Here is a 115,343-nt window from a genome sequence, read left to right as displayed (position 1 = left end):
TGCTGCGCCGACGCGGCTCCGGTCCTACGGTGATCGTTTCCCCGCTGCTGGCGTTGATGCGCAACCAGGTCGAGTCCGCCGCGCGAGCCGGAATCCGGGCGCGCACCATCAACTCGGCGAATCCGGAGGAGTGGGACTCGATCCACGAAGAGGTGGAGCGTGGTGAGACCGACGTCCTGCTGGTGAGTCCGGAGCGCCTCAATTCCGTGGACTTCCGCGATCAACTGTTGCCCAAGCTCGCGTCGACGACCGGTCTGCTGGTGGTTGACGAGGCACACTGCATCTCCGACTGGGGGCACGACTTCCGCCCTGACTACCGCAGGCTGCGGGCGATGCTCGCCGAGCTGGCTCCAGGCGTGCCGGTGCTGGCCACCACGGCGACCGCCAATGCCCGCGTGACCGCGGATGTCGCCGAGCAGCTGGGCACGGGCGCCGGCGAGGCCCTGGTGCTGCGTGGCCCGCTGGAGAGGGAGAGCCTGCGCCTCGGGGTCGTAAGGCTGCCGGACGCCGCACACCGCCTGGCCTGGCTCGCCCAGCACCTGGACAAGCTGCCTGGCTCGGGGATCATCTACACCCTCACCGTGGCCGCGGCCGAGGAGGCCACCGCCTTCCTGCGCCAACGAGGGTTGCGGGTGGCCTCCTACACGGGGCGCACGGAGAACGCCGACCGGCAGCAGGCGGAGTCCGATCTGCTGGGGAACCGGGTCAAGGCGCTGGTCGCGACCTCGGCGCTGGGCATGGGCTTCGACAAACCGGACCTGGGGTTCGTGGCGCACCTCGGCTCGCCCTCCTCGCCGATCGCCTACTACCAGCAGGTGGGGCGGGCCGGTCGCGGCGTGGAGCACGCGGAGGTGCTTCTCCTGCCCGGCAAGGAGGACGAGGCAATCTGGCGCTACTTCGCCGACACCGCCTTCCCGGCCGAGGAGCAGGTGCGCCAGACGCTCTCGGCGCTGGCCGGTGCGGGACGGCCGCTGTCCGCACCGGCCCTGGAAGCCGTGGTGGACCTACGGCGCACCCGTCTGGAAACCATGCTGAAGGTGCTCGACGTGGACGGGGCCGTCGAGCGGGTCAAGGGAGGCTGGGTCTCCACCGGTCAGCCGTGGGTCTACGACGCCGAGCGGTACGCTTGGGTCGCCCGGCAGCGTGCAGCCGAGCAACAGGCCATGCGTGACTATGTGGAAACGTCGCGGTGCCGGATGGAGTTCCTGCGTCGGCAACTGGACGACGAGGGAGCCGCCCCGTGCGGCCGTTGCGACAACTGCGCCGGTGCTTGGATCGACTCCGCGGTTTCCGCGGAGGCGTTGAGCGGAGCGGTGCGCGAACTCGACCGCCCCGGAGTGGAGGTCGAGCCGCGTCGGATGTGGCCGACGGGCATGCCCGCCCTGGGGGTCGACCTCAAGGGGCGCATCCCGGTCAAGGAGCAGTGTTCCACCGGCCGGGCCCTGGGACGGCTCTCGGACATCGGCTGGGGCAACCGCTTGCGTCCGCTGCTGGCGGAGAGCGCGGCCGACGGGCCGGTGCCCGACGACGTCCTGCGGGCCGCGGTGACGGTTCTCGCCGACTGGGCGCGATCCCGGGGCGGTTGGGCGCCGGACGCCCCGGACGCCTCCGCCCGGCCCGTGGGAGTGGTCGCCCTGCCGTCCATGACCCGCCCGCAACTCGTCGGTTCCCTTGCCGAGGGAATCGCGGCCGTCGGCCGCCTGCCGTTCCTGGGCAGCCTGACCTACACCGGGCCGGGCGGCGCGCACGCGGCACGCCGCAGCAACTCGGCCCAGCGCCTCAAGGCCCTCTCCGGTGCCCTCACCGTTCCCGAGCAACTCGCCGACGCTCTGCGGCAGTCCCCGGGTCCCGTCCTGCTCGTGGACGACTGCACCGACTCCGGCTGGACCCTCGCGGTCGCCGCCCGGCTGCTGCGCCGAGCGGGCAGCGAAGGGGTCCTTCCACTGGTCCTCGCCGCGGCCGGCTGACCGGGGCGCCCAGCCGGTTGGCGCCGAGCCGCTTGTCGTGCTCCTGCCTGGAGTTGTCCACAGGCTCAAGCGGAATTTCGGGATCCGCGAGATCGTCGGCTCATGACGAATCACAGCGAAACGACCGGATCCTTCGAAAACGGCGACATCGCCGGACAGGGCACGCACAAACTGCCCCCCGGAGACCCGGGGCGAGAGGCCGTGACCGAGCTCGGGACGGGTTTCGGGCTCGCGGCGCCCGAGAGCCAGGTCACCCTGCGCACCCCGGCCGAACTGGCCGACGCGCTGCCCTATCTGCTGGGCTACCGCCCCGAGGACAGCATCGTGTTGGTTGCCCTCCACGACCGTGGCGGACGTGGTCGCTTCGGCGGCCGGGCCAGGCTCGGCATCCCCGCGAGCACGGACGACTGGGAAGCGGCCGCCCGGCAACTGACACGCGGCCTGGTGGCCGGCAGCGAGCGCAGGGGCACCCGGCCGGAACAGATGGTCGCCTACGTCTGCCAGGAACCGGCGCGGGGCGAGTCGGGCCGCGACGTCATGCGGCGCCTGCGTCCGCTCGCGCAACTGCTGCGCACCGAGTGCGGACTCCTCGACGTACCGGTCATCGAGGCGCTGTGCATCTCGGGCGGCCGGTTCTGGTCCTACTGCTGCCCGACCGAGGGCTGTTGTCCGGACGACGGGGCTCCGATGGGACTTCCCGGCACCTCCGTACTCGCGGCCGCCGCCACCTTCGCCGGCATCCAAGTGCGCGGCACGCTGCGCGAATTGCGGGCGAGGCTGCTCCCCTGGGAGACCTCCGCGGCACTGGAACAGGAGATCGCCCTGGACGCTGCCGGAATGCCCTTGGTCTCCAGGATCCTCGACGACGCGACCCGCGAGGGCGTCGCGACGGAGACGCTCGACCTCGCCCAGCGTGTCATCGACCGGTTCGGCGCCGCGCCTCCGGTGTCCGGCACGCTCCCCGCGGACCTTCGCGACGACGAACTGCTCACTCACGAAGAGGCGGCGACCCTGATCCTCGGCCTCCAGGACCGCACGACTCGGGACAGGGCCGCCGCGTGGATGGAGGGCGACGAGGCCGGTCCGGCCCTGCGCCTGTGGCGCGCCCTGTCCCGCCGCTGTGTCGGCCCATACGGCGAACACGCGGCGGCCACGCTCACCCTCGCGGGCTGGGTTGCCTGGTCGATCGGAGACGACCTGGAGGCCAGGGAAGCCCTCGCGATGGCACTGGGCGCCGATCCGGACTACCTGTTCGCCCGCCTCCTTCATCAGGCCTGCAACGAGGGCCTGGACCCGGAGGCGATCCGCCGCTGTCTTCGCACGGAACGCGCGGACACGCCGGAACGTACGCAGGGGGCGAAGCCGGAAGTCGCTGCGGAGACGAGGGTGGAGTGCGAGGAGGGTGCCGAGGAGCCCGACACGAAGTCCGAGGAGCTCGACACGAAGGCGGAGGCGGCCCTGGCGGAGAACGAGGAAGGGGCGGCCGGGAGGCTCGGCACCGCGCCACGATGTGACGGCCCGGGAGCAGGCTCGCCTCGACGCCGTCGGGTGGGTACCGTCGGCGGAACCGACAGCACACGCCCGGCGCGGGTGCGGATCCGCCGTTCCCGGTCCGATGGCACGCGTGCGCGTACGGCAGTCCCGGTCCCGGACCGCACCCGCCCCGGCGCCGCCCGGCCGGCGGTCACGCGCAAGCGTGCGTCTTCGGAGGGCGACAGGCGGCTCGGGGACACCGCGCCAGGAGGCGTCCGGTCAGCAGCTGATGACACGGAAACGGACGCGTGAGCGGCGCCTCGCGGCCTTTTGCGAGCATCGGGCCGACGGCCCGGCGGCACGGGCGTCGACGGTCGGCGCGGGACCGGCCGGACGCCGCCATTCGGTCGGCTTCCCTGGTCGGAGGCGTGACCTGGGGGAGTCCCGTGCCGTTCACCTGGGTGGCGGTACCTCCAGTCGGGCCGTGCCGCCGTACGTTCGCTGTTCCTCCGGAGCCTTCCACCCGGCGCCGAGTACGTCCGAGTCGCACAGAGCGCAGAAGAAGCCGCCCCATGCATCAGCCGCCCCCGCCCACCGCCGCCGACGACCACCACCCCGCCCCGGGCCTGCCCGTGCCGTCTCCGCCGGGCGGCGCCGGCCTCCCGCCACCGGACAGCGCGGGCGCCCCAGCCCGGTCACAGGTCCTGGGGATCACGTCCGCGCCGCCCCCGGCATCCCTGGCATCCCCGGCGTCCAAGGACCGGTCCGTGCCTCCTTCCCTCCCTGCTTCTCCGGCCGCCGCACCGCTAGGGAACCGGCCGCCACCTTTGTCCAGCTCCGCGTCTCGGGAGTCCGCCACCCGGCCCGCGCTCACGGCCCCCCGTCGCTCCGCCGACTTCCCGCCCACCCACACGGCCCTGATCTGCGTCGCCCTGCCAGGGCTGGCCATCTCGACGGAGCAGGGGCAACTGACCGGACACGGGCTGGAGGGTTTCTACCGCGCGGGCCGCAGGCTGCTCTCCCGGTGCCAGCTCCGGGTATCCGGACGGGAACCACTGGCGATGCAGGCCAGGATGACCGCGGCTGACCAGGCTCGGTTCGTCGGCACCCTGCGTACCACCCCGGGTGTCGGCCCCGACCCGGACGTGGTGATCGAGCGCATCCGCCAGGCGGACGGCATCGAGCGCATCATCTTCCGCAGCGCCGCCGTGCGCCCCCTGCGGCTGCCGGTCGAGGTCGCTCTCGGTACGGACCTCGCCGACCTGAGCGCCATCGCCTCCGGCAGCGTGGGTCCCGAACTGTCCGCCACCGTCCACGACTCCGGCCTGCGCTGGACCTGCCCCACCGGGAACGCCACGGTCACCGCGAACCCGCCTCCGATGGACGCCCTGGCCTCTGCGGGGCTGCTGCGCTGGGAGCTCGAACTTCCACCGGGCGGAACGGCGACCGTGGAACTACGGGTAAGACCGGAGGGGGCGGGACCGCTCAGAACCGCGAGCCGTACCGGCGCGAACCCCCTGGCGCAGGCCAGAGCGGCAGGTGACGACCCCAGGGTCGCCGCTCTGATGCGGACCAGCGTCGAGGACCTCCAGTCCCTGCTGCTGCGCGACCCTTCGCACCCCACCGACACCTACCTGGCGGCAGGAGCGCCCTGGCGCTGCGGCATGGCACCGGCCGAGGCGCTGGCCGCCGCGCGCATGACGTTGCCGCTGGGCACCCGGCTGGCCGGGGGCACACTGCGCACCCTCGCCCGTACCCAAGTCACGGCCCCGGGACCGGCACAGGGCATGATCCCCGGACCACGCCGGGACGCGGGCCCCCATGTGCCGCCGGGGTGCACGGGTGTGGAGGCCACGCTCCTGTTTCCCACCTTGCTCGCGGAAGCACGTCGCTGGGGGCTCCCGGAGCAGGAGACAGCGGAACTCCTGCCCACGGCCGAGCGATGTCTTGCCTGGCTGCGGACCACCGTCGGCGACAGCACCTACCTGTGCGACCCCCAGCCCGTCGGCCCCGTCCGCTGCGAGACCCAGGCCCACGCCCATCGAGCGGCACTGCTGGGCGCCGACCTCCTGGACGCCCACGGCAGACCCGGTGCCGCCGAGCTACGACAGTGGGCGGCCGAACTGCGGGCCGCGTTCCGGGCGGACTTCTGGATCGAGGACCACGCCGGTGGCCGTCCGGCCGCCGCCCGCACCCCGGACGGCCGCCTCCTGCCGCACCTCGGCGCCGCCGCTGTCCATCTCCTGGACACCGGCCTGCTCGGCGAGGGGGAACCCGCACCCGGTCTGCTCGACAGAGCGCGGACCGAACAGCTCGCCCGGCTGTTCGAGAGCCATGCCATGGACTCGGGATGGGGACTGCGTGGGCTGAGTACGAAGGACGCGGGACACAACGCGTTCGGGCACCGGGCCGGGGCCGTCCGTGTCCACGAGACCGCGATCGCCTTCGCCGGCCTTGCCGCCGCCGGCCATGAGAAGGAGGCGGGCGGGCTGTTGCGCGGTCTCCTGGCGGCCGCCGAGCACTTCGGCCACCGGCTGCCCGAGATGTACGCGGGGGAGCAGCGCTTCGACGGCAGTGCCCCGCTTCCCCACCCGGCGGCCTGCCGGCCCGCGGCCACGGCTGCGGCCTCCGGCGTGCTGCTGCTGACCGCCCTCGCCGGCATCCGCCCGGATGTCCCCGGCCGCACGGTCACCCTGCGCCCCGTACGCGGTGCCCCCCTCGGCGAGATCGGCTTCACGGGACTGCGGATCGCCGGCGCACCCTTCTCCGTGCGCGTCGGCAGGCTCGGGATCGCCATGGTCGAGGAAGCGGCCGACGGCCTGCAGTTGGGGGCGTGACCTCGGACGACCCGACCCGGCGGACAGGTGGGACCGGTCAGGGAGCCGCACGGGGCGGAAGCGGATCAGCCATTGCCGCGATCACCGGAGGGAGGTGTTTATCGTCAGGAAGACGACTATGATCGCCGCATGCCCTACGACCCGTCAGCCTTTCCGCCCTTCGCCGTCACCGTGGACCTGGTCGTGCTGACCGTGCGCCGCCATGCGCTGTGCGCGCTGACGGTGCGCAGGGGTGAGTCTCCGTTCCAGGGGTGCTGGGCGCTGCCCGGCGGCTTCGTGCGGGCCGACGAGGACCTGGCGCAGGCCGCGGCCCGCGAACTCGCCGAGGAGACGGGTCTGCATGCCCACGACCCCTCCGCACCCGTCCAGGACGGTGGCGCGCACCTCGAACAGCTCGCGACCTACGGCGACCCCGAACGGGACCCGCGGATGCGTGTGGTCAGCGTTGCCCACCTGGCCCTCGCCCCCGACCTGCCTGCGCCCAGGGCGGGTGGCGACGCCAGCAACGCACGCTGGGCCCCGGTGGAGGAACTGTTGCGGCAGGACGTGCACGGCCGTGACGGCGAGCCCGGGGCGCCGCTCGCCTTCGACCACGCCCAGATCCTGGCGGACGGGGTGGAGCGGGCCCGTTCCAAGATCGAGTACTCGTCGCTGGCGACGGCGTTCTGCCCGCCCGAGTTCACCGTGGGCGAGCTGCGCCGTGTCTACGAGGCGGTGTGGGGAGTCGTCCTCGACCCCCGCAACTTCCACCGCAAGGTGACCGGTACCCCGGGGTTCCTCGTCCCCGCCGGTGGCACCACCACACGCCAGGGCGGCCGCCCGGCCCAGCTCTTCCGCGCCGGCGGCGCCACCCTGCTCAACCCGCCGATGCTGCGCCCCGAAGTGTGACCGTCGATCCATACGGGCAATAGTTTAAGGACAGTTCAGGCGATACCGAGAAAAACGGGCATAGCGCGCTATCTTGCTGTAGGTGATCGAAGCCTTCGGACTGACCAGCATCCCCCGCAAGGCGAACCCGCCCGCCGTCGACGACATCTCCTTCGGGGCGCACGCCGGCCGTGTCACCGCGCTCCTCGGCGCGCCGGGCGCGGGCAAGACGACGGTGCTCCGGTTGATGCTCGAACTCCAGCCAGGCAGAGGCATCACCCACTTCAAGGGCAGACCCCTGCATCACATCGCCCATCCCGCGCGCGAAGTCGGCGTGCTCCTCGGCGACGTGCCCGGACATCCGGCCCGCTCCGTCCGTGGACACCTGCGCATGCTGTGCGCCGCGACGGGAGTTCCCGCCCGGCGCGCCGACGAGGTTCTCGAAGTGGTCGGTCTGGTGAGCCTGCGTGAGGAACGCGTGGGCACGTTGTCACGCGGCATGGACCGTCGGCTCGGTCTGGCCTGCGCTCTGCTGCCCGATCCGCACACGCTCGTCCTGGACGCCCCCACGGGCGGCCTGTCGGCCCGCGAGGCCCGCTGGCTGCACGGGATGCTCCGGGCGCACGCGGCCCAGGGCGGCACGGTCCTGTACACCACGGGTGATCCCAAGGAAGCGGCCCGCTCCTCCGACCGGGTCGTCACCTTGGACAGTGGCAGACTCGTCGCCGACCAGGAGGCGGTGGAGTTCGGCCGCACCCGGCTGCGTCCCCGTGTGGCCGTCCGCAGTCCGCACGCCGCCCGGCTCGCGGCCGTGCTCACCAAGGAGGCCCGTACCGAACGGCGTTCCGTGGAGGTCGTCCGGGAGGGTGGCAACTGCCTTTTCGTGTATGGCAGTACGACAGCCGATGTCGGCGAGGCCGCCTTCCGGAACAACATCCTCGTCCATCAACTCGCGGACGAGACGGGCGACATGGGGCCCGGTGCGGGAGGGTGCCCCACTGATCGGCGCCGTCCGGGCGACGAGCCGGTCTGTACGGGCCGAGAGAAACCTTTCGACGAGCCGCCCCAGGGGGACGCAGCGGCACTCTCCGGCGAACCGGTTCCGGCGGACCGGGCGGAACCCTCTGGCGAGCCGCAGTCGTCGGACCACCCGAGGATTCCCGGCGGGCGGCTGGCCGCGGACCGTCCTGGGGCGGCCGACCGCACCGTGTCCGCCGTTCGTCCCGGGGCGGCCGACCGGCCGGTGGTCCTCGCCCGGATGGAGGCGTTCGGCGGGTCTGTGACCGGCGTGCAGTCGGCGAAGCCCGACGGCGCAGTGCCGGTGAGTCAGGAGGAGCCGTCGGGGGACGCGTCGAACGTGGACCGGCCGCATGGCCTCGACGACCTGTCCGGTCATGACAGGACGCAGCCCCTCGGCGGACTGTCCGCACCTGATCCCGCACGGTCGGCCGAACTGCCGTCCGCTCCGGATGGCAAGCGGAGTACCGTCTCACCGGAGTCGCCGGTCGACCGGCTTCCCGCCGCGAGTGACCGATCGCAGCCGGACTCCGACCACGCCTCGACGGCCGGTGCGGAACCCGCCGACACTCAGGCTGCCGGTGCACGGGCTCTCGCCATGCCGATGGCCCAGGACGGTCGACATCCGGACAACGCCGCCCCGCCGCCCATCTCCGTCCGCCCGGCCCCCGGCCCACTGCGTCCCCTCAGCTATGAACTCCGTCGTGCCACCGGCGTCGTCACGGGCTTCGCCATCTGCGGTGCCGTGCTCGTGGTGTCCGCGATCACAGCCGTACTGCTCGCTCGGCTCGCCCACACCGAACAGGGGCACCTGTTCGCGGCCTGGCCGCGGGGGCTGCCCCTGCCCCCCGCCGCGCTCGGAGCCGGGCTGCTCGGCGCACTCGCCTTCGGCGACGAGTTCCGCCACCCCGCGCTGGCAGCGAACCGCGGCACCGTGCCCCGTCGGCTGGGGCTGCTCGCCGCGAAGCTCGTCGTCTCCGGGGCCATGGCGCTCGTGCTGGCCTTTCTCACCGCGGGCTGCGACGCGGAAGTGCTCTATCTCGTATACGGCCGGGAGCTCACGCAAGTTCCCGCCGACTGGTTTTCGATGGCCGCGAGCTGGTTCGGGCTGGTGGCGGGGTGTGCCTGGGCGGGCGTGCTGGCCGCCGGTGTCTTCCGGTCCACCGCGGCCGGACTCGCCGGGGTGCTGGCCGTACCCGTCGTGGGAGTCCCGCTGGTGCAGAAGGCGCTGGAGGGATCGACGGTACGGATGGCCGCCGGGCTTTCGGTGCGCATGCGCGAGACCCTGCTGCTGAGGTGGCCCTTCGGGGGAGAGCGGTACCTGACCGGAGCGGCTCGGGTGCTGACTCAACCCGTGGGCGTGGCGCTCGCGTTGTCACTGGCTGGTCTGCTCTGTGCATATCTGCTCACGACCCTGAGAACGAGGGCCCGATGACGACTGTCCGTACGCATCCGATCCCGCCGTGCGCACAACTCCCCGGAGAACGCCCATTTCTTTCCGATAAGGCGTCAATTGCGACGGGGTGAGCGATCACCCTTTCGTGTGCTTTTCACCAAAGACCTCAAGGGAGTTGGAGACGGCGCCGACAAAGGATCCGTGAGTACCCTTGCGCACACCATGATGACCGCCGCCCGCTCCGTAGACTCAGGTCTCGTCGGACCGGGCGAACTCGACCGTTACCCCTACACCGAGGCCTCCGCCGTCGACCGTGTCGGAGCGCCTGTCTGGGACGGTGCGGAACCGGAGCTGGGCCGTGTCGGCCGACGCGCCGCGGGCAGCCGCGGACGCGGGCTGCACGGCCAACTCGTTCAGCAGCTGGGACAGATGATCGTCTCGGGCGACCTGGGCGCGGATCGCCCGCTGGTGCCCGAGGAGATCGGCCAGCGTTTCGAGGTCTCCCGCACCGTCGTCCGCGAGTCCCTCCGTGTCCTGGAGGCCAAGGGCCTGGTCAGCGCCCGCCCGAACGTCGGCACGCGCGTCCGTCCCGTCAGCGACTGGAACCTCCTGGACCCGGACATCATCGAGTGGCGGGCCTTCGGCCCGCAGCGCGACGATCAGCGGCGTGAGCTGAGCGAGCTGCGCTGGACGATCGAGCCGCTCGCCGCTCGCCTCGCCGCCGGGCACGGCCGCGAGGAGGTCCAGCAGCGCCTGTCCGACATGGTCGAGATCATGGGCCACTCCATGGGGCAGGGCGACGCGCTCACCTTCTCCCGCGCCGATTCCGAGTTCCACGGGCTGCTCATCCAGATCGCGGGCAACCGCATGCTGGAGCACCTCTCCGGCATCGTGTCCGCCGCGCTCCAGGTCTCCGGCGGCCCGGTGACCGGTTGCGACCGGCCGACCGAGTCGTCCCTGACGCACCACGCCCGGATCGTCGACGCGCTGGGTGCCGGCGACGGCGCTGCGGCCGAGGCGGCCATGCGGCAGCTGCTGACCGTTCAACCCGAGGTGGAGCGCGTAGTACCCGCCCCGCGCGAGCACTGACCCCGGCGCGGGGGCGGTGCGGTCGGTGAGTGCCGCGGTGCGGTGGCGATGCCGGGGTCTGGGACCCGTCTGTCGCCGGACCCCGCCGGACCTTCTGGAGTCCGGCGGGGTCCGGTAGGTCCAGCGGGGTCCCGGTAGGTCCAGCAGGGTCCGGTGGTGGCGGGGCCGGCGGCACAACCCACGGGAACGGCGCGGTCGAGATCGTCGGCGATATAATTTCTCCATATCTGACCGCTTTTATTCAGTTACGGGGTGTGACTCGGGCCACGTAGATTGGGCGTAACGCTCGTGGGAGCAGCGCGATGACCTAAGAGGTGACAGCCGCGGAGGGAATACGGACGCCATCTATGGCGCTGTGAGTCTTCCCGGCCCCCGCCCGCGCCGTCGGCCCATCCCCAAGCCGGCGGTCGGCCCCTGTTCGTCGTGGACGGGGCCGGAAGCCGTTTTCCAACGTTCCGAGAGGTTGTTCGTGTCGGCCAGCACATCCCGTACGCTCCCGCCGGAGATCGCCGAGTCCGTCTCTGTCATGGCGCTCATTGAGCGGGGAAAGGCTGAGGGGCAGATCGCCGGCGATGACGTGCGTCGGGCCTTCGAAGCTGACCAGATTCCGGCCACTCAGTGGAAGAACGTACTGCGCAGCCTCAACCAGATCCTTGAGGAAGAGGGTGTGACGCTGATGGTCAGTGCCGCGGAGCCCAAGCGCACCCGAAAGAGCGTCGCAGCGAAGAGTCCGGCCAAGCGCACCGCCACCAAGACGGTCGCGGCCAAGACGGTGACCACCAGGAAGGCCACCGCCACCACGGCGGCCCCGGTCGCGTCCGCCGCCGACGAGGACATCGAAGCCGCCGAGGAAGCCGCACCCGCCAAGAAGGCCGCGGCCAAGAAGGCGACCGCGAAGAAGGCGGTCGCGAAGAAGACCGTCGCCAAGAAGACGGCGGCGAAGAAGACCACTGCCAAGAAGGACGACGCCGAGCTCCTTGAGGAAGAGGTCCTTGAGGAAGCCAAGGGCGCCGAGGAGCCCGAGGGCGCCGAGAGCGCCGGCTTCGTGCTGTCCGACGAGGACGAGGACGACGCGCCCGCGCAGCAGGTCGCCGCGGCCGGCGCCACCGCCGACCCGGTCAAGGACTACCTCAAGCAGATCGGCAAGGTCCCCCTGCTCAACGCAGAGCAGGAGGTCGAACTCGCCAAGCGCATCGAGGCCGGTCTGTTCGCCGAGGACAAGCTCGCGAACGCCGACAAGCTCGCACCCAAGCTCAAGCGTGAGCTGGAGATCATCGCCGAGGACGGCCGCCGGGCCAAGAACCACCTTCTGGAGGCCAACCTCCGACTGGTGGTGTCCCTGGCCAAGCGCTACACCGGCCGCGGCATGCTCTTCCTGGACCTCATCCAGGAGGGCAACCTCGGTCTGATCCGCGCGGTCGAGAAGTTCGACTACACCAAGGGTTACAAGTTCTCCACCTACGCCACGTGGTGGATCCGCCAGGCGATCACCCGTGCCATGGCCGACCAGGCCCGCACCATCCGTATCCCGGTGCACATGGTCGAGGTCATCAACAAGCTCGCGCGCGTGCAGCGCCAGATGCTCCAGGACCTGGGCCGTGAGCCCACCCCGGAGGAGCTGGCCAAGGAACTCGACATGACCCCGGAGAAGGTCATCGAGGTCCAGAAGTACGGCCGTGAGCCCATCTCCCTGCACACCCCGCTGGGTGAGGACGGTGACAGCGAGTTCGGTGACCTCATCGAGGACTCCGAGGCCGTCGTGCCGGCCGACGCGGTCAGCTTCACACTGCTCCAGGAGCAGCTGCACTCCGTCCTGGACACCCTGTCCGAGCGGGAGGCGGGCGTCGTCTCCATGCGCTTCGGTCTCACCGACGGTCAGCCGAAGACCCTCGACGAGATCGGCAAGGTCTACGGCGTGACACGTGAGCGCATCCGCCAGATCGAGTCCAAGACCATGTCGAAGCTGCGACACCCGTCGCGCTCCCAGGTGCTGCGCGACTACCTCGACTAGGTCACGGTCGTAACCGTACGAAGGCCCGGTCCCGACGAGGGGACCGGGCCTTCGTGCTGCGCCGTGCGGCACTCTGGATCACTCTGGGTTTCCCAAGACCACCCCGGAGTGAGGAGCGTGCATGCCTCGTACTTTCGCGCGGGCCCTGGCGCGGCCGCTGGTCATGGCGGCCGCCATGACCGCCATACCTCTGTTCAACGCCGTCCCCGTCGCGGCGGACAGCGTCGTTGTCGGGGGCTTCCCCGTCGATGTGTCCGAGACTCCCTGGACGGTCGCGCTGTCCAGCCGTGACCGGTTCGGGGGTACGCGGGCGGGACAGTTCTGCGGCGGCGTGGCGATCGGCCGCACCACCGTGCTGACCGCGGCGCACTGTGTGGGCGACGAAGCCCTGGGAAGCCCGCCGAGCAGGGCGCGTGACCTCAAGGTGATCGCGGGACGCACGGATCTGCTGTCGGGCGAGGGCAAGGAGATCCCCGTCAAGGAGGCCCGGATCAATCCGCGGTACAACCCGGTCGACAACAGCGGGGACTTTGCCGTACTCACCCTCGCGGAGCCGCTGCCGCAGAGTTCGGTGATCGCTCTCGCGGCCGAGGGGGACGCCGCATATGTGCCGGGGGCGAGTGCGCTGGTCTCCGGCTGGGGCGATGTGACGGGATCCGGCGCCTACACGGTGCGGCTGCACGCCGCACAGGTGAACGTGCTGGCCGACGCGCTCTGCGAGCAGGCCTATCCGGATGGCGTCGACGGCGCCTACCGCCCCGACTCCATGCTGTGTGCCGGGGAGGCCCAGGGCGGCCCTGACGCCTGCCAGGGGGACAGCGGAGGGCCGCTGGTCGCCGACGGGCGGCTCATCGGGCTCGTGTCCTGGGGTGACGGCTGCGGACGGCCGGGGAGTCCGGGGGTCTACACCCGGGTGTCCGCGATCGCACAGGCGCTGGGCTCGATCGGCGGCGACTCCTCGTCGGAGTCGGCGCCGGAGCCGCACAAGGGCACCTGAGAGGCCGCCTGACCGCAAAAGACGGGTGGCCGCTCCTCCAGGAGGAGCGGCCACCCTGATCCGGCCTGTGCCGGAGCTGGCTCGTCGTGGATGCGAGTGTCAGCGATCTTCTTCGGAGGCGGAGGCGGATGCGGGGGCGGCCGTCAGCCGCTCCGTCTCGTCCTGTATCTCAGCGGCGATCTTCTTGAGTTCCGGCTCGAACTTGCGGCCGTGGTGGGCGCAGAAGAGCAGTTCGCCGCCGCTGAGCAGGACGACCCGCAGGTACGCCTGGGCGCCGCAGCGGTCGCAGCGATCAGCGGCCGTCAGCGGGCTCGCGGGGGTCAGAACAGTAGTCACGTCGCCTCTTCTCTAGCTCGACGAGCTGTCGTACCAGGGTCAACATCCAACCAGCCCGAAAACGTTCCCGCTCGTGGCTTTTCCTCGAAAAAAATCTTTCGGGGCGGCTGTCTGCTGCCGGTTGGCGGCGAATGTGCCGTATTGCGTGTCTTCGATGCTTACGGGTTCGCGCTGATTTATTCGGTTCGGGTCCCCCCGGCTGGGTTGCCGGTTGTGCATGAGGACGTGCCCGGAGCCTAAATGGTTCATGCCTCGAAGGGAACGTGATGTGTACTTCACCCTATCGAGGGATCGAACATGCTTGCGACCCTGGACTAGTCTGAGTTCAGAGTGAGGGTGGCGTTACAACGGCTCTACCAGGCCTCGGTACCCTCGGAGCGGCGAACGAAGCCGGGCCCTTACCCAGAAGGGGCCCATCTGAAATTCAGCGAGGAGCGAACCCGCGTGACTGCCGATACGTCCGTGCCGTCCACAGCACTGCTGGCAGGAGCAGACCGGGACGGCTCCAATTACACCGCGCGGCACCTCCTCGTCCTCGAGGGGCTCGAGGCCGTACGCAAGCGTCCCGGCATGTACATCGGTTCGACCGACAGTCGCGGCCTCATGCACTGTCTGTGGGAGATCATCGACAACTCCGTCGACGAGGCCCTCGGCGGCTACTGCGACCACATCGACGTGATCCTCCACGACGACGGCTCGGTCGAGGTGCGGGACAACGGCCGGGGCATTCCCGTGGACGTCGAGCCCAAGACCGGACTGTCCGGTGTCGAGGTCGTCATGACCAAGCTGCACGCGGGCGGTAAATTCGGCGGCGGCTCCTACGCGGCCTCCGGCGGTCTGCACGGCGTGGGCGCCTCCGTGGTCAACGCGCTGTCCGCTCGCCTCGACGTCGAGGTGGACCGCAGCGGACACACCCACGCCATCAGCTTCCGCCGCGGTACGCCGGGAGCGTTCGCGGGGTACGGCCCGGACGCGAAGTTCGAGGCCAAGAGTGGCCTGACCAAGGCCAAGAAGATCCCCCGCACCCGCAACGGCACGCGCGTGCGGTACTGGGCCGACCGCCAGATCTTCCTCAAGGACGCCAAGCTCTCCCTGGAGACGCTGCACCAGCGCGCCCGCCAGACCGCGTTTCTGGTGCCCGGCCTCACCATCGTCGTCCGCGACGAGTACGGCCTCGGCGAGGGCGGCAGCAAGGGCGAGGAGTCCTTCCGCTTCGACGGCGGCATCAGTGAGTTCTGTGAGTACCTGGCCACCGACAAGGCGGTCTGCGACATCCTGCGCTTCACCGGTCAGGGCACCTTCAAGGAGACGGTGCCGGTCCTGGACGAGCACGGCCAGATGACGCCGACGGAGGTCACGCGCGAGCTCGGCGTCGATGTGGCCCTGCGCTGGGGAACCGGTTACGACACGACTCTCAGGTCGTTCGTCAACATCATCGCCACCCCCAAGGGCGGTACCCATGTCGCCGGCTTCGAGCTGGCGATCCGCGAGACGATGAACGACGTGCTGCGTGCCAAGAAGCTGCTGCGCGTGGCCGAGGACGACATCATCAAGGACGACGCCCTCGAAGGGCTCACCGCGGTCGTCACCGTCCGGCTCGCCGAACCGCAGTTCGAGGGCCAGACCAAGGAGGTTCTTGGCACCTCCGCCGCCCGCCGCATCGTGAACAACGTGATCTCCAAGGAACTGAAGGCGTTCCTCACCTCCACGAAGCGCGACGCCGCCGCCCAGGCCCGAGTCGTCATGGAGAAGGTCGTCGCGGCCGCGCGTACCCGCATCGCCGCCCGTCAGCACAAGGACGCGCAGCGCCGGAAGACGGCCCTGGAGTCCTCGTCCCTGCCCGCCAAGCTCGCCGACTGCCGCAGCGACGACGTCGACCGCAGCGAGCTGTTCATCGTCGAGGGGGACTCCGCGCTGGGTACGGCCAAGCTCGCCCGGAACTCCGAGTTCCAGGCGCTGCTGCCGATCCGCGGAAAGATCCTCAACGTCCAGAAGTCATCCGTCACGGACATGCTGAAGAACGCCGAGTGCGGAGCGATCATCCAGGTCATAGGTGCGGGGTCGGGCCGGACCTTCGACCTCGACGCGGCTCGTTACGGCAAGATCATCATGATGACGGACGCCGACGTGGACGGCTCCCACATCCGGTGCCTGCTGCTGACGCTGTTCCAGCGCTACATGCGGCCCATGGTCGAGGCCGGCCGGGTGTTCGCCGCGGTGCCGCCGCTGCACCGCATCGAGCTCGTCCAGCCGAAGAAGGGCCAGGACAAGTACGTCTACACGTACTCGGACCGCGAGCTGCGCGACAAGCTCATGGAGTTCCAGAACAAGGGCGTCCGCTACAAGGACTCCATCCAGCGCTACAAGGGTCTGGGCGAGATGGACGCGGACCAGCTGGCCGAGACCACCATGGACCCCCGTCACCGCACCCTGCGCCGGATCAACCTCTCCGACCTGGAGGCCGCCGAGCAGGTCTTCGATCTGCTGATGGGCAACGACGTGGCCCCCCGCAAGGAGTTCATCTCCAGCTCGGCGGCCACACTGGACCGGTCACGCATCGACGCGTAACCGCTGTACGGGGCCCGGGCCTGGCCCTGACGCGAGCCGCGCCAGGCCCGGGCGGGCCTCGTGGGCATGGGCAGCAGGAGCAGCGGGTCCGGGGTTCAGGTCGGATCCGGAGTGTGGCGGACGAGTCATGGGCTTCGGTGGGTGGTGCGGACCGCGGGGTTGGTAGGCAGGTCGCTCTCCACCCGCGGGTGGAGAAATCCGCAGGGGAAGGATCCACCCGGTCTCCATCCTGGCTCCGATCCGCTGACCTGCGCGTTTCCGTAGTGTCGGAGGCGTCGGCAGGACTGGCCTCCGACGCTCCCTTCCTCTCACGGAGGCTTTGATGTCCGGGCTCGTCAACATGGTGGTGACCGTGGCCGTTGTCGCGCTGGTGGTCGTGCGGCAGTTCCGCGCCCGTCCGATCGACACCGACCGGCGCTGGTGGGTGCTGCCCGTCGTCCTCGCAGCCCTGGCACTGCGTGAGCCCGGCATACTCGACGCCCACCACCGTGTGGAGTCGGCTCTCCTGCTGTCCGCCGAGTTGCTGACAGGACTGGCCACCGGTGCGGGCTGGGGCTGGACCACCCGCGTGTGGGCGGAACCGGACGGCGTCGTCTGGACCAAGAGCACCAAGGCGAGCCTGGCTGTCTGGGGCGTCGGTATAGGTCTGCGCGTCGCCCTCTTCGCACTCGGCACCATGATTGGCGTGCACCAGGACAGCTCCGCCCTCATGCTGGGGCTCGCGGCCACCCTGCTGGTCCGCTCCGGGGTCCTGGCCTGGCGGGCACAGTCGCTGAAGACGCCCGTCGCGCAGGCCACGTCCTACGGTGACAGCCTGGCCGGGACGGCGTGGAGGGAGCGCGTATGACGGACAACGCCTGGACGCGCTGGCCCTCGCGCGAGGCACTCGGCCAAGCGGGGATCTCGCAGCCTCGGCGGATGCTGACGCTGGCCTTGCGGCTGGTGGTGGTCGCCGTCCTTCTGTGGGGCGCCTTCAACACGCGTCATGTCCACGGCTGGGGCGTGCTCGCCGCCGTCGCGGGAGTCATCGCGGTAGCGGCCCTCGCCTGGACCTTCTTCCGCACCACGTACGCGCACCGGCTGGTCCCCTCCCTCGCCCTCATCGGCGTGCTGCTCGGCATCGCGGTAGCGGCACAGTCCACCGGCCTCCGAGGACCGGCTCTCGTGATCTGGTGCGGCTGCGGTATCTCTGCCCTGGAGCGCCTCCCCCTGGGAGCGGCTCTGCCCGTGGCCTCGGTGGCACTCGCCTCCTACTCGGCGTTCAACAACGACATGTGGCTCACCACAGCCGCCACCGTCGTGGGCATGGCCCTCGCCGGGTATGTCCTGCGGCTGGATGCCGAGGCCCGGGCCGGCGCCCAGCGTCTGCTGGCCCAGGAGCGGGCTGCCCGGGCGGCAGAGGCTGAATCGGCGGCACTGACGGAGCGTGCCAGGATCGCGCGGGAGATCCACGACGTACTCGCGCACAGCCTCTCGGCCCAGCTCGTGCACCTGGAGGCGGCACGGCTGCTCGTCGAGCGCGACGCGGACCGCGAGCAGATCCTGGAACGGGTGGTGGCGGCGCGCCGTATGGCCCGCGACGGCCTCGCGGAGACCCGGCAGGCGCTCTCCGCGCTGCGTGGCGAACTGACCCCGCTGGAGGACTTCCTGAAGGAACTCGTCAGCACCGCCGCCGGTGCCGAGGTCACCGTCACGGGTGAGCGCAGAGCGCTGCCGGCGGAAGCCTCGCAGACCGTGCGCAGGGTGGCCCAGGAGGCCCTGACGAACGTCCGTAAGCACGCACACGGGGCCAGGGTTCAGGTCCGACTGGACTACAGCGATCACGAAGTGGCCCTGGAGGTGCGGGACTCGGGTGGCAGACCGGGCGAGCTGACCGGGTCCGGAGCCGGGTACGGTCTGCTGGGGATGCGGGAGCGAGCCGAACTGCTCGGCGGTTCGCTGGAGGCCGGGCCCGGCGAGGAGGGATTCGTGGTGACGCTGAAGGTGCCCGCATGACGGAGGAGGCGGGGGAGAAGCCGGCCAGGGTCGTCGTGGCGGACGACCAGACGGTGGTCCGGGAGGGGATCGTGATGCTGCTCGGTCTGCTGACGGGGATCGAGGTGGTGGGTGCCGCGGGCGACGGGGACGAGGCGGTCCGACTGGTCGCCGAACTCGCCCCGGACGTAGTCCTGATGGACCTGCGGATGCCCCGGTGCGACGGTGTGGAGGCGACCCGGCGGATCCGGTCGGAGCACCCCGCGACCCAGGTGGTGGTGCTCACCACCTACGCGGACGACGACTCCCTGTTCTCCGCGCTCAAGGCGGGTGCCCGCGGCTACCTCACCAAGGACGCCGGCGGTGACGAGATCGTGCGGGCCGTACGAAGTGTGCTGTCCGGGGAGGCGGGGCTGGCGCCGAGCGTTCAACGGCGGCTGCTGGAGCGGCTGTCGGAGCCGGATGTACCGCGGGTGCCCGAGCAGGCGCCGGACGGACTGACGGTGCGGGAGACAGAGGTCCTGGTGCTGATCGCCGAGGGCCTGACCAATCAGGAGATCGCCCGCAGGCTGCATGTCTCCACGGCGACCGTGAAGACCCACATCAACAACCTGTTCGCCAAGACGGGGGTCAAGGACCGTGCACAGGCGGTGCGTTACGCGTACGCCAAGGGGCTGGCGCACCCACCAGCAGGTTGAGTCACCTGATGGGGTGAAGAGCCCGGAGAAGAAGGTCGGGGATCTTCCCGGTCTGTCCATCCTTGGGCATGCAGTCAAGCAACGGCCGTCCCCATGAAGGCGGAGGCGGCCCTGAGAGTTCGGCCGGGAACCACGCGCGGCGCGACCCGGCATCCCCCGACGTGGGCTACGAGGACCCCTGGTACGACGCGCTGGCGTCCGGCTGGGGCGAGTTGGACGGTACGGGGGCGCCGGCCCCTGTCATGACGTCCGCGGGTGAGGAGCCGGAGGCGGTGGTTCGCGCGCGCGACGTATATCTGGAGGTGCAACGCAGCGCGGCGTTCCAGGAAGTGCGGGGCCGCTACCGCAGGTTCGTGGTCCCGGGAGCCGTGGGGTTCCTCGCCTGGTACGTGGGCTATGTCGTCACCGCGACGACGGCCCCGGGAGTCATGGCCAAGCCCGTGGCGGGCGCGGTGAACGTGGCGATGCTGGCCGGGATGGGTCAGTTCCTCAGTACTTTCCTGCTCACCTGGGCCTACGCCCGGCATGCCCGGCTGCACCGGGACCGGGCCGCGCTCGACCTGCGCTGGGACACCCAGGAGCTGACACGCGGGGCCAGGGGTGAAGCGTCATGACGGGGCATCACCAGGCATTGACATTAGCCCTGTTCAGTGGATTCGTGATCGTCACCCTGGCCATCACGACGTGGGTGAGCCGCAACCGCCATGGCTCCGCCGAGGAGTTCTACGCGGGCGGTCGGCTGTTCTCGCCGATGGAAAATGGTTTTGCCATCGCGGGCGACTACATGTCGGCCGCGTCCTTCCTGGGCGTCACGGGGCTCATCGCCCTGGTCGGCTACGACGGGCTGCTGTACGCGGTGGGCTTCCAGGTGGCCTGGCTTGTGGTCCTGTTCCTGGTCGCCGAACTGGTCAGGAACTGCGGGCGTTTCACGCTCGCCGACGTGGTGGCGGCGCGGATGAGCGAGCGGCCGGTGCGGATCGCCACGGGGATGTCCTCGGTCACCGTGTCCGTGCTCTACCTGGTGGCGCAAATGGTGGGAGCGGGCAGTCTGGTCGCGCTGCTGCTCGGGCGGACGGGCGAGGCGGCGCAGGCGTGGACCGTGATCGGTGTCGGTGCGCTCATGGTGATCTATGTGTCGTTGGGAGGGATGCGGGCCACCACGTGGATCCAGATCGTGAAGGCCGTGCTCCTGCTCGGCGGCACGATCGCGCTGACCGTGCTCGTCCTGCTGCGTTTCCACGGCGATGTCGACCGGCTGCTGCTCACGGCCGCGAACCGCAGCGGTCACGGAGACGCGTTTCTGGCACCGGGACTCAAGTACGGTGGAAGCTGGACCGCGCGGTTCGACTTCATGAGCCTCGGACTCGCGCTGGTGTTGGGCACCGCCGGGCTGCCGCACATCCTTTCGCGCTTCTACACCGTGCCGACGGCCCGGGCCGCGCGTCGTTCGGTGGTCTGGGCGATCGGGCTGATCGGCGCCTTCTACCTGATGACGTTCGTGCTCGGGTTCGGGGCGGCCGCGATTGTCGGGCCGGACGCGGTGCGCCGATCGAACGCGGCGGGGAACACGGCGGTTCCATTGCTCGCCCTCGACCTGGGCGGCGGCGCCGACTCGACCGGCGGAGCGGTCCTGTTCGCGATCGTGGCCGCTGTCGCCTTCGCCACGATCCTCGCCGTGGTCGCCGGGATCACCCTCGCGTCCTCCGCCTCGGTCGCGCACGACCTGTACGCGTCGCTGCGGCGGCGCGGACACGGCAGGCGGGGGAGTGAGCCTCGCAGCGAGGTGGCGGTGGCGCGGGTGGCCGCGGTGGGCATCGGTGTCCTGGCGATCGCGCTGGGGCTGCTGGCCCGTGATCTCAACGTGGCGTTCCTGGTGGGCCTGGCCTTCGCCGTGGCCGCGTCCGCGAACCTGCCGGTGCTGCTCTACTCGCTGTTCTGGCGCGGGTTCACGACACGCGGTGCGGTGTGGGCCGTCTACGGGGGACTGGTCCCGGCCCTGGGGCTCGTGCTGCTGTCGCCGGTGGTGTCCGGCAGCCCGGGTTCACTCTTCCCGGACGTCGACTTCCAGTACTTTCCGCTGGAGAACCCGGGCCTCGTCTCCATCCCGCTGGGCTTCCTCGCGGGCTGGCTGGGGACGGTCACCTCGGCGGAGACACCGGACGATGCCAAGCACGCGGAGACCGAGGTGCGGTCGCTGACCGGTGCCGGGGCGGTGTGAGTGCCGGAGCGGACCGGCCTGTTCCGGAGGGCGCGGTAGCACCGAGGCGTGCGGCGAGCCCGTCGTCACCCGGCCAATGCGCTCGTGGTGAGTTCGTGCAGTGCGACGACGTCCATGCGGGCGGGGGTGCCCAGCACGGACACGCCGCAGCTCTCCGGCCGGGGCGGCAGTGAGGCGCTCTGGGCCACGGTGACGTGCCACGCGCGGCCGTCGGTGTGGGTGACGGTCAGCTCCCAGCGCGGGGCCCCGCCTTCCGTCCGTACGACGCGCAGGGTGTCGGCGCGGTACTCGCCGGCGGCCGCCCGCACGGCCAGCTCGGCCGCCTGCCCGGGCCGTTCCCAGGCAGAGCGCCCGCGGCAGCCATCGAGGACGACACGGCCCTCCCTGACGCCGTGCAGGACTTCCTTGACGGCGTGGGCCTCGGCTCTGCCGTACGCGTAGCCGTACGGGAGGACGAGCACGGTGGGCGAGAAGCGGTGACCGCCCAGATGAGTGACCTCCCAGGTGCCCCGCACGCCGGACGAGGCGAGCTCGGCGGCCAGGGGGCGGCCCAGCAGGGCGCAGCAGCGGTCGCGCTTGCCGTTGGTGCACACCAGGGCGAGCGGCCCGCCCGAGTGGCGCCGGCCGCGGAGCGTGGTGTCGAACGTACGGTGGTCGCCCGCACCCAGGGCGGCGAAGTCGAGGGCGCGCAGCTGCTCCGGGTCGCGGGTCGCGGCGCTGTGCAGCCAGGTGTTCCCGGGGACGGTGTGGGCGGCGTACACGCGGCGCAGGGGCTTACCGGGGTCGGCGTGCCGCCCGGGGCGCCGGATGAGCGCGATCCGCACACCGGTGCCCTCGGCGGCGGCCTCCAGGGCGCGCCCCAGGTCGGGGTCCAGATGGCTCGAAGTGAGCGCCTTGGCACCCCAGGGGCCGGGCTGTTCCAGCAGCAGCCACGTCGTCGCGATGGCCGCGGTCCCGGAGACGGGCTCGTCGAGGCTGCGGGAGACGGTTGCACACCTACTCACAGAGGTGAGCCTAACCTGACTTTGCTCGGAGCGACTTCCAGCCGGGCCTGTGTCCTACTCCGGCCGGGGTTGAGGCGGCCTCGGGCCCACGTAGTGGCCGCTGGGGCGCATCCGCAGGGGGCGCTCGCCGTACTCCTCCAGGGCGTGGGCGATCCAGCCCGCCGTGCGGGCGACGGCGAAGATCGTCTCGCTCGCGGTGGGGAGCATGCCGTTGGAGACGGTGAGCACGGCGAGCGCCAGATCGACATTGGCGTGCAGCGGCGTGTGACGGGCGGTGGTGGCGGCGATGTCACGGGCCGCGAGGAGTGCGGGCTCCGCGTGCGGGATCTGTTCCAGGAGGGCGAACAGGGCGGTCGCGCGGGGGTCCTCGCCGGTGTACAGGCGATGGCCGAGTCCGGGGATGCGGCGTCCGGCGCGGAGTTCGTCCGCGATCACCGGGACTGCGGTGCCCTGTTCGAGCACGTTCAGCAGCAGCTTGTGGGCGTGGCCGCCGGCCGCGCCGTGCAGCGGGCCCTCGATCACGCCGAGTCCGGCCGAGACGGCCGCGTAGGCGTGGGCCCGGGCCGAGGCGGCGACCCGTACGGCGAGTGTCGAGGCGGCCAGGTCGTGGTCGGCGAGCAGGGCGAGCACCATGTCCAGGGCGCGCAGTGACGACTCGTCGGCCTCGTGCCCGGTCAGCCGGCCCCACAGGCGCTGAGCCAGCGGCCCTTGGTCGTGCTGGCGGGCGAATGGCTGGGGCGGCAGGGCCGCGACGAGCGTGGGGATGAGGACGCGTGCGGTGCCGAGCACGGACTCCTCGGACAGGTCGAAGCGCAGCGGGTCCTCGGTCGCGGCGGCGATCGTCGCGACCCGCAACCGGTCGGTGGGCGCGGTGTGTTCGGGCAGGGCGGCCACGGCACCGCGGGCCACGGCGACGACGGCCTCGGGAGCGGTGAAGGTGACGCCGGAGCGCAGCTGCCCCGTCCACAGCCACTCGGCGACCTCTTCGTAGGAGTGACGCTCCGCGAGTTCCACGGCGTCCACTCCGCGGAAGTAGTACCTGTCCTGGTCGATCAACGTGAGCCGGGTGCGTACGGACAGTTCGCCGCCGTGTCCCGAAATTCCTTTGCTCTCGCGCTTGTTGCGCCGGGCGAGCGTCTCCACTTCCCCGGCGTCGAAGGTGCTGCCGCGGCCACCGGGTTCGCGCCTGCTGCTGAGCTGGCCGCGACTCACGTAGGCGTACACGGTCTCCGGCTTCACGCCGAGAGTCTCGGCGGTCTCCTTGGTGCTCAGTCGTCGCCCGATGCCGCTGTGAACAGGGTGTTGATCGCGCATGGGGGTCACCGTAGCCGTCGGCAATGTCGACTGTATCGACCTCATGTTCGACCGCATGTTGAGCCGGTCAATGTGACACCTGCACAGTCATGGGCGGGCATCAGGTCCGCGGCGTGCGATGAGCTGAGCGGAGCATGAGGTCGGGGTGCGCGGGGGTCAAGCGGGGCCGCGAAAATTAACCCGCTTGCCGAGGGATAACGGCCCCACTGGCCACACGGGGATCGATAATCTTGCCCTCGGCCCCTCTCCGGGCGCTCCGGCGAACACCCTTGCGTTCGGAGAGCGCGCTCCGACAGACCCCATCGGAAAGTCCAGCTCGGAGGATCTCTCATCCCTCTGAGCCATAAGGCGGTAGCTTTCCGTGAAGATCGTGCGACGTGTAGGGGCTTCTCCTCGGGAGCGCGGCAGTGCCACGGGGCAGACATGCCCCGACATCTTCGAGCTCGACAACGGCGACTTCGCCGTCATCGGGCGCGAGGCGACCGCGCAACTGGACCCCGAGCTGCCGTCGGACGCCGCACGAGCCGAGTACGAGCGGATCGTGATCATCACCCGCGAGACCCTCCTGCGGGCGAAGCGCGACATCCCCGACTCCTGACGATCCCTCCAGGCGTCCGGCGATCCAGTGATCTGATCCAGTGATCTGTCCGGCGACTCGGCGTCCGGGAGGCGGGAGGCGACGCGGCCCCGGGGTCAGGGGGATTCCTCGGGGGGCTCGCCCACCACCCACCATTCGTCGGTGTCGGCCTCGGTGATTTCGCGGACCAGGTCGTCCATCATCTGCCCGAGGGCGAACTCCTCCGAGGACTCGGGGAGGCTCTTGCGGTGATGCCTGGTCGCCTCCCAGTACTCGCGGAACACCTCGTTCTGGCACATCACACGCAGATGGCCGTAGAGCTCCGCGCGGGTCAGCGCTCCGATCCGGTGGAAGTGGAGCGCGTTGATGTACAGCGCGTTCGCGAACAGGAACTGGCGCTGCTTGTCCAGGGGGATGTCCGCCTCGTACGTGTCGAGGACGGCGGCCAGGGCGGGATCGTCCATGGCCTTGCAGATCAGGTCGAAGTGGAGCCGGTGCTGCTGGGTGAGGACAGTCCTCCTGCGGCGGTGCGTGCTCCGTGTGCCGAGGGTCTCGGTGACGGCCGCGAGCTTGGCTTTGGCAGCCGAAACGATCCTTCCCATCCCTTCCCTGCCCGTCCCTGAACTCTGTGTGGCCATGTCAACCCCCGAATCAGGCGGCCGTCCGCCGGTCGTCGGTGTTGCGGGTCGACGGGAGGGGACCGGCGAGCGGTGGGCGGCGCTTGCCGTCTCCCAGAGTGTGCCGAGCGGCTCTGATCGGCGGGGAGGCGGAGAGGCGGCGCACGGAGGGAAGCGAGGGTCGCACACTCCGGCGCTCTGCCCATCGTCTGCCCCGCCGACGCCGCCAACAACCGTTCACTTCGAGGTGTTTCTTCCCCTCGTATCCTGAGTCGGCAGTCAGTCATCGTCCGTGCGCCGGGCCGCGAGCCCGGGGCACGCTTGCGCGTGAGAGAGGTCGCAGAGTGGGGCACAACCGCGGTCCGCAGCAGATCCCGGTCGTCGTACTGGCCGGCTTCCTGGGCTCCGGGAAGACCACCCTCCTCAACCATCTCCTGCACCGCGCCGGAGGCAGCCGCATCGGCGCCGTCGTCAACGACTTCGGCGCCATCGAGATCGACGCGATGGCCGTGGCCGGCGCACTCGGCGACTCCACGGTCTCGCTGGGCAACGGCTGCCTGTGCTGTGCCGTCGACGCGAGCGAACTCGATCTGTACCTGGAGCGGCTCGCGCGCCCCTCCACGGGCATCGACGTCATCGTCATCGAGGCCAGCGGACTCGCCGAGCCCCAGGAACTCGTGCGGATGCTGCTTGCCAGCGAGCACCCCGGCATCGTGTACGGCGGTCTCGTCGAGGTCGTCGACGCGGCCGAGTTCGACGCCACCCGGGCCCGGCACCCCGAGATCGACCGGCACCTCGCCCTGGCCGACCTGGTCGTCGTCAACAAGCTCGACCGTACCGACGACGCCGAGCGCGTCCTCGGCGTCGTCGGCTCGCTCACCGACCGCGCCGCAGTCGTCCCCGCCACCTACGGCCGGGTCGACCCCGAGTTCCTCTTCGACTGCCGGCCGAGCGAGGAGCGTGTCGGGCAGCTGTCCTTCGACGACCTGCACGACCGCGACCGCGACACGGACCGCGGTCACGGCCACGACGGCGAAGACGGCGATGGCCACGCCGGCCATCTGCACACCGGCTACGACAGCCTGTCCTTCGTCTCCGAAACCCCTCTCGACCCCCGACGTCTGATGGCGTTCCTCGACAGCCGTCCCGAGGGGCTCTACCGCATCAAGGGTCATGTCGACCTCGGCCCCCACGACACCCGCAACCGCTACGGCGTGCACGCCGTCGGCCGCTTCCTGCGCTTCTACCCGCAGCCCTGGACGCCCGCCGACGCCCGCCGCACCCAGCTCGTCCTGATCGGCTCCGGCATCGACACCGCGGCCCTCGCCAAGGAACTGGAGACATGTAAGAGCGACGCCCCGCACGCCGACGAGCACGGCATGTGGGGCGTCCTGCGCTACGTACAGGACGCCCCACATGCCGCGGAATCAAGGTCCGAACACGACCTGGTCGACTAGAGCGCCGGCCCGGCCACCACCGCCACCGTCTTCGCCAGGGACGTGCCCGAGCCGTCCCGGCGTGGGTCGATCTCCGGGAGTTCGACCGGGGTGCCGTTCTTCTGCGCGGCCAGCGCCGGGGTCGGGCCCGCCCAGGCCAGGGACAGGCAGTCCTCGCCCTTCAGGAAACGCTGGCAGCGCACACCGCCGGTCGCGCGGCCCTTGCGCGGGTACTGGTCGAACGGGGTCAGCTTGGCGGTCGTCTGGACCGAGTCGTCGAGCGTGCCGCGCGAGCCCGCCACCGTGAACACCACCGCGTCCGAGGCCGGGTCGACGGCCGTGAACGAGATCACCTTCGCACCCTCGGTGAGTTTGACGCCCGCCATGCCACCGGCCGGCCGGCCCTGCGGGCGCACCTGGGACGCCTGGTAGCGCAGCAGTTGCGCGTCGTCCGTGATGAAGACCAGGTCCTCCTCGCCGGTGCGCAGCTCCACCGCGCCGACGATCCGGTCGCCCTCCTTGAGCGTGATGACCTCCAGCTCGTCCTTGTTGGACGGGTAGTCGGGCACCACACGCTTGACGACACCCTGTTGCGTGCCCAGCGCGAGGCCCGGCGACGACTCGTCCAGCGTGGTCAGGCAGACCACCGTCTCGCCGTCGTCCAAGGAGACGAACTCGGCGACCGGCGCTCCCCCGGAGAGGTTCGGTGCGGCCGCCGTCTCCGGCAGCTGCGGCAGGTCGACCACGTTCACCCGCAGCAGCCGGCCCGCCGACGTCACCACGCCCAGCTCACCACGTGCCGTCGCCGGAGCCGCCGAGACGACCACGTCGTGCTTGGCGCGCCTGACGTCCGCGTCCTGGGGGAAGGGCGCGCCGTCCGCCGTACGGGCCAGCAGACCCGTCGACGACAGGAGCACCCGGCACGGGTCGTCGGCCACCTGGAGCGGCACGGCCGACGTCGGGGTGCCCGACGCCTCCAGCAGGACCGTGCGCCGTTCGGTGCCGAACTTCTTGGCCACCTCGGCCAGTTCGGCGGAGACCAGCTTGCGCAGCTCGGCGTCCGACTCCAGGATCCGGGTCAGCTCGGCGATCTCCTCGTTGAGCCGGTCCTTCTCCGCCTCCAGCTCGATGCGGTCGAACTTGGTGAGGCGGCGCAGCGGCGTGTCGAGGATGTACTGCGTCTGGACGTCCGACAGCGAGAAGCGCCGCATCAGACGCTCCTTGGCCTGCGCGGAGTTCTCGCTCGAGCGGATCAGGCGAATGACCTCGTCGATGTCGACGAGGGCGGTCAGCAGGCCCTCCACCAGGTGCAGCCGGTCGTGGCGCTTGCTGCGGCGGAACTCCGAGCGCCGGCGGACGACGGTGAAGCGGTGGTCGAGGTAGACCTCCAGGAGTTCCTTCAGGCCGAGCGTGAGCGGCTGGCCGTCGACCAGGGCCACGTTGTTGATGCCGAAGGACTCCTCCATCGGCGTCAGCTTGTAGAGCTGCTCCAGGACCGCCTCCGGCACGAAGCCGTTCTTGATCTCGATGACCAGGCGCAGCCCGTGTGCCCGGTCCGTGAGGTCCTTGACGTCGGCGATGCCCTGGAGCTTCTTTGCGTTGACCAGGTCCTTGATCTTGGCGATGACCTTCTCGGGCCCCACCGTGAAGGGCAGTTCGGTGACGACGAGGCCCATGCGGCGCGGCGTCACGCTCTCCACGGAGACCGTGGCACGGATCCTGAAGGTGCCGCGGCCCGTCTCGTAGGCGTCCCTGATCCCGGCGAGGCCGACGATCCGGCCGCCGGTGGGCAGGTCGGGGCCCGGGACGTACTTCATCAGCGTGTCCAGATCCGCGTTCGGATGGCGGATCAGATGGCGGGCGGCCGCGACGACCTCGGCCAGGTTGTGCGGCGGCATGTTCGTGGCCATGCCGACCGCGATGCCCGACGTGCCGTTCACCAGCAGATTCGGGAAGGCGGCGGGCAGCGCGATCGGCTCCCGCTCCTGGCCGTCGTAGTTGGGCGCGAAGTCGACCGTGTCCTCGTCGATCGAGTCGGTCATCAGGCTCGTGGCCTCGGCCATCCGGCACTCGGTGTACCGCATGGCGGCCGGCGGGTCGTCGTTGCCCAGGGAGCCGAAGTTGCCGTGGCCGTCGACCAGCGGGACGCGCATCGAGAACGGCTGCGCCATGCGGACCAGCGCGTCGTAGATCGACGCGTCTCCGTGCGGGTGCAGCTTGCCCATCACGTCGCCCACGACACGCGCGCACTTCACATAGCCGCGGTCGGGACGCAGGCCCATCTCGTTCATCTGGTAGACGATGCGCCGGTGTACCGGCTTGAGCCCGTCGCGGGCGTCGGGGAGGGCGCGGGAGTAGATGACCGAATACGCGTATTCGAGGTAGGAGCCCTGCATCTCGTCCACGACGTCGATGTCGAGGATCTTCTCCTCGTACGAGTCGTCGGGCGGCGGGGTCTTCGTGCTGCGGCGGGCCATCGCTGCCGGCTCCTCTTTCCTGGTCGCTCGCCTACGGGCCGCTCACGCGGCGCGCCCCTTCGGCTCACTCTTGCTGAAGCGTGAACGGGATCTGACGGGGACCATTGTGGACCGCGGTACTGACAGGCCGGGCCAGGGCCCGGTGCCGACGGTCCCTCCCGGTACCGCGAGGTGCCGGCGGGGGCCGCCCCGCGGCACGACTCCCGCAGGCTACGCGATCCGCTGTGGGCGTACGCCCGGCGGGAACTTCACCGAGCCCCCGGACGCTTGCATAAGGTGGCAGGACCGGCAGGAAAACCGCGGTCTCAGGACCGCCTCCGCGATCGAAGGGACGTACATGTCCATGGGTCACACGACCGAAGCCGAGGCAGGCTCCGGGGGCCTGACAGCGACCGAGCACCGCCTGGCCAACGGTCTGCGCGTGGTGCTCTCCGAAGACCACCTGACCCCGGTCGCGGCGGTGTGCCTCTGGTACGACGTCGGCTCCCGTCACGAAGTCAAGGGGCGTACCGGCCTGGCTCACCTTTTCGAGCACCTGATGTTCCAGGGCTCCTCCCAGGTGAAGGGCAACGGCCACTTCGAACTGGTGCAGGGCGCCGGCGGCTCGCTCAACGGCACCACCAGCTTCGAGCGCACCAACTACTTCGAGACCATGCCCACCCACCAGCTGGAGCTCGCCCTCTGGCTGGAGGCCGACCGGATGGGCTCGCTGCTGGCCGCCCTCGACGAGGAGTCGATGGAGAACCAGCGAGACGTCGTCAAGAACGAGCGCCGCCAGCGCTACGACAACGTCCCGTACGGCACCGCGTTCGAGAAGCTGACCGCCCTCGCCTACCCGGAGGGCCACCCGTACCACCACACGCCGATCGGCTCCATGGCCGACCTGGACGCGGCCACCCTCGAGGACGCGCGCCGGTTCTTCCGTACCTACTACGCGCCGAACAACGCGGTGCTCTCGGTGGTCGGGGACATCGACCCCGAGCAGACCCTCGCCTGGATCGAGAAGTACTTCGGCTCGATCCCCATGCACGACGGCAAGCCCGAGCCGCGCGACGGCTCGCTGCCCGACACCATCGGCGAGCAGCTGCGCGAGGTCCTGGTGGAGGAGGTCCCGGCCCGCGCGCTGATGGCCGCCTACCGGCTCCCCGAGGACGGCACGCGCGCGGCCGACGCGGCCGACCTGGCGCTCACCGTCCTCGGCGGCGGCGAGTCCTCCCGCCTGTACAACCGGCTCGTACGACGCGACCGTACGGCGGTGGCGGCCGGGTTCGGCCTGCTGCGGCTGGCCGGGGCGCCCTCCCTCGGCTGGCTGGACGTGAAGACCTCCGGCGACGTCCAGGTGCCGGTCATCGAGGCCGCCATCGACGAGGAGCTGGCCCGCTTCGCCGAGGAGGGCCCCACGCCCGAGGAGATGGAGCGCGCCCAGGCCCAGTTGGAGCGCGAGTGGCTGGACCGGCTCGGTACGGTCTCGGGCCGCGCCGACGAGCTGTGCCGCTACGCCGTCCTGTTCGGCGACCCGCAGCTCGCCCTGACCGCCGTGCAGCGCGTCCTCGAGGTGACGCCGGAGGAGGTCCGCACGGTGGCCGCGGCCCGCCTGCGCCCGGACAACCGGGCGGTGCTCGTCTACGAGCCGCTCTCCGTCGAGTCCGCGGAGCACACCCAGGACGAGGACTTCCCCGAGGACCCCGAGTCCGAGGCCACGGTGAAGGCCGGCGCCGACCAGAACGACGAAGAGGAGACGGCCAAGTGACCGAGCTCGCCGCGATGGAGTTCCACCCCCAGCCCCGAGCGGGCGAGCCGAAGCCGTGGGCGTTCCCGGCCCCCGAGCGCGGCACCCTGGACAACGGCCTGACGGTGCTGCGCTGTCACCGCCCCGGCCAGCAGGTGATCGCCGTCGAGGTGCTCCTGGACGCGCCGCTCGACGCCGAGCCGGCCGGTTTCGACGGCGTCGCCACCATCATGGCGCGAGCCTTCTCGGAGGGCACCGACAAGCACTCCGCCGAGGAGTACGCCGCCGAACTGGAGCGCTGCGGCGCGACCCTGGACGCCCACGCCGACCACCCCGGAGTGCGTCTGGGCCTGGAGGTACCCGCCTCCCGTCTCGGCAAGGCGCTCGGCCTGCTCGCGGACGCCCTCAGGGCGCCCGCGTTCGCCGACAGCGAGGTCGAGCGGCTGGTCCGCAACCGCCTCGACGAGATCCCGCACGAGATGGCGAACCCGTCCCGCCGCGCGGCCAAGGAGCTCTCCAGGGAGCTGTTCCCGGCGACTTCGCGCATGTCGCGACCGCGCCAGGGCACCGAGGACACGGTCGAGAAGATCGACGCGGCGGCCGTGCGCGCCTTCTACGACCGCCATGTGCGGCCCGCCACGGCCACCGCCGTGGTGGTCGGCGACCTCACCGGCATCGACCTGGACGAGCTGCTCGGCGCGACCCTGGGCGGCTGGACCGGCTCACCGGCGCAGCCCCGCCCGGTGCCGCCGGTCACCGCCGACGACACCGGCCGGGTCGTCATCGTGAACCGTCCGGGCGCCGTTCAGACGCAGCTGCTCATCGGCCGCGTCGGCGCTGACCGGCACGACCGTGTGTGGCCCGCCCAGGTGCTCGGCACCTACTGCCTCGGCGGCACCCTGACCTCCCGCCTGGACCGTGTCCTGCGCGAGGAGAAGGGCTACACCTACGGCGTGCGCGCGTTCGGGCAGGTCCTCAGGTCCGCCCCGGACGGCACGGGTGCCTCGATGCTCGCGATCAGCGGTTCCGTCGACACCCCGAACACCGGCCCGGCGCTGGCGGACCTGTGGGCGGTGCTGCGCAAGCTCGCCGAAGGGGGCCTCACCGACGCCGAGCGCGATGTCGCCGTACAGAACCTGGTCGGGGTCGCGCCGCTGAAGTACGAGACGGCGGCGGCCGTGGCGGGCACCCTGGCGGACCAGGTCGAGCAGCATCTGCCCGACGACTACCAGGCGGCGCTGTACCGGCAGCTCGCCGCCACCGGCACCGTGGAGGCCACCGCCGCGGCGGTGAACGCCTTCCCGGTGAACCGTCTGGTCACGGTCCTGGTGGGTGACGCCGCCCAGATCAGGGAGCCCGTCGAGGCCCTCGGCATCGGCGAAGTCACCGTCGTCTCCGCCGAATAACCTCAAAACACCGGCACACGCGCGTGCCCTGACGGCCGACGGTTCGTCAGGGCACGCGCGGCATTTCCAGGATGTCCGGATTGAGGCGGAGGTGACCTGTCTGGCCTGTGGGATGCGCTACAAAATCCGGGATCGGTTTGGGGATTGAAGCGCGCCCGCATAGCGTCATCCCGGCTGTTCGTCATGCAGTGCGCCGCACCCGCGGCACCGGACAGTCATCGCCGAGTCCCCGTACGGCGCGAGCCAGGGGAGCCGGGGACCCATGTCCCTGGGGTGAATCGGACGCCCGCGCGGCTGCGAGGGGGTCCGTAGGAGACCTTCCTGCTCCGAACCCGTCAGCTAACCCGGTAGGCGAGAAGGAAGGAAAGGACCAGCCACTTCATGGCGTTCACCCGCGCCACCGGGAAGCACCGTCGTCCCAGTCGGATGCAGCGCACCACCGTCCACGCAGCCGGCGTCGCGGCCCTTGCCACCACCGGCGCGATAGGCGCCCTGACCGCCCCGGCCCTCGCCGCGGAGCCGGCCCCCGCGGACACCGGTCTCACCCCTGTGATCACCCTTGGCGACTCGGTCGCCGAGCAGATCGACGCGCAGGCCGCCGCCCAGCAGCAGGCCGCCCAGCGCCAGGCGGCCGAGGAGGCCGCTCGCAAGCAGGCCGCCGCGCTCGCCGAGAGGCAGCACGAGGTCAAGCTGCGCGCCGCCCGCGAGGCCGAGCGCAAGCGACTCAACGCCTTCGTGGCGCCGATCGCGCACTCCTATGTCTCCACCGGTTACCAGACCGGCGGTTCCCTGTGGTCCTCCGGCTCGCACACCGGCATCGACTTCCACGCCGCCAGCGGCACCACCGTGCACGCGGTCGGCTCCGGCACGGTCGTGTCCACCGGGTGGGGCGGGGCGTACGGCAACCAGATCGTGATCCGGATGGCTGACGGCACGTACACCCAGTACGGCCACCTCTCCTCCATCGGTGTCTCCGAGGGCCAGAAGGTCACCCCCGGCCAGCAGATCGGTCTCTCCGGCGCGACCGGCAACGTGACCGGGCCGCACCTCCACTTCGAGGCCCGGACGACCCCGGAGTACGGCTCGGACATCGACCCCGTCGCGTACCTGCGCAAGCACGGCGTGAACGTCTGACGGACGCGCCTTCGAAAGCCCCGGCTCGTGAGCCGGGGCTTTCGGCGTTTCCGGCGCGCGGTTTCCTGCCGTTTCCGGTACCCCGCTGTCCAAAAAATATCCATGATTCCGGCCCGCCGTCGGAATTTCCCGTGCATTGCAATAGAGTCACGGGGAATATTGAGGCACGGTCCTAGGCGGAGGTCGGTCATGCGTATTCCGGCGCACTCGGTGTGCACGGCGATCCGGGACGACATCGTGACCGGTGTCTACGAGCCCGGCGGGCGGCTCACCGAAGAACTTCTGGCCCGGCGCTACGGCGTCTCGCGCGTCCCCGTCCGTGAGGCGCTGCGCACGCTGGAGGCCGAGGGTTTCGTGGTGACCCGGCGGCACGCGGGCGCGTGCGTGGCCGAACCGAGCGAGCAGGAGGCCGCCGACCTGCTGGAGATGCGCCTGCTGCTGGAACCGCTCGGCGCCTCCCGGGCCGCCCGGCGGCGCAGTGAGGCCCACCTCAAGGTGCTGCGCGGCCTGGTCAGGCTGGGGCAGGAGCGGGCCAGGAGGGGCGGCAGCGAGGACCTGCGCTCCCTGGGCGGCTGGTTCCACGAGACGCTCGCCCAGTCCTGCGGCAGCCCCGCCCTGACCGCCATGCTGACCCAGCTGCGGCACAAGATCGCCTGGATGTACGCGGTGGAGGCGCCCGTGAACCCGGTGGAGTCCTGGGCGGAGCACGGCGCCATCGTGGACGCGGTGGCACGCGGCGACGCGGACCGCGCGCGGGCGATCACGGCGCTGCACACCGAGCGCGCGACCCTCGCGCACCGGCTGCGCCTGTCCGGCGCCGGTGGCCGGCCGGAGCGTTCGCGGACTTCGCAACATGCTGTAAACATTTCGAGCCCGCGGAATTAACACGCGGGACGTATACAAAGAGATGTTATTCGGGGGCGACGCTTTTTCCTGCCCCGATTTTCAGTGGTGCCCCAATTCCGGAACCATGCGAAGTGGTGGCGGTGGCGCAAAAAGACGGCGGAGCCGCACGGCCCGTACGGGCGACGCGGCTCCGCCGATTTCATGTCCCTATGTTCGGACCGTGTCCTCAGACCGTCTCGGGCAGCTCCTCGAGACCCTCGGCGACCAGCTTCGCCAGACGGTCCAGGGCGGCGTCCGCGCCCTCGGCGTCGGAGGCGAGGACGATCTCCTCGCCGCCCTGGGCGCCCAGGCTCAGGACGGCCAGCATGGAGGCGGCGTTGACGGGGGCGCCGCCGGGCTTGGCGATCGTCACGGGGACGCCGGAAGCCGTGGCGGCCCGGACGAAGATGGAGGCGGGGCGGGCGTGGAGGCCCTCGGTCCAGCCGACGTTGACGTGGCGCTCAGCCATGTGATGCTGCCCTTCACTGTCACTTCACTGTCTCAGTGTTGTCTAGACCAGTCTTCCATATCGTCAGGCACGCTCCCGGTCGTCAGGCGTGCTCCCGCCCTCCACAGCCTGCCCCGCGCTGTTGTCGGACGCGAGCCGTACTCTGGGGCCCATGCAGACCTCGGCGGACCGGCGGGACCGGCACGAGTACCCCGCCCACTGGGAGGCGGACGTGGTCCTGCGCGACGGGGGTACCGCGCGCATCAGGCCCATCACCGTCGACGACGCCGACCGCCTGGTCAGTTTTTACGAGCAGGTCTCCGACGAGTCGAAGTACTACCGCTTCTTCGCGCCGTACCCACGGCTGTCCGCCAAGGACGTCCGACGCTTCACCCACCACGACTTCGTGGACCGGGTGGGGCTCGCCGCCACGATCGGCGGCGAGTTCATCGCGACCGTCCGCTACGACCGCATCGACGCCCGCGGCCTGCCCGCCTCCGCGCCCGCCGACGAGGCGGAGGTGGCCTTCCTGGTGCAGGACGCCCACCAGGGCCGCGGAGTGGCCTCCACCCTCCTCGAACACATCGCGGCCGTCGCGCGCGAGCGCGGCATCCGCCGGTTCGCCGCCGAGGTGCTGCCCGCCAACACCAAGATGATCAAGGTGTTCACGGACGCCGGGTACACCCAGAAGCGCAGCTTCGAAGACGGTGTCGTACGCCTGGAGTTCGACCTCGAACCAACCGACCGCTCGCTCGCCGTGCAGCGCGCCCGCGAACAGCGCGCGGAGGCGCGCTCGGTGCGCCGGCTCCTCGCGCCGCGCTCCGTCGCGGTCGTCGGCGTGGGCCGCACACCCGGCGGAGTGGGCCGCGGCGTTCTGGGCAACATCCGGGAGGCCGGGTTCACCGGCCGGCTGTACGCGGTGAACGCGGCCTTCCCCGAGGGCCGGACGGAGATCGACGGGGTCCCCGCCCACCGCTCGGTGCGGGACATCGACGAGTCCGTGGATCTCGTCGTCGTCGCCGTCCCCGCCGAGCGCGTGCCCGAGGTGGTCACCGAGTGCGGTGAACACGGCGCCCAGGGACTCGTCGTGCTCTCCGCCGGATACGCGGAGAGCGGGCCCGAGGGCCGTGAGCGGCAGCGCGAACTCGTCCGACATGCGCGCGTGTACGGCATGCGGATCATCGGACCCAACACCTTCGGAATCATCAACAACGCCCAGGACGTGCGGCTCAACGCCTCGCTGGCGCCGGAGCCGCCCCGCCCCGGCCGGATCGGGCTCTTCGCCCAGTCCGGGGCCATCGGCATCGCGCTGCTGTCCCGGCTGCACCGGCGCGGGGGAGGGGTGACCGGGGTGTCGGGCGTGTCCACGTTCGTCTCCTCCGGCAACCGGGCGGACGTCTCCGGCAACGACATGGTCCAGTACTGGTACGACGACCCCGACACCGACGTCGTCCTCATGTACCTGGAGTCCATCGGCAACCCGCGCAAGTTCACCCGCCTCGCCCGCCGGACCGCCGCGGCGAAGCCGCTGGTCGTCGTGCAGGGGGCGGGATCCGCTCCGCAGGGACACGCGGTGCGGGCCACGCGCCTGCCGCACGCGACCGTGTCCGCGCTGCTCCGGCAGGCGGGCGTGATCCGGGTCCACACCATCACCGAGCTGGTGGACACGGGCCTGCTGCTGGCTCGGCAGCCGCTGCCCGCCGGACCCCGGGTGGCGATCCTCGGGAACTCCGAGTCCCTCGGCCTGCTGACGTATGACGCCTGCCTGTCCGAAGAGCTGCGGCCGTCACGCCCCTCCGACCTGACCACGGAGGCCACCGCGGAGGACTTCCGGCGAGCGCTGGCACGGGCCCTGGCCGACGACTCGTGCGACGCCGTGATCGTGACGGCGATCCCGGCCATCGGAGAGGGCTCACCGGGGGAGGCGGAACTGGCCGAGGCACTGCGGTCCGCGGCCTCCGCCGCGCCCGCCAAGCCCGTCCTGGTCGTCCACGTGGAACTGGGCGGACTCGCCGAGGCGCTCTCCGCCGCCGCCAGCACCGCGCCGCACGCCACCGGCTCCGCGTCGTACGCCGCCGGCGGCGCGGCGCAGCGTCCCGCCGAACGGCCCCCGGCCGCGGGAGCGGCCCAGCCGTCGCCCGGCGCGGTGCCGGTTCCGGTATCGGTTCCGGACGAACCGTCCCTGAACTGCTCCCGGCTCATTCCCGCCTACCCCGCCGCCGAGCGCGCCGTGCGGGCCCTCGCCGAAGCCGTGAAGTACGGGCAGTGGCGCCGTGACGCCGCCAACCCGGGCAGGGTGCCCGAATACGACGACATCGACGAGAAGGGCGCCGCCGGACTGATCCACGGGCTGCTCGCGCGCGGCCAGGGACTCACCCTCGGCACGGAGGAGACCTGCGAACTGCTCGGGAGGTACGGCGTCGCCGTCCGCCGCGCCCTGCCCGCCGCCACCCCCGACGCCGCCGCCGAGGCCGCTCGCGCACTCGGCTACCCGGTCGCCCTCAAGGCCACCGCACCCCACCTCAGGCACCGCGCCGACCTGGGCGGAGTACGCCTCGACCTGGCGGACGAGCGGCAACTGCGTCACGCCTACGCCGAGTTGGCCGAACTGTTCGGCAAGCCGGACGAGGTGCGGCCGGTGGTGCAGGGCATGGCACCCCGGGGCGTCGACACCGTCGTACGGGCCGTGATCGACCCTGCGGCCGGGGCCGTACTGTCCTTCGGGCTCGCCGGAGCCGCCTCGCAGCTGCTCGGCGACATGGCGCACCGGCTGGTCCCGGTCACCGACCGGGAGGCGACCTCACTGGTGCGCTCGATCAGGACGGCACCCCTGCTGTTCGGCTGGCGGGGCTCGACCCCGGTCGACACCCCTGCCCTGGAGGAGCTGCTGCTGAGGGTCTCCCGGCTGGTCGACGACCACCCCGAGGTCGTCGCAGTCACCCTGGAGCCGGTCGTGGTCTCCACGCGCGGTCTCAGCGTCCTCGGCGCCACCGTGCGGCTCGCGCCCCCGCCCGCCCGCGACGACCTCGGCCCGCGGACGCTCCCGGTGTACTGAGCCGGGCGGAAGGGGTATCGGAAAGGGGGACGACCGTCCCTGTACACGGCCCCGGCGACAGGCCGCCCGGTGCTCCCGACTGGCCCGGACCCCCCTTGCCCACGGACTAGGATGGACGTCATGGCCAAGACCAGTACGACGACCCAGGGGCTGCGCTCGGCGATCGAGCGCAGCGGCTACTACCCGGCCCTCGTGGCCGAGGCGGTGGAGGCCGCTGTGGGCGGCGAGCCCATCCGGTCGTACCTGGTCCACCAGGAGACGACGTTCGACCAGAACGAGGTGCGGCGGCATGTGACCGTGCTCGTCCTCACCGGCAACCGCTTCATCGTCAGCCACACCGATGAGCAGGCCGCCGACGACACGTCCCCGACCCCGTACGCCACGACCTCCACGGAGTCCGTGAAGATCGGCCGGATCTCGTCCGTCGTGGTCAGCCGCATGGTCGCCAACCCGGAGCAGTACACGCCCGGCACCCTGCCCCGCGAGGTCGTCCTCACCATCGGCTGGGGCGCCGTCTCCCGCATCGATCTGGAGCCCGCCGCCTGCGGCGACCCCAACTGCGAGGCCGACCACGGCTACACGGGCAGCTCGACGGCGGACGACCTGAGCCTGCGGGTCAGCGAGGCCGGGGACGGCCCGGAGACGGTGCGCCAGGCGCTCGCCTTCGCCCAGGCCATCTCCGAGGCGACCGCGGACGTCACGCGCTGATGGCGTACCCCTCCGCCTGGGACCACCCGGAGCCCCTCGCCCTCGCCTCCGCGCCGCTCCCCGAGTACGGCAGCGGCTCTCTCGCCGACCTGCTGCCCACCCTGGCGGCGGGCATGGCCGTACCGGACATGACCGCCTCGATCCAGGAGCTGGCTCCCGCCGACCGGAACTGCGTCTTCCTGGTCGACGGCCTGGGCTGGGAACAGCTGCGGGCCCACCCCGACGAGGCGCCGTTCATGACCTCGCTGCTCGCGAGTTCGCGCGGGGGCACGGGACGTCCGATCACCGCCGGCTACCCGGCGACCACCGCGACCTCCCTCGCCTCCGTCGGCACCGGCCTCCCGCCGGGCGCGCACGGCCTGCCCGGCTACTCGGCCCGGAACCCGGAGACCGGTGAGCTGATGAACCAGCTCCGCTGGCAGCCGTGGACCTCCCCGAGCCGGTGGCAGCCGTACCCCACCGTCTTCGAGCTGGCGCACCTGGCGGGTGTGCACACCGCCCAGGTGTCGTCACCCACCTTCGCGAGCACCCCGCTGACCAAGGTGGCGCTCAGCGGCGGAACGTTCCACGGCAGGCTGACCGGCGAGGAGCGCATGGACCTCGCTGCCGAGCAACTGGCCGGCGGCGACCGCTCCCTGGTCTACACGTACTACTCCGAGCTGGACGGCGCGGGCCACCGCTACGGCGTCGCCTCAGACACCTGGCGCGGTCAGCTCATGTGCGTGGACCGGCTCGTCCAGCGCCTGGCCGAGCAGCTCCCGCCGCGCACCACGCTCTACGTCACCGCCGACCACGGCATGGTCGACGTGCCCTTCGACGAGGAGCACCGGTTCGACTTCGACCACGACTGGGAGCTGAGCGCCGGCGTCGCGCTGCTCGGCGGCGAGGGCCGCGCCCGGCACGTCTACGCGGTGCCGGGCGCCGAGCAGGACGTTCTGACCTGCTGGCGCGAGGTGCTCGGCGAGCAGTTCTGGGTGGCCTCGCGGGACGAGGCGATCGCGGCGGGGTGGTTCGGACCCCGGATCGACGACCGGGTGTACGCCCGTATCGGCGATGTGGTCGCGGCCGCGCACGACGACGTCCTGATCATCGCCTCCGAGCGAGAGCCGAAGGAGTCGGCGCTGGTCGGCAACCACGGTTCGCTGACTCCAGCCGAGCAGCTGGTCCCGCTGCTCGAAGTACGCTCCTGAAGAACCGTTCATCTGTCCCCGCTCCTGTCCCCGTCTCGCCGAAAGGTGCTCAACCCCCCATGCCCGAACTGGCGTTCTTCTCGGGAACGATGGACTGCGGGAAGTCGACTCTGGCGCTTCAGATCGCGCACAACCGCTCGGCTCGTGGTCTGCAAAGTGTGATCTTCACGCGGGAGGACCGCGCGGGAGCCGGCAAACTGTCGTCGCGCCTGGGGCTGGTGACCGATGCGGTGGAGGCCGCGCCCGAGCTGGACCTCTACGCGTTCGTGGTGGACCGTATGTCGCGCGGCGGCAAGGTGGACTACGTCCTCGTGGACGAGGCCCAGTTCCTGCTGCCGGGGCAGATCGACCAGCTGGCCCGGATCGTGGACGAGCTGTCCCTCGACGTGTTCGCGTTCGGTATCACCACGGACTTTCGGACCAAGCTGTTCCCCGGTTCGCAGCGGCTGATCGAGCTGGCGGACCGGATCGAGACACTGCAGGTCGAGGCCATGTGCTGGTGCGGGGCACGGGCCACGCACAACGCTCGCACGGTGGGCGGCGAGATGGTCGTCGAGGGCGAGCAGGTCGTGGTGGGGGACGTGGGCGCGGCCGAGGCCGTCGGGTACGAGGTGCTGTGCCGCCGTCACCACCGTAAACGCATGACGAGCGCTGCCGCGCGGGCGGCGGCGCTCTCGCCCGACGTGCTGCCGGTCACCTCGGGCTGATCGCGCGATCGCGGCCGGTCGACCGGGCGAAGGCCGACCGGGCCGGTGCGCGGGTCTCCCGGGCTCAGCGTGGGCTCTGGATCACCGAGAAGACCGCGCCCTCCGGGTCGGCCACCGTCGCCACCCGGCCGTGCTCGCCGTCATGGGCGGCCTTCAGCACCCGGCCGCCCAAGTCCAGCAGCCGGCCCAGGGTCTCGTCGGTGTCGGCGACCTCGAAATACGTCAGCCAGTGCGGGCCCCGGTCGCGCGGCAGCGCGTGCCCCACGCCGTGGATGCCGGCGACCCGCCGGCCGGCCACCCGCAGGGTCAGGTAGTCGAAGTCGGCGGACACCGCCGGCTCCTCCTCGAACTTGAACACCGTCTTGTAGAACTTGGCGACACCGGCCGTCTCGAAGGTGAGCAGTTCGTTCCAGGCGGGAGTGCCGGGCAGGCCGGAGACGGCCATGCCGTGGTGCTCCGCCGCCTGCCAGATGCCGAACACCGCTCCCGAGGGATCCGAGGCGATCACGAGCCGTCCGGCCTCGGCCATGTCCAGGGGGCCCACACCCACGGTGCCGCCGCAGTGCCGCACCGTCTCGGCCATGTGGTCCACGTCGTCCGAGGACAGATACGGCGTCCACGCGACGGGCAGATCCTGATCGGGCGGCAACTGACCGATGCCCGCCACTTCCTGTCCGTCGAGCAGGGCCCGCACATAAGGGCCGAGTTGCTGGGGGCCGGGCTCGAACTCCCAGCCGAACAGCGCTCCGTAGAACTCCTCGGTCGTGGCCAGTCCGTGCGCCATCAGGGTCACCCAGCAGGGTGTGCCGGGCTCGCGCCGAGTGCGTGTGCCGTTCGGGCCCGCCGATCCCCGTGCCTCGGTCATCGTCACTCTCTCCCAGGCCCCCTTGCGGTGGCCGTGTCGCTTCCGCTCTCCGGATCGGTGTGTCGCAGCCGCAGACACGCCCCGTACCGATGCTCGCACCCTCTGTGACGCCGTGCGTCGCGGCGGCGCCGCGGGCGCGCGGTACTGCCGCGCGGGCGCCTGCTGCCGAACTCCGCCTCTTCCGCCTGCTTCCGGACGACTGTCGCCGGGTGTCCCTCAGCCGCACAGCATGTGCCTGATCCCGTACGCCTGGTGATCGGGACTGTCCGGCGGAGCAGAGTAGTCGGAGCTGGACGCCGCGGCCACCCCTGGCGTAAGGATGGGGCTCATGAAAGCCATCATCACCGCAACCCGGCTCGCGCATGACTTGACCGAGGGCGACCCGCCGACGCTCCTCGACGTTCGCTGGCAGCTCAGCCTGGCCAAGGCGGCCGGCGCACCGGCCTTCGACGGACGCGCCGAGTACGCGGCGGGGCACATCCCGGGCGCGGTCTTCGTCGACATGGACGAGGAACTCGCCGCTGTTCCAGGGAAGAACGGCCGGCATCCGCTGCCGGACTTGGCCGAATTCGGCGCGGCCATGCGCCGGGCGGGGGTCTCGCCGGGGCGTCCGGTCGTCGTGTACGACGGCGGTCAGGGCTGGGCGGCCGCGCGAGCCTGGTGGATGCTGCGCTGGACGGGTCACCCGGACGTGCGGGTCCTGGACGGCGGGTTGCCCGCCTGGGAGGGCGAGTTGTCGACGGACGTGACCACGCCCGCCGAGGGCGACTTCGTGCCCGAGCCGGGCGCGGGCGGCCTCCTGGACGCGGACGCCGCCGCCGCGCTGGCCCGCTCCGGGGTACTGCTGGACGCCCGGGCGGGGGAGCGGTACCGGGGCGAGGTGGAGCCGGTCGACCGGGTCGGCGGCCACATCCCGGGCGCCGTGTCCGCGCCGACCACCGAGAACGTGGGCGCGGACGGCCGTTTCCTGCCCGCCGGGGAACTGCGGGCGCGCTTCAAGTCCCTTGGCGCCGTTGAGGACGCCGAGGTCGGCGTGTACTGCGGCTCCGGCGTCTCGGGGGCCCACGAGGTACTCGCGCTCGCGGTGGCGGGCATCCCGGCGGCGCTGTACGTCGGTTCATGGTCGGAGTGGTCCGCCGACCCGTCCCGCCCGGTGGCGGTGGGCCCGGAGCCGCAGTAGCGACTGAGGGCTCCGTCCGGAGACGGACGGAGCCCTCATGTCGCCGGCTTCTCGCGAGGTCCGTGACCCTTCGGCGGCGGCTACTCCTGCTTCTTGCGGCGTGTTCCGAAGACGATCTCGTCCCAGCTCGGTACCGCCGCGCGGCGGCCGGGGCGGACGCCGTCGGCCTCGGCCTGGCGGTCGGTGGCGCCGATGAGGCGGTCGCGGTGGCTGCCGACGGAACGCGGCATCAGGACGTCCGCGTAGGCGGAACCGGCCGATGCCGCAGGGGCGGCCGGCTCCTCGGCCTCGACCTCGGCGACGGGCTCCTCCGGGTCCTCCACCGGACGTTCCGGGACCACCAGGTCGCCACGGAAGCTCGGTACCGCCTCCAACAGACTGGTCAGGGAGTCACGTTCGCCCGTGCTCTCCTCGACGGGCTCGGACGCCGGTGCCGGCAGACCGGGCCGCTCGCGGTCCAGAGCGCGGTCCAGGGACCGGTCCAGCGGGCGGTCGCGGGGCAGCCGGGCGATGCGCGGTACGAACGGAAAGCTCGGCTCCGGCGCGGCGAGGTCGTCGGACTCGCCGATCAGCGAACGCGCCTCGGAGTCGACGGCCTGGACGAGCCGCCGGGGCGGGTCGTAGGTCCAGCTCGCCGAGTGCGGTTCGCCCGCCACCCGGTAGACCAGCAGGACTTCCCAGGTGCCGTCGTCGCGGCGCCAGGAGTCCCACAGCACGGTGTCCTTCTCGGCGCCGCGCAGCAGCAGTCGCTCCTGGACGGCCTCGCCGAGCAGTGGGCCGGAGTTCTCGCCGGGCCTGCGCACCGGGGTCTTGCGGGCCCGCTCCGCCATGAAGGCGCGCTCGGCGAGCACCGGGCCCTCGAAGCGCCGTACGCGCTCGACGGGAATGCCCGCGAGCTGGGCGACTTCCTCCGCGGTGGCACCGGCACGTATACGCGCCTGGATGTCACGGGGGCGGAGATGGCTCTCCACCTCGATCTCGATCTGGCCGAGCCGGGGCCGGTCGCCGCGCACCGCGGCGCGCAGCCGCTCGTCGATCGGAAGCGTGTACTCCGTTGCGTCGGCAGCCTTCAGCACCAGCCGTGTGCCGTCATTCGAGACGGCCACGACACGCAGTTCGGGCATGGGGACCTCCCGGGTGGTGCCTGCCGACGTCACGTGCGTCGCTGCTTCCGCTAGTCGAGTGTGGCCTGCCCGGGTGCAGCCTGCCACAACCTTGCCGAGTTGCCCGGCGTGTCGGGCACGGGCCCAGAGCCGCCGTTATGGCACGGTTACCTATTCGCAACGCTAAGTGACCAACTCCGTCACCCTGTGCAACTAGCCCCCCTCCCGGCGGTCCTGCAGGCCGCGGGCACCCTGACGGGGCCGGGCCCAAGGCTCGCAAGAGTACTCCATTCGGGCCACGGGCGTGGATCGGCACGCCGCCCAACTTCTGGCGCGGAGTGCGACTTGGCAGTCCGTGAGCGGCTTGCCGCGTTCACCCGCATGAGGTGCTTCACCCGAACGCCCCGAAGGGAGGCGAGGGTTCCGGATCTTCGGTCAGGCTCCCAGCACTCTGCGCAGATAGTCGTTCTGGAACCGCCGGTCCGGGTCGAGGCGGTCACGGACCGCGGTGAACTCGCCGAAGCGCGGATAGGCCTTGGCGAGGTACTCCGCGTCCCGGGTGTGCACCTTGCCCCAGTGCGGCCGCCCCTCGTGCGCGGTGAGGATCCGCTCGGCCGCGGTGAAGTACGACTGGTACGGCGTCCCCCGGTACATGTGGACCGCGATGTACGCGCTGTCCCGGGCGGAGGCGGTGGACAGCGGGATGTCGTCGGCCGGGGCGGTGCGGACCTCCACCGGAAAACTGATCTTGAGGGGTGAACGGTCCAGCATCGCCTTGAGTTCCCGCAGGGTGTCCGCCATCGCCTCGCGCGGTACGGCGTACTCCATCTCCACGAACCGCACCCGCCGCGGCGATGTGAAGACCTTGTACGGGATGTCCGTGTAGGTCCGCGCGGACAGCGCCCTGCTGGAGGCCCGGGCAATCACCGGGACCGCGGTGGGCGCCGCCCTGCCCGCCCACTGGGCCACCTGGAACACGCCGTTGGAGAGGAACTCGTCCTCGAACCAGCCGGCCAGCCGTCCCACCGGCCGCTCGGGGCCGGCGCTGCGGTTGTTGCGCTTGGTGTTGGTGTTTCCGGTGTGCGGGAACCAGTAGAACTCGAAGTGCTCGTTCTCGGCCCACAGTTCGTCGAACTCGGCGAGCACCCGGTCCAGCGGCATCGGTTCCTCGCGTGCCGTGAGCAGGAAGAGCGGCTCCACGGCGAAGGTGATCGCGGTGACGATGCCCAGCGCGCCGATGCCCAGGCGGGCGGCCGCGAAGACCTCCGGGTTCTCCTGTGCGGAGCAGGTGAGCACCGAGCCGTCGGCCGTGACCAGTTCCAGGCCGGTGATCTGGGCGGCTATGGAGGCGGACTCCCGTCCGGTGCCATGGGTGCCGGTGCTGGTGGCACCGGAAACCGTCTGTTCCATGATGTCGCCCATGTTGGTGAGCGACAGACCCTCGCGGGCCAGTGCCAGGTTGAGCCTCTTGAGCGGCGTCCCGGCCTCCACCGTGACCGTCATGGCCGTGCGGTCGATACCGCGGATACCCGTCAACAGTTGAGGGCGGATCAGCACCCCGTCGGTGGCCGCGATCGAGGTGAAGGAGTGCCCGGTGCCCACGGCCTTCACGGTCAGCCCGTCCTCGGCGGCCCGGCGGACGGCGTCGGCCAGCTCCTCCACCGAGGCGGGTGTCACCTCCCGGGCCGGCCGGGCGGAGACATTGCCTCCCCAGTTACGCCACGTGCCGTTCTTCCCGCTCGCTTTGCTGCTCAACGGTTCCTCCCCGACCCGCGACCGGCTTGCTGAGCCGGCGGTACCCGAGGAAACCGACCGCGACCGCGACGGCCCCGGACGCCACCGGAACCCCATACCCGGCTCGTGCGCCGGCTGCGTCGATCACCCAGCCGGCCGCGGAGGAGCCGAGCGCGACACCGACCGCGAGACCGGTACTCACCCAGGTCATGCCCTCGGTGAGCTTCGCGCGAGGTACGTGCTCTTCGATGAGGGACATCGTCGTGATCATCGTCGGTGCGACGGTCATGCCCGAAACGAACAGCGCCACGGCCAGAAGCGGCAGGCTTCCGACCAGTAGGAGGGGGATCATACTCACGGCCATCGCACATATGCCCAGCAGCCATCGGCGTTCCGCCGCTCCGGCGAAGTGCAGCAGCCCGAACACCACACCGGCGCCGGCGGAACCCACCGCGTACAGCGCCAGAACCACGCTGGAGGCGCCCTTGTGGCCAATCTCGTCGGCGAAGGCCACGGTGACCACGTCCACCGCCCCGAAGATCGCTCCCGTGGCGACGAAGGTGACCATCAGGACCTGGAGCCCGGAGGAGCGCAGCACCGAACCCCCGCTGCCCTCCTCCCGCGGGTGCGGTGCGGGCTCGGTGGCCCGCTGGGCCGTCAGCCAGAAGACTCCTGCGGCCAGGAAGCAGCCGGCCAGCAGCGGGCCGGCCTCCGGGAACCAGGTGGTGGACAGGCCGATGGAGATGATCGGCCCGAAGACGAAGCAGACCTCGTCCATCACCGACTCGAACGAGTAGGCGGTGTGCAGCTTCGGGGTGCCCCGGTACAGCGCCGCCCACCGGGCCCGGACCATCGAGCCCGTGCTCGGCACACAGCCGATCCCGACGGCGCAGACGAACAACACCCAGTCCGGCCAGCCGTAGTGCGCGGCGAGCAGCAGCCCGGCCGCCGCCACGAGTGCCACCAGCGCCGCGGGACGCAGCACCCTGCGCTGCCCGTGCAGATCCACGAGCCGGGAGACCTGTGGCCCGATCGCCGCGGCGGCCAGGGCGATGGTCGCCGACAGCCCGCCCGCGAGTCCGTATCGCCCGGTGAGCTGGGAGATCATCGTGACCACGCCGATGCCCATCATCGACAGCGGCATCCGGCCGATGAAGCCCGCGGCGGCGAAGGCCCGGGTGCCTGGGGTGTCGAACAGAGCGCGATAAGGGCTGGGCACGGGGGTCTCCGTAAGGCGTGAAGAGCGTCGATACAGCTTACGGGTCGGGCGAACCCGTCGCACCGCCCTAGGTGTATCGATCACCGTGTGAACAACGCTGCGGCTCAATACACCTAGGTGGTGGCCCTCCGACCCGGTGATCCCACCCCGCCGTTTCTCCGCAGTCCGTGCCGGGTGGCAGGATCGGATCCATGCCAGATGCGCTCGATGCCACCCCCTACGACGCCCTGCTCCTGCTCTCCTTCGGGGGCCCGGAAGGACCGGACGACGTGGTTCCGTTCCTGGAGAACGTGACGCGCGGGCGCGGCATCCCGAAGGAACGCCTCAAGGAGGTCGGGCAGCACTACTTCCTGTTCGGCGGGGTCAGTCCCATCAACGACCAGAACCGCGCCCTGCTGGACGTCCTGCGGGGGGACTTCGCCGAGCACGGACTGGAGCTCCCCGTCTACTGGGGCAACCGCAACTGGGCCCCCTACCTGACGGACACCCTGCGGGAGATGGTCGCCGACGGCCGCCGCCGCATCCTGGTCCTGGCGACCAGCGCCTACGCCTCCTACTCGGGCTGCCGCCAGTACCGCGAGAACCTCGCCGACGCGCTGGCCGCCCTGGAGTCGGAGGGCCTGGAACTGCCGAAGATCGACAAGCTGCGGCACTACTTCAACCACCCCGGCTTCCTCCAGCCCATGATCGACGGTGTACTCGACTCCCTCGCCGACCTGCCCGAGGACGTCCGCGACGGCGCGCACATCGCCTTCACCACCCACTCCATCCCGACCGCCGCCGCCGACGCCTCCGGCCCGGCCGAGGACCACGGTGACGGCGGGGCGTACGTCGCGCAGCACCTGGACGTTGCCCGGCTGATCGCCGACGCGGTCCGTGAGCGCACCGGCGTCGACCACCCATGGCGGCTCGTCTACCAGTCCCGTTCCGGCGCCCCGCACATCCCCTGGCTGGAACCCGACATCTGCGACCACCTGGAGGAGCTGCACAAGACCGGTGTCCCGGCCGTCGTGATGGCCCCCATCGGCTTCGTCTCCGACCACATGGAGGTCCTCTACGACCTCGACACCGAGGCGCGGGCCAAGGCGGCGGAACTGGGTCTGCCGGTGCGCCGCTCCGCCACCGTGGGCGCCGATCCGCGGTTCGCCGCCGCGATCCGCGAGCTGGTCCTGGAGCGCGCGGCCGCGGAGAGCGGCCGGGACGTCGCACCGTGCGCCCTCGGCGCGCTCGGCGTGAGCCACAACCTGTGCCCGGTCGGCTGCTGCCCGGCCCGCGCCCCCCGCCCGGCCGCCGCGGGCGCCGACAGCCCCTACGCGTGAGGATCCCCATGACCGACCCCCTGCACCAGCGGCTCCTGGAACTGGCCCGGGAGGCGGCCGCCCGCGCGGGCGAGCTGCTGCGCGACGGCCGACCGGCCGACCTCGCGGTCGCGGCGACCAAGTCCAGCCCGATCGACGTCGTCACCGAGATGGACATCGCCGCCGAGAAACTGATCACCGACCTGATCGCCGGGGCTCGCCCCGACGACGGCTTCCTCGGCGAGGAGGGTGCCTCCAGCGAGGGCACGAGCGGCATCCGCTGGGTGATCGACCCGCTCGACGGCACGGTGAACTACCTGTACGGCCTGCCCACCTGGTCGGTGTCCGTGGCGGCCGAGCACGACGGGGAGACCGTCGTCGGGGTCGTGGCGGCCCCGATGCGCGGCGAGACCTACCACGCGGTACGCGGCGGTGGCGCCTGGGCCACCGGCGCCTGGCCGGGTGAGCGCAGGCTGGCCTGCCGGCCCGCGCCGCCGCTGGACCAGGCGCTGGTCTCCACCGGCTTCAACTACGTCTCGGAGGTCCGCGCCCACCAGGCCGAGGTGGCCGCGAAGCTGATTCCGCTCGTGCGCGACATCCGACGCAGCGGCTCGGCCGCGGTCGACCTGTGCGACGTGGCCGCGGGCCGCCTGGACGGCTACTACGAGCGCGGGCTGAACGCCTGGGACTTCGCGGCGGGCGACCTGATCGCCCGTGAGGCGGGCGCCCTGACCGGTGGACGCCCCGGAGAGCGCCCCGCACGCCATCTGACGGTCGCGGGTGCCCCGGGCGTCTACGAACCCCTCCAGCGACTCCTGGAGGACTTCGGAGCCTGGCACGACTAGGACACAGCGGAACGGGACCCCGGCGCTGGATTCGCCGGGGCCCCGTTCGTGTACCGCGGGCTGTCAGACGCGTGACGCGGTGACTTCCACACCGTGTTCGGCGGCGAGACGGCGCAGGTCGTCGAGCTCTCCCTGCTCCACCTCGACGAGGAAGTCGTCGCCCTCGTCACGAGCCCTCGACAGGTCGGACTCGGTCGCCTTTATGCGCTGCAGAAGTCCTGCGGTGAATGCGTCCATGCTGCGCCCCCTCGTCCTGGGTCGTGGGTCGTGGGTCCTTGGCACGGGGGTGTGCCGGTGAAAGGGGCGACCACATCTCCTGCGGATGCCCGGCGCTGTCCGCGCCGGGCGGCGACGGTGCCGGACACCCGCGCCCGCTCCGCGGAAAGCGGATCGCGATGTACCGCTGGTGTTGCGGCACATGCAGAGCGTGATCGCGGGGTGTAAAGCCGTCCTCCCCCAGCTCCTCTCCGTGGAAACCTCAAGCGGAGGGAAAATTCTGGTGTTCATGTCCCGTCGCGGCCGGTCCGGCCGGTCGGTATCCCGCTGTCACGGGCCGGTGGCCGTACTGCGGTGCCTTACCCCCGACTTATGGCCGAAAAGGGCAGGATGGGGGGCACATCCCACGGACACCCCTGCCCGCGCGTGCTCACCGAGCGCCGTGCGGGTGGTCACTGAAAGGACATGCCACGTGCGCGTACTCGTCGTCGAGGACGAGCAGCTGCTCGCCGATGCGGTGGCCACCGGACTGCGCCGGGAGGCCATGGCCGTCGACGTCGTGTACGACGGTGCGGCCGCCCTCGAGCGCATCGGCGTCAACGACTACGACGTGGTCGTCCTCGACCGCGACCTCCCGCTGGTGCACGGCGACGACGTCTGCCGCAGGATCGTCGAGCTGGGCATGCCCACGCGCGTTCTGATGCTCACCGCCTCCGGTGATGTCAGCGACCGCGTCGAGGGTCTGGAGATCGGCGCGGACGACTACCTTCCCAAGCCGTTCGCCTTCAGCGAGCTCATCGCGCGCGTACGGGCCCTCGGCCGGCGCACCAGCGTTCCGCTGCCGCCCGTCCTGGAGCGCGCCGGAATCAAGCTCGACCCCAACCGCCGCGAGGTCCACCGGGACGGCAAGGAGGTCCAGCTGGCGCCCAAGGAGTTCGCCGTCCTCGAGGTGCTGATGCGCAGCGAGGGCGCGGTCGTCTCCGCGGAGCAGCTCCTGGAGAAGGCCTGGGACGAGAACACCGACCCGTTCACCAACGTCGTGCGCGTGACGGTGATGACCCTGCGTCGCAAGCTCGGCGAGCCGCCCGTCATCGTCACCGTTCCCGGCTCGGGCTACCGGATCTGACCGCCGTGGCCACGACACCCGCGCCTCCCCAGGCGCCTCCGAAGCCCACCTGGGACCCCCGCAGGCCGCAGCCGCCGCTGCCCTGGCTGCGACCGACCATCCGCATACGGCTCACCCTGCTCTACGGCGGCATGTTCCTGATCGCCGGCATCCTGCTGCTGTCGATCATCTACCTGCTGGCCGCGCAGGCGATCAACGAGGGCAACCAGCCGCCCTTCAAGATCGTTAGCTACGATCAGCTCAAGGTGTCCTTCCCGGCCTGCCCGGAGATCAACGGGAACAGTCTGACGCTGGGCGAGTTCAACGACGCGATCGGCCACTGCATCGACCAGCAGCGCCAGGGCGCCCTGGACGACCTGCTCAGCCGCTCCCTGCTGGCCCTGCTGGGCCTGGCGATCATCGCCTTCGCCTTCGGCTACGCGATGGCGGGCCGTGTGCTGTCCCCGCTCGGCCGGATCACCCGCACCGCGCGTGCGGTGGCCGGGTCCGATCTGTCACGCCGTATCGAGCTGGACGGCCCGGACGACGAGCTGAAGGAGCTGGCGGACACCTTCGACGACATGCTGGACCGGCTGCAGCGCGCCTTCACCGCCCAGCAGCGCTTCGTCGGCAACGCCTCGCACGAGCTGCGGACCCCGCTCGCGATCAACCGCACCCTGCTCGAGGTCCATCTGTCCGATCCCGGCGCGCCCGTGGAGCTCCAGCAGCTGGGCAAGACGCTGCTCGCGACCAACGAGCGCAGCGAGCAGCTGGTGGAGGGTCTGCTGCTGCTCGCCCGCAGCGACAACCAGATCGTCGAGCGCAAGCCCGTCGACCTCGCCGAGGTCGCCTCGCAGGCCGTCGACCAGGTGCATGCCGAGGCGGAGGCCAAGGGCGTGCGGATCGGCGGCGAGCGCAGGCCCGCGGTCGTGCAGGGCAACGGCGTCCTGTTGGAGCGGATTGCCCTTAACCTGGTGCAGAACGCCGTGCGCTACAACATCCCCGAGGACGGCTGGGTGGAGGTCACCACCGAGGTCCAGCACGGCCAGGCGGTACTGACCGTCTCGAACGCGGGGCCGGTCGTACCGGCGTACGAGATCGACAACCTCTTCGAGCCCTTCAGGCGCCTCCGTACGGAACGAACGGGCAGCGACAAGGGTGTGGGGCTCGGTCTGTCGATCGTGCGGTCCGTGGCCCGCGCGCACGGCGGTCACATCGTCGCGCAGCCTCGTGAGGGCGGTGGTCTGGTGATGCGGGTCACACTGCCACTGTGACGACACCCGCGGGAATGTTCGCTCTACGCGGAATTCCCTCGGGGCTCTACGAGGTTTCCCGTGTGTGATCGATCACATGTGGGTAATTCCGGCCATCTACGTTCAGTGATCATGACTGTGTGGTGAAAGCCGGAAAAATCCGGGTTTTCAGGGGTCGTGATCACGGGAAGTACACGGTGGGACGCCTTTGAGGTGCGGCGTTCGGACCGTGTACGGTCCCCATCGCCATCCAAGCCGATCACTCTTGAGGGGTCCGGTTGGGTGTCGATTGAGTAACAGACCTTGATGTGAGGCAAAATCTCCGCCTCAGGTCGGGCACAAGTCCGGCCTCTCACGCGTTACGTGCGCTGGAGACACCGCAGACACCCAGAGGGGGAGAGCGACAATGGCAACCGATTACGACACTCCACGCAAGACCGACGACGACGTCGACTCGGACAGTCTCGAAGAGCTGAAGGCCAGGCGGAACGACAAGTCGACCTCCGCTGTGGACGTCGATGAGTTCGAGGCCGCCGAAGGCCTCGAGCTGCCCGGCGCCGACCTGTCGAACGAGGAACTGGCCGTCCGGGTGCTGCCCAAGCAGCAGGACGAGTTCACCTGCATGAGCTGCTTCCTGGTGCACCACCGCAGCCAGCTGGCCCGCGAGAAGAACGGCCAGCCGATCTGCCGCGACTGCGACTGAGGACAGTCCGGCCGTGACTGGTTCGAACCCTCCCCGCAGGCGCCGCTTCCCTCTCCGGGGAGCGGGCCGGGGGCCGTCCGACGTCCCGCACGGCGCACTTGACGACGAGCGGGGCTCATCGGGCGCGGGAGCCTCGCTCGAACCGTCGGCCGGCCGGGGTGACCTCCCGGCGTCGGCCGAGCCTCCCGCCTCCGCCGCCAGGCGGCGGGCGGCGGTCATCCGGGACAAGGCCCGAGACATGGCCCGGGAAGGCGCCCGCAAGGGCGGCAGCCGCGCCAGGGCGGGCCTCGGATACCTGGCGGACCGCATCATCGACATCGCCCCACGGGTCCCCGTACGGGACCTCGCGACGCTGCGCGGGCAGTTCCCGGGCCTCGGGCCGGAGGAGCTCGCGGACAAGCTCGTCGCGGGCGCGGCCAGCGGGACCGCCACGGTCGGGGCCGGTATCGGCGCCGCGGCCATGCTGCCGGTGCCGCCCGCCATGCCGACCGAGCTGGCCGCGGAGATCACCGGCGTCGCGGCGATCGAGCTGAAGCTCATCGCCGAACTGCACGAGGTCTACGGCGTGCGGCCGCCCGGCGGCCGCAAGGACCGCAGCACCGCCTATCTGGCCTCCTGGTCGGGGGAGCGCGGCATCCAGGTCATGCGGCCCTCGACCTACGACCACGCCCTCGGCACGCGCATGAAGCGCGAACTGCGCCAGCAGATCATGAAGCGCATGGTGCGCGACCTGCCCAACCTGATGCCGTTCATGGTCGGCGCCGCGGTCGGGGCCGTCATGAACCGTCGCGACACCAGGAAGCTCGCGGCACGCATCCGCGCGGACCTCCGCAAGATCCAGATCCCCTGGGGCGAGCTGCCCGCCCTGCCCCCGCTGGAGCCCCCCGCCGACCCCTTCGCCATCGAGGACGTCACCGGCAGGCCCGAGGACTGATCAGGACGTTGCGGCCTCGCGGGCCGACTTGATCGCCTCGGCCAGCCGCTCCGGCTCCCGGGTCGACAGATACAGGTACGGCGTCGGGTCGGCCGGGTCGGTGACCTCGACGCGCAGCGCGCGCGGGATGTAGGCGCGCAGCAGGAGGAAGGCCCGGGTGTCGGCCTTGTAGGTGCGCCAGGCGCGAGCCTCCTCCGGGTCGAGGACCTCCGCCTCACCCAGCGCGGACACCGGGATCTTGGCGTCGCCCGCGACGAGGAAACCGCCCACCACGCGGATCCTGAGCGAGCCGTACGCACTGGCGACCACCGCGGCGGCCGCCGTACCGCCCACCAGGCCGCCCAGGGCCGGCAACGGGCCGAACGGGAGCACGATCAGGGCGAACGAGACCCCCACAAGGAAGCTGATCAGCCACCAGGAGCGGGGGGCGGTGAGGCGTTCTTCGTAGGGGGCGGCGGAAAGCTGCATGACGCCAAGCTTGGCACGGTGTCCGGACTTCGCCGACGCGCGGGTAAGGTCTGCGCCTGTGAGTGGTAGTTCCGCAGGTCTCAAGCCTCCCGCCGACGCCGTGAAACCGACGCGTCACCCCGATGCCCCCGCGCCCGGCGAACTGCTCGGCGCGCACTACGGACAGTGTTTCGGCTGCGGTCACGAGCAGCCGCACGGGCTGCACCTGGAGGCACGCGCCGGTGAGGGCGTCTCCCTCACGGCCGAGTTCACCGTGCAACCCGCCCACCAGGGAGCCCCGGGGCTCGCGCACGGCGGCGTGCTGACCACAGCCCTCGACGAGACCCTCGGTTCGCTCAACTGGCTGCTGCGGACCATCGCCGTCACCGGCCGACTGGAGACGGACTTCGTGCGGCCGGTGCCCGTGGGGACGACACTGTTCCTGGAGGCCGAGGTGACCGCCGTCGCCGGGCGGAAGATCTACTCGACCGGCACCGGCCGGCTCGGCGGCCCCGAGGGGCCCGTCGCCGTCCGTGCCGAAGCCCTCTTCATCGAGGTCGGCGTGAAGCACTTCGTCGAGAACGGCCGCGAGGAGGAGATCCAGGCGGCCATGAGCGATCCGGACCAGGTCCGGCGCACCCGCGCTTTCGAGGTGAACCCGTGAGTCCCCTGAACGTACTGATCCGCCGTGTCGACGCCGACGTACCGCTTCCGGCGTACGAGCACCCCGGCGACGCGGGTGCCGACCTGCGGACCACGGTGGCTCACGAGCTGAAGCCGGGGGAGCGCGCCGTGCTGTCCACGGGAGTGTCGATCGCCCTCCCGGACGGGTACGCGGCCTTCGTGCACCCACGGTCCGGTCTCGCCGCCCGCTGCGGTGTCGCGCTGGTGAATGCCCCAGGGACGGTTGATGCCGGGTACCGTGGGGAGATCAAGGTGATCGTGGTGAATCTCGACCCGTACGAGACCGTGCGGTTCGAGCGCTTCGACCGGATTGCCCAACTGGTCGTCCAGCAGGTCGAGAGGGTCCGCTTCGAGGAGGTGGCGGAACTTCCCGGCTCGGCGCGGGCCGAGGGGGGCTTCGGGTCCACCGGCGGTCACGCCGCGGTGGGTGACGCGAGCGACGCAAACGGTCAGGCCGCCAAGAGCGGTCATACGGGTGGGAATCGATACGCTTCGGTCGTATCCGACCGGGAAGGACAGTGACGTGTTCGGACGTCGCAAGAAGAAGGGTGCCGCCGAGGACGCGGCCGGCGAGGCCGAGCAGGTCGTCGACAGCGTCGACACCGAGGCGGACGAGGAAGAGGGCGAGCGCGCGCGGGTACGCCTCGACCCCGAGCCGCGGCCCGACGGGCCCTGGGACGACTCCGAGGTGAGCGAGCCCGCCGAGGGCCGCGTGGACCTCGGCGGTCTGTTCGTGCCGGGCGTGGAGGGCATGGAGCTGCGTGTCGAGGTCGCGGGCGACGCGATCGTCGCGGCGACCGTGGTGCTCCGCGACAGCGCCGTCCAGCTTCAGGCCTTCGCAGCGCCCAAGCGTGAGGGCATCTGGGGCGAGGTGCGCGAGGAGATCGGCGCCGGCATCACCCAGCAGGGCGGCATCGTCGACGAGGTCGAGGGCCCGCTGGGCTGGGAGCTGCGGGCCCAGGTGCCGGTGCAGCTGCCGGACGGCACGGGCGGCTTCCAGGTCGTCCGGTTCGTCGGTGTGGACGGACCGCGCTGGTTCCTGCGCGGCGTGATCTCCGGCCAGGGCGCGGTGCAGCCGCAGGCGGCCGGTTTGCTGGAGCAGGTCTTCCGGGACACGGTCGTGGTCCGCGGCGAGGGCCCCATGGCGCCCCGCGACCCGATCGTCCTCAAGCTCCCGAACGACGCCCAGATGGTCCCCGAGGGCTTCCAGCAGGACGAGTCCGAGTCCTCCCGCTTCTCCGGCGGCATGGGCCAGCTCCAGCGCGGACCGGAGATCACCGAGGTCCGGTAGCCGTTGGGGGGCCGCGATTCGCTTCGCGGATTCGAGCAGGGAGAGGGGCCGTACCCGGTTTCGGGGTGCGGCCCCTTCTTGTGTCCCATGTGTCTTGTGTCCCGCGTGCTCGAGTCCCGCACGTCAGGGTTGCGTCAAAGATGCCCGCTCACCGGTTCTCCGTCCCATTCGTCGGGATTGTTGGCCGTAAGGTCGACGCTGCGTAGGCAGCAGTAACCGGAAGACAATGGGGCCATGGCACGCGGCAAGCTTCGGATCTACCTCGGCGCGGCACCGGGCGTGGGCAAGACCTACGCCATGCTCTCCGAGGCGCACCGCAGGACCGAGCGGGGCACCGACTGCGTGGTGGCCTTCGTGGAGCACCACGGCCGGCCGCGCACCGAGGTGATGCTGCACGGCCTGGAGCAGATCCCGCGCAGGGAACTGGAGTACCGGGGCGCCGTCTTCACCGAGATGGACATCGACGCCGTCCTGCGCCGCGCGCCCGCCGTCGCCCTGGTGGACGAACTCGCCCACACGAATGTCCCGGGCTCCCGCAACGCCAAGCGCTGGCAGGACGTGGAGGAACTCCTCGCGGCCGGGATCGACGTGGTCTCGACCGTCAACATCCAGCACCTGGAGTCGCTCGGTGACGTCGTGGAGTCGATCACCGGCGTCCGCCAGCAGGAGACAGTGCCCGACGAGGTCGTACGCCGGGCCGACCAGATCGAACTGGTCGACATGTCGCCGCAGGCGCTGCGCCGCCGCATGGCGCACGGCAACGTCTACAAGCCGGACAAGGTCGACGCGGCCCTGTCCAACTACTTCCGTCCCGGCAACCTGACCGCCCTGCGTGAACTGGCGCTGCTGTGGGTCGCCGACCGTGTCGACGAGTACCTCAAGCAGTACCGCAGCGAGCACCGGGTCTCGGCCATCTGGGGCTCACGGGAACGGATCGTCGTGGGCCTGACCGGCGGCCCCGAGGGCCGGACGCTGATACGACGGGCCGTACGTCTCGCGGAGAAGGGCGCGGGCGGCGAGGTGCTCGCGGTCTACATCGCCCGCAGCGACGGGCTGACCTCCGCCTCCCCCAAGGAACTGGCCGTCCAGCGGACCCTCGTGGAGGACCTCGGCGGCACCTTCCACCACGTCGTCGGCGACGACGTCCCCACCGCCCTGCTGGACTTCGCGCGTGGAGTGAACGCCACGCAGATCGTCCTCGGCTCCTCCCGCCGCAAGACCTGGCAGTACGTCTTCGGACCCGGCGTCGGCGCCACCGTCGCCCGGGAGTCGGGCCCCGACATCGACGTGCACATCGTCACCCACGGTGAGGTGGCCAAGGGCCGCGGACTGCCCGTCGCCCGCGGCGCGCGGCTCGGCCGCGCCCGGATCATCTGGGGCTGGACGGTCGGACTGGCCGGCCCCGCCGCGATGGCGGTCCTGCTGAGCACCGTGAACCTCGGCCTCGCCAACGACATGCTGCTGTTCCTGACCTTCACGGTCGCGGCGGCCCTGCTCGGGGGACTGCTTCCGGCACTGGCCTCGGCGGCCTTCGGGTCCCTGCTGCTGAACTACTACTACACACCGCCCCTGCACCGGCTGACCATCTCCGACCCGAAGAACATCGTCGCCATCGTGATCTTCTTCGGGGTCGCGCTGTCCGTGGCCTCGGTGGTGGACCTCGCCGCCCGCCGCACCCACCAGGCAGCCCGGCTGCGCGCCGAGTCGGAGATACTCTCCTACCTCGCCGGCAACGTGCTGCGCGGCGAGACCGGCCTGGACGACCTGCTGGAACGGGTCCGCGAGACCTTCGGCATGGAGTCCGCGGCCCTGCTGGAGCGGTCCGGCGAGCTCGAGCCCTGGACCTGCGTCTCCCGTGCCGGATTCGGCCGGACGCTGGACCGGCCGGAGGACGCCGACGTCGACGTGCCGGTCGGTGACCATCTGGCCCTCGCGCTGACCGGGCGGGTGCTGCCCGCCGAGGACCGCCGGGTGCTGGCGGCGTTCGCCGCGCAGGCCGCCGTCGCCCTGGACCGCAGGCGCCTCCAGGAGGAGGCCGACAGCGCCCGCAGACTGGCCGAGGGCAACCGCATCCGTACGGCGCTGCTGGCCGCCGTCAGCCACGATCTGCGCACCCCCCTGGCCGGGATCAAGGCGGCGGTCACCTCGCTGCGGTCCGACGACGTGGACTGGCCGGAGGAGGACCGGGCGGAGCTCCTGGCGGGCATCGAGGAGGGCGCCGACCGGCTCGACCACCTGGTGGGCAACCTGCTCGACATGTCCCGCCTCCAGACCGGCACGGTCACCCCGATCGTCCGGGACATCGACGTCGACGAGGTGGTCCCGATGGCGCTGGGCGGGGTGCCCGAGCACAGCGTCGTACTGGACGTGCCCGAGTCGCTGCCGATGGTCGCCGTCGATCCCGGGCTCCTCGAACGCTCGGTGGCCAACCTGGTGGAGAACGCCGTCAAGTACAGCCCGCCGGACCAGTCCGTGCTCGTTTCGGCCAGTGCCATCGCCGACCGGGTCGAGGTGCGCATAGTGGACCGGGGACCGGGCGTGCCGGACGACGCCAAGGGCCGCATCTTCGAACCGTTCCAGCGCTACGGCGACGCGCCGCGCGGCGCCGGTGTCGGCCTCGGCCTGGCCGTCGCGCGCGGCTTCGCCGAGGCGATGGGCGGCACCCTCGACGCCGAGGACACGCCTGGCGGCGGACTCACCATGGTCCTGAGCCTGCGCGCGGCAGGATCGGCGGCGGGGCCGGTGACAGGCCCGGAACCGGCGACAGGACCGGTTCCCACCCGGCTCACTTCCGCACAACCGGAAAGGCAGGCTCCATGATGAGCCCGACCGGGGGTTCGCCCCAGGCCCCCACGAAGGTGCTCGTGGTCGACGACGAGCCGCAGATCGTGCGCGCCCTCGTGATCAACCTGAAGGCCCGCAAGTACGAGGTCGACGCCGCCCCCGACGGCCGTACCGCCCTCGAACTGGCCGCCTCCCGCCACCCCGACGTGGTCGTCCTGGACCTGGGCCTGCCCGACATGGACGGCGTCGAGGTGATCAGGGGCCTGCGCGGCTGGACCCGTGTGCCGATCCTGGTCCTGTCCGCCCGGCAGACCTCGGACGAGAAGGTCGAGGCACTCGACGCGGGCGCCGACGACTACGTCACCAAGCCCTTCGGCATGGACGAACTGCTGGCCCGGCTGCGCGCCGCCGTGCGCCGGGCCGAGCCCGTGACGGGCGACGGCGAGGACGACGTCCTGGTGGAGACCGACGAGTTCACCGTCGACCTGGCTGCCAAGAAGGTCAACCGGGCCGGGCGGGACGTACGCCTCACCCCCACCGAGTGGCACCTCCTGGAGGTCCTGGTCCGCAACACGGGCCGCCTGGTCAGCCAGAAACAGCTGCTCCAGGAGGTGTGGGGACCGTCCTACGGCACGGAGACGAACTACCTGCGCGTCTACATGGCCCAGCTCCGCCGCAAGCTGGAGGCGGACCCGTCGCACCCGAAGCACTTCATCACGGAACCGGGGATGGGCTACCGGTTCGAGCGGTGAGCCCGCGGCCGGGTTGCCGTGGGTGCGTTGCTGTGGGTGCACCCCGGTACGCTTCAGATATGAGCGCTGTTCCTCGTTCCGAAAAGCCGGCCGGACGGTTCCGGCGCATGCTCGACCGGCTCTCCACGTCCCAGCAGGACCTGGAGTCCGAGGAACTGCGGGAAGACGCCGAGACGGCGGGCTGCATACGGATCGGTGACTGCCACGACAGGCAGATCGTGACGGTTACTGGTACCTTGCGCACGGTCACCCTGCGTCCGCGCGCCGGAGTTCCGGCCCTGGAGGCCGAGCTGTTCGACGGCTCCGCCGCCCTGGACGTGGTGTGGCTCGGCAGGCGTTCCATCGTGGGCATAGAGCCCGGGCGCAGGCTGATCGCGTCGGGCCGGATCTCCATGAGCCGGGGCCGCCGTGTGCTGTTCAACCCCAAGTACGAACTGAGACCCCTCGGACGGGAGTAACGCGTGACGTCACTCGACAAGCCTTCCGGAGCCACCACTGAGCAGGACGACGCCAGGGCGGTGACCGAGGCGGCCCTGTTCGAGGCGTTCGGCGGTGTCCGGGGCATGGTCGAGACGGTCCTGCCCGGCCTGCTGTTCGTCACCATCTTCACGATCAACAAGGACCTGCACTGGTCCGCGATCGCCGCGCTCGCCGTGTCGGTCGTGCTGGTCGTGGTCCGGCTGGTGACCAAGGACACCGTCAAGCACGCGTTCAGCGGTGTGTTCGGCGTCGCCTTCGGTGTGATCTTCGCGATGTTCACCGGCAACGCCAAGGACTTCTACCTCCCCGGCATGCTCTACACGCTGGGTCTGGCACTGGCGTACATCATCACCACCCTCGCCGGGGTCCCCCTCATCGGCCTCATCCTCGGCCCGGTGTTCAAGGAGAACCTCTCCTGGCGCACCCGCAACCCGGGCCGCAAGAAGGCATACGCCAAGGCCAGCTGGGCCTGGGGGCTGATCCTGCTCGCCAAGTGCGCGATCCTCTTCCCGCTCTACTGGTGGGCGAACACGGCTCAGCTCGGCTGGGTCCTGGTCGCCCTGAAGATCCCGCCCTTCCTGCTCGCGGTATGGCTGACCTGGGTGTTCCTGGCCAAGGCGCCCGCCCCGATCGACGTGTTCGCCGAGATGGAGGCGGAGGAGAAGGCCGAGGAGGAGCGCAAGGCCGCACTGGCGGCGGGCCACGGCGAGGCGGAGCACGGCGAGGCGAGCGACGCGACGGGCGGCCGACACCGGCGCGAGCAGTAGCCCTACGCCCACGCCCGCCTTCCCGTACGGCCGTACGGGCTACCCGTACGAACCTGTCCCGTACGGAGGTGGAACCACGACGGTGGGGGCGCCCCAGGAATGCCTGGGGCGCCCCCACCGTCGTGTCCCCGAAGGGATCAGCTCTCTTCGCGCCGCACCGACAGCAGGTCCTCCAGCTGCTCCTCCCGGGCCTGCGCGGCCACGAACAGCAGCTCGTCGCCCGCCTCCAGGGAGTCCTCCTTGGACGGGGTCAGCACACGGGTGCCGCGGATGATCGTGACCAGCGAGGTGTCCTCGGGCCATTCGACATCGCCGACCTGGGTGCCGGCCAGGGCCGACTCCTCGGGCAGCGTCAGCTCGACCAGGTTGGCGTCACCGTGGCTGAAGCGGAGCAGCCGGACCAGATCGCCGACACTCACCGCCTCCTCGACCAGGGCGGACATCAGGCGCGGGGTGGAGACGGCGACGTCCACGCCCCAGGCCTCGTTGAACAGCCACTCGTTCTTGGGGTTGTTCACCCGGGCAACGACCCGCGGAACGCCGTACTCCGTCTTGGCGAGCAGGGAGACCACCAGGTTGACCTTGTCGTCACCCGTGGCGGCGATCACCACGTTGCAGCGCTGCAGCGCCGCCTCGTCCAGGGACGTGATCTCGCAGGCGTCGGCGAGCAGCCACTCGGCCTGCGGCACACGCTCGACCGAGATGGCGGTCGGCGCCTTGTCGATCAGCAGGACCTCGTGGCCGTTCTCCAGAAGTTCGCCGGCGATCGAACGGCCGACCGCACCGGCACCGGCAATGGCGACCCTCATCAGTGACCGCCCTCCTCTTCAGGGCCCCCGGCGAACGCCGCCTCGACCTTCTCGACGTCGTCCGACCGCATCATCACGTGCACGAGGTCGCCCTCCTGCAGCACCGTCTGCGAGGTCGGCAGGATCGCCTCCCCGAGGCGGGTCAGGAAGGCCACACGGACGCCTGTCTCCTCCTGCAGCCTGCTGATCTTGTTGCCCACCCACTGGGGAGAGGCGTGCACCTCGGCGAGCTGGACGCCGCCGGTGGGGTCGCGCCACAGCGGCTCCGCCCCGGAGGGCAGCAGACGGCGCAGCATCTGGTCGGCGGTCCAGCGGACGGTCGCCACGGTGGGGATGCCCAGGCGCTGGTAGACCTCCGCGCGGCGCGGGTCGTAGATGCGGGCGGCGACGTTCTCCACGCCGAACATCTCGCGGGCAACGCGCGCGGAGATGATGTTCGAGTTGTCACCGCTGGAGACCGCGGCGAAGGCGCCGGCCTCCTCGATGCCCGCCTCGCGCAGGGTGTCCTGGTCGAAGCCGATGCCGGTCACCCGGCGGCCGCCGAACCCCGGGCCCAGCCGGCGGAAGGCGGTGGGGTCCTGGTCGATCACGGCGACCGTGTGGCCCTGTTGTTCCAGGGTCTGGGCAAGAGCGGAGCCCACTCTTCCGCAGCCCATGATGACGATGTGCACGGTCTTACCCCGCACTCCTCGCTAGGCCGCTGACTTGCGTGAACGCAGTGCTCATATCCTTCTCTCGGCTCGCCGGGGCAACGGGACGGCGGACCGGGTTCCGGTCCGCCGGGCAACATCATGCCGGGGAATCCCCCGTGTGATCCCCCGCGGGTACGTATCGCCGCCCGTGTGTGCCCAAGTCAACCGTAACCTCAGCCGCCGACAGCCCTGCCGGAGCCTCCCAGGAGGGTGGTCCGCGCGAGTGACGGGCCGTAGTCGCAGTCGAACGCGGGGTCGCGACTGCGGCGGATAGTGAGACGCGGGTGGGCGACTGCCTGTTCGAAGCTCTAGCATGCTCTGTCGTGTCCAAACTGACCGACGTGCCCAAACGGATCCTGATCGGGCGCGCTCTGCGCAGCGACCGGCTGGGGGAGACCCTCCTGCCCAAGCGCATCGCACTCCCCGTCTTCGCCTCCGACCCGCTGTCCTCCGTGGCCTACGCCCCGGGAGAGGTGCTGCTGGTCCTGTCCATCGCGGGCGTGTCGGCGTACCACTTCAGCCCCTGGATCGCTGTCGCGGTCGTCGTGCTGATGTTCACCGTGGTCGCCTCCTACCGCCAGAACGTCCACGCCTACCCCAGCGGCGGCGGCGACTACGAGGTCGCCACGACCAACCTCGGCCCCAAGGCAGGCCTGACGGTCGCCAGCGCACTGCTGGTCGACTACGTCCTCACCGTCGCCGTGTCCATCGCCTCCGGCATCGAGAACCTCGGCTCCGCGATTCCCTTCGTGGTCGAGCACAAGGTGTTCTGCGCGACCGCGGTGATCCTGCTGCTGACCCTGATGAACCTGCGCGGCATGAAGGAGTCGGGCAAGCTCTTCGCGATCCCGACGTACGTCTTCGTCGGCGGCGTCTTCATCATGATCGCGTGGGGCGCCACCCGTGGCCTGATCCTCGGCGACACCATGCGCGCCCCGACCGCCGACTACCACATCAAGGCCGAGCACCAGGGCCTCGCGGGCTTCGCCCTGGTCTTCCTGCTGCTGCGCGCCTTCTCGTCCGGCTGTGCCGCCCTGACCGGCGTGGAAGCCATCTCCAACGGCGTCCCCGCCTTCCGCAAGCCCAAGTCCAAGAACGCGGCGACCACGCTCGCGATGATGGGCCTGCTCGCCGTGACCATGTTCTGCGGCATCATCGCCCTCGCCATGGCGACCAAGGTCCGCATGGCCGAGCACCCGGCCACCGACCTGATCCACAACGGCAGCCCGGTCGGCTCCGGCTACGTCCAGAACCCGGTGATCTCCCAGGTCGCCGAGGCCGTCTTCGGCAAGGGCAGCTTCCTGTTCATCCTGCTGGCCGCCGCCACCGCCCTGGTCCTGTTCCTCGCCGCGAACACCGCGTACAACGGCTTCCCGCTGCTCGGCTCGATCCTCGCCCAGGACCGCTACCTCCCGCGCCAGCTGCACACCCGCGGCGACCGCCTCGCGTTCTCCAACGGCATCGTGCTGCTCGCCGGCGCGGCGGCCCTGCTGGTCGTGATCTACGGCGCCGACTCGACCCGGCTGATCCAGCTCTACATCGTCGGCGTGTTCGTGTCCTTCACGCTCAGCCAGACCGGCATGGTCCGGCACTGGAACCGCCACCTCGCCGTCGAGAAGGACCCGCTCAAGCGGCGCCACATGGTCCGCTCCCGCGCGATCAACGCGTTCGGCGCGTTCTTCACCGGCCTGGTGCTGGTCGTCGTCCTCGTCACCAAGTTCACGCACGGTGCCTGGGTCGCTCTGCTCGGCATGTGCATCTTCTACGTGACGATGACAGCGATCCGGCGCCACTACGACCGGGTGTCCGAGGAGATCGCCGCTCCCGAGGGCCCGAGCGACGACAGCGTACGGCCGTCCCGCGTCCACTCCGTCGTCCTCATCTCCAAGATCCACCGCCCCACCCTGCGGGCGCTGGCCTACGCCAAGCTGATGCGCTCGAACACGCTGGAGGCGCTCACCGTCAACGTCGACCCGGCGGAGACGAAGGCGCTGCGCGAGGAGTGGGAACGGCGCGGCATCGACGTACCGCTGAAGGTGCTGGACTCGCCGTACCGCGAGATCACGCGCCCGATCATCGAGTACGTCAAGAGCCTGCGCGCCGAGTCCCCGCGCGACGCGGTCTCGGTGATCATCCCCGAGTACGTGGTCGGCCACTGGTACGAGCATCTGCTGCACAACCAGAGCGCCCTGCGCCTCAAGGGGCGGCTGCTGTTCACGCCGGGCGTGATGGTCACGTCGGTGCCGTACCAGCTGGAGTCCTCCGAGGCGGCCCGGAACCGGGCCCGTAAGCGCCAGGAGTGGAACGCGCCCGGAGCGGTGCGCCGGGGACCGGCCGAGCAGCAGCGGGCGAAGGAGACCAGCGGCAGCAACTAGACTGGTGGGCTGTTGTCGTTCCTCCGTCCAGTTGTCGCCTTGTCTTGTCGCCTCGTCGACGTTTCCCCGTTGAGTTGTGGAGTCACCCCGCCATGCAGGCAGAACCGAAGAAGTCGCAGGCGGGGGCCCACGTGAGCCTCGTGGGTGAGGAGTACGAGGTCGAGGTCGGCCCCGTCGCCCACGGCGGGCACTGCATCGCGCGCACGTCCGGCGGACAGGTGCTGTTCGTCCGGCACGCGCTGCCGGGCGAGCGCGTGGTGGCCCGGGTCACCGAGGGCGAGGAGGGTGCGCGGTATCTGCGCGCCGACGCGGTACGGGTGCTGGAGGCATCCAAGGACCGGGTCGAGGCACCCTGCCCGTACGCCGGCCCCGGCCGCTGCGGCGGCTGCGACTGGCAGCACGCCAAGCCCGGCGCCCAGCGCCGCCTCAAGGGCGAGGTCATCGCCGAGCAGCTGCGGCGGCTCGCGGGCCTCACGCCCGAGGAGGCGGGCTGGGACGGCACGGTGATGCCCGCCGAGGGCGACAAGCTGGCCCCCGGCGAGGTACCGCAGTGGCGGACGCGTGTGCAGTACGCGGTCAACGTGTCCGGCCGGGCCGGGCTGCGCCGCCACCGCTCGCACGAGGTGGAGCCGATCGACCACTGCATGATCGCCGCCCCCGGGGTGACCGAGCTGGGCATCGAGAAGCGCGACTGGTCGGGCATGGACTCGGTCGAGGCGATCGCCGCGACCGGCTCGCAGGACCGCCAGGTGATCCTGACGCCCGAGCCGGGCGCCCGGCTTCCGCTCGTCGAGCTGGACAAACCCGTCTCGGTACTGCGTGTCGAAGAGAAGGACGGCGGTGTGCACCGCGTCCACGGTCGCCCCTTCGTCCGCGAACGCGCCGACGGCCGTACGCACCGCGTCGGCAACGGCGGCTTCTGGCAGGTCCACCCGAAGGCCGCGGACACCCTCGTCACCGCCGTCATGCAGGGCCTCCTGCCGCGCAAGGGCGAGATGGCCCTCGACCTCTACTGCGGAGTCGGCCTCTTCGCCGGCGCCCTCGCGGACCGCCTCGGCGACAACGGCGCGGTCCTCGGCATCGAGTCCGGCAAGCGCGCCGTCGAGGACGCCCGCCACAACCTCGCGGACTTCCCGCGCGTCCGCGTCGAACAGGGCAAGGTCGAGTCCGTCCTCCCGCGCACCGGCATCACCGAGGTCGACCTCATCGTCCTCGACCCACCCCGAGCGGGCGCCGGCCGCCGCACGGTCGACCACCTCGCCACCCTGGGCGCCCGCCGCATCGCCTACGTCGCCTGCGATCCGGCTGCGCTGGCGCGGGACCTGGGGTACTTCCGGGATGCGGGTTACCGGGTTCGGACGCTTCGGGCGTTCGATCTGTTTCCGATGACGCATCATGTGGAGTGCGTGGCGATTCTGGAGCCTGCCGCGAAGGGCGCCTGACCTGCGGATTGCGGTCTGGATGGTTCGGTCGACCTGTTTTGCTGCCTGCGCCGGGTCGAGCGAACGGTGTCTTCGTGTGGGGCGCCACCTCCCGGCCCCCGTGACTCACACGTTCCTGCCCGGGATTCCTGAGGGGGTGTCAGGCGGAGCGAGAGTGACTCCCGTCGCCGGTCTCCCCCCATCACCGGGCAGACCGGCATGCGCTGCTTCTGTGCGCCCCCTCAGAAGCACGGCCAAACTGCTTGGGTAGTCCGTCTGGTTCAGCTCTGGAGTGTGGCGAGCCAGTTGGTCAGCAGGTGGTTGACCTCGTCGGGGCGTTCCTGCTGGATCCAGTGGCCGCAGCCTTCCAGGAGGTGGGAGGCCGACAGGTGGGGGAGGGTGATGGGGTAGGCGTCGATGGCGTCGGACATCCAGGTGGTGGAGGCGTCCAGGGCGCCGCCGATGAACAGGGACGGCTGTTTGATCGGGGCTCCGCGGTGCGGGGCGAGGTCTTCCCAGTCGCGGTCCATGTTGCGGTAGCGGTTGAGGGCGCCGGTCAGACCGGTGCGCTCGAACTCCCCGGCGTAGACGTCGAGGTCCCCCTCGCTCAACCATGCCGGGAGTCGGCCGGTGGGGAAGCGGTCGCGCAGCTGACGGCCCGGGGCCACGAAGTGCGGGTCGGGCTCGTTCTCGGCGGGCATGGTGTCGGCGGAAAGGGCGGCGTAGAAGCCGGCGAGCCAGCTCCGGACGTGGGGCTCGATCTCCGCCTCGGCGCGGCCGGGCTCCTGGAAGTAGGAGACGTAGAACTCCTGCTCGGGGCCGCCTATCCGGTCGAAGACGTCGGTGGGGCGGGGGCCGCCGGGCGGCGCGTACGGGACGCTCAGCAAGCCGACCGCGCGGAAGACCGCGGGGTGGATCAGGGCGGAGGCGGCGGCGATGTTGGAGCCCCAGTCGTGGCCGACGATCACCGCGCTCTCCTCGCCGAGGGCGCGCACGACGGCGACGTTGTCCTCCACCAGGTCGAGCATTCGGTAGGCGTCGGTTGCGGCGGGCCTGGAGGAGCGGCCGTAGCCGCGCACGTCGATCGCCACTGCCCGGTATCCGGCCGCGGCGAGGGCCGGGAGCTGGTGGCGCCAGGAGTACCAGGACTCCGGGAAGCCGTGCACGAGCAGGATCAACGGGCCGGTGCCCTGTTCCTCCAGGTGCAGGCGCCCGGCTGGGGCTTGGACGGTGTGATGGCGCGGTGCGGCGGTCTGCTCGGATCGCATGGGGGACTACTCCTCGGGCGTGGGCGGCCGGCGGGAACCCATCGATCATGCGGCGCTGCGGCCACTCGGCGCGATCAGCGTTGCCAATCTGGCAAGGTTGCAGGACAAGGCGGTGAAGCGGCACGGCGGGAAGGAACCGGGACGATGGCAGGTGACGACGTGACCCAGACGCTGGCGGCGATGGGGCCGCGGCTGCGGGTCGTGCGCGAGCGCCGTGGCGTCACCCTCGCCGCTGTCAGCTGCGCGACCGGTATATCGCCCAGCACGCTGTCGCGGATCGAGACCGGCCGGCGCAAGCCCACCCTGGAGGTGGTGCTGCAGTTGGCGATGGAATACGGAGTCGCCCTGGACGAGCTGGTCGGCACCGCACCCGCTCCTGCGGCCGAGCCCCGCAAGACGGCGCCGCACAACTTCGGTGACGACAAGGCGGTGTTGCCGCTGACCCAGTACGTCGGTGGCCTTCACGCCCACAAGCACGTGCTGCTTGCCGTCGCGGAGCGGCCCGGACGGCCCCGCCAGATGTCCCACGATGGCTACGAGTGGCTGTGCGTGCTGTACGGGCGGTTGTGGATTGCACTCGGCGACCAGGACCTCGTCCTGACTGCCGGGGACGTCGTCGAGTTCGACACCCGCACCCCCCACGGCGTCGCGAACGCCGGATCCACCGGACCGGTCGAGTATCTGATCATGTTCGGCCCTCAGGGAGAACGTCTACGGCTGCGCACTCCTCCAGCCCTTGGCCGCGGGTTGGGTGACGGAAAGACTGCTGAATGAGCACTTGTGACAAGTCGCGTGCCTCGTCGGTGACAACCACACTGCTCCGGTACTCGTGCCCCGTGGCCGTGCCCCCGAGGCTTCGCTCGATCGGATCAGAAACCGACGGCGGTTGGTTGGCTTCGAGACGCGAAGCAGGGCGGCAGGGTCGGCCAGGCGCAACCGCTGACCGGACACGAGGGACGGCCGCGGTGTGCGCACGAGTACCTGTCAGGAATCCTTGGGGCCCTGATGGTTTCCCAAGAGGGCCTCGACGATCCTCACGAGGCGCTCGCCCGCGTCGCTGATGCTTCCGTTCTGGACACTCACCTGCGCTCCTTCAAGGACGAAGGTGATCTCGGCGGCCGCTTGGGCTGGATCGGGCATCCCGGCCCGGGTGCAGAGGTCCGTAAGTCGTCGCAACTGACCGGCTTTGTGGGCTTCGATCAGCCGACGTGCCGGATGTGCGCGGTCGGGCAGCTCGGCCACGGAGTTGATGAACGGACACCCTCGGTGGGAAATCTCGGGAAGTCCGTCGGCGATGAACCGGGCAATCCCCAGGATCTGCGCTCGGGGATTGTCGCGATGTGCCTCTTCCACCCGGTCGAACGCGGCGGTGTAGTCGGCCGCGACGATGCGGAGCCATTCCTCGACGAGTACGTCCTTGGTCTCGAAGTGGCGGTACAAGGCCATCTTGGTGGTCTCGGCCCGGATGGCGATCGCCTGGACACCCACCGCTTTGATTCCGTCACGCGCGAAGAGTTCCTCTGCCGCGTCAAGGATCCGTTCCCGGGGCGGCAACTTCGCCACCCTGTGCTGCCTGCTGGATCTGTCCATGCTCGTCACACAACCCATCACGGTCCGCCGAGGCGTTGCGTCGCCTGACGGCAATGGTACGGTACCGGCCAGTCCCACGCGATACCGATCGGTCTCATGAGATACCGAGAGGTAGCGCTGCCTCGTGCCGCCCTCCATGAATGGACGAACGTGAAACTCTCCGAGTACGTGAACTACGACGGCGTCGGTCTGGCCGACCTGGTGACTCGTGGCGAAGTCAGCGCCGCGGAACTCGCAGCTACCGCCCAGTTGGCGTCCGACCTGGTGAATCCGCAGATCAACGCCGTCGTTGAGACCTGGCTCGCACAGGACGCGCCGGCTGCGGGCAGCACACCGCTGGCGGGGGTGCCCTTCCTGATCAAGGATCTCGCCGTTGCGATGGCCGGCAAACGGATGGAGTTGGGCAGCCGTCTCGCCGCCGGAAACGTCGCCGGAGCCGACTCGTCATTGATGACACGCTTCCGTCGCGCCGGTCTGGTGACGCTCGGACGCACGGCGACCCCGGAATTCGCCTACAGCACCACCACGGAAGGCCTCCTGTACGGCGCCACCCGGAACCCCTGGGACCCGGCCCGGAGCCCTGGCGGCTCCAGCGGCGGCTCGGGAGCCGCCGTCGCCGCAGGCATCGTCCCGATCGCGCATGCCACTGACGCGGCGGGCTCCATCCGCGTCCCCGCCGCCAGCAACGGCCTGTTCGGGCTGAAGCCGACGCGCGGCCGGATCTCCATGGGCCCGGACGCGGACGAGGTGTTCAACGGGCTCGCCGTCCATGGAGTCCTCAGCCGCTCGGTACGCGACAGCGCCACCCTGTTGGACCTGGTCCACGGCCCCGAGGTCGGTGATCCCTACTCCGCCCAGCACCCGGCACGATCCTACGCACGGGAGATCACTCGCTCCCCGGGGAATCTGAGGATCGGCTTGCTCACCCGGCCATGGGGCGGCCGGGCTGTCGACGCCGCCGTCACCGAAGCCGCACTTCGCTCCGCACGGCTCGCCGAGTCCCTGGGACACAGGGTGGAAGAGGTCCAGGTCTCGCTCGGTGTCAGCTGGGAGGAATTCCTCCTGGCCAACGCTCGCCTCTGGAGCACCAATCTGGTGACGTGGATCGATGGCCTCGCCGGAGCCTTCGAGCGCCCCGTCGACTCCACCACCGTCGAACCCGAGATGCTGGCCAGCTACGCCTACGGACAACAGGTCAGCGGCGCCGAGTTCGTCTACGCGCTCGCGATGCGCAACCGCGTCGCACGCGCGATCGGCCAGTACTTCACTGACTACGACATCCTCCTCACGCCCACCCTGCCCGAACTGCCGGTCCCCTTGGGTGCGTACGCCGCGGGCGCCGAAGGTGCCGACGGTCTCGGCTGGGTCACGCAAGTCTTCCATCGCTCGCCCTTTACCGCGGCGTTCAATGTCGCGGGCACCCCGGCCATGTCCGTTCCCCTGGAGACCGACCCCGCCACCGGACTTCCCATAGGCATCCAGTTCGCCGCGGGACACGGTTGCGAGGACCTTCTGTTCCGTCTCGCCGGCCAGTTGGAGCAGGCGGCTCCTTGGACACAGCGGAATCCCAGCGTGTGGGCGGGCAACCACCACAACACCTGACTGTGTCGGGTCAGCCGATCGAGACGACGTGGCTGAGTGCCGTCAGTCCTCCGCCAGTGAAAAGCAACCCCACGATTGGTGGTTGGCACGGTCGGGTCCTGGATCTCCGGCGGAGTCGAGCTCAGATCATCGTCGGCGCCTGCGGCCATCGCCGTACCCGGTACGGTGCCCACCAGATGTGGTCGCCGAACCGTATTGCCAGCTCCTCGGTGACGAAGTCGTCCACCACGTCCTGCGGGAGCGCGGTGGCGGGGACACCGTCGCCGAGTGCGGCGATCGCCGCCTGATACTCGGGCTCGTCGATGATGAACCGGCGCAGTTCACCGAAGCGCCGGTCCCTCACCTGTACGAAGCCCGGCCCCTGCCGGTATACGCACTTGCAGATGTAGTAGCCGTTGCGCCAGCTCCGCAGCGTCTCTTCCGCCTCCGGCACGTCCAACAGCGCGGTCGGGGGGTGCAGATGGTTCAGCCTGGTCCAGGCGTCGGGGCCGGGACCCGGGCGGACCTGCCAGTCGACGGCGATCGCGAGACTCGTCAGATCGCCGACGAAGCCGAGGGCCCGCACGGTCCAGCCGGTGTCCGCGGGATCCGTCAGGTCCACGGGCCGGTCCAGTGCCACCCTGCGAGCCCCCGCCTCGAACAGCTTGTGGGCGGCTTCGCCTCCCGAGCCGTCGATCTCGATGTCGCCGAGGCACATCCCGGGCAATTCGCTTGCCGTGGTGTCGTGGTCGCGCCACGCCCTGACGGCGAAGGGACCGGCGGGCAGGGACGTGGCAGCGGGCATCATGTTCTCCCTCGATGCGGCGGGCTCATGGGGGACCGGGCCGGTCACGCGGTCACCGACGCGAGTTCGTCGGCGGAGGGTCGGCGCAGGGCGTGCATCCGCAGCAGTTCCTCGTTGACCGCAGGCACCGCGACCTGGACCACCTGACCGCCGTTCTCGAACACGAGCCCTCGTTCGCGCCAGTCACGCAGGAGTTCTCGGAGCTGCAACTGATCCACTCCGTCGCCGTGCGCCTCCCGCAGTTTGCGTACCGCGGCGGCCGGGGTGTGCGGCTGGTCGAGCAGCCGGAACAGAGTCACCTCGACCGGCTCGGTCAGCTCCAGCACATGCCAGTCGAACGCGCGCCTCTTGCTGACCAGAAGGATTCGGTCCTGAAGGTCGCAGTAGGTGAGCCGACTCTGCGCGTAGGACCGCTTCCACTGCCGGATGGCCGAGTTGAGCCGTTCGACGACTTCGTCGCCGACGCCGCGCGGTGGCACGTCGAAGACATAGGCGAGGTCGAACATCTCTGCTTCGGGCAGATCGTAGGTGAGCCGGTAGGGCTCGGCGGGGCGCAGCTCGGAGAAGCCGAGGCCCGGGTTGTTGAAGTACGGGCTGAACCGCTCGATGGCGATCCGGGCCGACTCCTCCACCGGAGGGTTGAGGTGCTCCAGCGCGGGCAGCTGGCAGGTGACCTCGTCGTAGTCCTCGGGGGCCTCCCCGGGGAAGCCGTGCAGATAGTTCCAGACCACCGACAAGCCCGCCGTGGCGCCGTCCCGCATCATCCGCACGTTCTGGCAGCCGGTGACGCCCTTGTCCATCAGGCCCAGAACCCTGCTGCTCAGGCTTTCGATGCCGGGCTGCACGTAGATCAGCCCCGCGTCGGCGAGGGTCTGCAACTGGCCGCGCCGCATGTTCGACTTGATCTCGTAGTGCATGCGCAGATCGAATCCGCTCTCGACGATGCGCGGCAGCAGGGAGGTCACGTATCCCATGTCGAGGATGTTGTCGACGACATACATGTCGAGGACGCGGTAGGTGCGGGCGAGCCCGACGATCTCCTCGAAGAACGCGGTGGGATCCTTGCTGCGGAACTGCATGAACGAACCGTTCAGTCCGCAGAACGTGCAGTGGTGCTTCTCGCCCCACCAGCAGCCGCGGGCGCCCTCGACGACGAGTTTCGGCTCGACCGAGCCGCGCGCGGCGGAGGCAGTCAGCCGTTCGAAGTAGCCGCTGTAGTCCGGGGAGAGGATCGCCGCGGGCGGCAACGGCCTGGTGCTCATGGGATTGGCCACCGACGTGCCGCTCCGGTCGCGCCAGCACAGCCCGGGAACCTCGGCGAAGTCACGCTCCCCGTCCAGGGATCTGAGGAGCCCGGGGAAGGACTCCTCTCCCTCGCCTCGTACGACGTAGTCGACGAACGGGAAGTTCCGGTGCACCGACTCACCCTGCTTGCCGTCACAGTTGGCGCCGCCCATGACGGTCACGATGTCGGGCGCGAGTCGCTTGACGTACTTCGCGGCGGCGAGCGCGGCGGTGTTCTGCTGGAAGGTGGAGGTGAATCCCACGACATCGGGGCCGTACGCCACGATGCGTTCAGCGATGTGCTCGATGAAATCCGGTGCCATTTCGTGCAGTTGGGTGGTCATCCGCATACGCGCCGAAGGCAGCCGGTCGTTCATGCTGGTGGTGAACTCCGTCACGCGCCATTGCCGGTCGTCGTACAGGGCCGAGGAGAACACCCAGTCGCCGCAACCGAGGAAATAGGAGGCGAGGGAGTAGTAGCCGTAGTCGGTGAGGGAGAACTCGGTTCGCTGGGTTATCCAGTCCAGGAAGTCTATGTCGGCGTGCAGGACCTCCGCCGCACCGCCGGGTACGTGCTCGTCGACACTGCGCTTCAGAATGCCCAGGGCCAGAGAGGGCAGATCGATCGGAGCCCAGGGCATGTTCACCAGAAGTACGCGCACGTCGCTGGCCTCTTCTCACGAGAAGGGTGCTGTCATTGCGGGCGGGGGGCTGAACGCGGTGCGGGACAGGGCCAACCCGGCCCTGTGGCACGGGTCGGCCCCTCACGCCCCTACTGCTGCTCTTCCGGCTCTTCGGCGTTTCGGAACCGGATGACTACGCCGACACCGACGGCCCGATTGTCCTCGGCGCCCTCCAACGGGTCGTCGTGGAAGATCTCCTTCTGCATCACCAGCACCTCCTTCCTTCCTCGATGGGATATCGCGGTCCGCTCGGCTCAACGTGCGGCCGAGACGTCTGGGGGCGGTGCGGGAGCGGGCCCGAGCGCCCGGCCGAGAAAGCGCAGGGAGCGTTCCAGGACGGCCACGTGCTCGGCGCCGTCGTACCCGTCATGGCCTGAATCCAGCCACAGCAGTTCATGGGGGATGCCGCCCTCGCGCAGCACGGTGAGGTATGCCTCGACCTGCTCGGGCGGGCACTTGGCGTCGTGCCGGGCGGCCACCAGCAGCAGCGGTGAGCGGATCGCCCGCGCGTAGGTCGACGGTGAGGAATGCCGGTACCGCTCGGGCGTCTGCTCCGGCGTGCCGCCGAACAGCGCGGTGTCCAGGAAGCGCAGCGCCGGGGTGGAGTGGTGGAACGCCGTCGCGTAGTCGGCGATGGGTTTGACCGCGACGCCCGCGTCCCACAGTTCAGGGTATGTGCCCAGCGCGAGCAGGACGAGATAGCCGCCCCAGGAGGTTCCGCTGAGGCCGACCGCCCCTGCCCGGCCGATCCCCTCGCGCAGCAGGTGCGCGCGGACCCGTACCAGGTCGGCGACCTGGGTGTGGCCGACACCCTCGGAGTAGGCCGAGCGCCACCGGGGGCCGTAGCCGGTGGAGCCGCGATAGTTCACCCTGGCCACCCCGAACCCCGAGCCGACCAGCGACTGGACCATCGGGTCGTAGGCGTCACGGGCGTGGTCGGCGGGACCGCCGTGGACCAGCAGAACCAGCGGATACGGCGGTCGCTGGTCGGCGGGCGTGGTGAGCAGCGTGTGGACGGGCCCGTCCGGGCCCTCGGTCCACAGATCCCGTCGGCGCCCGAAGGAGGGCAACCGCCAGTCGTGCTGGCCGGGTAACGCTCTGCCGGACAGGGAGAGGGCACGCGGCGGGGTCACCGCGTCCGTCCAGATGAGGTGGATGTCGCCGTCGGCACCCGGCTCGGCGTCGAGCACGGTTCCCTCGGCGGTGGGCACCAGAGTGACGGTGCGGCGGAGCAGGTCCGCGGTGAACAGTCGGCTGCGGCCGTGCCGGTCCTGGCGGAGCAGAACCCGCTCACCGTCCGGATACCAGCGCGCCGTGGTCTCCGTGTCCCAGGCGCACCAGGGGAACAGCTCCAGGCCGGTCGCCGGTCGCCAGGTGCCGAGGCGGTATCGTGCGCGGTCCTCGCACATCACCAACAGCACCGGCTCCAGGTGTCCGGGGGCGAAGCCGAGTCCCCAGACGCGCCGTTCGGCGCCGGACAGCGTGGCGACGGTGGTGCCGCCGGGAGCCACGAGACGCACCGCGTGGCCCGAGTGCGAAGGTCCGCAGATCGCGAGCACATCGCCCGCGGGCGCGAGGCCACCGAGGACGGCGGGCAGTTCGGTGCGGTACACCACTTCGCCGGGTCCGCCACGGCTGCCCATCCGCACGGTCAGACTGCTCTCGTCCGCCATGGCGACGGCGGCCTGCCCTCGGTCCGTGAAGGCCAGGCCGCAGGGTCTTCCCGGCGGCGTGCCCACGAAGGCCCGGATGTGCGGTCCTCCGGCGAACTCCTGTACCCGCCAGACTCCTTGGCCGTGCCGGTCCGAGTCGAACCACCACACGGCGGCGTCCGCGTCGATGCCGCACAGCAGGGTTCCCCGCTCACGGTCCGTCACCTGACGGCTGTTGCCGGTGGACCGGTCCCAGGCGAAGATCTCGCAGCGGCCGTCGGCGTCCCCGGTGTACGCCATTCGGTCAGGGTCGCGCGGGCACACCGCAGGAAGCACGGGCCGGTAGACGCCGTAGTTCCGGGCCGGCCCCGCGGTCGGACGGGATACTGAGGTCACGGCGTCCTCCCTTGTTCGCCCCTCTGTCGCGGCTCGGCTTCCCCGCCGTCCTGGGCGAGCCCCAGCAGACCGGCACGGGCGGTGGCGTAAGAGGCGAGCAACGCCATTGCGACGGCGCAGCCCAGGGCCACCTGGCGCCCGCCGACGGCGGAGACGAGGAGGCCCGCGGTCGCGGGAGCGAGGGTGGCGACGGCCTGCCCCGTCGTCCCGAGGGCGGTTCCGGTACGGCCCTGCAAGTGGTCGGGGGTGATGAGGACGGCCTTCGTCTGCAGGGTGATCACCACGGCGGGCGCGGTGAACGACACCAGGCTCAGCAGCAGTCCGTACGTCCAGGTCCGGGTGGCGAAGGCCAGCGCCACGGCGATCGGCACCATGGCCCAGGACGCGCCGGCCACGATGCGGCCGGGAGGCATCCGCCGGACCGCCAGGGGAGCGGCGAGCGCACCCAGCAGACCGCCGACCCCGGCCAGAGTGAGGATCACTCCGATCGACGACGGATCGGCCCCGCGTGCGTGCGAGGTGAACACCGCGTGGAAGTACAGGGTGCTCAGTACCGCGTTGATCCCCGCTGTCCACATCATGACGAAGCGCAGGAAGGGTTCCCGGCGGATGAAGCGGACGCCCTCGGCCAACTCGGCCAGGAAGGAAGCCGGTTGGTGCTCCGCGCGCTCGGGACTCAGTTCCGTGCGGATGGCCTTGCTGGCCATCGCGACCAGCAGGAAGGAGAGTGCGTCCGCGAGCAGCGGCAGCCAGCGGGCGAGCTGGCACAGCAGTCCGGCGACGGTGGGACCGATGATCTGGACGGCCTCGTCCCGTGCCTGGAGTCGGCTCATCGCCAGGGGGTAGCGCTCGGGCGCGACGATCCGGCGTACGGTGCCGTGAGCTGCCGCGGTATAGGTCGCGCTTGCCACCTGCTCCACCACAGCCACGGCGAGCAGGTGCACCAGCACGACATGGCCGAGTGCCACGACCGCGAAGGCCGACCCCATGGCACCGGACGCCATGAGCGCGGACCAGTACATCATCCGCTTGCGCGGCCAGCGGTCGGCCAGGACTCCGGCGAACGGTGCGACGGACAGGCCGGTGACCATGCCCACCGTGGCCACCAGGCCGACCAGGGTGGCAGGGTATCCGGCCCCGAGAAGAATGAGTGGAACAAAGAGCGAGGAAGCGCACGTTCCCAGACCGTCAATGGCACCGGCGACCCAGAACAGTCGGAAATCCCTGTTCGCAGTGGACTCATCGAGTTCGAGCACAGCAGTCGCGGGTAATTCTCGCTCCCCGCGCCGCGACCGAACTCCCCCGGAGGGTAATTCTCCGGATCCCGCGGAGCGCTGAACCTCCGCGCCTTCCGCCTCCGGCATCAGGGGTGCCCGAAACCGATGACCGAATGAGCCAAAGCGTTCATGAAGTGCCTCGCCCCCAGCCAATGCAAGTCGTTCCAGGAGTTGGACGTCAACGACCATTGGGCCAGGGGAGCGTATACGAGCACTCGTGCGGATCGCAATAGCCTGCGGGGGCGCTCGGCGCTGAAGTTCTGGGCCCTTGCGTTTATCGATCTTTAGGCTTGATCTTTCCTGGCGACCGTCGAGCGAATCTCGTGGATGGCCGTCCGGCCAGGAGGCCTTCGCATGTCGGAGCGGCCAAGACATGATCCGGAATTCCGGATCAACGGCAAGCCGCGAGCCGTAGACCGAGCGCGGCTGTACAAGCCGGTCGTGCTCGTCGCGGACGTGCAGACGTCCGTAGATCCTCGAACCGGCCACGAAGGGCTCACGAGCTGATGTTTCGTGCCTGCGGATTATGTACGGCTGGGCGTTGCGGGCGATGTCTTTACGCATACCTGACGCACGTTTGACGGACGCCGCCCGGAATTCCTGAGAGGGTGCCAGCTGGGCAAAGGGGTCTTCCGCTTTCGGCCCACCGCTCGCCTGCGCCCCCACTCCGAGGCAACGGCTGTGTTGCTCAGCGCATCAGTCAGGGCATGAGACAACATTTCCGGATGACGCTCCGTCTGGTGGCCTCACTCCTGCTCCTCGCCGGTGTCACTGCTGCGGGTGCACAAGCGCCCGCCGCGGCACAGGACGGTGGCAGCTCGGTCGCGGTTGCCGAATACGACCTCGGTGACGAGGCGTTCACCGATCCCCAGAGCGGCACGGTCAGCGAACTGCGCGCGGTCGTGCACTATCCCCGCCACCTGAAGGGCCGGCTCCCGCTGATCGTCATGGCGCACGGCTCGTGGTGGAGCTGCGACAGCCAGGAGGCCGGCACCTGGCCCTGTCCGGCCGGCTCGCATCCGTTCCCGAGCTACCGCGGCTACGACTACCTGGGGACAGCGCTGGCGGCCCGCGGCTTCGTGGTGGTGTCCATCAGCGCGGACGGCATCAACCAGACTTCCTTCGACTACGGCGACCGTGCGCGGTTGATCAACGAGCACCTGCGGCTCTGGCAGCAGCTGGCCGCCCACGGGCGCGGGCCCCTGGCCGGGCACTTCGTCGATCCGTCCGGACGGAGGGTCGCACCGGGCTTCACAGGTCACGTCGACATGACCCGCGTCGGCACCCTGGGGCACTCCCGCGGAGGAAAAGGCGTGATGTGGCAGGCATCCGACAAGCACCGCGCCGAATGGCCCACCGGTGTGCGCGTCCGGGCGGTCCTGGGGCTGGCCCCGGTCAAGTTCGACGATCCCGAGGGCGACCACAGTGACACGCTCATCACCCGGCTGCCGTTCAGCGTGGTCACCAGCACATGTGACGGCGCGGTCGGGGAGGCGGGCCAGCAGTACCTCGACGACGTCACCGGTCTGAACACCTCGACGGACTTCTCGGTGTCGCTGAAGGGGGCGAACCACAACTTCTACAACACGGCATGGACGCCGCCGTCACTGTTCGGCGAGGACGACAGCACCTGCCCCGCCCAGGAACTCGCCCCCGGCCGACAGCAGGACGCCCTCACCGCCTATGCGACCGCGTTCTACCGCTATGAGCTCTACGGTGACCGCATTGCCCTGCGTACTCTGACCGGCAATCGGCCTCTGCCCGGCGTGACCGCGACGACACGGGTGGTTCCGGCTCGCCGCTGACACCCCCGCGGCACCCTGGCCGGATTCCGGGAAGCGCGGCTCCCGGGTCCGGCCCCACAGTCGACCTGCGCCGGGCTGCGTGCGGCCCTGGACATGATTGCTGCGGCTCGGGCGGGTGCTCCTATCCCGCAATCCCCGGTGGATCAGCCCGCGGCGTCAGATGCGGTGCAAAGCGTGCATCGAACCGGTTGGTCAGCCGGGCCGACCAGCATGGCGTCGACCGTGCGGAGTGCCAGGCTTCGGGCGTTTCGGCTGGGACCATCACCGCGAGGCGGATGTAGGAGCCGCTCGGGAACGACGCGCCAGGACGAGGGTCTCGCGCGCGTCACCCACCCGCGCAGAGGATATTCTCCCCTGGTTCGATCACGAAGAGGTCCAAGGGGAGGGCCCATGGAGGGCCGTGCGGAGAGCACAGTGGGGGAGCGCGTCGAGCTGGAGTACCAGCTGACGCGCGAGGACATGAGACAGGCGCTCAAGGCGCGGGCCAAGGCGTCGGGCCGTGCCCGGCGGATGCGGGGGTTCGCTCTGCTCGGCGTGGCCGCGTTCGTAGGAGCGTCGGCGGCGTCGCTGGCGCAGGGTGAGGCTCCTGATACGCAATCGCTGATCATCGCGGGCATGCTCGTCGTGTCGCTCTGGGTGTTGCAGCCCTGGCTCATGGCCCGCCAGTTCCACAAAATCGCGTCCCGGAACGGGTCCTACCGCGCCACAGTCGACGACGCAGGTGTCACCGTCAGCAACACGGGCGGCTCCAGCCGGCTGAACTGGACCGCCGCCCCGCATTACGCCGAGACCCTCAATGCTTTCGTCCTGCTCAGCGGGGACAAGAACGTCTCGTGCCTCACCGTGCTGCCCAAGCGGGGTGTGCAGGAGCCGGGAGGCGTGGACGCTTTCCGGACCCTGCTGGACCGGCACATCCGCAGGCTCTGACATCCGAAGATGTCGCCGCGGCCTGACATCTGCACCGGCTTGTCCTGAGGGTGAGGGTGGTCTGACCTGCGCCGGCATGGTGAAACGCCAGTCAGGCCGACCGCGAGGCGCCACGCCGCTCGGAAATCCCGACGTACGAACGGCGTACGCGCGGATAAATCCGCTGCACGATCCCGGAACCTGTCGACCAGGCCGCCCGCCGCATGCGGCGAGGGAAGTCCGGCAACTTGGCGGCGGCCGCTGACACAGGCATACCGTGAATCGTCATTGAACGTCACGAAAGGACGTCAACCCGGAATCGTGTGGTTCAGGTCGATACGCTCGTCCTCGATCCGTACGGATGGGGGGAGTCGGCATGGCGCTTTTGCGTCGTGGCCTGCTGGTCGGGGCGGTCGTCGTAGTGGTGGGTCTGCTCGTGGCGGTGGTGCTGACCCGGCACGGGGGCGGTGCCGCCGACGGTGAGTCGAAGGGGAGCGGGCGGACTCCGAGGGCTGATTCGCACGAGCAGGCGCAGCAGGTCGCCGGTGCGCTGGAGAGGCTCTCCACCGATCCCTCCTCACTGGTCGCGGCCGGTGCCCGGACCGAGGTCGGTGGGCGCGCCGCCCGAGGCGTCCCCAAGGGGGCGAAGGTCACGCCCGAACCCGCGACGTGGGCGCCGGACGGCGTGGGGGGTGGGGTGATGACGGTGACCGTCGCGTCTCCGGGTCGGCCGGCGGTGAGTTACGCGGCGGTGATGGTGAACGAGAACGGCGCCTGGAAGGTCCTGGCCACCATGAAGCTGCCGGACGCGAGGGCCTCGGTGGCCACCCCGGCGGCGTCATGAGGTGCCGGTGGACCGGGCGGGCCGTGGTCGCCGCTGTCGCTCTCACGCTCCTTGCCAGTGGTCAACTCACCTTCAGGACGACCGCGTCCGCCGCGCCGGCCCGGAGCGCACCCGCCGAGTGGGGCGATCGGTGTGGGTCGGGGCGGCTCGGGCTGGACAAGGACACCGTCCAGCTCGCTCCGACCCTGCGCAAGGAGAAGAAGCCCGACGGATCCCCGGTCGCGTATTCCCCCGACACCCGAGGCACCTACACCCCGATCGTCATGGTGCACGGCTGGACCGGCAGCGACACCCACGACGACGCGGGGCAGGGCGCGTTCTCGCACCGCATCGACCTCACCGCCAACCGGCTGGGCAAGGTGAGCACCACCCGGTCGCTGATCGGGCAGTTCCAGTCGCTGCCCGGCGCGGCTGTCTTCACCTTCGACTACCACCCCTACTCGGCACGGTGGGTCGACGACCCCCATCTCGGGCCCGCGCTGGGCAAGGTCATCGACTGCCTCTACCGGGCCAGCGGCCAGAAAGTGATCGTCGTCGGGCACTCGATGGGCGGTCTCATCACGCGGTACGCGGCGACCCATCCAGGCGTGTCCGGCTCCGACCGGGCTGCCGAGATCAGCACCGTGGTGACCTTCGGGACCCCGCAGACCGGCTCGGTCGCGGCCCTGCTCAGCGAGGTCGGCCTGGACGCGGGAGCGGTGACGAACGAAGAGCTGGCCGTCGTACGGACGATCCTTGCCGCCTGTGGTCGGCTCACCGACGGCGACATCGCGACCGGAACGCTCTGCGACGGACTCCCCGCGCCGGTCAGGGCGTTCGAGTCGCACGCCGGACGGGCACTGCGCGCCGGGTCCGCGGAGCTGCGGGCGCTCAAGCCGTGGCCGAAGTCGATCGTCGTGGACGCGTTGGGCGGGCAGACCCGCTTCCAGGTCCCCGACATGGGGTGGTTCGCGCTGCCGTGGAGCACGAAGTCCGTGGATTCCGGAGATCTGATCGTGACGGCCGGCTCCGCGCTCCAGGGCGCCGACTCGACCAGGTTGCTCTCCTGCTCGTACCAGCTCAACGCGGTCCGCGGAGCGACGGACTCGGTGGCCCTCGCGTTCGGGCAGGCCAGCAAGGCCGATGTCGCCGACGTGCCGTTGAAGGCACTGTCCGGTCCGTGCTTCCACCCCGACCTCATGCGGAGCATCGAACTCACCAACGAGGCGCTGGGGGTGGTGTCGGACGACATCGAGTCCCGCCGGCCGGTGACGGCGGCGGGTCTGCTGTCCGCCCCCGTACCGGCGGCCTGTGGCCATCGGGCGGGGAAGCTCGTCGACGGCAGACTGCCGGGCATCCCCGAAGCGCACGGAGTGATGGGGCTCAGCTGGGTGGAGACCGATCGGCCCAGGTCGGACCTGCTCACGTTCGGGGACCTGGACGGGGACGGCACCGGCGACGCCGCCGCCACCCTCTTCTGCAACGCGGGAGGAGTGTCCTGGCCGGAGATCATCGCCTTCTACTCGCACGGTCCCGAGCTGATCGGGTCCGTGAGCCTGAGCGCCATCAATCTGCCCGGCCGCGGGCCCGGTGAGAACGCGTCGGTGCATCACCTGCGGTACGTCGACGGTGGTGTCGTCACCCAGTGGTCGACCCAGCAGGACGGCGACCCGGGTGCGAGCGCCACCCTCGACTACACCGCGACGCTGCGCTGGGACGGGCATGCCGTTGTCGCCTCCGGTCTCACCGCCACCACCGAGCGCGGCACCGTCGACCGCTTCCTCGGCGCTCTGCGCAAGCACGACACCGCCGCCGCGTCCGCACTGGCCGCGCCCGGCGTCGGCGCGGAGGCCGCGAACCAGTTCCGCTTCCATCCCGACGCGCTCGCCGGCACACCGACGTGCTACGGCCCGAACAGCGACTTCCCGCCGAACGCCGGGGGCCTCGGCACTGTCGGAGGACCGGAGTTCGTGGACGCCGAACGCTACTGTCTGCTGCCCACATCTGCCGCGGGTGGCGAGTACGTGGTGCTCGGCATGTCGAAGACCGGATTCCAGCGCTGGCGGGTCTCCTCGTTCAACGTGGTCTGATCCCCGGCCCGTATGACGTCGGCTCGATGGACGGGGATATGGAGAACCCTGGCCGAGCCTTTGCCGACAGGCGGGTCCCCGTGACCGCGTTGTTGGTTAGGGTGACCCACAACTGAGGCCTGCTGATGGGGAGTTGAGGCAGCCTGGTGGCAGCCGCGAGGTCACGTCGGCAGGAGGAGGTGCGTCGTATCCGTCGGATGGTCAGCGAGCACCGCAGGCCGACCGAACGCGGTGGGCGTGCGACCGGGCGGCCGGTGGCCGCGGTGTTGCCTCCGTCGCTGCGCGGGTGGCTCGGGTCGATCGCGGTCCTCGCCGTGCTGGTGGTCGTCGTGCTGGGGGTCCGGTTCGCCGACGAAGGCGAGCCCGGCCCGCTGGACGCGCACATCTCGGACGCGGTGTACGGCGTCGGACCGCCGTGGCGGCAGGTCGCTCTGGCCATGGACTTCCTGGGGGAGCCCGGGGGAGCGGCGATGCTGATCGTGGCCGTGGTGACGGGCTGCCTGCTGCATCGGCGTCCCCGCTCCGCGGTGCTCGCCGTCGCCGGGGCCGGTGCGGCCGTGGGCACGGCGACGCTGCTCAAGTCCGTGGTGGGACGCACCATCCACGACGGGAGCCTGTCCTATCCGAGCGGGCACACCGCCTTCGCCACCTCGCTCGCCCTCGTGGTGGCGCTGCTCACGACCGACCGACTCGGCCTCGGCGCCGCGGCGGGCACGTTGCTCGTGCTCGCCGCGGCGCTGGCTGCTGGCGCCGCCATGGGCTGGGCGCAGGTCGCCCTGGGCGCGCACTACCCGACCGACGCCCTCGGCGGCTGGTGCACCGCGCTGGCGGTGATACCGGCGATGGCGTGGCTGGTCGACCGGACGGCCGACCGGTTGCCCGACCGGAAGACCGACGCCGGTCGGCGGGAGCGCCGCTGATGTCACCCCATCTCAGGTCACGACAAGCGGCGGAACACCGGCTTCACCGGGCGTCCGCCGAGCCAGGGGGTGGGGTCGGCGGCGTCGAGTGCCTTCCGGTACACCGCACATGCCTGGGCCACCACGTCGACGGTGTGATCGATGTCGGCCTCGTCGAGCGCGCTGCTCACCACGAACGACGGGGCCAGTACCCCGCCCGCGAGCAGCCCGCGCAGGAACAGGGTGCGGTACTCCTGCGACGGCTGCCGGTTCTCGTCGAGGGTGGCGAAGACCAGGTTGCTGGCCCGGCCCCGGACGACGACGTGGTCGCCGACGCCCATGGCGGCCGCGACCTCCCGGACACCGGCGGCCAACCGCTCGCCGAGGGCGTGCAGCCGCGCCGTGACGCCCTCTTCGCCGTAGGTGGTGAGCACGGCCATCGCGGCGGCCAGGGAGTGCGTCTCCGCACCGTGCGTGGTGGACAGCAGGAACACCCGGTCGCCGGAGTGACGCAGCCCGCCCCGCTCCATCAGGTCGCGGCGCCCGGCCAGCGCGGCGACGGCGAATCCGTTGCCCAGCGCCTTGCCGAACGTGGAGAGGTCGGGGACGACGCCGTACAGGCCCTGCGCGCCCGCCTCGGACCAGCGGAGGCCGGTGATCATCTCATCGAAGACCAGTACGCAGCCGTGCCGGTCGGCCAGCTCACGCAGGCCGGCGAGGTACCCCGGCGGCGGCTCGGTGTGGGTGGCGGGTTCGAGGATCAGGCAGGCGATCTCGCCCTGGTACCGGGTGAGCAGTTCCTCGGTGGCGGCCAGGTCCCCGTAGGGGAACGCCACGGTGAGCTCGTTGGTCTCCGCCGGAATGCCGGCGGACATCGGCGTGGTGCCGATGAACCAGTCGTCGACGGAGAAGAACGGATGGTCGGCGCAGATGGCCACCCGGGGGCGCCCGGTGGCGGCGCGGGCGAGGCGCACCGCGGCGGTGGTGGCGTCGGAGCCGTTCTTCGCGAACTTCACCATCTCGGCGGTCGGCACCGTGGCCAGGAAGCGTTCCGCGGCTTCGACCTCCACGATGGACGGCCGTACGAAGTTGCTGCCGCGGTCGAGTTCCCGCCGCACCGCCTCGATCACGCGTGGATGGGCGTGGCCGAGGCTGACCGACCGCAGGCCGGAGCCGTACTCGATGTAGCGGTTGCCGTCGACGTCCCACACATGGGCACCGCGGCCGTGGCTGATGACCGGGGCCAGGTTCTCGGGGTACTGGTCGTCGCCCTTGGCATAGGTGTGCGCGCCCCCGGGGATCATGGCGTGCAGCCGCTCGTTCGCCGTCCGTGAGCGGGGCAGGGAGAGTTCTTGGATTTCTTCGGTGGGCACGCCGACCTCAACTTTCCTTGTGCTGCAGGACCTTGGCGAGGCTCGGCGCCTCCCGGTCCCGTTGGGACATCGATGTGACTGGCAGCGGCCAGGGAATGGCGAGCTCCGGGTCGTCGAAGGCGATCGTCACGTCCTCGGCCGGATCGTGCGGGCGGTCGATCCGGTACGAGGTGTCGGCGGTCTCGGTCAGCGCCTGGAAGCCGTGCGCGCACCCCGCCGGGATGTACAGGGTCACCTGTGTCTCGCCGGACAGCTCGAAGAAGGCCCGGTTGCGGTAGGTCGGCGAGTCCGGCCGCAGATCCACGACGACGTCGAAGATCCTCCCGTACGAGCACCGCACCAGCTTGGCCTCGCCGGCGCCGGAGCGCAGGTGCAGGCCGCGCAGCACGCCCCGGACCGAGCGGGACAGGCTGTCCTGGACGAAGGCGTCCGGGTCGAGGCCCACCGAGCGGACCACGTCGGTGTCGAAGGTGCGGCAGAAGAAGCCGCGTTCGTCGGCGTACGGCGTCGGCTCGAAGAGGTACGCGCCGTTGATCTCCGGGACTTCGATCGCCTTCATGGAGCCTTCCGCAGGGTGTGGGTGGGGTCGGACGCCGGGAACAGGACCGCGGTCAAGGAGCTGAACTGGTGCTCCAGCCGCCGGGCGGCCGCCTGGTTCCGCTCGGTGAGGGTCTGCCGCAGCTCGGCCGAATGCTTCTCCAGCTCACGGAACTGCTCCAGCAGCCGGTCGGCGTCGACCTCGCGCGCCGGATGGCGGTAGGCACCGAGGCCCATCTCCGTCATGAGCTCGTCGCTCTTCGCCGCGTAGCAGAGAGCGAGCACCGGCGTACCGGTCTTCAGCGCGCAGATCAGGTTGTGATACCGGACCGCCACCACGGTCTCGGCAGCGGCCATCTCGTTCATCAGGTCGTCCAGTGACGCCGGTTCGGCAGCGGTGACCAGCGGCGAGTCCACCGCGTCGAGGATCGCCGCGACCACCGACGCGTCGCACGTGTCGCCGGTGAGCAGCCGGACGGCCCTGCCCTCCTCGACCAGCGCGCGGACGAACCGGATCGTCCCGTCGAGGTAGCGCCGGTATATCTCGTCGGCGCGGGCGCGATCGTCGTTGCCGCCGTGGAAGTCCATGACACCGAGGCAGACCGGGCCCGGCGCGGCCGACGGGACCGGGGAGCCGCTCGACCGTGGCGTCGGCAGGGAGAACGCGAGGTCCGGGTAGACCTCGTCCCGCGCGGTGTCCACGCCCATCGCCCGCATCGCGTCGCGGGACTGCGCGTCCCGGTACGACCGGTAGGCGGCCAGCCGGGCCGACCAGCGCACCAGCGCCCGGGTCGGCCGGTTGCCGATCGTCGCGGCGCCGACGCTGACCAGCGCAATCCGGGTGCCCAGGAGCCGGCCACTCGCGCAGAGCAGGAACAGCGAGTACGGGAAGCCCCACGGCCGCAGCGGCAGCGTGGCCTCCAGGACGCCCATGCCCGGCACGATCACCACGTCGTGCCGGCGCACCCAGGCGGCGGTGCGGAAGACGTCGACGAGCTTGCCCAGCCCCTTCCCCGCGACCGCGCCCGCACGCGACGCGGTCCGGTACTCCCCGCGGTACCAGTGCAGCCGCGTCGCGGGGATCCCGAACCGGGCCGTCACGGCCCCGGGTCCGCCGCACAGGGCGTCCACGACCGCCTCCGGGTGATCGGCGCGGAGATACCCGAGGACGGCTTCGAGCGAACCGTCGTTGCCGAGGTTCCCTGAGCCGAGCAGGCCGAACACCCCGACGCGCACCGGGGCCCTGTCCGCGGCCGTCATGCCTGCCTCCCCTCGCGGCCGGCGACGAGGGCGTCGACGGAGACCGTGAGCAGGCCCGGATCCACCGGGGCGCGGTCCTCGACCCGCTCACCGGCGCCCGGCCGTACCCGGCTGGTCATCCACGCGGCCAGGTGGCGGTAGCACGCGCGCCGGTCGGCCGCGGACAACGGAGCCCGCCGGATCGCCGCGACGAAGCCCCACATGTACTCGGCGAGCAGCCGGGGCGTCGGGTGCAGCGGACCTGCCCGGCGCGGGTCCAGGTTGACGCACCGGGAGCGCTTGGAAGGGTTCGCCCGCTCGGCTCGGGTGGGGTGGTCGCGGCGGAAGTACAGCAGCTCCGGAACCTGGTGGAAGGGCCCGTGCAGGGTGATCTCGGCGACGTACGTGCGGTCCGCGTGGTGGTAGCTGTCCATCGGCTTCACCCGGCGCAGCACGTCGGTCCGCATCACCCCGTAGAAGTCGTCGCCGCCCGGCTCGAACAGCAGACTGCGGAAGCGCTCCGGGGCGTTCGGGGAGTCGGTGGCGAGCGTGTACTCGTAGGGGACCTTCACCTGGCCGTCGCTGTCGATGACCGCCTGGCCGGTGTGCGCGAGGATCATGTCCGGCCGCTCGTCCAGCGCCTCCACGCAGCGCCGCAGGAGGTCCCGGCCGTACAGGTCGTCGTGCGAGGCCCACTTGAAGAGTTCGCCGCGGGACTCGGCCAACACGTGGTTGTGGTTCGGCGTGGCTCCGATGTTCCGGGACAGCCGGAGGCAGCGGATGCGGGAGTCCTTCGCGGCGTACTTGCGGCAGATCTCCTGGGTCCCGTCGGTCGAGGCGTTGTCGGAGATGACCAGCTCGAAGTCCTCGTAGGTCTGGCCGAGCAGGGCGTCGAGCGACTCGGCCAGGTACTCCTCGCCGTTGTACACGGGCAGGCCGATGCTCAGCCTGGGTCGGTCGGTCATGCGGTCCTCACTTCGGGAATGGAATTGCGGCGGCGCTCGCGCAGGGCGGACCGCAGTTGCAGCCACCACACGGCCGAGCCGCTGATGGTCGCGGCGGCGACGCCCCAGGCCGAGCCGACCGTGCCGGCGACTGCCGCACCGCCGAGTCCGCCGCCGACGTAGCAGGCGGAGGCGAACAGCTGGCAGCGCAGGCTGCGCCGGGCCGCGCCGAGCGCGCGCAGCCCGGCCGCCGCGCCGGTACCGAGACCCGCGCCCGCGACGCCGAGGGTGATCTGCACGATGAGTTGCGAGGAGGAGTGCCAGACGTCGCCGAGCACCAGCTCGCCCAGTCGGCCGGGCATCAGCAGCAGCGCCGCGCCCCAGAGCAGCGCGCCGACGGCCTGCGCCCCGCCGAGGAGGAGGCAGAACCTGCCCAGTTGGTGCGGGGCCCGCCGCAACACCCGTGCCGCCTCCGGGACGGTGACCAGCGACAGCCCCATGAGCACCGCCAGGAACGGGCCGAGCAGGAGCTCGGCGCCCCGCACCGCACCCACCGCGCCGACCCCGACGATCGCGCCGAGCCCGTACGCCCTCAGCTGGCTCGCGCCACTGAGGCTGACGTTCTCGACCAGGTACCGGTAGCCGAGATCGCGCTGCTCGCGAAGCCAGCCGCGCGCCTCGGCCGTCCGGGGCCGGATGCCGGACTGGACGTAGCCGTACCCCGCCGCCACCGTGGCGGACGCGCCCCAGGCCAGCACGAAGGCGGCCACGCTGCCCACTCGGGCCGCAACCACCATGGCAGGGACGAGCGCGACACCCCACACGACGTCGTTGACGAACGCCTTCCGCCCGGCGCCCGCGGCGAAGAACGAGAACCGCCAGGCGTCCTGGAGCAGCAGCCCCGGCATCATCACACCGAGGGCGGCGAAGGCGGGCCCCACGCGGCCACCGAGGCCGAGACCGGCCACCAGGCACACCGTGCCGATGGCCGTGCCCACGCCGAGTGCGGTGCCCGTCGACCGAGCCACCGCCCCGCGCCAGGCCGCGTTCGGCGCGCCGCTGAAGCGCACCGTGAGCGGATCGGTGGCCAGCCCGCGGGAGACGTTGAGCACCACGCCGTACGTCACCCAGGCGAGGCTGAACACGCCGAACGCGGTCACCCCCAGCGAGCGGGCCACGTAGATGCCCACCACGAAGTTGCTCACGCTGGAGGCCGCCTGGTCGGCCAGGCCCCAGGACAGCCGGCCGACCATGGCCCGCTTGGCGGTCCGCCGGGTGGCACCGGCCGGTGCCACCGGTGCCGTCGTCTTCTCCCCCTCGGTGGTCATCGCGTCATGCCTTGATCAGTTCGGCGCCGCACAGGGCGTCGGCCGCTGCGGCGACGGTGTCGAACGGCAGCCGGGACCGCTCGGCGACGTCCAGCAGACTGTGCTCGCCGTCGGAGAGGCTGAGCACCCAGAGCATGGCCATCTGGGCCTGCTTCGCGTCGCTGCGGCCGCCGAGCGAGTCGTACAACCCGCGTCGCCCCAGCTGCGGTTCGCCATACGGGCTGAGATTGACGTACCGCCGGTTGCGGTCCAGGACGCCGAATGCCTCACGGCAGACGGCGAGGGTGTCCGCCATCGCCTCCGGGGAGACGAAGTCCGGGTTGTCCGCCGAGGTGTGGTACTCGGGATATCCGGCGTACGGGGTCCGGCTGAGCGAGCCCACGCCGAGGTCGAATCCGGGGGAGCAGAACTGCCGCTCGTCGTAGCCGTACGGCGTGAACTCGGTGATGCGGTGCGGGCGTTCGGAGGTGTCCAGCACATTCCGCAGCACCCGGTCGATCTCCGCGTCGCCGCGTCTGCTCTGTTTGTACGTCAGTTGGCCCCGGTCCCCGGCGCAGGCCAGCACCAGCCCGTGCCTGACCCGGTCGATCCGCTCCGCGTTGCGGGCCAGCCAGGTGATCGCCCCGATGGTGCCGGGCGCGAACAGGAACCGGTAGGTGTAGTAAGGCCTCTGCTCCGCCAGCGCCCGGGCCAGGTACGTCGCCACCGCGATGCCGGCCAGGTTGTCGTTGGCCAGCGACGGGTGGCAGACGTGGCAGGAGACGATCACCTCGTCGGTGACCTGTCCGGGGACCACGTGCTCGGCGTAGGTGAGGTGGCCGTCGGCGAGCGTGGAGTCGATACGCACCTCGTACTCGCCGTCCGGCAGCGCGTCCAGGGTCTCCTGGGCCAGGCAGAACCCCCACTCCGGCTTGTAGTAGCTGGTGCGGTACGGCACCCAGGACGGGTGGTCCGGCAGGGTGTGCAGGTGTCCGCGCAGCTCCGCCAGCGGCATGGTCGCCGACACCGGAACGCTGTAGCCGAGCACGTGCAGGCTGGACGCGGCGAAGTCGACGACCCGCCTGCCGGTGGAGTCGGCGACGTACGCGTCCCGGATGTTCCACTCCTGCGGCACCGTCCAGTCGAGCACCTGGGTCCCCGTCGGCACCTCGTGGACCCGCAGCGGGATGTACTCGCCGACGATGTCGAGAGTGGCGCGGACACCGTCTCCGGTGATGCTCCGGCACAACGGGTACAACCGCTTGACCAGCGCGTGCATCTCCTCGCCGGTCGTCGTCATCGGCGCCACCGCAGGGTGTCGTCGACGGTGCCGGCGTCGGACGCCGAGCGCAGCACGGCCAGCCGGGTGAAGCGACGCTCGAAGTCCTCCCGGGTCAGGCCGTACTTCCGGTAGTTGTCGGCGAGTTCGAGCGCGCCCTGCTTCACCGTCCACTCGCAGTCGAAGCCGGGCACCGCGGCGCGGAACCGGGAGAAGTCCACCCGGTACGACCGCGGGTCGGCGCCGGTCTCCCCGGTGATCACCACCTTCGAACCGGACACCGCCTCGGCGACCTGCTCGGCGATCTCGGCGACCGTGACGTTGTTGAACTCGCTGCCGATGTTGAACGCCCGGTCGTGCACCGCTTCCCGCGGCGCCTCCAGCGCGGCCGTGAAGGCACGTGCGATGTCGGCGGCGTGCACCAGCGGGCGCCAGGGGGTGCCGTCGGAGAGCACCAGGACCTCGCCGGACAGCAGCGCGTGGCCCACCAGGTTGTTCAGCACGATGTCGGCGCGCAGCCGGGGTGAGTAGCCGAAGGCGGTGGCGTTGCGCATGAACACCGGGCTGAAGTCGCCGTCGGCGAGCGCGTGCAGGTCGTCCTCCACGCGCACCTTGGACTCCGCGTACGGTGTCACCGGCCGCAGCGGCGCGTCCTCGGACACCAGGTCGTCACCGCCGGCGGCGCCGTAGACCGAGCATGTCGACGCGTACAGGAAGCGCCGCACTCCGGCCTCACGGGCCAGCCGGGCCAGCCGCACCGACGCGTGGTGGTTGATGTCGTAGGTGAGCTCGGGCGCCAGCGATCCCAGCGGGTCGTTGGACAGCGCGGCCAGGTGGATCACGGCGTCGACCCCGGCCACGTGTTCGGCCGTGACGTCACGCAGGTCCACCTGGTGCCCCGGCGGGTCCGCGGGCGACGGGCCAAGCACGCAGTCGGCGAACAGGCCGGCGTCGAGGCCGACGACCTCGTGTCCGGCGGCCGTGAGTACGGGGGCCATGACGGAGCCCAGGTAGCCCTGGTGTCCGGTCAGCAGTACGCGCAAGGTTCATTCCCCCAGGTCGAGAGTGAGTTTGGTGACGGCGAACGCCTCGGCGTAGCGCGCGTTGCTTTCGATGCCGCGGATCCGGGCCAGCCCGAGGAAGGCCTCGCGGTCGTACCAGGGCCGGTGCCGCTGCGAGGGGTAGTGCTCCTGCAGCAGCCGCACCTTCCGTTCCGCGATCTCCGGCGACAGCGGCTGGTACACCGACGGACGGCCGAGATCACCGTCCCACTTGACGATCTCGTAGCCGAGCACCAGGTGGTCGCGGAACGCGGTGGTCATCAGCTTCGCCAGACCGCGGTGATCCTGGTGCGCGTCATCGGTACGCGGGGCGAGGACGAGATCCGGATCGGTCTGCCCGCGCAGCTCCTCGACCGCGGACTTGGCCTCGTCCCAGTGCGCGGGCAGACGCCCGTCCGGCAGCTTGTGCACGGTCAGCCGCAGATCGGCGCCCGGGCAGAAGGCGGCGAGCGCGGCCTGCTCCTCCTGCTCACGCTCGCTGCCACCACCGGACAGGACCAGCACGTCGACGCGGATGCCCGGTCGCGCGAGGCACATCGTCAGCAGCGTGCCGCCCGCGCCGATGGCAATGTCGTCGCAGTGCGCGCCCACCGCGACGATCCTGCCCAGGCGCTCGGCCCCCAGGCGGATCACGCGGTCCCCGTCCCGGCGCCGGCCCGGCTTCCGGTCGCGCCCGCCCCCGCGCCGCCGTGTTCCCACACGGCCCACGGGCGGTCGCCCCGGGTGTAGGCGTCGTCGAGCGCGGCACGCTCCTTCACGGTGTCGGTCGGCTTCCAGAAGCCGCGGTGCTGGTGTGCCACCAGCCTTCCGCGCTTGGCCAGTTGGGCACAGCCGTCGGCGACCAGGTCCCCGTTCTCCGGGATGTGGTCGAAGACCTCCTGGCGCAGCACGAAGTAGCCGCCGTTCTCCCACAGCGGCATGTCACTCACCGCGGTGATGCCCCCCACCAGGCCGTCCTCGCCCAGGTCCACGCAGTGGAACGAGGACTGCGGCGGCACCACCATCATCGACGCACCGGCGTCGCGCTGGGCGAACCGGTCGATCATCTCGGGCAGCGGGGCGTCGGTGAGCACGTCGGCGTAGTTGGCGAGGAACATCTCGTCGCCGTCCAGGTGGTGCCGCACCCGGCGCAGCCGCTCCCCGATCGGCGACTCGATGCCGGTCTGCGCGAACGTGATCGTCCAGGAGGCGATGTCGGTGGACAGCAGCTCCGTCCGCCCGCCCCGCAGCACGAAGTCGTTGGACGTCGTCTCCTCGTAGTTGAGGAAGAAGTTCTTGATGTGGTGTGCCCCGTACCCGAGGCACAGGATGAACTCCGTGTGCCCGAAGTGCGCGTAGTAGCGCATGACGTGCCAGATCAGCGGACGCGGGCCGACCATCGCCATCGGCTTGGGCACGTCGTCTGCGGCACCGCTCCGCATCCGCATCCCGTAACCGCCGCAGAACAGGACGACCTTCATGCCTTGACCTCGACAATGCTCAGTTCCGGTATGGGGAAGACCAGTCGGCCGCCCCAGTCGTGCACGAACGACAGCTGCTCGACCAGCTCGGCCCGCAGGTTCCACGGCAGGACGAGGACGTAGTCCGGTTTGTCGACGGCTATCTGCTCGGGCGGCAGGATCGGGATACGGGTGCCCGGGGTGAACCGGCCGTGCTTGTAGGGGTTGCGGTCGACCGTGTACGGCAGCAGGTCGGGCCGGATACCGCAGTGGTTGAGCAGGGTGTTGCCCTTGCCCGGGGCGCCGTAGCCGACGACCGTCTCGCCGCGCTCGGCCGCCTCGATGAGGAACCGCAGCAGGTCCCGGCGCACCTTGGCCACCCGGGCGGAGAACTCGGTGTACCCGGACAGCTCCTGCAGCCCGGCGGCCTTCTCCCGGGCCAGCACGTCGGCCACCCGCTGCGTCGGCTCGCCCGCCACCTCGGCCGGCCGGGCCCACAGCCGGATGGAGCCGCCGTGCGTGGGCAGCAGCTCGACGTCCACGAGGGTGAGTCCGCCGCTCGCCAGCGCCCGGATCGCGGAGGCGACCGTGTAGTACTGGAAGTGCTCGTGGTAGATCGTGTCGTACTGGTTCTCCTCGATCAGGGTCAGCAGGTGCTGCACCTCGATGGAGACCCAGCCGTCGTCGGCGACCAGGGCGCGCAGCCCCTGCGTGAACCCGACCACGTCGGGGATGTGCGCGTACACGTTGTTGGCCACGACCAGGTTCGCCGCGCCGTGCTCGGCGCGGACGTCGGCGCCGGTGGCCGGGTCGAGGAACCTCGTGAGCGTGGGCACACCCGCGTCCCGCGCCGCGGCGCCGACGTTCACCGAGGGCTCGATGCCGAGGCAGCGGATCCCCCGGTCCACCACGTGCCTCAGCAGATAACCGTCGTTGCTCGCGACCTCGACCACGAAGGCGTCGGAGCCGAGCCCCACCCGCTGTACGGCGTCGGCGACGAACGTGCGCGCGTGCTCCACCCAGGAGGTCGAGTAGGAGGAGAAGTACGCGTACTCGCTGAACGTCTCCTCCGGTGTGATCAGCGGAGGTATCTGCGCGAGCCAGCAGTCGGTGCAGACCCGCAGATGCAGCGGGTACGCCGGTTCCGGCTGGTCCAGTTGGTCCGCGGCGAGAAAGCTCTCGCACGGCGGGGTCGCCCCCAGATCGACGACGCTCGCCAGCGTCGCCGAGCCGCACAGTCGGCATCGTGTCATCTGCTGCCCCCATCCCTGCTCGCGCGGGACCCCCACCGCGAGCCAGTGTTTCCGTTCCCCACCGGCGGCGGGCCGTCCCCGCCGCCTGACCGTCCCGCGATCGCGGTGCGGTACCCCTCCACCAGGCGCTCAAGGCCGACGGCCGGGCTGAAGCCCTGCTCGTAACGGCGCCGGGCCGCCTGGCCCATCTCCCGGTTGCGGTCCTGTTCGACCGCGATCCGGCGTATGTGGGACGCGAGCGAGGCGGACTCGCCCGGCCGGTGCAGCAGCCCGGTCACCCCGTCCTCGACGAGTTCGACGAAGGCGCCGTGACCGGCGGCGACGGTGGGCACCCCGGCCGCCATCGCCTCCACGACCACCAGCCCGAACGCCTCCAGCCACGTCGACGGAGCCACCACCGCGACCGACCGCGCGATGGCCTGCCGGCACTGCTCCGTGTCGTAGAGGCCGACGTAGCGGACGTCGTCCCGGCCCGCCGCCCAGGCGGTCACCTCCGCCTCCAGCGGCCCCGTACCGGCGATCACGAGCGGGACGCCCACCCCGCCGCCGGCGGCGAGTTCGTCCCACGCGGCCATGAGCAGCCGTACGCCCTTGGCCTCCGCGAGGCGGCCGAGATAGAGCACGTGCTCACCGTCGTCCGTCCGGCGCGTGCCCGGGTCGGGCACGAAGTTGTGCTTCACCGCCAGCCGCTCGGCCGGCATCCCCGAGCGCACCAGCACGTCGCGCTGGGCCTCGGAGATGCAGAAGAACCGCTCCACACCGGTCCACCACCGCCGCCGGTTGACCGACATGCTGACCGCGAGCGGCACCGTCGCCAGCCGGGAGTTGCGGTAACAGCCGTGCCGGACGGCGGGCAGCGGCGTGGCGCCGACGCACTCGGTGCACGGCCGGCCGTCGCGTTGCAATGTGCCGGGCGGGCAGACCTGGGTGTAGTTGTGCAGCGTGGCGACGGCGGGCACACCGGCGTCGGCGCAGGCGGCCAGCACCGCCGGCGACAGGAGCGGGAAGACGTTGTGGATGTGCACCACGTCCGGCCGCTCGGTGCGCAGCCGGTCGGCGAGTTCCCTGCGCACCGCCGGGTTCCACGGCACCAGGAGCGGCACCGCGACCTTGCCCGGCAGGGACCGGGCGGCGATGTCGTCGCTGCGCCGCTCGAACAACTCGACCTGGTGGCCGGCCGCGCGCAGCAGCGCCACCTCCTGGTCGACGACCTTGTTCTCCCCGCTGGGCTGCGCCGAGGCGTAGCGGTTGTGTACCACCAGAACGCGAATGCTGTGCATGTTCAGGTCACGTCCGATCTCTGGGCCCATCGCGGGACGCGTCGTCGAGGAACCTCGGGCGCCGGGAGGGGAGCGGCCGGGGCAGGTGTCGCCAGCAGCGAGGCGGCCACGGCCAGGTGCAGCAGATACGGCGAGGCGTCGCCCAGTCCGGCCTCGGTGTACGAGGCGATCGCGCAGTAGCTGATCAGGAAGATCGCGCAGGCCCTCGACAGCGACGGTGGCCGCAGCAACGCGACGCCGCCCAGCACGACGATGATCGCCGCCACCAGGCCGACGCCGGTCACTCCCTGCTCGTTGTAGACGGCCAGCCAGCTGTTGTCGATCGGCAGACCGCCGAACGACTTGTCGCCCAGGCCCATGCCGAACAGGTACTCCGTGGTCGTCCGCGGTGCCGCCAGCAGGGCGTCCCAGACCTTGGCGCGACCGGTGAGACTGGTGAAGTTCTCCTGGCTCTGCCCGCGCAGGAACCACGCCTGCAGCGCGGAGGCGAACCCCACCGCGGCCACGACGGCGCACAGCACCGCCCAGGCGAAGAACCGGCGGGCGGCGGCGCTGGTCAGGATGAGCGAGCCGATCGCCAGCGCCAGCCCGACGAGCAGGCCGAGCGTGGCCGTCCGGGTATGGGTCAGGGCGAGCAGGACGAGTGAGGGCACGATGACCAGCGCCGCGCTGGTGCCGTCGGCCCGGTGGTCCAGAACGAGCAGCACGGTGAGTCCGATGATCACCGCGGCGTACTGTCCGATCTGCGGCGGGGTGAGCGGCCACAACGCGCCGACCAGCCGCCCGCCGTAGAGGTCGGGCAGCGCCGCGCCCGGTGAGATGACCAGGCCGGCGGCCACCGACCCGAGCACCGCGAAGTACATCCGGATGTGGTGCCGGACGAAGGTGAGGCCGCCGTCCCACCAGCGGCTGAGCAGCCACAGTGTGCCGACGAAGAGAGCCAGCCGGGCGCAGCGGAACAGCGCGCCGAACCCGGACTCCAGGTTCGCGCTGGAGATCACGCTCGGCACCAGCAGCAGGGTGAGCAGGAGGACGTAGGCGCTGGGTCGGATGCGCAGCCGGAGATTGACCATGAGCGCCAGCGCGAACGCGGCGACCAGCGACCCCATGGTGGCCATCTGGATGAGGGAGCGGGGCAGCGGGACGATGGTCTTCGCTCCAGCGGAGCCGAGCGTGTTGAGGATCAGCAGCCCCCAGGCCGCCCCGACGATCCTCGGCGAGTGGTCCGTGTGGTCGGGGCTCATCTCAACCACCGCCCTGTGCACGGAAGGTGCTGCCCGCGTCCTGCTGGTACGGCGTGCCCTGCCACTGCGTGAAGTCGAGTATCCGGCTCGGGTCGTGGGCGACGAACTTCCATGGGCCGACGTAGGCGTTGTCGTGCCAGCGGTTGTGCTGCCTGCCGGTGATCGCCTCGGCCACTCGCTCGCCCTGGTACGGCGACCAGTCCGGATAGGTGCCGTAGTTGGCCAGCACCGCCATGCGGTCGCACTTCACCGTGCAGCCGACGACGGACTTGTCCAGCACGAAGCGGTTGCCGTGGATGTCCACCCGCTGGGTCTTCCAACGGCAGTCGGCGTAGAGCGGTGCGGTGGCGATCGCCGGCCGTGCGCAGCGGCCGGTGTTCTTCACCAGCAACGTGCAGTCACCGGACGAGGTGTTGGCCGGGCTGTTGCAGAACCGGTCGGCGTTCTCCCACAGAGTGATCCCGGACCAGTTGTTCTCCAGCACGTTCCGATAGATCTCGATCTTGTCCGTGCGGGCCGGGACCCGTGGTTCGCCGCCGGACTCGGACAGGTAGACGGTCGCGAACGGGAAGTTGTCGCCGCGGTCGGCGTACTTGCGGCCCTCGACCCAGTTGTTCCGCCTGATCGTGTTCCTCCGGATGACCGCGTTGTAGCTGGTCTCGTAGATCAGCGCGGCACCGTCGTTGGCCTCGAGGACGTTGTCCTCGATGCGGAAGTCGTTGTTGTTGGTGTCCGCCCACAACCCGGCTCCGCGGTTGTCGTGCACCCAGTTGCGGAGTACGTCGGCGCCGTTGACGGCCCAGAACTTGACGCCTCCGGTGCAGCCGCAGCCCGGCTGCCGCCGTTCCCAGTCGTCCCTGTTGTTGCCCACGATCTCGTTGCCCTCGACCAGCAGGCCGCTGATGGGGCCGTTGGCCTTGTAGGCGTTCATGCCGTACTGACCGTTGCCGCGCAGGCAGCTGGCGCGGACGCGCTGGCGGGCCCCGGCCATCAGCCCGGCGCCGGAGTTGTACTGGATAGTCGCGTGCTCGATCACCCACCCGTCGGCCGAGTCGTGGTTGACCACGCCCTCGTCGCGCGGCGCGACGAATCCCTGCACGGTCAGGTGGCGGATGGTGACGTCGCGGGCGGTGCCGCCGAACGCGTACTGGTTGGTCTTCCGGCCGTCGAGCACCGCGCCCGGCGCGCCGAGGTAGATGTCCCCCTCCTTGGGGACGACCTGGGCGTAGCGGTCCGGTTCGAGCCGGTGCCTGCCCGGCCGAAGCCAGAACGTGGTGTGCGGGGGGCTGCTCTTGGTCTTCGCGGCCAGGTCACCGGTGACCGTGGGGTCGACCGTCACCGCGCCGGCCGGCGCCTTCGCCGGCCCGGCCGCGGGTTGGGCGCACACCCGGGCCACGGACGTGGGCGGCGCGGCGGTCGGTTTCGGCCGCGTGCCCGGCGTGCTCTCACAGCCGGTCGTCGCGGACAGGGCCAGCACCAGCAGTGCCGCCGGTAACGCCCAGTGCCGCCACTTGAATCCCCCACGCGCGGTCGCCGCGCGGCGGGTGCTCCTTCCTCCACGAAGATCCATCACAGGCCCCTAGCCGCGGAACCTGAGTACGGTGGTGAACTCGCCCGACGGCGCGGTGCCGTCGACGAAGCCGGTGCCGACCAGCGTTGTGGCGGGTTCCTTGCGGCCGAAACCGGGGGAGTACCAGCCCAGCGGCGGCTCGCTCTCGCCGCGGTGCGCCCGCCAGGTCAGCTGCCCGGGCAGGTCGAGCGTCGCGGAGCGGTCCTCGCCGTCCCGGGTCCAGGTGAGCTGGGCCCGGTTGTCCACCAGGTCCGCGGCGATCGCCGGGCCGAGGTGGAACGCCAGGCGCACGGCCCGGCGCGGGCCGCGCACCTCGTCGACCACTCTCAGCTCCTGGCTCGCGGCCGTCAGCTCCACCCGGCGGCGGTGCAAGGAGCCCTGGTAGCCGTCGTGTTCGGCGCACCAGCGGACCGCTCCCACGTCGGAGGCGTCGGACGGGTCCGCGACCAGGACGCTGCTGCGGGCATGCCGGGTCCACAGGAACGGGCCGCCGGAGACGGACTGGTCGTCCCCGTCCAACTGCAGGGTGTTGTGGCCGAGCGTCGACCGGAAGTACTGCCGCCACTCGGGCTGCCCGTGGTAGCAGAACGTACCCGGGTCGGCGAGCACGTCGACCCCGTCGTGCCGGACCTCCACGGACAGCGCGTCCGCGTGGGCGTGCGCGGCGATGGACAGGAATCCGTGCGGACCACCGTCGCAGCGGCACCAGATCTCCTCCGGACCGCGCAGGATGGTCATGCCCGCGTCGGCGAAATGGGCCGGCCGACTCGCCGGGCGGGACACGGCCGGCGCCGTTCCGTTCTTCGGGTACGACCGGATGAGCGCGGCCAGCAGCGGGGTGCGCACATCGGTGCCGGTCACCGTCGGCCACCAGGCGAGCCGGCCGAACACGGCGTCCCCGGTGGCCAGCAGCGAGGCCCAGCGGTCGGTGCCCGTGCCGTCCACGACCAGCCCGTGCCCGTCGTCCGCGTCCCCCTGGCGCGGCGGCCGCAGCCGGTTGTCCACGATGGCCGCGAGCGCGTCGGTCATCCGCAGCAGCACCAGCCGGATCGACGCGGGGACCGGCACGCCGGCGGTGTCCGCCTCGGCCACCGCGGCCAGGCCGAGTTCCAGCACCAGTCCGTGGTACTCGGTGGCCAGCTCGCGGTTGAGGCCGGAGGCGAAGGTGTTGCCCCGCAACTGCCGCTCCAGCGACCGCAGCGCGTCGGCCCGCCAGCGTGCCGAGGCGGGGAACCACCCGAACGCACAGGCCGCGGCGAACTGCCCGGCGGCCTCGGCGATGACGTGGTTGTTCGCCGAAGACCCCCGGCTGGGGAAGGCGGCCAGCCAGCGCTGGTGGTGCCAGATCTGGCGGAGTGCCACCGGGTTGCCCTCGAACAGCCCGGCCGCGCCCGGCCAGCCGTCGAGCAGCCGGCGGATCCACACCCAGGACAGCAGCCGGATCCCCAGCTCGATGCCGCTGGTCCAGTGCACTCCGCGCAGCGGCGCGTTGGCCGCCCACCACGAGCGCAGATGCCCGGCCACCCGCTCGGCGTACCGCTCGTCCCCGGTGACCGCGTAGGCGGCGGCGAGCACGGTCAGGTACTGGTGCCGGGACAGCTCCCAGATCTGCTTGATGTCCCCGACCGCGTCCTCGTTCCGGTACGGCACGTCGAAGGCGTAGCCCCACGGCGCCCGGCGCCCGGTCTTCGGGTCGTAGCACCAGTCCGGGTCGGCCAGGTCGTCGCGGCCCACCCCGAAGTACTCGGCGTGCCCGGCCATCAGCCGGTCCGCCTCGGCGATGAGACGCTTCGCGGCGTCCGGTGGCACCGCGGCGATCGTCCCCGCGGGCAGTACGGCGGTGAACCGGGCGCCGGTCACGCTCGGGCCGTCCGGCGGGGCCGACCGCCACCGCCGCCTGCGCACCGCGTCGCCCACCCGGCCGCCGACCTCCCGCGGACCCATCCGGGACAGCCGCCGCAGGTACCAGCCCGCACCCCCCGCGCTCACCGTCATCGCGCCCTCGCCAACGTCACCGGCGCGCCGCCGGCCAGACCGGCCTGTACGGCGAGGGTGGCCGCCGTGGTCGCGACCAGCGACTCCAGCGGCACCGGCATCGGGCCGCCGGTCCGCACGGCCCTGATGAACGCGGCCAGTTCTGCGGACTGGCCCTTGTCCCGGGCCTTGGGCAGCCGCGAACTGACCCACCGCCTACGGCCGTAGACCGAGGCGCGGACGAAGTCGTCGAGCCGCAGCGCGCGGCCGTCCGCGACCAGGTCCAGCGTCTCCTTGGGGAAGCCGGCCGGGCCGGTGGTGACATAGCTGATGGTGGCCGTGGACCCGTCCGGGTAGTGCAGCACGACCTGGAGGTCGTCGTTGCCGGACGTGGCGGTCGCGTACACCGAGACCGGGTCGGCCTCCAGCAGCCAGCTCGCCGTGTCGATGAAGTGTCCGCCCTCACCGGCGAACCGCGAGCCCTCGGTGCCCTGTTGGAGGTACCAGCTGCCGTGTTGCAGCCGGCCCGCGTTGACCAGGTAGCGAAGGCTCGCCGGACCGGTCCGGGTGCCGAACCGCTTCCTGGCCTCCTGCAGCAGCGGCGCGAACCGGCGGTTGAAGCCCACCTGCAGCCGGTCGTTGCCGGATTCCTCGACCGCCGCGAGCACGCCGGCCAGCTCGTTCTCGGTGAGTGCCAGCGGCTTCTCCACGAACACCGTCTTGCCGGCCAGCAGCGCCTGCCGGGTCAGTTCGGCGTGCGAGCTGTGCCGGGTGACGACGAACACCGCGTCGATGGACTTGTCCCCGAGCACGGCATCGAGATCGGTGGTCGCCTCGGCGAAGCCGAACTTCCGCTTCGCGTTGGCCGCGGACAGCGCCGTCGTGGTGACGACCGTGGACAACTCGACGCCGTCGCGCTGTGCCAGGTGCGGCAGCAGCATCGACGTCGCGTAGTTTCCCGCGCCCACGAACGCCAGCCGCACCGGCGCCTTCGCGGCCCGGGCCGGGGCGGAGGTCCCGCCGCCGCGTCGCACCGCGGGCACGGCCACCACCGGGGCGGCCTCCGCCTCCGTGGCGTGTGCCTGGTACCGGAACAGCACGGCCACGGCCTTCAGATCGCCGTCCTTCAGGCGCTGGTACGTCTCGACGGCGGCGTCGAAGTCGGCGACGTGGGAGACCAGGGGCTCCACGTCGACGCTGCCGCGGGCGAGGAGATCGAGGAAGCACGCCAGGTTGCGGCGCTCGGTCCAGCGCACGTAGCCGATCGGGTAGTCCCGGCCTTCGAGCTCGTACTCCGGGTCGTAGCGCCCGGGGCCGTACGAGCGGGAGAACCGGACGTCGAGCTCCTTCTCGTAGTACGCGTTCCACGGCAGGTCCAGTCGGCACTTGCCGATGTCGACGACCCGGCCGCGGTCCCGGCAGAGCCGCGCGGCCAGCTCGACGGGCTGGTTGCTGCCGCCACCGGCGGCCAGGTACACCTGGTCCACGCCATGACCGCCGGTGAGTTCGGCGACGGCGGCCTCCACGGCCGCGGACGCGGGATCGCCGCAGGCGGCGGCGCCCAGACGCTCGGCGAGCTCGCAGCGCGCCGGGTCGGGGTCGACCCCGACGACGCGGACTCCCGCGGCACCGAGGAGCTGCACCACGAGCTGCCCGATCAGCCCGAGGCCGATGACCAGCGCCACCTCGCCGAGCTGCGGCTCGCCCTGGCGGACGCCCTGCATCGCGATCGACCCGACGGTGCCGAAGGCCGCGTGCCGCGGCGCGAGGCCGTCCGGCACCGGGGTGTAGAGGTTCTTCGGCACCCAGTTCAACTCGGCGTGCAGCGCGTGCTCGTTGCCGGCGCAGGACACGAGGTCGCCGACCTTCACGTCGTCGATCCCGGCGCCGACCTGCTCGACCACCCCGCACAGCGAGTAGCCGAGCGGCGTGTACGAGTCCAGCTTGCCCATCACCTTGCGGTAAGTGGCGGGCACTCCGTTGGTGGCCACGCTCTGCATGACCTTGGCCACCTGGTCCGGCCGGGAGCGGGCCTTGCCCAGCATCGACATGCCGGCCTCGGACACCTTCATGAGCTCGGTCCCGGTGGATATCAGCGAGTAGGCGGTGCGGACCAGCACACCGCCCGGCTTGCACCCCGGCACCGGTACGTCGAGCACCGCAAGCTCGCCGCTCTTGTAGTTCTGCACTACCTGTTTCACCCGAAGTCCCCTTGTTTCTGAGCTGTCTTCTACGCTGCCGAGCGAGCGTTCTGGCCGGACCCGGAGGTCGCGTCGCGGTACCAGTACTCGAGGGTCAGCACATGCCAGAGATGCTTGGAGAAGTCCCGCTGCCCGGCCGCGTCCTCGGCGACCATCCGCGCCAGCGCGTCGCGGCGCAGGAACCCGGAACCGACGAGCACGCCGTCGTTCACCACCTCGCGCACCAGCGGTGCCAGATCCCGGCTCATCCAGGCCCGCAGCGGTGCGCTGAACAGGCCCTTCGGCCGGTACACGATCTCCCGGGGCAGGACTGAGGTGGCTGCCTCCTTGAGGACGGCCTTGCCCTGCCGTCCGACGATCTTGCGGTCACCGGGCACGGCGAACGCCGCCCTGACCACCTCGACGTCCACGTACGGCACCCGCACCTCGGTCGACGCGGCCATGCTCGACCGGTCCGTGTAGGCGAGGTTCAGGCCCGGCAGGAACATCCGGGCGTCGCCCAGGCACATGCGGTTGACGAAGTCGTCGAGGTCGTTGTCCTGGTAGACGTCCGCGTGCTCGGTCAGCACGTCATCGACCGTCCCGGCCAGGTCCGGATCGATCAGGGCGAGCAGCTCCTCCTGGTCGTACATGGTGTAGCTGCGCCGGAACGCGGTCTCCTCCGGCAGGTCGGCGAAGGAGAGGAACCGCTTGGCGAAGCGCACCGACCGGTAGCCCCGGCGGGCCGTGGCGACCGGCAGCCGGTCCACGGCCCTGGACAGGCCGCGCCGCAGGGGCCGCGGGATGCGCTGGTAGCGCAGCGCGATCGTGTTGGCCAGGTGCTTTCGGTAGCCGGCGAACAGCTCGTCGGCACCCATCCCCGAGAGCATCACCTTGACCCCGGCCTCCCGGGCGGCCGAGCAGATCAGGAACGTGTTGATCGCGGCCGGGTCGCCGATCGGCTCGTCCAGGGCGTACGTCATCCGCGGCAGCAGGTCGAGCACGTTCGGAGCGATCTCGATCTCGTGCAGGTCGACGCCGAACCGCTCGGCCACCTGCCGCGCATAGCGCAGGTCGTCCGGCATCGCCTCGAACCTGGCGTCCTCGGGGCGGAACCCGATCGTGTAGGCCGAGATCCCGGGCTGGTGGCGGGCCGCGAGCGCGGTCAGATAGCTGGAGTCGAGACCGCCGGAGAGGAAGGTCGCCACGGGTACGTCCGAGAGCATGTGCCGCCGGGTCGACTCCTCGACGATGGCAGCCAGGTCCGGCTGTTCGCCGCTGCGGGACCGCTCCCGGCCCTCGGCGGCGACGTCTCTCAGATTCCAGTACCGGCCGCGCTCCACCCGGCCGTCGGGCCGGCACCGGAGCCAGCTCCCCGGCGGCAGCTTCTCCGCCTCGCGAAACGCGCACCGCGAGTCCGGCACCCAGTAGTACAGCAGCGAGGCCACCAGCGCCGCGTGGTCCACCTCCAGCGAACCACCGGTCACGGCGGCGAGCGCCTTGAGCTCGGAGGCGAACACCAGACCCTCGCCGCGCCGGAGCAGGAACAGCGGCTTGATGCCGAGCTGGTCGCGGGCCAGCACCAGCTCACCGGTCCGCTCGTCGAAGATCCCGAACGCGAACATGCCGCGCAGCCGGGGCAGGCAGTCCGTGCCCCAGCGCCGCCAGGCCTCGAGCAGCACCTCGGTGTCGGAGGTACCGCGGAAGCGCACCCCGGCGGCCGCCAGTTCGGCACGCAGCTCGGGCGCGTTGTACAGCTCGCCGTTGTACGTCAGGACCAGGCCGTCCGAGGCCATCGGCTGGGCGCCGGTCCCGGACAGGTCCACGATGGCCAGCCGACGGTGCCCGAGGTGCACTTCGCCGTCACCGACGGGGTGGCTGTACCGGCCCGCCCCGTCCGGACCGCGGTGGGCGAGGACATCGGTGAGCCGGTCGGCCACGACCTTCCCGTCCGGCCAGCGGTAAGTGCCTGCGATGCCACACATGTCTAGCGCGCCTCCTGGTCGTTGTCCGGGACGCGTGCCGCCCGCATCGGCAGCTGCTCGGCCCGCTGCCGGTCCGCCCCGTTGTGTCGGGCCGGCCGCTCGCTCCGGCCGCGCAGCGCGGTGTGCAGCCCGTCCCACAGCGTGCCGTCGGTCCGGTCACGCGGATCGGGGTCGATCAGCACCACGCCGATCACCGCGATGGCCTGGTCCGCGAGCTGCCGCGCCACGGTGTGCAGCCATGCGGCGCTGCCGTGTCCGGCACGCACGACGAGCACGGTCCGGGTGCCGAGGTACTGGAGGTCGGTCCACGCCGTGCCGGGCGCCACCGAGCCGACGCCGACCCGGCTCTCCTGATGCGACACGGCCGGGGCACGCTCGCCGCTGACCACGGTCGGATCTCCCGGCTTGGTACGGCGGTTGGCGAGCTGAAGGCCGGGCAGACCGTCGATGACGACCACCGGTCCCTCCGCCGCCAGGGCCCTGGCGAGATCCAGGGCGATCGCGCTCGTGCCGCGCACACAGCCCAGTTCCAGCAGCGACACCGGTTCCGGGGAGTTGCGCACGGTGCGGGCCAGTGACGCGGTGAGCCGTTCACGTGCCGCCCGGACCCGCCGGCGCCGCCACAGCCGGGCCGGGCGGCGGGGCAGCTCCGCGATGACCGAGGCGCCGAGGTTCGCCGCGATCTCCCGGCGCAGCACGGGGCGGTCCGCCACCACCGTGCCGACCGCGGCCACCACGAGTCCGAGGACGAGCCCGAGGACGAGCCCGATCACGGCGTTGGTGGCAGCGGTTCTGGGCAGGGAGTGCGGCACCGCGCGTGGGGCGTCCACCACCTGTGTGCCGGCGACGAGTTGGGGCGCGCCGATGCGTGCCTCGGCGGCACGCTGGCCGAAGTCGGTGATCCGCGAGGTGAGTTCGGCCCGGCGGGCGAAGAGCGACTCCAGGTCGGCCGACGCCTTCGGCCCACCGTCCGAGGAGCTGTTCCCGATCGACTTGTTGACCTTGGCGAGATCGGCCCGCATGCGGTCACGCTGGTCGAGCAGGGCCTGGGACTCGGCCTTGGCGGCTTCCTGTATCCGCCTCACATGGTCCGCGACGAACGCGTCGGCCAGCGCCTTGGCGCGGGCGATCGCCTCCGCGTCGCTGTCACCCGTCACAGTGATCTGCAGCAGGTTGTTGGTCAGGCCGATCCCCCCGTAGTCCCGCATGAAGTCCTCCGGTTTTTCCGGGGAGCCGAGGGACTTCAGGGCCGCACCGGCGATCCGCGTGGTCTGCAGCAGTCCGACGTCGGTGCGGATCAGCGTTCCGGGGTCGTTCGGCTGGTCGGCCTGATGCGCGACCAGCACCTTGGTCACCGCGGTCGGCGGTGGTGGCAGCAGGAACGCCACGGCCGCGCCGATGAGCAGCCCCAGCAGCGCCGCGGAGCACCACAGGCGGCGCCGTCTGCGCACCGCCACCACCAGCGCCTGAAGGTCGAGCAGCGGAGCAGCGGCCGACGACTGCGAAGTCGTACTCGTCGTCACCCTGAACCTCCCGTCGCGTCCGCGCCGACCGCGAGCGCCGGTGTGGCGGCATCCCGCGGCAGGCCGGTGGACCGCGTCGAACGGACCCGGACCGCGGCGGCGAGGACGACGCCGACGATCTCGTGCTTGGCGTCCGCACACGCCTCGGCGATGCCGCCGAGTTCCTCGGCGGTCCAGCTGCCCGCGCTGAGCACGACCAGGGCGCCGGACTCGTTGTCGCGGTCCGGCACCATCGGCTGGGACACCGAAACCCCCACCACCCGCAGCATGGGGCATCTCCTGCCCGAAGAGCCCGGGGAAGGATCGTTCTCGGCCGCGGTGACGAGCTGCCCGGCGGCCCGGAGGGCGATCTCGTCGCCCTCCGGGACGACAACCAGCAGTCGCCGGGGAGCCGGCAGCTGGTCCCGGAGACGGGCGCACACCCGCCGGTAGCGGATCTGTCTGCCGGCGTCGTCGCCGGACGTCTGCGGGGCAGGTACGTCCCATCTGGTGTCGACGCCCAGCAGCCGGCGGATCCGGGCCCGCGGGCCACGGCCTTCCGGCCGCTGCGCGGGCCGTTCGTCGGGTACGTCGACGGTGCCGAGGAGCGCCGAGCCCAGCGCCGCGGCGATCTCCGGCTGGGTGCGCAGCCGGCGACTCATCCGGGCGGCGGTGAGATGGCCGATGACCGCGAGCAGGAAGAACAGCAGTGCCCCGGCGACGATGAGCTGCGTCCTCGTCGGCGGTGCCTCTCCGGCCGGCCGGGCCGCCGGTCCCATGACGACCATGTTGGCCTTGTTGGCGGCCGGGTCGGCCTGGTCCAGCTTGTTGATGGCGCCCTGCAGTGAGGTGCGCAGCTTCTCGAGCTCGGTGCGGGTCTGGACGCTCTCCACGGTCTGTCCCGGATCGGTCGCATCGGCCAGCTCGGTGATGCGGCGGCTGGTCTGCACCACCATCTGCCGCAGTTCGTCGAGTTGCGCCGACGCCTCGGGGTCGGTGTTGGCGTCCACGATCCGCGCGGCGAACGTGACGAACTGCTGGGCCACCTGGTCGGAGAGCTGCTGCGCGCGCTCCGGGGTGTCGGCCGTGCCCGAGATCTTGATGATGTTGCCGTCGGAGGCCTTGGCGCTCACCTGGTTCCGCAGATCGCTGCCGTTGACCCCGGTCCAGCCGAGCGTGGCGGCCGCACGGTCGACCACCACCGAACTGGTCGCGATCTCCGTCTGGGTCAGCAGCTCGCGCTGTTCCCACGCCCCCGGCAGCAGTACCGACGCCGACGTCGTGTAGCGCGGCGGGAACAGCAGCGAGGTGCCGTAGCCGACGAGCGCACCCACCACCGTGAGGATGGTGAGGAGCCGCCAGCGCCGACGGACAATCCGTCCGATCGTGGCCAGGCGTATCGTGTCATCGCTCAACGGCGCGGCCTCCGCCCTGCCCGGTCCGGGTCGCCCGTCGACACCCGAGCGTTGCGGCGGGCAGCGGCGTAGGCCGCGAGCAGCGATCTCTGGGAGTTCCGCCAGGAGAGCGGCCCACTGATCCGCTCCTGGCCGATCTTGCCCATGTGGGCCCGCTGCTCCGGATCGTCCAGCAGCAGCGCGATGAGCCGGGCGAACTCGGCCTCGTCGTTGGCGGGCGCGTAGACGGCGGCGTCACCGGCCGAGACCCGCGCCTCCCGGAGGTCGAAGGAGACGATCGGCCGGCCCATCACCATGTACTCCAGGACCTTGTTCATGGTCGACACGTCGTTGAGCGGATTGTGCGGGTCGGGGGAGAGGCACACGTCCGCGGTGGACAGGTAGCGCACCAGATCGGCGTCCGGAATGCGCCCGGTGAACTGCACCTGTTCCGAGAGTCCGAGCCGCCGGGACAGCTCCACCATCGCGTCGAAGGTGTCGCCGCCGCCGACGAACACCGCGTGCCAGTCGCTGCGCCCGACCTCGTCGCGCAGCTTCGCGAGGGCCCGCAAGGCGTAGTCGACGCCGTCCTGCGGGCCCATGACGCCGAGGTAGCACAGCAGATGAGGCTTGCCGCGCTTCAGCTCCGGCTCGGGTGGTACGGGGTGGAACCGGTCGACGTCGGGTGCGCTGCGCACCACGAAGACGTCGTCCGGCCGCCGACCGCCACGGCGCACCGCGACGTCCCGGTAGCTCTCGTTGGTGGCGAGTACGACGTCCGCGGCCCGGTAGGTCATCCGTTCCAGCGCGCACACGGCGCGGTAGAGCAGGTCCTGGCCCCGGTCGAACCGGGAGAGGTACAGCTCGGGCACCAGGTCGTGCTGGTCGAAGACGAACCGTGCTCCGCGCCGCTTCAGCCACAGAGCCGGCAGGAACAGCAGGTCGGGCGGGTTGCAGGCGTGGACCACGTCGACCGGGCCGACCTTCCGGGCCAGCCGTACCGTGTGCCACAACGCCGATCCGTACTCCCGCAGGTAGCCGGCCGGCCCTCCGGTGGCGGCGCGCAGTGGGTAGCGGTGGATCCGCACCCCGTCGATCTCCGCCTCCGCCTCCGTGTCCCGCTTACTCCCCTGAGGACAGATGACGTGCACCGTCCAACCGGCGTCGCGCAGCGTCGTGCACTCCTGCCACACCCGCCGGTCGAACGGCACCGACAGGTTCTCCACCAGGATCAGCGCACGCCGGTCTGCCCGTTCGCCGCTGGTCGTGTTACCAAGCAAGACCCATGTACCCCGGTTCGGTCCGACGCCTCTCGGCGTCGGGAAGATGGATGAGGTCGACAATCGCCGGGCCGTCGGCGCCATGGGGCAGAGCCGACAGCACTTCCGGATCTCTGGTCCCGACCAGGCACACCTCGGCGTGCTCCAGCACCTCGCCGACGGAGTCCGCGAGCAGCTGCCCGAGATGCGGCAGCCGGGTCTCGATGTACTGGCGGTTCGCGCCGAGCAGCCGGGACAGGCTCACGTTGGCGTCGTAGATCCGCAGGTCGTAGCCCTTGCCGAAGAGTCTCTCCGCCAGTTCGACCAGCGGGCTCTCGCGGAGGTCGTCGGTGCCGGGTTTGAAGGACAGCCCGAACAGGCCCACCCGGCGCTTGCCGGTGCGCTCGACCAGCTCCACCGCGCGTTGCAGATGGTCGGAGTTGGAGGGCAGCACATGGGAGAGGATGGGTACCGAGACGTCGGCCCGCTGCGCCGCGTGGACCAGGCTCCGCAGGTCCTTGGGCAGGCAGGAGCCACCGAAGGCGAAGCCGGGCCGCAGATAGGCGGGGCTGATGTTGAGCTTGCGGTCGGCCAGGAACACGTCCATCACCTGGTGCGAGTCCACCCCGAGCGCCTGGCACACCGCGCCCAGCTCGTTGGCGAAGCCGATCTTGAGGCCGTGGAACGCGTTGTCCGCGTACTTGATCGCCTCGGCCGTCGGGACCGGCACCCGGAACACCTCGCCGGGCAGGCCGTCGTACAGCGCCATCACCGCGTCGCCGCTGGCCGGGTCGACTTCGCCGATGACGGTCTTGGGCGGGTCGAAGAAGTCCCGCACGCTCGTGCCCTCGCGCAGGAACTCCGGGTTGACCGCGACCCCGACGTCCACGCCGGCCGTGCCGCCGACGAACTTCTCCAGGATGGGTACCAGCAGGTTCAGGCAGGTGCCCGGGAGCATGGTGCTGCGGAACACGACGGTGTGCCGACCACCGCTCCCATCGCGATCCGCCAGCGCGGCGCCGATCTCCTCGGTGACCCGCTCCAAGTACGTGGTGCACAGGCTGCCGTTGGGCTCCGACGGCGTGCCCACGCAGACCAGCGACACATCGCTTTCCATGATCGCCTCGCGTACGTCGCCGGTGGCGCGTAACGCCCCGGTCCGCACGACCTCGGCTATGAGCTCGCCGATACGCTCCTCGACCACCGGGGCCTTGCCGTCGTTGACCAGGTCGACCTTCACCTGGTTCACGTCCACGCCGATGACCTCGTGACCCATGCTGGCCAGGCACGCGGCCGACACGCAGCCGACGTAGCCGAGCCCGAAAACGCTCACTCTCATGACCCGTTCCTCCCCCCAGGCAGGCCCTCACGGCCTGCGGTCCGGGTGCCGGCCGGTCGGCGACCCCCGCGCATCAGTACGCTCCCTGCCCGTAGAGCACCGCACGCAGTGTCTTCCACAAGATCACTGTGTCCAGGGCCAGCGACCAGTCCTCCACGTACCGCAGGTCCAGCCGGACCGCTTCCTCCCACGACAGGTCGCTGCGTCCGCTTATCTGCCACAGACCGGTGAGTCCGGGCTTGACCAGCAGCCGCCGCCGGATGTCCGGGCCGTACGCGGCGGACTCCTCCGGTAACGGCGGCCGGGGACCGACGAGCGACATCGAACCGGTCAACACGTTGAAGAGCTGCGGGAGTTCATCTATCGAGTACCGGCGCAGCACCGCTCCCACCCGGGTCACCCGCGGATCCCGGCGGAGCTTGAAGAGCAGGCCGGCGCCCTCGTTGCGGTCGGCCAGCTCGGCACGTGCCCCGTGTGCCCCGGCGACCATGGTGCGGAACTTGAGGATGGTGAACTCACGGCCGTCCTTGCCGACTCTGCGCTGGCGGTAGACCACCCCACCCCGGCTGTCCATCAGCACGAGCAGACCGACGAACACCATCAGCGGCGCGAACAGCAGCAGCAGGATCGACGCGCCCATCCGGTCGACGACGCCCTTGACCGCCCGGCGGCCCCCGGTGAAGGTCGGCATGCTGACCCGCAGCAACGGGATCCCGAGCACCGCGTCGATGTGCAGCCGCGGGCCGGCCACCTCCATCAGCACGGGGGCCACGACCATCTCGGCGTCGCTGCCTTCGAGATTCCAGGCCAGCCGCTGCAGCCGGTCCGGTGACCAGTGCGGGTCCGGTGTGACCGCTACGACACGGTAGCCGTCGCGGCGGACGTGGTTGGCGACGTCCGCCAACTGGCCGACGACCGGCACTCCGTCCAGTTGGTCACCGTCGAGTCCGAGACCGTCCGTCGTGCAGACCGCGTCCACCCGCCAGCCGAGGTGCGGGAACTTGCGGGTCCGGGTGATCAGGTCGCGCACGGTGGCCGGGCTCCCGGCAGCGAGCACCGGTCGCAGACACCGTCCTTCCTTACGCTGTTTGTGCAGCCAGAGGCGCAGCAGATACCGCGCGGTCATGGTGACGAGCGCGATCGCGGGGATCGCGACGAAGATCCAGAGCTTGATGTTCCGCGAGGTGAGAGCGATCCCGCCGAGTGCCAGCACGACGGTCGCCGTCAGCAGTGAGCGCCCGAGCCGGCGGAACTCCTCCGCGCCCTGGCCGAGCACCGCCGGAGCCCAGGACCGGTTCACCGCGAGCGCCCCCAGCACCAGCAGTTCGGTGCCGAATGCGAGAATTCCCCACTTCTCATGCCAGTTGGCCGCGTCCCGGGCCCCGAAGAAATTGCCGATCGCCGCCACCACGAAGGCGGTGACCACCGTGTCGGTGGTGATCACGGCACGGCGGTACCGCTGCCCCCAGTCGATCGTCGGCTGACTGATCGCCCCGTTCGCCAGACGCTCGCGCGCCGACGGAAACGGGCTCACTAATCCCCCTTGCCGCACAGAACCCCCCAGGTCCCAGTGATTCGACGTTGTTCGCCTAACACCGTTCCTTCGCCCGGGAGGCCCCCGCCCCCCGAGCATGACATTCGGCTCTTTCAGAGGTACTTGAACAACTCACCCCGGCGGCAGCGGACTCGCACGTCCTGCCACGCTCAAGGTGCACCGAAACCCGTCGATCCCTTGGATGCTCCCCACATCCAAGGCCCCCTCTCGGGTTCCATGAATTGATCAACCCCGCGGCTGGCGCCGGGGGCGCGAATGCTGGCTTTCCGTAGCGCCTGACCTGTAGATCATCATTGGTCGCCTCGTGCCCGAACAGCTGAAGCACGGTCAATCTAGACCATCGAGGGCCGGTATGAAGAGAGTATGTATGTAATTTGTGTTCAAGCTTTTCGGCTGGAACCTCCGGCCGTCGCGGACGCCGGCCCGCGACCGTGGGTCAGCCCTCGGTCCGGTGGGTGATCGGTGCGTCGGTGCGGTCGCCGGGGAACTCGTACCAGCGGCGCCGCAGGCAGACGAACTCGACGTCGGCGCACACCAGTCGCATGAAGCCGGAGATGGTCTCGGCGAGTCGTTCGTGGGAGCCGGGGTGGGCGAGCCGGCCGTCGGCGGTGAAGGCTTCGTGGACGCGGGGCAGGCTGAACATGTCGGGGTAGACCCGGGTGCCCAGATGTTCCAGCGGGACCCGCAGCGCCCACAGGCCGCGGTTGCCGCCGATCATCGACGGGGAGGACGAGAGCAGGAGGGCGTGCTTGGTCTTGAACGGCTGCGGCCGTACCCGGGAGACCCAGTCGATCGCGTTCTTCAGCAGCCCTGGAACGGAGGCGTTGTACTCGGGCGCCGAGATCACGAACGCGTCGCAGCGCCTGATCCTTTCGCACAGGGCCAGCGCGCCGGGCGGCAGCCCCGTGGAGTCCTCCACGTCCTCGTCGTACAGCGGCATGTCGAAATCCCGCATCCTGGCGAGGTCGACCTCGGCACCCGCTTCGGCGATCAGGCCCGACGCCAGCGAGGCGAGCTGCGCGTTGGTGGATCCGGCGCGCAGTGCCGCGCCGAACACCAGGACCCGAACGGAAGGTGACTGGGCGTCCATGGTCATCGTGCGGTCCCTTTCGCCGGGCGACTGTCCCCGGTGGCCAGTTTTCCCCAGCCCGGTCCGCCGCACGGGACGACACACTGGTCCAGGGCCAGCGGTGCGGCGGAGGGGGGGTACCGCTCGCCCGGGACGTGTGCGGCCGACCCTGGCTGACTATCGGTCAGCCGACGGACGGCGGGGTCCAGTCGGCGGGCAGACCGGTCTGGGCGAGGACGGTGGCGAGGCTGTAGTGGTCCTGGTCGGAGGCGATCCGGCGGTGGTTCCGGTCGAGGTCGAGGAGAGTGGTCATCGGTACGGCGGAGGGCTCGGGCGCGCCCTTGAGGTGGCCGGCGCAGACGGCCTTGACGGTGAGGTGGTCGCCGTCGCGGTGGGTGGAGCGCACGGTGACGTGGACGTCGTCGATGAGGCTGTCGGCGCGGGCCTTCCAGCCGGAGATCTCCTGGCGGCCGTGGAAGGTGACACCCACGGCTTCGTCGGTGTAGGTGCCGTCGGCGGTGAACAGGGCGCCGAGCGCCTGCGGGTCGGTGCCGTTCCAGGCGCGGGCCCAGTCCGCGACGATCCTTGGCGAGTGCCGCTCGGCGGGCTGACGGGCGGCATGCGCGGTGGTGGCGGTGGCGGCACAGATGGCCGCCGTGGCGATCAGTACGGTGATGGCACGGGGTGAGCGGGACGGTCTGTTGGTGTCCTCCCACCCCGGCCATCGTGTCCGGTTGCTACGGGCCCGTCGGGTCAGTTGGTGCCGAGCTGGGCGGTGATCTCCGAGGAGAAGCTGCTGACGCGGGTGTAGAGACCGGGGTGGCCCGGCTTGCCGCAGCCGATGCCCCAGGAGGTGATGCCGGCGAGGACTCCGTCGACCACGAGCGGGGTGCCGCTGTCGAACTCGCAGGTGTCGACGCCGCCGTGGGCGAAGTCGCCCGCGCAGGTGTACTGGTGGGAGTCGTAGGCCTCGCCGTACGAGCCGGTGTCCGCGCAGGAGGAGTCGGCGACCACCGGGACGGTCGCGGTGCGCAGCACTCCGCCGTTGAGTGCGCCGGAGGATGTGGTGCCCCAGCCGAGGATCCGGGCGGTCCGGCCCGGCTTGTAGAGGTCCTTCGAGTCGGGACCGGCAATGGGCAGGGTCGGGGCGTTGATCGGCGACTTGAGGGTGAGTACGGCGACGTCGTTGCGGTAGCCGGTCTCGCCCTGGTAGGTGAAGGTGGCGTAGTTCGGATCGCGCCAGACGTGGGCGACTCCCACCTTGGTGCCCTTCGTGGACCACATGTTGTCGCGGCCCGAGACCACCTGGAGGAGTCCCGGGGTCTTCAGGAAGGTGTCCACACAGTGCCCGGCGGTGAGGACCTTGTTCGGCGCGATGAGCGTGCCGCCGCAGAAGGCGAACGGGACCAGCACGGGCTTGATCGCGACGGCCCAGGGGTAGTCCGCCGCCCGGGCCGGCTGCCCGCCCTGTACTGCCGCTGCCGGGCCGGCGGCGCTGAACAGCGCGGTGTACACCAGGGCCGTGGCGGAGAGTGCCGTCACGGCGCGCTTGCGTATGGCGGTGATCATCACGAGAGAGCTTCCTTACGTGCGGTCAGTTTCTTGGACTGGCTTCGCCGTTGAGGCATGGGCCTACCGGGCGCTGCCGATGTTGCGGTCGGCGTCGGACCCCTTGAGCATGAGGGTGGTTTCCTCGATGCGGTTGAAGCGGCCGTCGGGGGCGAGGTCGGCGAAGACGTAGACCTCCATGGTGACGGTGCTGCCGTCCTTCTTGGTGATGTGGCAGGTGTGCCGGTCGGCGTACTTGGCGCCGTCGTGGAGCTCCTCGTGGACCTCGACGCGGGCATCGGCGACGATGCCGCGAACGTGGCTGATGTGCTCGAGGAACTCGGTGCGGTCGGCCCACTCGCCGTCGGTGCGCTGGCGGTATTCGGGGGTGAAGTGGCGGTCGGCGGCCTCTTCGAGGGTGAGCTCGTCGTTGAGGAGCAGGTCGGTGAGGGCGGCCTTGATTCCGGTGCGGGACATGGGAGTTCCTTTCGAGAAGCCCTACAGTGCGTGCGTTGCGCACGCAATGCGACCACTGTAGCACTTTACGCGTGCGTTGCGCACGTATCTCTGGAGGGGTGTCACCTACGGCAGGGGCGGGTGCTCGGTTACTCGGTGCGCAGGCCCTCCGGGCGCATCATGCGCAGCAGCGGCGGCAGGCTGAGGAGCGTGACCGTGAAGACCACCGCCGCGCCCACACCGGTCATGGTCAGCATGCTTGCCCAGTCCACGGCCACCGGCTTGTTCGTCATCTTCAACAGCACCGCGCCGAGGGTGAAGCCCACCGTCGCGGCCACCACCAGGCCGAGACCGACCGGGACCGCCGTCTGCCACAGCACCGACAGGCTGAGTGTGCGGCGCCGGGTGCCGAAGGCGACCAGTGCGGAGAGCAGTTTCTTGCGGTCGCGCAGCTGCTCCAGCTGGGAGACGAGCAGGCTCGCGCCGATCAGCGCCAGCACGAAGGCGGAGCCGACGAACAGACCGGTGCGGACGGAGGTGAACTGCCGCGACTGTGTCGTGGCCTCCCAGCCCAGTGCGTCCGCGACGGGATCGAGTTGGGCCGCGGCGGTGCGCACGTATTCCCGCACGTCGGGTACCGACGGGTCCAGGCGGAGGTAGGCCTGGCCGGCCAGGTTCTCCTTGGCCCGGTCGGGCAGTGCGGCCGGGGTGACCAGCAGACCGTTGTACGCCCCGTTCAGGCTGTCGTCGCGGTCGTTCACCTGCCGCAGGCCGGCGGGTATGGTCCAGGCCACTCCGGTGCCGTTCGGGTTGTTGCCGGGTGGCGGGCCGACATAGACGTGCCGGCCGGACTTCATCGCCGAGCGGGCGGCGGCGTCGGCATCGGCGTAGTCCGCCCGGCCGACGAACACGTCGCCGTCCTTGCAGGAGGGGAGGTGCGCGAGTTCGCGCAGGGCGGCGCAGGACCCCATGGTCAGCGTGATCATGTCGTTGCTCCGGGGCCTGGTGCCGTACATGCCGGTGGCCAGGGCCGCCACGGTCTTCACACCCTTGGTGGTGGCGAGGCGGTGCTCGACGTCGGACAGCGGCGCCCGGTTCGTCAGGTCGACCTCCATCTGGGCCCGGCTGGGGTCCTTGCCGGTGTCCTTGGTGTACTGGCTCTGCACGCCGGTGAAGAGCATCTGGAGTGCGATGGCTCCGGCGACGGCGACGGCGATGCCGTTGACCATGCGGGCGGCGGTGCCGGTGCTCAGCTGGAGCCGTCGTACGGCCAGTTGCCAGGACAGTGAGCCCGTCCCGAGCCGGGCGACGACTGCTTCGACGACCCAGGGCAGCAGGGCGGTGATGCCGACCAGCACCAGCAGGACGCCGCCGATGACGAGGTACTCGTTGAAGTTCCCGTTGTCGCGGCCCTGGCCGATCATCGGGTAGAGCATCGCGAGGCCGCCCAGCGGCGGCAGCAGTCGCCACCACAGCCGGCGGCGGCGCTGTTTGGCCGCGCGTACGACACCGAGGGGTTCGACGACCACGCCGCGCATGGCGAGCAGGGTGACGAGTACGGCGGCGACCGGGACCGCCACCGCGACCAGCAGGGCGAGCGCGGGGGTGGGGTCGAGGTAGCTGGGCCAGACGCTGATGTCCATTATTTCCACGGTGCCGAGGGTCTGGCGTCCGAGGAGGAAGAGGCCGGTGCCGACGGCGAGTCCGAGGAGGGCTCCGGCGAGGGCCTCGCCCGCGGCGATCCGGCGGGTCATGTGGCTGTCGGTGCCGACCAGGCGCAGTGCGGCGAGGCGGCGGTCGCGGCGTTCGCCGCCGAAGCGGACGGCGGCGGCGATGAACACGGCGACCGGCGTCAGCAGCACCACGAACACGACCAGAGTCAGCAGGATCAGCACCGGATCGGTCTTTTCGGGGTGGGTCTCCGTGTAGCCGAACTCGGCGATCCGCGTCACGTGGTAGTTGCCCGACTCCACCGGCAGTCCCTCGGCGCCCGCGTAGTAGGCGAGTTCGTGGGAGCCGATGAGTCCGCTCTCGCCGATCGTGCCGGTGATTCTGTACGGCAGCCGCTCGCGAAGCAGCTTGGCGTCGTCCGAGGCCAGCAGGTCCTTGAGTGCGGGGGAGACGACCATCTCGCCCTTGGCCGGGAAGCGGCCGACTCCCGGCGGAAGCGGCGCCCTGCTGCCCTCGGGTTCAAGGAACCGGCCATAGATGTTCCGGTCGTGCCAGGTGCCGTCGACATGTCCGACGACGACGGTGTTGTCGGCCTTGGGGAGGAGTGTGTCGGAGGCCGGGTAGTCGTAGCGGGTCACTTCCACGCGGTGGCGGGCGGAGAAGATGTTGGGGAGTGCGGTGCAGAGGAGGAGGAGTGCGACGCCGATGCCGACGCCGACGGCGGTGAGGGTCAT

Annotated in this window: 94 protein-coding genes and 1 riboswitch (1 of these 95 running past the window's edge); of the genes, 48 read left to right on the top strand and 46 right to left on the bottom strand. The window is 70.8% G+C overall.

The window, feature by feature from the left end:
• The 8 genes from ACIPK3_RS26410 to ACIPK3_RS26375 form a co-directional block, all read left to right on the top strand.
• A protein-coding gene (locus ACIPK3_RS26410) for a RecQ family ATP-dependent DNA helicase (RefSeq protein ID WP_402573488.1) crosses the window boundary here: on the top strand, positions 1-1,967 show its 3' portion. Its footprint begins 193 nt before the window's first position; 1,967 of the gene's 2,160 nt are visible here — the last part of the coding sequence; the start codon falls outside the window, past its left edge; the stop codon is at positions 1,965-1,967.
• A gap of 102 nt (positions 1,968-2,069) precedes the next feature.
• The gene (locus ACIPK3_RS26405; protein WP_402573486.1) at positions 2,070-3,752 is read left to right on the top strand and encodes a DUF4192 family protein; all 1,683 of its coding nucleotides are present in this window, start codon (positions 2,070-2,072) and stop codon (positions 3,750-3,752) included.
• Between the two features lie 608 nt (positions 3,753-4,360).
• The gene (locus tag ACIPK3_RS26400; RefSeq protein ID WP_402573599.1) at positions 4,361-6,277 is read left to right on the top strand and encodes a glycogen debranching N-terminal domain-containing protein; all 1,917 of its coding nucleotides are present in this window, start codon (positions 4,361-4,363) and stop codon (positions 6,275-6,277) included.
• 129 nt (positions 6,278-6,406) lie between these two features.
• Complete coding sequence (locus tag ACIPK3_RS26395) at positions 6,407-7,165, top strand: NUDIX domain-containing protein (protein WP_402573485.1); 759 nt, start codon at positions 6,407-6,409, stop codon at positions 7,163-7,165.
• A gap of 82 nt (positions 7,166-7,247) precedes the next feature.
• Positions 7,248-9,596 carry an ATP-binding cassette domain-containing protein gene (locus tag ACIPK3_RS26390; RefSeq protein WP_402573483.1) on the top strand — a complete coding sequence of 783 codons (2,349 nt, stop codon included), beginning with the start codon at positions 7,248-7,250 and terminating at the stop codon, positions 9,594-9,596.
• Between the two features lie 162 nt (positions 9,597-9,758).
• Positions 9,759-10,646: a FadR/GntR family transcriptional regulator gene (locus ACIPK3_RS26385; RefSeq protein WP_402573481.1), complete on the top strand. Its 888-nt coding sequence runs from the start codon at positions 9,759-9,761 to the stop codon at positions 10,644-10,646.
• Positions 10,647-11,115: 469 nt separating this feature from the next.
• Positions 11,116-12,657, top strand: a complete 1,542-nt coding sequence (locus ACIPK3_RS26380; RefSeq protein ID WP_402573479.1) for an RNA polymerase sigma factor — start codon at positions 11,116-11,118, stop codon at positions 12,655-12,657.
• Between the two features lie 121 nt (positions 12,658-12,778).
• Complete coding sequence (locus ACIPK3_RS26375) at positions 12,779-13,654, top strand: serine protease (RefSeq protein ID WP_402573477.1); 876 nt, start codon at positions 12,779-12,781, stop codon at positions 13,652-13,654.
• A gap of 99 nt (positions 13,655-13,753) precedes the next feature.
• Here the strand turns inward: ACIPK3_RS26375 and ACIPK3_RS26370 are convergent, their stop codons facing one another.
• Entirely contained in the window at positions 13,754-13,990 is a 237-nt protein-coding gene (locus ACIPK3_RS26370) for a hypothetical protein (RefSeq protein ID WP_402573475.1), read from the bottom strand.
• A 444-nt stretch (positions 13,991-14,434) separates the two neighbouring features.
• Between ACIPK3_RS26370 and ACIPK3_RS26365 the strand changes: the two genes are divergently transcribed.
• The 6 genes from ACIPK3_RS26365 (at position 14,435) to ACIPK3_RS26340 (ending at position 21,448) form a co-directional block, all read left to right on the top strand.
• A complete protein-coding gene (locus ACIPK3_RS26365) occupies positions 14,435-16,558 on the top strand; it encodes a type IIA DNA topoisomerase subunit B (RefSeq protein ID WP_402573473.1) in 2,124 nt (707 codons plus the stop codon).
• Between the two features lie 322 nt (positions 16,559-16,880).
• The gene (locus ACIPK3_RS26360; protein ID WP_402573472.1) at positions 16,881-17,405 is read left to right on the top strand and encodes a DUF1453 domain-containing protein; all 525 of its coding nucleotides are present in this window, start codon (positions 16,881-16,883) and stop codon (positions 17,403-17,405) included.
• On the top strand, positions 17,402-18,553 hold the full coding sequence (locus ACIPK3_RS26355) for a sensor histidine kinase (RefSeq protein WP_402573470.1): 1,152 nt from the start codon (positions 17,402-17,404) through the stop codon (positions 18,551-18,553). The genes ACIPK3_RS26360 and ACIPK3_RS26355 overlap by 4 nt, the downstream gene beginning before the upstream one ends.
• A complete protein-coding gene (locus ACIPK3_RS26350; protein ID WP_402573468.1) occupies positions 18,550-19,230 on the top strand; it encodes a response regulator in 681 nt (226 codons plus the stop codon). The genes ACIPK3_RS26355 and ACIPK3_RS26350 overlap by 4 nt, the downstream gene beginning before the upstream one ends.
• A 68-nt stretch (positions 19,231-19,298) precedes the next feature.
• Positions 19,299-19,844 (top strand): DUF485 domain-containing protein, encoded by a 546-nt coding sequence (locus ACIPK3_RS26345; protein ID WP_402573466.1) that lies wholly within the window; start codon positions 19,299-19,301, stop codon positions 19,842-19,844.
• Positions 19,841-21,448, top strand: coding sequence for a cation acetate symporter (locus tag ACIPK3_RS26340; protein WP_402573464.1), 1,608 nt, complete (start codon positions 19,841-19,843; stop codon positions 21,446-21,448). The genes ACIPK3_RS26345 and ACIPK3_RS26340 overlap by 4 nt, the downstream gene beginning before the upstream one ends.
• A 65-nt stretch (positions 21,449-21,513) precedes the next feature.
• Here the strand turns inward: ACIPK3_RS26340 and ACIPK3_RS26335 are convergent, their stop codons facing one another.
• Positions 21,514-22,452 carry a sucrase ferredoxin gene (locus ACIPK3_RS26335; RefSeq protein ID WP_402573462.1) on the bottom strand — a complete coding sequence of 313 codons (939 nt, stop codon included), beginning with the start codon at positions 22,450-22,452 and terminating at the stop codon, positions 21,514-21,516.
• Positions 22,453-22,506: 54 nt separating this feature from the next.
• A complete protein-coding gene (locus ACIPK3_RS26330) occupies positions 22,507-23,766 on the bottom strand; it encodes a citrate/2-methylcitrate synthase (protein ID WP_402573460.1) in 1,260 nt (419 codons plus the stop codon).
• Between the two features lie 361 nt (positions 23,767-24,127).
• On the opposite strand from ACIPK3_RS26330, the gene ACIPK3_RS26325 reads away from it, so the two are divergent.
• Positions 24,128-24,364: a hypothetical protein gene (locus ACIPK3_RS26325; RefSeq protein ID WP_402573458.1), complete on the top strand. Its 237-nt coding sequence runs from the start codon at positions 24,128-24,130 to the stop codon at positions 24,362-24,364.
• Positions 24,365-24,459: 95 nt separating this feature from the next.
• Here the strand turns inward: ACIPK3_RS26325 and ACIPK3_RS26320 are convergent, their stop codons facing one another.
• Positions 24,460-24,981, bottom strand: a complete 522-nt coding sequence (locus ACIPK3_RS26320; RefSeq protein ID WP_402573456.1) for a DUF6082 family protein — start codon at positions 24,979-24,981, stop codon at positions 24,460-24,462.
• A 323-nt stretch (positions 24,982-25,304) separates the two neighbouring features.
• On the opposite strand from ACIPK3_RS26320, the gene ACIPK3_RS26315 reads away from it, so the two are divergent.
• A complete protein-coding gene (locus ACIPK3_RS26315) occupies positions 25,305-26,417 on the top strand; it encodes a CobW family GTP-binding protein (RefSeq protein WP_402573454.1) in 1,113 nt (370 codons plus the stop codon).
• Here ACIPK3_RS26315 and ACIPK3_RS26310 read toward each other — a convergent pair.
• Positions 26,414-28,873 (bottom strand): DNA topoisomerase (ATP-hydrolyzing) subunit A, encoded by a 2,460-nt coding sequence (locus tag ACIPK3_RS26310; protein ID WP_402573452.1) that lies wholly within the window; start codon positions 28,871-28,873, stop codon positions 26,414-26,416. The genes ACIPK3_RS26315 and ACIPK3_RS26310 overlap by 4 nt on opposite strands.
• Positions 28,874-29,210: 337 nt before the next feature.
• Between ACIPK3_RS26310 and ACIPK3_RS26305 the strand changes: the two genes are divergently transcribed.
• The 4 genes from ACIPK3_RS26305 (at position 29,211) to ACIPK3_RS26290 (ending at position 34,027) form a co-directional block, all read left to right on the top strand.
• Positions 29,211-30,623 (top strand): M16 family metallopeptidase, encoded by a 1,413-nt coding sequence (locus ACIPK3_RS26305; RefSeq protein ID WP_402573450.1) that lies wholly within the window; start codon positions 29,211-29,213, stop codon positions 30,621-30,623.
• Positions 30,620-32,008: a M16 family metallopeptidase gene (locus tag ACIPK3_RS26300; protein ID WP_402573448.1), complete on the top strand. Its 1,389-nt coding sequence runs from the start codon at positions 30,620-30,622 to the stop codon at positions 32,006-32,008. Before ACIPK3_RS26305 ends, ACIPK3_RS26300 begins: the two co-directional genes overlap by 4 nt.
• Positions 32,009-32,217: 209 nt before the next feature.
• Positions 32,218-32,376: riboswitch (cyclic di-AMP (ydaO/yuaA leader) on the top strand.
• 13 nt (positions 32,377-32,389) lie between these two features.
• Positions 32,390-33,142: a M23 family metallopeptidase gene (locus ACIPK3_RS26295; RefSeq protein WP_402573447.1), complete on the top strand. Its 753-nt coding sequence runs from the start codon at positions 32,390-32,392 to the stop codon at positions 33,140-33,142.
• Between the two features lie 189 nt (positions 33,143-33,331).
• Positions 33,332-34,027 (top strand): GntR family transcriptional regulator, encoded by a 696-nt coding sequence (locus ACIPK3_RS26290; RefSeq protein WP_402573445.1) that lies wholly within the window; start codon positions 33,332-33,334, stop codon positions 34,025-34,027.
• 187 nt (positions 34,028-34,214) lie between these two features.
• Here the strand turns inward: ACIPK3_RS26290 and ACIPK3_RS26285 are convergent, their stop codons facing one another.
• Entirely contained in the window at positions 34,215-34,496 is a 282-nt protein-coding gene (locus tag ACIPK3_RS26285) for an HPr family phosphocarrier protein (RefSeq protein ID WP_402573443.1), read from the bottom strand.
• Positions 34,497-34,647: 151 nt separating this feature from the next.
• Here ACIPK3_RS26285 and ACIPK3_RS26280 point away from each other — a divergent pair, with 151 nt between their 5' ends.
• The 4 genes from ACIPK3_RS26280 to ACIPK3_RS26265 all read left to right on the top strand — a co-directional run bounded on the left by ACIPK3_RS26280 (position 34,648) and on the right by ACIPK3_RS26265 (position 40,135).
• Positions 34,648-37,530, top strand: coding sequence for a GNAT family N-acetyltransferase (locus tag ACIPK3_RS26280; RefSeq protein WP_402573442.1), 2,883 nt, complete (start codon positions 34,648-34,650; stop codon positions 37,528-37,530).
• A 120-nt stretch (positions 37,531-37,650) separates the two neighbouring features.
• A complete protein-coding gene (locus tag ACIPK3_RS26275; protein WP_402573440.1) occupies positions 37,651-38,238 on the top strand; it encodes a DUF5998 family protein in 588 nt (195 codons plus the stop codon).
• Positions 38,238-39,428 (top strand): alkaline phosphatase family protein, encoded by a 1,191-nt coding sequence (locus tag ACIPK3_RS26270; RefSeq protein ID WP_402573438.1) that lies wholly within the window; start codon positions 38,238-38,240, stop codon positions 39,426-39,428. The genes ACIPK3_RS26275 and ACIPK3_RS26270 overlap by 1 nt, the downstream gene beginning before the upstream one ends.
• 59 nt (positions 39,429-39,487) lie before the next feature.
• Positions 39,488-40,135 (top strand): thymidine kinase, encoded by a 648-nt coding sequence (locus tag ACIPK3_RS26265; protein WP_402573436.1) that lies wholly within the window; start codon positions 39,488-39,490, stop codon positions 40,133-40,135.
• Between the two features lie 64 nt (positions 40,136-40,199).
• Here the strand turns inward: ACIPK3_RS26265 and ACIPK3_RS26260 are convergent, their stop codons facing one another.
• Positions 40,200-41,000 (bottom strand): VOC family protein, encoded by an 801-nt coding sequence (locus tag ACIPK3_RS26260; protein ID WP_402573434.1) that lies wholly within the window; start codon positions 40,998-41,000, stop codon positions 40,200-40,202.
• A 328-nt stretch (positions 41,001-41,328) separates the two neighbouring features.
• On the opposite strand from ACIPK3_RS26260, the gene ACIPK3_RS26255 reads away from it, so the two are divergent.
• Positions 41,329-42,180 carry a sulfurtransferase gene (locus tag ACIPK3_RS26255; protein ID WP_402573432.1) on the top strand — a complete coding sequence of 284 codons (852 nt, stop codon included), beginning with the start codon at positions 41,329-41,331 and terminating at the stop codon, positions 42,178-42,180.
• 80 nt (positions 42,181-42,260) lie between these two features.
• Here the strand turns inward: ACIPK3_RS26255 and sepH are convergent, their stop codons facing one another.
• The 3 genes from sepH to ACIPK3_RS26240 all read right to left on the bottom strand — a co-directional run bounded on the left by sepH (position 42,261) and on the right by ACIPK3_RS26240 (position 46,236).
• The gene (gene sepH, locus ACIPK3_RS26250; protein ID WP_402573430.1) at positions 42,261-43,304 is read right to left on the bottom strand and encodes a septation protein SepH; all 1,044 of its coding nucleotides are present in this window, start codon (positions 43,302-43,304) and stop codon (positions 42,261-42,263) included.
• 414 nt (positions 43,305-43,718) lie between these two features.
• A complete protein-coding gene (locus ACIPK3_RS26245; RefSeq protein ID WP_402573429.1) occupies positions 43,719-45,038 on the bottom strand; it encodes a D-arabinono-1,4-lactone oxidase in 1,320 nt (439 codons plus the stop codon).
• Entirely contained in the window at positions 44,998-46,236 is a 1,239-nt protein-coding gene (locus ACIPK3_RS26240) for an MFS transporter (protein ID WP_402573427.1), read from the bottom strand. The genes ACIPK3_RS26245 and ACIPK3_RS26240 overlap by 41 nt, the downstream gene beginning before the upstream one ends.
• Before the next feature lie 191 nt (positions 46,237-46,427).
• Here ACIPK3_RS26240 and ACIPK3_RS26235 point away from each other — a divergent pair, with 191 nt between their 5' ends.
• On the top strand, positions 46,428-47,555 hold the full coding sequence (locus ACIPK3_RS26235; RefSeq protein ID WP_402573425.1) for a ferrochelatase: 1,128 nt from the start codon (positions 46,428-46,430) through the stop codon (positions 47,553-47,555).
• An 8-nt stretch (positions 47,556-47,563) separates the two neighbouring features.
• Positions 47,564-48,379, top strand: a complete 816-nt coding sequence (locus ACIPK3_RS26230) for an inositol monophosphatase family protein (RefSeq protein WP_402573423.1) — start codon at positions 47,564-47,566, stop codon at positions 48,377-48,379.
• A gap of 63 nt (positions 48,380-48,442) precedes the next feature.
• Here the strand turns inward: ACIPK3_RS26230 and ACIPK3_RS26225 are convergent, their stop codons facing one another.
• Positions 48,443-48,616, bottom strand: a complete 174-nt coding sequence (locus tag ACIPK3_RS26225) for a hypothetical protein (protein ID WP_402573421.1) — start codon at positions 48,614-48,616, stop codon at positions 48,443-48,445.
• A gap of 451 nt (positions 48,617-49,067) precedes the next feature.
• On the opposite strand from ACIPK3_RS26225, the gene ACIPK3_RS26220 reads away from it, so the two are divergent.
• The 4 genes from ACIPK3_RS26220 to ACIPK3_RS26205 all read left to right on the top strand — a co-directional run bounded on the left by ACIPK3_RS26220 (position 49,068) and on the right by ACIPK3_RS26205 (position 52,590).
• A complete protein-coding gene (locus ACIPK3_RS26220; protein WP_402573419.1) occupies positions 49,068-49,721 on the top strand; it encodes a response regulator transcription factor in 654 nt (217 codons plus the stop codon).
• 5 nt (positions 49,722-49,726) lie between these two features.
• On the top strand, positions 49,727-50,974 hold the full coding sequence (locus ACIPK3_RS26215; RefSeq protein ID WP_402573417.1) for a sensor histidine kinase: 1,248 nt from the start codon (positions 49,727-49,729) through the stop codon (positions 50,972-50,974).
• A gap of 385 nt (positions 50,975-51,359) precedes the next feature.
• Positions 51,360-51,656, top strand: coding sequence for a DUF4193 domain-containing protein (locus ACIPK3_RS26210; RefSeq protein ID WP_005481602.1), 297 nt, complete (start codon positions 51,360-51,362; stop codon positions 51,654-51,656).
• A 13-nt stretch (positions 51,657-51,669) separates the two neighbouring features.
• Complete coding sequence (locus ACIPK3_RS26205; protein WP_402573415.1) at positions 51,670-52,590, top strand: hypothetical protein; 921 nt, start codon at positions 51,670-51,672, stop codon at positions 52,588-52,590.
• Here ACIPK3_RS26205 and ACIPK3_RS26200 read toward each other — a convergent pair whose 3' ends face one another.
• Complete coding sequence (locus ACIPK3_RS26200; RefSeq protein ID WP_402573413.1) at positions 52,591-53,058, bottom strand: DUF3093 domain-containing protein; 468 nt, start codon at positions 53,056-53,058, stop codon at positions 52,591-52,593. It abuts the gene before it with no gap.
• Between the two features lie 58 nt (positions 53,059-53,116).
• On the opposite strand from ACIPK3_RS26200, the gene ACIPK3_RS26195 reads away from it, so the two are divergent.
• The 7 genes from ACIPK3_RS26195 (at position 53,117) to ACIPK3_RS26165 (ending at position 59,795) form a co-directional block, all read left to right on the top strand.
• A complete protein-coding gene (locus tag ACIPK3_RS26195) occupies positions 53,117-53,701 on the top strand; it encodes a PaaI family thioesterase (protein WP_402573411.1) in 585 nt (194 codons plus the stop codon).
• Positions 53,698-54,243, top strand: a complete 546-nt coding sequence (gene dut / locus ACIPK3_RS26190) for a dUTP diphosphatase (protein ID WP_402573409.1) — start codon at positions 53,698-53,700, stop codon at positions 54,241-54,243. The genes ACIPK3_RS26195 and dut overlap by 4 nt, the downstream gene beginning before the upstream one ends.
• Before the next feature lies 1 nt (position 54,244).
• Positions 54,245-55,012, top strand: coding sequence for a DUF3710 domain-containing protein (locus tag ACIPK3_RS26185; RefSeq protein ID WP_402573407.1), 768 nt, complete (start codon positions 54,245-54,247; stop codon positions 55,010-55,012).
• 234 nt (positions 55,013-55,246) lie between these two features.
• Positions 55,247-57,832: an ATP-binding protein gene (locus ACIPK3_RS26180; RefSeq protein WP_402573405.1), complete on the top strand. Its 2,586-nt coding sequence runs from the start codon at positions 55,247-55,249 to the stop codon at positions 57,830-57,832.
• Positions 57,829-58,548 carry a response regulator gene (locus ACIPK3_RS26175; RefSeq protein WP_402573404.1) on the top strand — a complete coding sequence of 240 codons (720 nt, stop codon included), beginning with the start codon at positions 57,829-57,831 and terminating at the stop codon, positions 58,546-58,548. The genes ACIPK3_RS26180 and ACIPK3_RS26175 overlap by 4 nt, the downstream gene beginning before the upstream one ends.
• A 59-nt stretch (positions 58,549-58,607) precedes the next feature.
• The gene (locus ACIPK3_RS26170) at positions 58,608-59,006 is read left to right on the top strand and encodes an OB-fold nucleic acid binding domain-containing protein (RefSeq protein ID WP_402573402.1); all 399 of its coding nucleotides are present in this window, start codon (positions 58,608-58,610) and stop codon (positions 59,004-59,006) included.
• 3 nt (positions 59,007-59,009) lie between these two features.
• Entirely contained in the window at positions 59,010-59,795 is a 786-nt protein-coding gene (locus ACIPK3_RS26165) for a DUF3159 domain-containing protein (RefSeq protein ID WP_402573400.1), read from the top strand.
• Positions 59,796-59,932: 137 nt separating this feature from the next.
• Here ACIPK3_RS26165 and ACIPK3_RS26160 read toward each other — a convergent pair whose 3' ends face one another.
• Positions 59,933-60,604 (bottom strand): potassium channel family protein, encoded by a 672-nt coding sequence (locus tag ACIPK3_RS26160; protein WP_402573398.1) that lies wholly within the window; start codon positions 60,602-60,604, stop codon positions 59,933-59,935.
• On the bottom strand, positions 60,604-61,275 hold the full coding sequence (locus ACIPK3_RS26155) for an NAD-binding protein (protein ID WP_402573396.1): 672 nt from the start codon (positions 61,273-61,275) through the stop codon (positions 60,604-60,606). The genes ACIPK3_RS26160 and ACIPK3_RS26155 overlap by 1 nt, the downstream gene beginning before the upstream one ends.
• 344 nt (positions 61,276-61,619) lie before the next feature.
• Between ACIPK3_RS26155 and ACIPK3_RS26150 the strand changes: the two genes are divergently transcribed.
• Positions 61,620-63,671: an APC family permease gene (locus ACIPK3_RS26150; RefSeq protein WP_402573394.1), complete on the top strand. Its 2,052-nt coding sequence runs from the start codon at positions 61,620-61,622 to the stop codon at positions 63,669-63,671.
• Between the two features lie 92 nt (positions 63,672-63,763).
• Positions 63,764-65,113 carry a class I SAM-dependent RNA methyltransferase gene (locus ACIPK3_RS26145; RefSeq protein WP_402573392.1) on the top strand — a complete coding sequence of 450 codons (1,350 nt, stop codon included), beginning with the start codon at positions 63,764-63,766 and terminating at the stop codon, positions 65,111-65,113.
• A 260-nt stretch (positions 65,114-65,373) separates the two neighbouring features.
• Here the strand turns inward: ACIPK3_RS26145 and ACIPK3_RS26140 are convergent, their stop codons facing one another.
• Positions 65,374-66,360, bottom strand: coding sequence for an alpha/beta fold hydrolase (locus ACIPK3_RS26140; RefSeq protein ID WP_402573390.1), 987 nt, complete (start codon positions 66,358-66,360; stop codon positions 65,374-65,376).
• Here ACIPK3_RS26140 and ACIPK3_RS26135 point away from each other — a divergent pair.
• Together ACIPK3_RS26135 and ACIPK3_RS26130 are read left to right on the top strand one after the other, a co-directional pair.
• Positions 66,359-66,523 carry a hypothetical protein gene (locus ACIPK3_RS26135; protein ID WP_402573388.1) on the top strand — a complete coding sequence of 55 codons (165 nt, stop codon included), beginning with the start codon at positions 66,359-66,361 and terminating at the stop codon, positions 66,521-66,523. The genes ACIPK3_RS26140 and ACIPK3_RS26135 overlap by 2 nt on opposite strands.
• Positions 66,505-67,134 (top strand): helix-turn-helix domain-containing protein, encoded by a 630-nt coding sequence (locus ACIPK3_RS26130; protein WP_402573386.1) that lies wholly within the window; start codon positions 66,505-66,507, stop codon positions 67,132-67,134. Before ACIPK3_RS26135 ends, ACIPK3_RS26130 begins: the two co-directional genes overlap by 19 nt.
• Before the next feature lie 210 nt (positions 67,135-67,344).
• On the opposite strand, the gene ACIPK3_RS26125 is transcribed toward ACIPK3_RS26130, so the two are convergent.
• The gene (locus ACIPK3_RS26125) at positions 67,345-67,950 is read right to left on the bottom strand and encodes a TetR/AcrR family transcriptional regulator (protein ID WP_402573385.1); all 606 of its coding nucleotides are present in this window, start codon (positions 67,948-67,950) and stop codon (positions 67,345-67,347) included.
• 150 nt (positions 67,951-68,100) lie between these two features.
• Between ACIPK3_RS26125 and ACIPK3_RS26120 the strand changes: the two genes are divergently transcribed.
• Positions 68,101-69,552, top strand: a complete 1,452-nt coding sequence (locus ACIPK3_RS26120; protein WP_402573597.1) for an amidase — start codon at positions 68,101-68,103, stop codon at positions 69,550-69,552.
• Between the two features lie 121 nt (positions 69,553-69,673).
• Here the strand turns inward: ACIPK3_RS26120 and ACIPK3_RS26115 are convergent, their stop codons facing one another.
• From ACIPK3_RS26115 to ACIPK3_RS26100, 4 genes are all read right to left on the bottom strand, one after another.
• Positions 69,674-70,336, bottom strand: a complete 663-nt coding sequence (locus tag ACIPK3_RS26115; protein ID WP_402573383.1) for a DUF5825 family protein — start codon at positions 70,334-70,336, stop codon at positions 69,674-69,676.
• Positions 70,337-70,380: 44 nt separating this feature from the next.
• Positions 70,381-72,282 (bottom strand): RiPP maturation radical SAM C-methyltransferase, encoded by a 1,902-nt coding sequence (locus ACIPK3_RS26110; RefSeq protein WP_402573381.1) that lies wholly within the window; start codon positions 72,280-72,282, stop codon positions 70,381-70,383.
• Positions 72,283-72,557: 275 nt separating this feature from the next.
• Positions 72,558-74,255 carry an alpha/beta hydrolase family protein gene (locus ACIPK3_RS26105; RefSeq protein WP_402573379.1) on the bottom strand — a complete coding sequence of 566 codons (1,698 nt, stop codon included), beginning with the start codon at positions 74,253-74,255 and terminating at the stop codon, positions 72,558-72,560.
• A gap of 92 nt (positions 74,256-74,347) precedes the next feature.
• Positions 74,348-75,715 (bottom strand): MFS transporter, encoded by a 1,368-nt coding sequence (locus ACIPK3_RS26100; protein WP_402573377.1) that lies wholly within the window; start codon positions 75,713-75,715, stop codon positions 74,348-74,350.
• Between the two features lie 638 nt (positions 75,716-76,353).
• On the opposite strand from ACIPK3_RS26100, the gene ACIPK3_RS26095 reads away from it, so the two are divergent.
• From ACIPK3_RS26095 to ACIPK3_RS26075, 5 genes are all read left to right on the top strand, one after another.
• Complete coding sequence (locus ACIPK3_RS26095) at positions 76,354-77,433, top strand: alpha/beta hydrolase (RefSeq protein WP_402573375.1); 1,080 nt, start codon at positions 76,354-76,356, stop codon at positions 77,431-77,433.
• 390 nt (positions 77,434-77,823) lie between these two features.
• A complete protein-coding gene (locus ACIPK3_RS26090; RefSeq protein WP_402573373.1) occupies positions 77,824-78,360 on the top strand; it encodes a YcxB family protein in 537 nt (178 codons plus the stop codon).
• Between the two features lie 355 nt (positions 78,361-78,715).
• Positions 78,716-79,183, top strand: coding sequence for a hypothetical protein (locus ACIPK3_RS26085; protein ID WP_402573371.1), 468 nt, complete (start codon positions 78,716-78,718; stop codon positions 79,181-79,183).
• 23 nt (positions 79,184-79,206) lie between these two features.
• Positions 79,207-81,252: an esterase/lipase family protein gene (locus ACIPK3_RS26080; protein ID WP_402573370.1), complete on the top strand. Its 2,046-nt coding sequence runs from the start codon at positions 79,207-79,209 to the stop codon at positions 81,250-81,252.
• A gap of 197 nt (positions 81,253-81,449) precedes the next feature.
• Entirely contained in the window at positions 81,450-82,172 is a 723-nt protein-coding gene (locus tag ACIPK3_RS26075; protein WP_402573595.1) for a phosphatase PAP2 family protein, read from the top strand.
• A gap of 17 nt (positions 82,173-82,189) precedes the next feature.
• Here ACIPK3_RS26075 and ACIPK3_RS26070 read toward each other — a convergent pair whose 3' ends face one another.
• The 26 genes from ACIPK3_RS26070 to ACIPK3_RS25945 form a co-directional block, all read right to left on the bottom strand.
• Entirely contained in the window at positions 82,190-83,524 is a 1,335-nt protein-coding gene (locus tag ACIPK3_RS26070; RefSeq protein ID WP_402573368.1) for a glutamate-1-semialdehyde 2,1-aminomutase, read from the bottom strand.
• 7 nt (positions 83,525-83,531) lie between these two features.
• Positions 83,532-84,083: a dTDP-4-dehydrorhamnose 3,5-epimerase gene (gene rfbC / locus ACIPK3_RS26065; RefSeq protein ID WP_402573366.1), complete on the bottom strand. Its 552-nt coding sequence runs from the start codon at positions 84,081-84,083 to the stop codon at positions 83,532-83,534.
• Positions 84,080-85,321, bottom strand: a complete 1,242-nt coding sequence (locus ACIPK3_RS26060) for a polysaccharide pyruvyl transferase family protein (protein ID WP_402573364.1) — start codon at positions 85,319-85,321, stop codon at positions 84,080-84,082. Before ACIPK3_RS26060 ends, rfbC begins: the two co-directional genes overlap by 4 nt.
• Positions 85,318-86,265 (bottom strand): glycosyltransferase family 2 protein, encoded by a 948-nt coding sequence (locus ACIPK3_RS26055; protein ID WP_402573362.1) that lies wholly within the window; start codon positions 86,263-86,265, stop codon positions 85,318-85,320. Before ACIPK3_RS26055 ends, ACIPK3_RS26060 begins: the two co-directional genes overlap by 4 nt.
• On the bottom strand, positions 86,262-87,572 hold the full coding sequence (locus ACIPK3_RS26050; RefSeq protein ID WP_402573360.1) for a hypothetical protein: 1,311 nt from the start codon (positions 87,570-87,572) through the stop codon (positions 86,262-86,264). Before ACIPK3_RS26050 ends, ACIPK3_RS26055 begins: the two co-directional genes overlap by 4 nt.
• A gap of 4 nt (positions 87,573-87,576) precedes the next feature.
• The gene (locus ACIPK3_RS26045) at positions 87,577-88,860 is read right to left on the bottom strand and encodes a DUF4910 domain-containing protein (protein ID WP_402573359.1); all 1,284 of its coding nucleotides are present in this window, start codon (positions 88,858-88,860) and stop codon (positions 87,577-87,579) included.
• Entirely contained in the window at positions 88,848-89,873 is a 1,026-nt protein-coding gene (locus ACIPK3_RS26040; RefSeq protein WP_402573358.1) for an NAD-dependent epimerase/dehydratase family protein, read from the bottom strand. Before ACIPK3_RS26040 ends, ACIPK3_RS26045 begins: the two co-directional genes overlap by 13 nt.
• A 3-nt stretch (positions 89,874-89,876) precedes the next feature.
• Positions 89,877-90,524: a PIG-L deacetylase family protein gene (locus tag ACIPK3_RS26035; RefSeq protein WP_402573356.1), complete on the bottom strand. Its 648-nt coding sequence runs from the start codon at positions 90,522-90,524 to the stop codon at positions 89,877-89,879.
• Positions 90,521-91,351 (bottom strand): glucose-1-phosphate cytidylyltransferase, encoded by an 831-nt coding sequence (locus tag ACIPK3_RS26030; RefSeq protein ID WP_402573354.1) that lies wholly within the window; start codon positions 91,349-91,351, stop codon positions 90,521-90,523. The genes ACIPK3_RS26035 and ACIPK3_RS26030 overlap by 4 nt, the downstream gene beginning before the upstream one ends.
• Positions 91,348-92,583, bottom strand: a complete 1,236-nt coding sequence (locus tag ACIPK3_RS26025) for a class I SAM-dependent methyltransferase (RefSeq protein ID WP_402573352.1) — start codon at positions 92,581-92,583, stop codon at positions 91,348-91,350. The genes ACIPK3_RS26030 and ACIPK3_RS26025 overlap by 4 nt, the downstream gene beginning before the upstream one ends.
• Positions 92,580-93,854, bottom strand: a complete 1,275-nt coding sequence (locus tag ACIPK3_RS26020; protein WP_402573593.1) for a glycosyltransferase — start codon at positions 93,852-93,854, stop codon at positions 92,580-92,582. Before ACIPK3_RS26020 ends, ACIPK3_RS26025 begins: the two co-directional genes overlap by 4 nt.
• Before the next feature lie 11 nt (positions 93,855-93,865).
• A complete protein-coding gene (locus tag ACIPK3_RS26015; protein ID WP_402573351.1) occupies positions 93,866-95,107 on the bottom strand; it encodes an O-antigen ligase domain-containing protein in 1,242 nt (413 codons plus the stop codon).
• 1 nt (position 95,108) lies between these two features.
• Positions 95,109-96,677 carry a right-handed parallel beta-helix repeat-containing protein gene (locus ACIPK3_RS26010; RefSeq protein WP_402573349.1) on the bottom strand — a complete coding sequence of 523 codons (1,569 nt, stop codon included), beginning with the start codon at positions 96,675-96,677 and terminating at the stop codon, positions 95,109-95,111.
• A gap of 9 nt (positions 96,678-96,686) precedes the next feature.
• Entirely contained in the window at positions 96,687-98,672 is a 1,986-nt protein-coding gene (locus tag ACIPK3_RS26005; RefSeq protein WP_402573347.1) for an alginate lyase family protein, read from the bottom strand.
• Positions 98,669-100,852, bottom strand: a complete 2,184-nt coding sequence (locus ACIPK3_RS26000) for a bi-domain-containing oxidoreductase (protein WP_402573345.1) — start codon at positions 100,850-100,852, stop codon at positions 98,669-98,671. The genes ACIPK3_RS26005 and ACIPK3_RS26000 overlap by 4 nt, the downstream gene beginning before the upstream one ends.
• A gap of 29 nt (positions 100,853-100,881) precedes the next feature.
• Entirely contained in the window at positions 100,882-102,816 is a 1,935-nt protein-coding gene (asnB, locus tag ACIPK3_RS25995; protein ID WP_402573343.1) for an asparagine synthase (glutamine-hydrolyzing), read from the bottom strand.
• Positions 102,817-102,818: 2 nt separating this feature from the next.
• Positions 102,819-104,339: a Wzz/FepE/Etk N-terminal domain-containing protein gene (locus ACIPK3_RS25990; protein WP_402573341.1), complete on the bottom strand. Its 1,521-nt coding sequence runs from the start codon at positions 104,337-104,339 to the stop codon at positions 102,819-102,821.
• Positions 104,336-105,733 carry a Wzz/FepE/Etk N-terminal domain-containing protein gene (locus ACIPK3_RS25985; RefSeq protein WP_402573339.1) on the bottom strand — a complete coding sequence of 466 codons (1,398 nt, stop codon included), beginning with the start codon at positions 105,731-105,733 and terminating at the stop codon, positions 104,336-104,338. The genes ACIPK3_RS25990 and ACIPK3_RS25985 overlap by 4 nt, the downstream gene beginning before the upstream one ends.
• Positions 105,730-106,992 (bottom strand): glycosyltransferase family 4 protein, encoded by a 1,263-nt coding sequence (locus tag ACIPK3_RS25980; protein WP_402573337.1) that lies wholly within the window; start codon positions 106,990-106,992, stop codon positions 105,730-105,732. Before ACIPK3_RS25980 ends, ACIPK3_RS25985 begins: the two co-directional genes overlap by 4 nt.
• Positions 106,982-108,310: a nucleotide sugar dehydrogenase gene (locus ACIPK3_RS25975; RefSeq protein WP_402573336.1), complete on the bottom strand. Its 1,329-nt coding sequence runs from the start codon at positions 108,308-108,310 to the stop codon at positions 106,982-106,984. The genes ACIPK3_RS25980 and ACIPK3_RS25975 overlap by 11 nt, the downstream gene beginning before the upstream one ends.
• A gap of 73 nt (positions 108,311-108,383) precedes the next feature.
• The gene (locus ACIPK3_RS25970) at positions 108,384-109,862 is read right to left on the bottom strand and encodes a sugar transferase (RefSeq protein WP_402573334.1); all 1,479 of its coding nucleotides are present in this window, start codon (positions 109,860-109,862) and stop codon (positions 108,384-108,386) included.
• A 439-nt stretch (positions 109,863-110,301) separates the two neighbouring features.
• Positions 110,302-110,961 carry an NADPH-dependent FMN reductase gene (locus tag ACIPK3_RS25965; RefSeq protein ID WP_402573332.1) on the bottom strand — a complete coding sequence of 220 codons (660 nt, stop codon included), beginning with the start codon at positions 110,959-110,961 and terminating at the stop codon, positions 110,302-110,304.
• Positions 110,962-111,118: 157 nt separating this feature from the next.
• Positions 111,119-111,517 (bottom strand): nuclear transport factor 2 family protein, encoded by a 399-nt coding sequence (locus ACIPK3_RS25960; RefSeq protein WP_402573591.1) that lies wholly within the window; start codon positions 111,515-111,517, stop codon positions 111,119-111,121.
• A 170-nt stretch (positions 111,518-111,687) separates the two neighbouring features.
• Positions 111,688-112,503 (bottom strand): S1 family peptidase, encoded by an 816-nt coding sequence (locus tag ACIPK3_RS25955; protein ID WP_402573330.1) that lies wholly within the window; start codon positions 112,501-112,503, stop codon positions 111,688-111,690.
• Between the two features lie 63 nt (positions 112,504-112,566).
• The gene (locus ACIPK3_RS25950; RefSeq protein ID WP_402573328.1) at positions 112,567-112,959 is read right to left on the bottom strand and encodes a nuclear transport factor 2 family protein; all 393 of its coding nucleotides are present in this window, start codon (positions 112,957-112,959) and stop codon (positions 112,567-112,569) included.
• A 128-nt stretch (positions 112,960-113,087) separates the two neighbouring features.
• Positions 113,088-115,343 (bottom strand): ABC transporter permease, encoded by a 2,256-nt coding sequence (locus ACIPK3_RS25945; RefSeq protein ID WP_402573326.1) that lies wholly within the window; start codon positions 115,341-115,343, stop codon positions 113,088-113,090.

Source organism: Streptomyces sp. NPDC086787 (assembly GCF_044745865.1).
Classification (GTDB): domain Bacteria; phylum Actinomycetota; class Actinomycetes; order Streptomycetales; family Streptomycetaceae; genus Streptomyces.
Note: the sequence above shows the minus strand (reverse complement) of the source record. Positions and strands in the feature narration are given on the sequence as shown.

Excerpts from the sequence above, each read along its gene's own strand:
- ACIPK3_RS26125 (WP_402573385.1), bottom strand. The coding sequence starts at position 67,950 with ATGGACAGATCCAGCAGGCAGCACAGGGTGGCGAAGTTGCCGCCCCGG.
- ACIPK3_RS26015 (WP_402573351.1), bottom strand. The coding sequence starts at position 95,107 with ATGAGCCCCGACCACACGGACCACTCGCCGAGGATCGTCGGGGCGGCC.
- ACIPK3_RS26310 (WP_402573452.1), bottom strand. The coding sequence starts at position 28,873 with ATGGCCCGCCGCAGCACGAAGACCCCGCCGCCCGACGACTCGTACGAG.
- ACIPK3_RS26285 (WP_402573443.1), bottom strand. The coding sequence starts at position 34,496 with ATGGCTGAGCGCCACGTCAACGTCGGCTGGACCGAGGGCCTCCACGCC.
- ACIPK3_RS26360 (WP_402573472.1), top strand. The coding sequence starts at position 16,881 with ATGTCCGGGCTCGTCAACATGGTGGTGACCGTGGCCGTTGTCGCGCTG.
- ACIPK3_RS26060 (WP_402573364.1), bottom strand. The coding sequence starts at position 85,321 with ATGACGGCCGCGGACAGGGCCCCGGTGCGCGTCGGGGTGTTCGGCCTG.
- ACIPK3_RS26090 (WP_402573373.1), top strand. The coding sequence starts at position 77,824 with ATGGAGGGCCGTGCGGAGAGCACAGTGGGGGAGCGCGTCGAGCTGGAG.
- ACIPK3_RS26405 (WP_402573486.1), top strand. The coding sequence starts at position 2,070 with ATGACGAATCACAGCGAAACGACCGGATCCTTCGAAAACGGCGACATC.
- ACIPK3_RS26095 (WP_402573375.1), top strand. The coding sequence starts at position 76,354 with ATGACGCTCCGTCTGGTGGCCTCACTCCTGCTCCTCGCCGGTGTCACT.
- ACIPK3_RS26230 (WP_402573423.1), top strand. The coding sequence starts at position 47,564 with ATGACCGACCCCCTGCACCAGCGGCTCCTGGAACTGGCCCGGGAGGCG.
- ACIPK3_RS26295 (WP_402573447.1), top strand. The coding sequence starts at position 32,390 with ATGGCGTTCACCCGCGCCACCGGGAAGCACCGTCGTCCCAGTCGGATG.
- ACIPK3_RS25950 (WP_402573328.1), bottom strand. The coding sequence starts at position 112,959 with ATGTCCCGCACCGGAATCAAGGCCGCCCTCACCGACCTGCTCCTCAAC.
- ACIPK3_RS26180 (WP_402573405.1), top strand. The coding sequence starts at position 55,247 with ATGGCACGCGGCAAGCTTCGGATCTACCTCGGCGCGGCACCGGGCGTG.
- ACIPK3_RS26160 (WP_402573398.1), bottom strand. The coding sequence starts at position 60,604 with ATGAGGGTCGCCATTGCCGGTGCCGGTGCGGTCGGCCGTTCGATCGCC.
- ACIPK3_RS25945 (WP_402573326.1), bottom strand. The coding sequence starts at position 115,343 with ATGACCCTCACCGCCGTCGGCGTCGGCATCGGCGTCGCACTCCTCCTC.
- ACIPK3_RS25955 (WP_402573330.1), bottom strand. The coding sequence starts at position 112,503 with ATGATCACCGCCATACGCAAGCGCGCCGTGACGGCACTCTCCGCCACG.
- ACIPK3_RS26115 (WP_402573383.1), bottom strand. The coding sequence starts at position 70,336 with ATGCCCGCTGCCACGTCCCTGCCCGCCGGTCCCTTCGCCGTCAGGGCG.
- rfbC (WP_402573366.1), bottom strand. The coding sequence starts at position 84,083 with ATGAAGGCGATCGAAGTCCCGGAGATCAACGGCGCGTACCTCTTCGAG.
- asnB (WP_402573343.1), bottom strand. The coding sequence starts at position 102,816 with ATGTGTGGCATCGCAGGCACTTACCGCTGGCCGGACGGGAAGGTCGTG.
- ACIPK3_RS26170 (WP_402573402.1), top strand. The coding sequence starts at position 58,608 with ATGAGCGCTGTTCCTCGTTCCGAAAAGCCGGCCGGACGGTTCCGGCGC.
- ACIPK3_RS26105 (WP_402573379.1), bottom strand. The coding sequence starts at position 74,255 with ATGGCGTACACCGGGGACGCCGACGGCCGCTGCGAGATCTTCGCCTGG.
- ACIPK3_RS25965 (WP_402573332.1), bottom strand. The coding sequence starts at position 110,961 with ATGACCATGGACGCCCAGTCACCTTCCGTTCGGGTCCTGGTGTTCGGC.
- ACIPK3_RS25975 (WP_402573336.1), bottom strand. The coding sequence starts at position 108,310 with ATGAGAGTGAGCGTTTTCGGGCTCGGCTACGTCGGCTGCGTGTCGGCC.
- ACIPK3_RS26030 (WP_402573354.1), bottom strand. The coding sequence starts at position 91,351 with ATGAAGGTCGTCCTGTTCTGCGGCGGTTACGGGATGCGGATGCGGAGC.
- ACIPK3_RS26355 (WP_402573470.1), top strand. The coding sequence starts at position 17,402 with ATGACGGACAACGCCTGGACGCGCTGGCCCTCGCGCGAGGCACTCGGC.
- ACIPK3_RS26340 (WP_402573464.1), top strand. The coding sequence starts at position 19,841 with ATGACGGGGCATCACCAGGCATTGACATTAGCCCTGTTCAGTGGATTC.
- ACIPK3_RS26235 (WP_402573425.1), top strand. The coding sequence starts at position 46,428 with ATGCCAGATGCGCTCGATGCCACCCCCTACGACGCCCTGCTCCTGCTC.
- ACIPK3_RS26320 (WP_402573456.1), bottom strand. The coding sequence starts at position 24,981 with ATGGCCACACAGAGTTCAGGGACGGGCAGGGAAGGGATGGGAAGGATC.
- ACIPK3_RS26085 (WP_402573371.1), top strand. The coding sequence starts at position 78,716 with ATGGCGCTTTTGCGTCGTGGCCTGCTGGTCGGGGCGGTCGTCGTAGTG.
- ACIPK3_RS26305 (WP_402573450.1), top strand. The coding sequence starts at position 29,211 with ATGTCCATGGGTCACACGACCGAAGCCGAGGCAGGCTCCGGGGGCCTG.
- ACIPK3_RS26265 (WP_402573436.1), top strand. The coding sequence starts at position 39,488 with ATGCCCGAACTGGCGTTCTTCTCGGGAACGATGGACTGCGGGAAGTCG.
- ACIPK3_RS26200 (WP_402573413.1), bottom strand. The coding sequence starts at position 53,058 with ATGCAGCTTTCCGCCGCCCCCTACGAAGAACGCCTCACCGCCCCCCGC.
- ACIPK3_RS26140 (WP_402573390.1), bottom strand. The coding sequence starts at position 66,360 with ATGCGATCCGAGCAGACCGCCGCACCGCGCCATCACACCGTCCAAGCC.
- ACIPK3_RS26145 (WP_402573392.1), top strand. The coding sequence starts at position 63,764 with ATGCAGGCAGAACCGAAGAAGTCGCAGGCGGGGGCCCACGTGAGCCTC.
- ACIPK3_RS26255 (WP_402573432.1), top strand. The coding sequence starts at position 41,329 with ATGAAAGCCATCATCACCGCAACCCGGCTCGCGCATGACTTGACCGAG.
- ACIPK3_RS26055 (WP_402573362.1), bottom strand. The coding sequence starts at position 86,265 with ATGACCGACCGACCCAGGCTGAGCATCGGCCTGCCCGTGTACAACGGC.
- ACIPK3_RS26100 (WP_402573377.1), bottom strand. The coding sequence starts at position 75,715 with ATGCCGGAGGCGGAAGGCGCGGAGGTTCAGCGCTCCGCGGGATCCGGA.
- ACIPK3_RS26350 (WP_402573468.1), top strand. The coding sequence starts at position 18,550 with ATGACGGAGGAGGCGGGGGAGAAGCCGGCCAGGGTCGTCGTGGCGGAC.
- ACIPK3_RS26330 (WP_402573460.1), bottom strand. The coding sequence starts at position 23,766 with ATGCGCGATCAACACCCTGTTCACAGCGGCATCGGGCGACGACTGAGC.
- ACIPK3_RS26005 (WP_402573347.1), bottom strand. The coding sequence starts at position 98,672 with ATGACGGTGAGCGCGGGGGGTGCGGGCTGGTACCTGCGGCGGCTGTCC.
- ACIPK3_RS26225 (WP_402573421.1), bottom strand. The coding sequence starts at position 48,616 with ATGGACGCATTCACCGCAGGACTTCTGCAGCGCATAAAGGCGACCGAG.
- ACIPK3_RS26210 (WP_005481602.1), top strand. The coding sequence starts at position 51,360 with ATGGCAACCGATTACGACACTCCACGCAAGACCGACGACGACGTCGAC.
- sepH (WP_402573430.1), bottom strand. The coding sequence starts at position 43,304 with ATGCCCGAACTGCGTGTCGTGGCCGTCTCGAATGACGGCACACGGCTG.
- ACIPK3_RS26260 (WP_402573434.1), bottom strand. The coding sequence starts at position 41,000 with ATGACCGAGGCACGGGGATCGGCGGGCCCGAACGGCACACGCACTCGG.
- ACIPK3_RS26345 (WP_402573466.1), top strand. The coding sequence starts at position 19,299 with ATGCAGTCAAGCAACGGCCGTCCCCATGAAGGCGGAGGCGGCCCTGAG.
- ACIPK3_RS26050 (WP_402573360.1), bottom strand. The coding sequence starts at position 87,572 with ATGACCACCGAGGGGGAGAAGACGACGGCACCGGTGGCACCGGCCGGT.
- ACIPK3_RS26290 (WP_402573445.1), top strand. The coding sequence starts at position 33,332 with ATGCGTATTCCGGCGCACTCGGTGTGCACGGCGATCCGGGACGACATC.
- ACIPK3_RS26270 (WP_402573438.1), top strand. The coding sequence starts at position 38,238 with ATGGCGTACCCCTCCGCCTGGGACCACCCGGAGCCCCTCGCCCTCGCC.
- ACIPK3_RS26075 (WP_402573595.1), top strand. The coding sequence starts at position 81,450 with ATGGTCAGCGAGCACCGCAGGCCGACCGAACGCGGTGGGCGTGCGACC.
- ACIPK3_RS26275 (WP_402573440.1), top strand. The coding sequence starts at position 37,651 with ATGGCCAAGACCAGTACGACGACCCAGGGGCTGCGCTCGGCGATCGAG.
- ACIPK3_RS26025 (WP_402573352.1), bottom strand. The coding sequence starts at position 92,583 with ATGACACGATGCCGACTGTGCGGCTCGGCGACGCTGGCGAGCGTCGTC.
- ACIPK3_RS26175 (WP_402573404.1), top strand. The coding sequence starts at position 57,829 with ATGATGAGCCCGACCGGGGGTTCGCCCCAGGCCCCCACGAAGGTGCTC.
- ACIPK3_RS26135 (WP_402573388.1), top strand. The coding sequence starts at position 66,359 with ATGGGGGACTACTCCTCGGGCGTGGGCGGCCGGCGGGAACCCATCGAT.
- ACIPK3_RS26280 (WP_402573442.1), top strand. The coding sequence starts at position 34,648 with ATGCAGACCTCGGCGGACCGGCGGGACCGGCACGAGTACCCCGCCCAC.
- ACIPK3_RS26130 (WP_402573386.1), top strand. The coding sequence starts at position 66,505 with ATGGCAGGTGACGACGTGACCCAGACGCTGGCGGCGATGGGGCCGCGG.
- ACIPK3_RS26395 (WP_402573485.1), top strand. The coding sequence starts at position 6,407 with ATGCCCTACGACCCGTCAGCCTTTCCGCCCTTCGCCGTCACCGTGGAC.
- ACIPK3_RS26375 (WP_402573477.1), top strand. The coding sequence starts at position 12,779 with ATGCCTCGTACTTTCGCGCGGGCCCTGGCGCGGCCGCTGGTCATGGCG.
- ACIPK3_RS26010 (WP_402573349.1), bottom strand. The coding sequence starts at position 96,677 with ATGGATCTTCGTGGAGGAAGGAGCACCCGCCGCGCGGCGACCGCGCGT.